109 protein-coding genes and 2 tRNA genes (1 of these 111 running past the window's edge) are annotated in these 99,668 nt (G+C 68.2%); 32 read left to right on the plus strand and 79 right to left on the minus strand.

Going from position 1 to position 99,668, the window contains the following annotated elements:
• From AC2SGK_RS10835 to AC2SGK_RS10845, 3 genes are all read left to right on the plus strand, one after another.
• Positions 1 to 462: the 3' portion of a CoA transferase subunit A gene (locus AC2SGK_RS10835; protein ID WP_488323557.1), read on the plus strand. 243 nt of this gene lie to the left of the window's left edge; only the last 462 of its 705 coding nucleotides appear in the window; the start codon falls outside the window, past its left edge; the stop codon is at positions 460 to 462.
• Complete coding sequence (locus AC2SGK_RS10840) at positions 462 to 1,091, plus strand: CoA transferase subunit B (protein ID WP_488323558.1); 630 nt, start codon at positions 462 to 464, stop codon at positions 1,089 to 1,091. The genes AC2SGK_RS10835 and AC2SGK_RS10840 overlap by 1 nt, the downstream gene beginning before the upstream one ends.
• 65 nt (positions 1,092 to 1,156) lie before the next feature.
• Positions 1,157 to 1,726 carry a hypothetical protein gene (locus AC2SGK_RS10845; protein WP_488323559.1) on the plus strand — a complete coding sequence of 190 codons (570 nt, stop codon included), beginning with the start codon at positions 1,157 to 1,159 and terminating at the stop codon, positions 1,724 to 1,726.
• On the opposite strand, the gene folD is transcribed toward AC2SGK_RS10845, so the two are convergent.
• The 3 genes from folD to AC2SGK_RS10860 form a co-directional block, all read right to left on the minus strand.
• The gene (gene folD / locus AC2SGK_RS10850; RefSeq protein ID WP_488323560.1) at positions 1,723 to 2,598 is read right to left on the minus strand and encodes a bifunctional methylenetetrahydrofolate dehydrogenase/methenyltetrahydrofolate cyclohydrolase FolD; all 876 of its coding nucleotides are present in this window, start codon (positions 2,596 to 2,598) and stop codon (positions 1,723 to 1,725) included. The two genes, AC2SGK_RS10845 and folD, sit on opposite strands and share 4 nt — an antisense overlap.
• Positions 2,595 to 2,897, minus strand: a complete 303-nt coding sequence (locus AC2SGK_RS10855; protein ID WP_411837478.1) for a chorismate mutase — start codon at positions 2,895 to 2,897, stop codon at positions 2,595 to 2,597. The genes folD and AC2SGK_RS10855 overlap by 4 nt, the downstream gene beginning before the upstream one ends.
• A gap of 61 nt (positions 2,898 to 2,958) precedes the next feature.
• Positions 2,959 to 3,417, minus strand: coding sequence for a MarR family winged helix-turn-helix transcriptional regulator (locus AC2SGK_RS10860; RefSeq protein WP_488323561.1), 459 nt, complete (start codon positions 3,415 to 3,417; stop codon positions 2,959 to 2,961).
• 99 nt (positions 3,418 to 3,516) lie between these two features.
• Between AC2SGK_RS10860 and AC2SGK_RS10865 the strand changes: the two genes are divergently transcribed.
• A complete protein-coding gene (locus tag AC2SGK_RS10865; protein WP_488323562.1) occupies positions 3,517 to 3,945 on the plus strand; it encodes an organic hydroperoxide resistance protein in 429 nt (142 codons plus the stop codon).
• 55 nt (positions 3,946 to 4,000) lie between these two features.
• On the opposite strand, the gene ftsH is transcribed toward AC2SGK_RS10865, so the two are convergent.
• The 14 genes from ftsH to dnaE form a co-directional block, all read right to left on the minus strand.
• Positions 4,001 to 5,893, minus strand: a complete 1,893-nt coding sequence (gene ftsH / locus AC2SGK_RS10870; RefSeq protein ID WP_488323563.1) for an ATP-dependent zinc metalloprotease FtsH — start codon at positions 5,891 to 5,893, stop codon at positions 4,001 to 4,003.
• Positions 5,894 to 5,950: 57 nt separating this feature from the next.
• Positions 5,951 to 7,177: a tRNA lysidine(34) synthetase TilS gene (gene tilS / locus AC2SGK_RS10875; RefSeq protein ID WP_488323564.1), complete on the minus strand. Its 1,227-nt coding sequence runs from the start codon at positions 7,175 to 7,177 to the stop codon at positions 5,951 to 5,953.
• Positions 7,174 to 8,079: a tetratricopeptide repeat protein gene (locus tag AC2SGK_RS10880; protein WP_488323565.1), complete on the minus strand. Its 906-nt coding sequence runs from the start codon at positions 8,077 to 8,079 to the stop codon at positions 7,174 to 7,176. Before AC2SGK_RS10880 ends, tilS begins: the two co-directional genes overlap by 4 nt.
• Entirely contained in the window at positions 8,076 to 8,738 is a 663-nt protein-coding gene (pal, locus tag AC2SGK_RS10885; protein ID WP_488323566.1) for a peptidoglycan-associated lipoprotein Pal, read from the minus strand. Before pal ends, AC2SGK_RS10880 begins: the two co-directional genes overlap by 4 nt.
• A 53-nt stretch (positions 8,739 to 8,791) precedes the next feature.
• The gene (gene tolB / locus AC2SGK_RS10890) at positions 8,792 to 10,111 is read right to left on the minus strand and encodes a Tol-Pal system beta propeller repeat protein TolB (RefSeq protein ID WP_488323642.1); all 1,320 of its coding nucleotides are present in this window, start codon (positions 10,109 to 10,111) and stop codon (positions 8,792 to 8,794) included.
• Positions 10,112 to 10,180: 69 nt separating this feature from the next.
• Entirely contained in the window at positions 10,181 to 12,007 is a 1,827-nt protein-coding gene (locus tag AC2SGK_RS10895) for a protein TolA (RefSeq protein WP_488323567.1), read from the minus strand.
• A 4-nt stretch (positions 12,008 to 12,011) separates the two neighbouring features.
• Entirely contained in the window at positions 12,012 to 12,461 is a 450-nt protein-coding gene (locus tag AC2SGK_RS10900) for an ExbD/TolR family protein (protein WP_411837486.1), read from the minus strand.
• A gap of 1 nt (position 12,462) precedes the next feature.
• Entirely contained in the window at positions 12,463 to 13,155 is a 693-nt protein-coding gene (tolQ, locus tag AC2SGK_RS10905) for a protein TolQ (RefSeq protein WP_488323568.1), read from the minus strand.
• 108 nt (positions 13,156 to 13,263) lie between these two features.
• Positions 13,264 to 13,719: a tol-pal system-associated acyl-CoA thioesterase gene (gene ybgC, locus AC2SGK_RS10910; RefSeq protein ID WP_488323569.1), complete on the minus strand. Its 456-nt coding sequence runs from the start codon at positions 13,717 to 13,719 to the stop codon at positions 13,264 to 13,266.
• A 17-nt stretch (positions 13,720 to 13,736) separates the two neighbouring features.
• A complete protein-coding gene (gene ruvB, locus AC2SGK_RS10915; RefSeq protein WP_488323570.1) occupies positions 13,737 to 14,768 on the minus strand; it encodes a Holliday junction branch migration DNA helicase RuvB in 1,032 nt (343 codons plus the stop codon).
• Positions 14,765 to 15,667 carry a zinc metalloprotease HtpX gene (gene htpX / locus AC2SGK_RS10920; RefSeq protein WP_488323571.1) on the minus strand — a complete coding sequence of 301 codons (903 nt, stop codon included), beginning with the start codon at positions 15,665 to 15,667 and terminating at the stop codon, positions 14,765 to 14,767. Before htpX ends, ruvB begins: the two co-directional genes overlap by 4 nt.
• A 15-nt stretch (positions 15,668 to 15,682) precedes the next feature.
• Positions 15,683 to 16,390, minus strand: a complete 708-nt coding sequence (gene ruvA / locus AC2SGK_RS10925; RefSeq protein ID WP_488323572.1) for a Holliday junction branch migration protein RuvA — start codon at positions 16,388 to 16,390, stop codon at positions 15,683 to 15,685.
• A complete protein-coding gene (ruvC, locus tag AC2SGK_RS10930; protein WP_488323573.1) occupies positions 16,387 to 16,896 on the minus strand; it encodes a crossover junction endodeoxyribonuclease RuvC in 510 nt (169 codons plus the stop codon). Before ruvC ends, ruvA begins: the two co-directional genes overlap by 4 nt.
• Before the next feature lie 57 nt (positions 16,897 to 16,953).
• Entirely contained in the window at positions 16,954 to 20,424 is a 3,471-nt protein-coding gene (gene dnaE / locus AC2SGK_RS10935; RefSeq protein WP_488323574.1) for a DNA polymerase III subunit alpha, read from the minus strand.
• Positions 20,425 to 20,527: 103 nt separating this feature from the next.
• On the opposite strand from dnaE, the gene AC2SGK_RS10940 reads away from it, so the two are divergent.
• From AC2SGK_RS10940 to AC2SGK_RS10960, 5 genes are all read left to right on the plus strand, one after another.
• Positions 20,528 to 22,039 (plus strand): ABC transporter ATP-binding protein, encoded by a 1,512-nt coding sequence (locus AC2SGK_RS10940; RefSeq protein ID WP_488323643.1) that lies wholly within the window; start codon positions 20,528 to 20,530, stop codon positions 22,037 to 22,039.
• Positions 22,036 to 23,112 carry an ABC transporter permease gene (locus tag AC2SGK_RS10945; protein ID WP_488323575.1) on the plus strand — a complete coding sequence of 359 codons (1,077 nt, stop codon included), beginning with the start codon at positions 22,036 to 22,038 and terminating at the stop codon, positions 23,110 to 23,112. The genes AC2SGK_RS10940 and AC2SGK_RS10945 overlap by 4 nt, the downstream gene beginning before the upstream one ends.
• The gene (locus AC2SGK_RS10950; protein ID WP_488323576.1) at positions 23,109 to 23,999 is read left to right on the plus strand and encodes an ABC transporter permease; all 891 of its coding nucleotides are present in this window, start codon (positions 23,109 to 23,111) and stop codon (positions 23,997 to 23,999) included. Before AC2SGK_RS10945 ends, AC2SGK_RS10950 begins: the two co-directional genes overlap by 4 nt.
• A gap of 31 nt (positions 24,000 to 24,030) precedes the next feature.
• Positions 24,031 to 25,107, plus strand: a complete 1,077-nt coding sequence (locus AC2SGK_RS10955; protein ID WP_488323577.1) for a BMP family ABC transporter substrate-binding protein — start codon at positions 24,031 to 24,033, stop codon at positions 25,105 to 25,107.
• Positions 25,108 to 25,204: 97 nt separating this feature from the next.
• Positions 25,205 to 26,320 (plus strand): glycosyltransferase, encoded by a 1,116-nt coding sequence (locus AC2SGK_RS10960; protein WP_488323578.1) that lies wholly within the window; start codon positions 25,205 to 25,207, stop codon positions 26,318 to 26,320.
• 4 nt (positions 26,321 to 26,324) lie between these two features.
• Here AC2SGK_RS10960 and purU read toward each other — a convergent pair whose 3' ends face one another.
• From purU to AC2SGK_RS10975, 3 genes are all read right to left on the minus strand, one after another.
• Positions 26,325 to 27,209 (minus strand): formyltetrahydrofolate deformylase, encoded by an 885-nt coding sequence (gene purU, locus AC2SGK_RS10965; RefSeq protein ID WP_488323579.1) that lies wholly within the window; start codon positions 27,207 to 27,209, stop codon positions 26,325 to 26,327.
• 105 nt (positions 27,210 to 27,314) lie between these two features.
• Positions 27,315 to 28,481: a M20 aminoacylase family protein gene (locus tag AC2SGK_RS10970; RefSeq protein WP_488323580.1), complete on the minus strand. Its 1,167-nt coding sequence runs from the start codon at positions 28,479 to 28,481 to the stop codon at positions 27,315 to 27,317.
• Between the two features lie 94 nt (positions 28,482 to 28,575).
• The gene (locus AC2SGK_RS10975; protein WP_488323581.1) at positions 28,576 to 30,408 is read right to left on the minus strand and encodes an ABC transporter ATP-binding protein; all 1,833 of its coding nucleotides are present in this window, start codon (positions 30,406 to 30,408) and stop codon (positions 28,576 to 28,578) included.
• Between the two features lie 247 nt (positions 30,409 to 30,655).
• Between AC2SGK_RS10975 and AC2SGK_RS10980 the strand changes: the two genes are divergently transcribed.
• The 3 genes from AC2SGK_RS10980 to AC2SGK_RS10990 all read left to right on the plus strand — a co-directional run bounded on the left by AC2SGK_RS10980 (position 30,656) and on the right by AC2SGK_RS10990 (position 34,461).
• On the plus strand, positions 30,656 to 32,359 hold the full coding sequence (locus AC2SGK_RS10980) for a peptide ABC transporter substrate-binding protein (RefSeq protein WP_488323582.1): 1,704 nt from the start codon (positions 30,656 to 30,658) through the stop codon (positions 32,357 to 32,359).
• Positions 32,360 to 32,477: 118 nt separating this feature from the next.
• On the plus strand, positions 32,478 to 33,485 hold the full coding sequence (locus tag AC2SGK_RS10985; protein ID WP_488323583.1) for an ABC transporter permease: 1,008 nt from the start codon (positions 32,478 to 32,480) through the stop codon (positions 33,483 to 33,485).
• Positions 33,478 to 34,461 (plus strand): ABC transporter permease, encoded by a 984-nt coding sequence (locus AC2SGK_RS10990; RefSeq protein WP_488323584.1) that lies wholly within the window; start codon positions 33,478 to 33,480, stop codon positions 34,459 to 34,461. The genes AC2SGK_RS10985 and AC2SGK_RS10990 overlap by 8 nt, the downstream gene beginning before the upstream one ends.
• Positions 34,462 to 34,497: 36 nt before the next feature.
• On the opposite strand, the gene AC2SGK_RS10995 is transcribed toward AC2SGK_RS10990, so the two are convergent.
• The 4 genes from AC2SGK_RS10995 to AC2SGK_RS11010 form a co-directional block, all read right to left on the minus strand.
• Complete coding sequence (locus tag AC2SGK_RS10995; RefSeq protein ID WP_488323585.1) at positions 34,498 to 36,831, minus strand: aldehyde dehydrogenase family protein; 2,334 nt, start codon at positions 36,829 to 36,831, stop codon at positions 34,498 to 34,500.
• Positions 36,832 to 36,838: 7 nt separating this feature from the next.
• On the minus strand, positions 36,839 to 37,777 hold the full coding sequence (gene deoC, locus AC2SGK_RS11000; RefSeq protein WP_488323586.1) for a deoxyribose-phosphate aldolase: 939 nt from the start codon (positions 37,775 to 37,777) through the stop codon (positions 36,839 to 36,841).
• Positions 37,774 to 38,334 carry a DUF1523 family protein gene (locus AC2SGK_RS11005; protein ID WP_488323644.1) on the minus strand — a complete coding sequence of 187 codons (561 nt, stop codon included), beginning with the start codon at positions 38,332 to 38,334 and terminating at the stop codon, positions 37,774 to 37,776. Before AC2SGK_RS11005 ends, deoC begins: the two co-directional genes overlap by 4 nt.
• 188 nt (positions 38,335 to 38,522) lie before the next feature.
• Positions 38,523 to 38,654, minus strand: a complete 132-nt coding sequence (locus AC2SGK_RS11010) for a hypothetical protein (protein ID WP_488323587.1) — start codon at positions 38,652 to 38,654, stop codon at positions 38,523 to 38,525.
• A gap of 109 nt (positions 38,655 to 38,763) precedes the next feature.
• Between AC2SGK_RS11010 and AC2SGK_RS11015 the strand changes: the two genes are divergently transcribed.
• Complete coding sequence (locus tag AC2SGK_RS11015) at positions 38,764 to 39,684, plus strand: cation diffusion facilitator family transporter (protein ID WP_488323588.1); 921 nt, start codon at positions 38,764 to 38,766, stop codon at positions 39,682 to 39,684.
• Between the two features lie 13 nt (positions 39,685 to 39,697).
• Positions 39,698 to 40,510 (plus strand): EcsC family protein, encoded by an 813-nt coding sequence (locus tag AC2SGK_RS11020; RefSeq protein WP_488323589.1) that lies wholly within the window; start codon positions 39,698 to 39,700, stop codon positions 40,508 to 40,510.
• Here AC2SGK_RS11020 and AC2SGK_RS11025 read toward each other — a convergent pair.
• From AC2SGK_RS11025 to AC2SGK_RS11065, 9 genes are all read right to left on the minus strand, one after another.
• Positions 40,474 to 42,840, minus strand: coding sequence for an ATP-dependent helicase (locus tag AC2SGK_RS11025; RefSeq protein WP_488323590.1), 2,367 nt, complete (start codon positions 42,838 to 42,840; stop codon positions 40,474 to 40,476). The genes AC2SGK_RS11020 and AC2SGK_RS11025 overlap by 37 nt on opposite strands.
• A 130-nt stretch (positions 42,841 to 42,970) precedes the next feature.
• A complete protein-coding gene (folE2, locus tag AC2SGK_RS11030) occupies positions 42,971 to 44,014 on the minus strand; it encodes a GTP cyclohydrolase FolE2 (RefSeq protein WP_488323645.1) in 1,044 nt (347 codons plus the stop codon).
• 27 nt (positions 44,015 to 44,041) lie between these two features.
• Positions 44,042 to 45,232, minus strand: coding sequence for an O-succinylhomoserine sulfhydrylase (gene metZ / locus AC2SGK_RS11035; protein ID WP_488323591.1), 1,191 nt, complete (start codon positions 45,230 to 45,232; stop codon positions 44,042 to 44,044).
• A 459-nt stretch (positions 45,233 to 45,691) separates the two neighbouring features.
• On the minus strand, positions 45,692 to 47,017 hold the full coding sequence (locus AC2SGK_RS11040; protein WP_488323592.1) for a sigma-54-dependent transcriptional regulator: 1,326 nt from the start codon (positions 47,015 to 47,017) through the stop codon (positions 45,692 to 45,694).
• Positions 47,018 to 47,036: 19 nt separating this feature from the next.
• Complete coding sequence (locus AC2SGK_RS11045) at positions 47,037 to 48,752, minus strand: sensor histidine kinase (RefSeq protein WP_488323646.1); 1,716 nt, start codon at positions 48,750 to 48,752, stop codon at positions 47,037 to 47,039.
• 168 nt (positions 48,753 to 48,920) lie between these two features.
• A complete protein-coding gene (gene purQ / locus AC2SGK_RS11050) occupies positions 48,921 to 49,589 on the minus strand; it encodes a phosphoribosylformylglycinamidine synthase subunit PurQ (protein ID WP_488323593.1) in 669 nt (222 codons plus the stop codon).
• A gap of 135 nt (positions 49,590 to 49,724) precedes the next feature.
• The gene (locus AC2SGK_RS11055; RefSeq protein WP_488323594.1) at positions 49,725 to 50,936 is read right to left on the minus strand and encodes an NADP-dependent isocitrate dehydrogenase; all 1,212 of its coding nucleotides are present in this window, start codon (positions 50,934 to 50,936) and stop codon (positions 49,725 to 49,727) included.
• A gap of 102 nt (positions 50,937 to 51,038) precedes the next feature.
• Entirely contained in the window at positions 51,039 to 52,160 is a 1,122-nt protein-coding gene (locus AC2SGK_RS11060) for an HD domain-containing protein (protein WP_488323595.1), read from the minus strand.
• A 64-nt stretch (positions 52,161 to 52,224) separates the two neighbouring features.
• Positions 52,225 to 52,887, minus strand: a complete 663-nt coding sequence (locus tag AC2SGK_RS11065) for an alpha/beta hydrolase (protein WP_488323596.1) — start codon at positions 52,885 to 52,887, stop codon at positions 52,225 to 52,227.
• A 214-nt stretch (positions 52,888 to 53,101) separates the two neighbouring features.
• Between AC2SGK_RS11065 and iscR the strand changes: the two genes are divergently transcribed.
• The gene (iscR, locus tag AC2SGK_RS11070; protein ID WP_488323597.1) at positions 53,102 to 53,560 is read left to right on the plus strand and encodes a Fe-S cluster assembly transcriptional regulator IscR; all 459 of its coding nucleotides are present in this window, start codon (positions 53,102 to 53,104) and stop codon (positions 53,558 to 53,560) included.
• A gap of 181 nt (positions 53,561 to 53,741) precedes the next feature.
• Here iscR and arsC read toward each other — a convergent pair whose 3' ends face one another.
• Positions 53,742 to 54,098, minus strand: coding sequence for an arsenate reductase (glutaredoxin) (arsC, locus tag AC2SGK_RS11075; protein ID WP_488323598.1), 357 nt, complete (start codon positions 54,096 to 54,098; stop codon positions 53,742 to 53,744).
• Between the two features lies 1 nt (position 54,099).
• Positions 54,100 to 54,615, minus strand: a complete 516-nt coding sequence (locus AC2SGK_RS11080) for an Lrp/AsnC family transcriptional regulator (RefSeq protein WP_045981429.1) — start codon at positions 54,613 to 54,615, stop codon at positions 54,100 to 54,102.
• 99 nt (positions 54,616 to 54,714) lie between these two features.
• Between AC2SGK_RS11080 and AC2SGK_RS11085 the strand changes: the two genes are divergently transcribed.
• From AC2SGK_RS11085 to AC2SGK_RS11110, 6 genes are all read left to right on the plus strand, one after another.
• Positions 54,715 to 55,062 (plus strand): DUF2849 domain-containing protein, encoded by a 348-nt coding sequence (locus tag AC2SGK_RS11085; protein ID WP_488323599.1) that lies wholly within the window; start codon positions 54,715 to 54,717, stop codon positions 55,060 to 55,062.
• Positions 55,055 to 56,713 (plus strand): nitrite/sulfite reductase, encoded by a 1,659-nt coding sequence (locus AC2SGK_RS11090; protein ID WP_488323600.1) that lies wholly within the window; start codon positions 55,055 to 55,057, stop codon positions 56,711 to 56,713. The genes AC2SGK_RS11085 and AC2SGK_RS11090 overlap by 8 nt, the downstream gene beginning before the upstream one ends.
• Positions 56,706 to 57,437 carry a phosphoadenylyl-sulfate reductase gene (locus tag AC2SGK_RS11095; protein ID WP_488323601.1) on the plus strand — a complete coding sequence of 244 codons (732 nt, stop codon included), beginning with the start codon at positions 56,706 to 56,708 and terminating at the stop codon, positions 57,435 to 57,437. The genes AC2SGK_RS11090 and AC2SGK_RS11095 overlap by 8 nt, the downstream gene beginning before the upstream one ends.
• Positions 57,434 to 57,820 (plus strand): DUF934 domain-containing protein, encoded by a 387-nt coding sequence (locus AC2SGK_RS11100; protein WP_488323602.1) that lies wholly within the window; start codon positions 57,434 to 57,436, stop codon positions 57,818 to 57,820. The genes AC2SGK_RS11095 and AC2SGK_RS11100 overlap by 4 nt, the downstream gene beginning before the upstream one ends.
• A 47-nt stretch (positions 57,821 to 57,867) precedes the next feature.
• Positions 57,868 to 58,701 carry a ferredoxin--NADP reductase gene (locus tag AC2SGK_RS11105; RefSeq protein WP_488323603.1) on the plus strand — a complete coding sequence of 278 codons (834 nt, stop codon included), beginning with the start codon at positions 57,868 to 57,870 and terminating at the stop codon, positions 58,699 to 58,701.
• 168 nt (positions 58,702 to 58,869) lie between these two features.
• The gene (locus tag AC2SGK_RS11110) at positions 58,870 to 61,227 is read left to right on the plus strand and encodes an OmpA family protein (RefSeq protein ID WP_488323604.1); all 2,358 of its coding nucleotides are present in this window, start codon (positions 58,870 to 58,872) and stop codon (positions 61,225 to 61,227) included.
• A gap of 293 nt (positions 61,228 to 61,520) precedes the next feature.
• On the opposite strand, the gene AC2SGK_RS11115 is transcribed toward AC2SGK_RS11110, so the two are convergent.
• Positions 61,521 to 61,597: transfer RNA gene (locus AC2SGK_RS11115), tRNA-Arg, on the minus strand.
• Between the two features lie 104 nt (positions 61,598 to 61,701).
• Positions 61,702 to 63,108 carry a sensor histidine kinase gene (locus AC2SGK_RS11120; protein WP_488323647.1) on the minus strand — a complete coding sequence of 469 codons (1,407 nt, stop codon included), beginning with the start codon at positions 63,106 to 63,108 and terminating at the stop codon, positions 61,702 to 61,704.
• A 250-nt stretch (positions 63,109 to 63,358) separates the two neighbouring features.
• Here AC2SGK_RS11120 and rpmH point away from each other — a divergent pair, with 250 nt between their 5' ends.
• The 10 genes from rpmH to AC2SGK_RS11170 all read left to right on the plus strand — a co-directional run bounded on the left by rpmH (position 63,359) and on the right by AC2SGK_RS11170 (position 71,391).
• Positions 63,359 to 63,493, plus strand: a complete 135-nt coding sequence (gene rpmH / locus AC2SGK_RS11125; protein WP_042247969.1) for a 50S ribosomal protein L34 — start codon at positions 63,359 to 63,361, stop codon at positions 63,491 to 63,493.
• A gap of 113 nt (positions 63,494 to 63,606) precedes the next feature.
• Positions 63,607 to 63,936, plus strand: a complete 330-nt coding sequence (gene rnpA / locus AC2SGK_RS11130) for a ribonuclease P protein component (RefSeq protein ID WP_488323605.1) — start codon at positions 63,607 to 63,609, stop codon at positions 63,934 to 63,936.
• A complete protein-coding gene (yidD, locus tag AC2SGK_RS11135; RefSeq protein ID WP_488323606.1) occupies positions 63,933 to 64,202 on the plus strand; it encodes a membrane protein insertion efficiency factor YidD in 270 nt (89 codons plus the stop codon). The genes rnpA and yidD overlap by 4 nt, the downstream gene beginning before the upstream one ends.
• A complete protein-coding gene (gene ttcA, locus AC2SGK_RS11140) occupies positions 64,195 to 65,082 on the plus strand; it encodes a tRNA 2-thiocytidine(32) synthetase TtcA (RefSeq protein ID WP_488323648.1) in 888 nt (295 codons plus the stop codon). Before yidD ends, ttcA begins: the two co-directional genes overlap by 8 nt.
• Before the next feature lie 58 nt (positions 65,083 to 65,140).
• A complete protein-coding gene (locus tag AC2SGK_RS11145; RefSeq protein ID WP_488323607.1) occupies positions 65,141 to 66,436 on the plus strand; it encodes an EAL domain-containing protein in 1,296 nt (431 codons plus the stop codon).
• Positions 66,437 to 66,544: 108 nt separating this feature from the next.
• The gene (gene yidC / locus AC2SGK_RS11150; RefSeq protein WP_488323608.1) at positions 66,545 to 68,404 is read left to right on the plus strand and encodes a membrane protein insertase YidC; all 1,860 of its coding nucleotides are present in this window, start codon (positions 66,545 to 66,547) and stop codon (positions 68,402 to 68,404) included.
• On the plus strand, positions 68,401 to 69,162 hold the full coding sequence (locus AC2SGK_RS11155; RefSeq protein ID WP_488323609.1) for an MOSC domain-containing protein: 762 nt from the start codon (positions 68,401 to 68,403) through the stop codon (positions 69,160 to 69,162). Before yidC ends, AC2SGK_RS11155 begins: the two co-directional genes overlap by 4 nt.
• A complete protein-coding gene (gene yihA, locus AC2SGK_RS11160) occupies positions 69,159 to 69,809 on the plus strand; it encodes a ribosome biogenesis GTP-binding protein YihA/YsxC (protein WP_411837533.1) in 651 nt (216 codons plus the stop codon). The genes AC2SGK_RS11155 and yihA overlap by 4 nt, the downstream gene beginning before the upstream one ends.
• Positions 69,810 to 69,872: 63 nt before the next feature.
• Positions 69,873 to 70,772, plus strand: coding sequence for an acetylglutamate kinase (gene argB, locus AC2SGK_RS11165; protein ID WP_488323610.1), 900 nt, complete (start codon positions 69,873 to 69,875; stop codon positions 70,770 to 70,772).
• A 100-nt stretch (positions 70,773 to 70,872) separates the two neighbouring features.
• Entirely contained in the window at positions 70,873 to 71,391 is a 519-nt protein-coding gene (locus AC2SGK_RS11170; protein ID WP_488323611.1) for a SixA phosphatase family protein, read from the plus strand.
• A gap of 45 nt (positions 71,392 to 71,436) precedes the next feature.
• Here AC2SGK_RS11170 and AC2SGK_RS11175 read toward each other — a convergent pair whose 3' ends face one another.
• From AC2SGK_RS11175 to rplO, 18 genes are all read right to left on the minus strand, one after another.
• On the minus strand, positions 71,437 to 72,222 hold the full coding sequence (locus AC2SGK_RS11175; RefSeq protein WP_411837536.1) for an amino acid ABC transporter ATP-binding protein: 786 nt from the start codon (positions 72,220 to 72,222) through the stop codon (positions 71,437 to 71,439).
• A gap of 12 nt (positions 72,223 to 72,234) precedes the next feature.
• Complete coding sequence (locus tag AC2SGK_RS11180; protein ID WP_488323612.1) at positions 72,235 to 73,689, minus strand: amino acid ABC transporter permease; 1,455 nt, start codon at positions 73,687 to 73,689, stop codon at positions 72,235 to 72,237.
• Position 73,690: 1 nt separating this feature from the next.
• The gene (locus tag AC2SGK_RS11185; protein ID WP_488323613.1) at positions 73,691 to 74,947 is read right to left on the minus strand and encodes an amino acid ABC transporter permease; all 1,257 of its coding nucleotides are present in this window, start codon (positions 74,945 to 74,947) and stop codon (positions 73,691 to 73,693) included.
• A 113-nt stretch (positions 74,948 to 75,060) separates the two neighbouring features.
• The gene (locus AC2SGK_RS11190; RefSeq protein WP_488323614.1) at positions 75,061 to 76,086 is read right to left on the minus strand and encodes an amino acid ABC transporter substrate-binding protein; all 1,026 of its coding nucleotides are present in this window, start codon (positions 76,084 to 76,086) and stop codon (positions 75,061 to 75,063) included.
• Between the two features lie 170 nt (positions 76,087 to 76,256).
• Positions 76,257 to 76,970, minus strand: coding sequence for an ATP12 family chaperone protein (locus tag AC2SGK_RS11195; protein WP_488323615.1), 714 nt, complete (start codon positions 76,968 to 76,970; stop codon positions 76,257 to 76,259).
• A complete protein-coding gene (locus AC2SGK_RS11200; RefSeq protein ID WP_488323616.1) occupies positions 76,967 to 77,623 on the minus strand; it encodes an HAD-IA family hydrolase in 657 nt (218 codons plus the stop codon). The genes AC2SGK_RS11195 and AC2SGK_RS11200 overlap by 4 nt, the downstream gene beginning before the upstream one ends.
• Complete coding sequence (locus tag AC2SGK_RS11205; RefSeq protein ID WP_488323617.1) at positions 77,620 to 78,672, minus strand: RluA family pseudouridine synthase; 1,053 nt, start codon at positions 78,670 to 78,672, stop codon at positions 77,620 to 77,622. The genes AC2SGK_RS11200 and AC2SGK_RS11205 overlap by 4 nt, the downstream gene beginning before the upstream one ends.
• Positions 78,669 to 79,028, minus strand: coding sequence for a fluoride efflux transporter FluC (locus AC2SGK_RS11210; protein ID WP_488323618.1), 360 nt, complete (start codon positions 79,026 to 79,028; stop codon positions 78,669 to 78,671). Before AC2SGK_RS11210 ends, AC2SGK_RS11205 begins: the two co-directional genes overlap by 4 nt.
• A 32-nt stretch (positions 79,029 to 79,060) precedes the next feature.
• On the minus strand, positions 79,061 to 80,392 hold the full coding sequence (locus AC2SGK_RS11215) for a replication-associated recombination protein A (protein WP_488323619.1): 1,332 nt from the start codon (positions 80,390 to 80,392) through the stop codon (positions 79,061 to 79,063).
• 63 nt (positions 80,393 to 80,455) lie between these two features.
• Positions 80,456 to 81,046 carry an acyl-homoserine-lactone synthase gene (locus tag AC2SGK_RS11220; protein ID WP_488323620.1) on the minus strand — a complete coding sequence of 197 codons (591 nt, stop codon included), beginning with the start codon at positions 81,044 to 81,046 and terminating at the stop codon, positions 80,456 to 80,458.
• 59 nt (positions 81,047 to 81,105) lie between these two features.
• Positions 81,106 to 81,717, minus strand: a complete 612-nt coding sequence (locus AC2SGK_RS11225) for a helix-turn-helix transcriptional regulator (protein WP_488323621.1) — start codon at positions 81,715 to 81,717, stop codon at positions 81,106 to 81,108.
• Between the two features lie 290 nt (positions 81,718 to 82,007).
• Positions 82,008 to 82,427 (minus strand): 50S ribosomal protein L17, encoded by a 420-nt coding sequence (gene rplQ / locus AC2SGK_RS11230; RefSeq protein ID WP_488323622.1) that lies wholly within the window; start codon positions 82,425 to 82,427, stop codon positions 82,008 to 82,010.
• 108 nt (positions 82,428 to 82,535) lie between these two features.
• Positions 82,536 to 83,552 carry a DNA-directed RNA polymerase subunit alpha gene (locus tag AC2SGK_RS11235; protein ID WP_119885000.1) on the minus strand — a complete coding sequence of 339 codons (1,017 nt, stop codon included), beginning with the start codon at positions 83,550 to 83,552 and terminating at the stop codon, positions 82,536 to 82,538.
• 114 nt (positions 83,553 to 83,666) lie between these two features.
• A complete protein-coding gene (rpsK, locus tag AC2SGK_RS11240; protein ID WP_042247912.1) occupies positions 83,667 to 84,056 on the minus strand; it encodes a 30S ribosomal protein S11 in 390 nt (129 codons plus the stop codon).
• Between the two features lie 12 nt (positions 84,057 to 84,068).
• Positions 84,069 to 84,437, minus strand: coding sequence for a 30S ribosomal protein S13 (rpsM, locus tag AC2SGK_RS11245; RefSeq protein ID WP_411837550.1), 369 nt, complete (start codon positions 84,435 to 84,437; stop codon positions 84,069 to 84,071).
• A 155-nt stretch (positions 84,438 to 84,592) separates the two neighbouring features.
• Positions 84,593 to 85,174 (minus strand): adenylate kinase, encoded by a 582-nt coding sequence (locus AC2SGK_RS11250; RefSeq protein WP_488323623.1) that lies wholly within the window; start codon positions 85,172 to 85,174, stop codon positions 84,593 to 84,595.
• A gap of 65 nt (positions 85,175 to 85,239) precedes the next feature.
• The gene (gene secY, locus AC2SGK_RS11255; protein ID WP_488323624.1) at positions 85,240 to 86,610 is read right to left on the minus strand and encodes a preprotein translocase subunit SecY; all 1,371 of its coding nucleotides are present in this window, start codon (positions 86,608 to 86,610) and stop codon (positions 85,240 to 85,242) included.
• Between the two features lie 109 nt (positions 86,611 to 86,719).
• Positions 86,720 to 87,199 (minus strand): 50S ribosomal protein L15, encoded by a 480-nt coding sequence (gene rplO / locus AC2SGK_RS11260; protein WP_488323625.1) that lies wholly within the window; start codon positions 87,197 to 87,199, stop codon positions 86,720 to 86,722.
• A 262-nt stretch (positions 87,200 to 87,461) separates the two neighbouring features.
• On the opposite strand from rplO, the gene AC2SGK_RS11265 reads away from it, so the two are divergent.
• A complete protein-coding gene (locus AC2SGK_RS11265; protein WP_488323626.1) occupies positions 87,462 to 88,076 on the plus strand; it encodes a hypothetical protein in 615 nt (204 codons plus the stop codon).
• Here the strand turns inward: AC2SGK_RS11265 and AC2SGK_RS11270 are convergent.
• From AC2SGK_RS11270 to AC2SGK_RS11385, 24 genes are all read right to left on the minus strand, one after another.
• Positions 88,073 to 88,771 (minus strand): hypothetical protein, encoded by a 699-nt coding sequence (locus tag AC2SGK_RS11270; RefSeq protein WP_488323627.1) that lies wholly within the window; start codon positions 88,769 to 88,771, stop codon positions 88,073 to 88,075. The genes AC2SGK_RS11265 and AC2SGK_RS11270 overlap by 4 nt on opposite strands.
• Positions 88,772 to 88,911: 140 nt before the next feature.
• The gene (gene rpmD / locus AC2SGK_RS11275) at positions 88,912 to 89,100 is read right to left on the minus strand and encodes a 50S ribosomal protein L30 (protein ID WP_411839521.1); all 189 of its coding nucleotides are present in this window, start codon (positions 89,098 to 89,100) and stop codon (positions 88,912 to 88,914) included.
• Between the two features lie 6 nt (positions 89,101 to 89,106).
• Complete coding sequence (gene rpsE, locus AC2SGK_RS11280; protein ID WP_488323628.1) at positions 89,107 to 89,673, minus strand: 30S ribosomal protein S5; 567 nt, start codon at positions 89,671 to 89,673, stop codon at positions 89,107 to 89,109.
• A gap of 114 nt (positions 89,674 to 89,787) precedes the next feature.
• On the minus strand, positions 89,788 to 90,147 hold the full coding sequence (gene rplR, locus AC2SGK_RS11285; RefSeq protein WP_411837557.1) for a 50S ribosomal protein L18: 360 nt from the start codon (positions 90,145 to 90,147) through the stop codon (positions 89,788 to 89,790).
• 12 nt (positions 90,148 to 90,159) lie between these two features.
• Positions 90,160 to 90,693, minus strand: a complete 534-nt coding sequence (rplF, locus tag AC2SGK_RS11290; RefSeq protein ID WP_488323629.1) for a 50S ribosomal protein L6 — start codon at positions 90,691 to 90,693, stop codon at positions 90,160 to 90,162.
• Between the two features lie 10 nt (positions 90,694 to 90,703).
• Positions 90,704 to 91,096, minus strand: coding sequence for a 30S ribosomal protein S8 (gene rpsH, locus AC2SGK_RS11295; RefSeq protein WP_411839522.1), 393 nt, complete (start codon positions 91,094 to 91,096; stop codon positions 90,704 to 90,706).
• A 16-nt stretch (positions 91,097 to 91,112) separates the two neighbouring features.
• Positions 91,113 to 91,418: a 30S ribosomal protein S14 gene (gene rpsN, locus AC2SGK_RS11300; protein ID WP_411837559.1), complete on the minus strand. Its 306-nt coding sequence runs from the start codon at positions 91,416 to 91,418 to the stop codon at positions 91,113 to 91,115.
• A gap of 19 nt (positions 91,419 to 91,437) precedes the next feature.
• Positions 91,438 to 91,998: a 50S ribosomal protein L5 gene (rplE, locus tag AC2SGK_RS11305; RefSeq protein ID WP_488323630.1), complete on the minus strand. Its 561-nt coding sequence runs from the start codon at positions 91,996 to 91,998 to the stop codon at positions 91,438 to 91,440.
• Positions 91,998 to 92,303: a 50S ribosomal protein L24 gene (rplX, locus tag AC2SGK_RS11310; protein WP_488323631.1), complete on the minus strand. Its 306-nt coding sequence runs from the start codon at positions 92,301 to 92,303 to the stop codon at positions 91,998 to 92,000. Before rplX ends, rplE begins: the two co-directional genes overlap by 1 nt.
• Positions 92,303 to 92,671: a 50S ribosomal protein L14 gene (rplN, locus tag AC2SGK_RS11315; RefSeq protein WP_022708219.1), complete on the minus strand. Its 369-nt coding sequence runs from the start codon at positions 92,669 to 92,671 to the stop codon at positions 92,303 to 92,305. Before rplN ends, rplX begins: the two co-directional genes overlap by 1 nt.
• 77 nt (positions 92,672 to 92,748) lie before the next feature.
• A complete protein-coding gene (gene rpsQ / locus AC2SGK_RS11320; protein ID WP_411837562.1) occupies positions 92,749 to 92,994 on the minus strand; it encodes a 30S ribosomal protein S17 in 246 nt (81 codons plus the stop codon).
• Positions 92,995 to 93,006: 12 nt separating this feature from the next.
• Positions 93,007 to 93,213 carry a 50S ribosomal protein L29 gene (gene rpmC, locus AC2SGK_RS11325; protein WP_488323632.1) on the minus strand — a complete coding sequence of 69 codons (207 nt, stop codon included), beginning with the start codon at positions 93,211 to 93,213 and terminating at the stop codon, positions 93,007 to 93,009.
• Positions 93,214 to 93,427: 214 nt separating this feature from the next.
• On the minus strand, positions 93,428 to 93,841 hold the full coding sequence (gene rplP, locus AC2SGK_RS11330) for a 50S ribosomal protein L16 (RefSeq protein ID WP_045982159.1): 414 nt from the start codon (positions 93,839 to 93,841) through the stop codon (positions 93,428 to 93,430).
• Between the two features lie 13 nt (positions 93,842 to 93,854).
• Positions 93,855 to 94,565 carry a 30S ribosomal protein S3 gene (gene rpsC / locus AC2SGK_RS11335; RefSeq protein WP_136857773.1) on the minus strand — a complete coding sequence of 237 codons (711 nt, stop codon included), beginning with the start codon at positions 94,563 to 94,565 and terminating at the stop codon, positions 93,855 to 93,857.
• Positions 94,565 to 94,945, minus strand: a complete 381-nt coding sequence (rplV, locus tag AC2SGK_RS11340) for a 50S ribosomal protein L22 (protein ID WP_488323633.1) — start codon at positions 94,943 to 94,945, stop codon at positions 94,565 to 94,567. Before rplV ends, rpsC begins: the two co-directional genes overlap by 1 nt.
• Before the next feature lie 5 nt (positions 94,946 to 94,950).
• Positions 94,951 to 95,229: a 30S ribosomal protein S19 gene (gene rpsS, locus AC2SGK_RS11345; protein ID WP_045982161.1), complete on the minus strand. Its 279-nt coding sequence runs from the start codon at positions 95,227 to 95,229 to the stop codon at positions 94,951 to 94,953.
• Between the two features lie 3 nt (positions 95,230 to 95,232).
• The gene (rplB, locus tag AC2SGK_RS11350; RefSeq protein WP_488323634.1) at positions 95,233 to 96,072 is read right to left on the minus strand and encodes a 50S ribosomal protein L2; all 840 of its coding nucleotides are present in this window, start codon (positions 96,070 to 96,072) and stop codon (positions 95,233 to 95,235) included.
• A gap of 94 nt (positions 96,073 to 96,166) precedes the next feature.
• Positions 96,167 to 96,463, minus strand: a complete 297-nt coding sequence (locus AC2SGK_RS11355; protein ID WP_411837566.1) for a 50S ribosomal protein L23 — start codon at positions 96,461 to 96,463, stop codon at positions 96,167 to 96,169.
• Positions 96,460 to 97,080: a 50S ribosomal protein L4 gene (gene rplD / locus AC2SGK_RS11360; RefSeq protein WP_488323635.1), complete on the minus strand. Its 621-nt coding sequence runs from the start codon at positions 97,078 to 97,080 to the stop codon at positions 96,460 to 96,462. Before rplD ends, AC2SGK_RS11355 begins: the two co-directional genes overlap by 4 nt.
• Positions 97,080 to 97,970 (minus strand): 50S ribosomal protein L3, encoded by an 891-nt coding sequence (rplC, locus tag AC2SGK_RS11365; RefSeq protein ID WP_411837568.1) that lies wholly within the window; start codon positions 97,968 to 97,970, stop codon positions 97,080 to 97,082. Before rplC ends, rplD begins: the two co-directional genes overlap by 1 nt.
• 11 nt (positions 97,971 to 97,981) lie before the next feature.
• The gene (gene rpsJ / locus AC2SGK_RS11370; protein WP_042247848.1) at positions 97,982 to 98,290 is read right to left on the minus strand and encodes a 30S ribosomal protein S10; all 309 of its coding nucleotides are present in this window, start codon (positions 98,288 to 98,290) and stop codon (positions 97,982 to 97,984) included.
• Positions 98,291 to 98,583: 293 nt separating this feature from the next.
• Positions 98,584 to 98,660 (minus strand) — tRNA-Met (locus AC2SGK_RS11375).
• Between the two features lie 92 nt (positions 98,661 to 98,752).
• On the minus strand, positions 98,753 to 99,226 hold the full coding sequence (locus tag AC2SGK_RS11380) for a hypothetical protein (RefSeq protein WP_488323636.1): 474 nt from the start codon (positions 99,224 to 99,226) through the stop codon (positions 98,753 to 98,755).
• Positions 99,227 to 99,404: 178 nt separating this feature from the next.
• On the minus strand, positions 99,405 to 99,668 hold a 264-nt coding region (locus AC2SGK_RS11385; RefSeq protein ID WP_488323637.1), incomplete at its 5' end, for an EF-Tu C-terminal domain-related protein.

A 99,668-nucleotide genomic window follows, 5' to 3' on the forward strand; every position in this document is an offset into this window, starting at 1 on the left:
AATGCCGAATTCATGCGGCAGTACCTGTCCGGGGAGCTGGAGCTGGAGTTCAACCCGCAGGGCACCCTGGCCGAGCGCATGCGTGCGGGAGGCGCGGGCATTCCGGGCTTCTACACCAAGACCGGCGTCGGCACCGTCATCGCCGAGGGCAAGGAGGTCAAGAATTTCGACGGCCAGGACTACATCCTGGAGCGCGGGATCGTGGCCGACCTGTCCATCGTCAAGGCCTGGAAGGCCGACGACACCGGCAACCTGGTCTTCCGCAAGACGGCGCGCAACTTCAACCCGCCCGCCGCGATGTGCGGCCGCGTCTGCGTGGCCGAGGTCGAGGAGATCGTCCCGCGGGGCAGCCTGGACCCCGATCACATCCACCTGCCGGGCATCTATGTCCATCGCATCATCCAAGGGCAGCACGAAAAGCGCATCGAGCAGCGCACGACCCGCAAGAAGGAGACCGCGTGATGACCAAGGGCTGGGACCGCAACCAGATGGCCGCCCGCGCGGCCGAGGAGCTGGAGGACGGCTGGTACGTCAACCTGGGGATCGGCATCCCGACGCTGGTGGCCAATTACGTCGGCGACAAGGACATCACCCTGCAGTCGGAAAACGGCATGCTGGGCATGGGCCCCTTCCCCTATGAGGGCGAGGAGGACCCCGACCTGATCAATGCGGGCAAGCAGACCATCACCGAACTGTCGCGCACCAGCTATTTCGACAGCGCGACCAGCTTCGGCATGATCCGCGGCGGCAAGATCGCGGCGGCGATCCTGGGCGCGATGGAGGTCTCCGAGGGCGGCGACCTGGCCAACTGGATGATCCCCGGCAAGCTGGTCAAGGGCATGGGCGGCGCCATGGACCTGGTCGCGGGCGTGGGCCGCGTGATCGTGGTCATGGACCACACCAACAAGGCCGGCGAGAGCAAGGTCCTGCGCAACTGCACCCTGCCCCTGACCGGCAAGGCCGTGGTGGACCGGATCATCACCAATCTTGGCGTGCTGGACGTGGTCGAGGGCGGCCTGCGCATCGTGGAGCTGGCCGACGGCATCTCGGAGGAGGACCTGCGCGCCGCGACCGAGGCGACGCTGGTCTGACCGCCCTGCCCTGACACCCGACCGGGGGGCAGGCGCCCCCCGTTTTCATGCGCGAAGAGAACCCCATGGACCCCAAGACGATCGAAGGCCTGTTCACCCGCCCCGACGGCAGCTTCCTTTGCGCGCGGTGGGGGCGTCCGGTGGCGCCGGTGATCTTCGGGCTGGCCGATGACAGCCTGGACATCTTTCGCGGCGCGATCCGGGCGGGCTATGCCCATGCGCGCCATCCGGTCACCGACACCGACCCCGAGACCGGCGCGAACCTGATGCTGTTCTTCCTGCGTGACTGGTCCGAGCTGGCAGCGGTGCCCGACTTGGACCGCCTGACCGGACTGCCGGACCTGCCCGCGCGCCTGTCGGGTCAGGCGGCCGACCAGTATCGGCTGTTCCGCTTTGACGAGGCGGGCGGCATCCGCGCCTGCATCATGTTCCTGAACATGGGCGGCGGGTTGTCGGAGGCGCATCCCGCCATCCTGGCCGAACGGCTGATGATGCAGTCCGCGCTGACCTTCGCGGGCGACGTTCAGCCCACGCCCGCGCTGGCCGGGCTGATCCGCGCGGCCTATGACCCGGTCCTGCCGGTGACGACCGACCAGCCGGCGCATGCGCTGCGGCTGGCGGCGCGGATGGGCTAGGGGGTCAGCCCCTCGGGGTCGGGCAGGCCGTGGCTGCGCGCGGTCGCGGTCAGCGTGTTGGCCAGCAGGCAGGCGATGGTCATCGGCCCCACGCCCCCCGGCACCGGGGTGATCGCCCCCGCAACCTGCGACGCGGCGGCGAAATCGACATCGCCCACCAGCCCGTCCTCGGTCCGGTTGATGCCCACGTCGATGACCGTGGCGCCCGGCTTGATCCAGTCGCCCTGCACGAAATGCGGCCGTCCCACGGCGGCCACCAGGATGTCGGCCTGACGGCACAGCGCGGGCAGGTCGGCGGTGCGCGAATGGGCGACCGTCACCGTGGCGCTGTCGCGCAGCAGCAGCTGCGCCATGGGCTTGCCCACGATGTTGCTGCGCCCGATCACCACGGCGTTGCGCCCCGACAGCGACCCCAGATGGTCGCGCAGCATCATCAGGCAGCCAAGCGGCGTGCAGGGCACCATCGCCTTCTGCCCCGTGGCCAGGCGGCCCACGTTCAGGATGTGGAACCCGTCGACGTCCTTCTCGGGCAGGATCGCGTTGATCACGGCGGCCTCGTCCAGGCCTTTGGGCAGAGGCAGCTGGACCAGGATGCCGTTCACCGCCGGATCGGCGTTCAGTTGCGCGATCAGCGCCATCAGCGTCGCCTGATCGGTCGTCGCAGGCAGGCGATGCTCGAAGGAGGCCATGCCGACCTCGCGCGTCATCCGCCCCTTGGAGCGGACATAGACCTGGCTGGCGGGGTCCTCTCCGACCAGCACCACGGCAAGGCCCGGCGTGATGCCGCGCGCGGCCAGGCCCGCGACCTCGGCGGCGATGCGGCTGCGAAGTCCGGCCGCGAAGGCCTTGCCGTCAAGGATCTGGGCGGTCATGGGCGCTCCGGGTTCAGGAAACGGTCCTCCTGCGCGATCGCAGCCTCGATCAGCATGCGCCACAGGGTCTCATAGAGGGCGGGGTCCAGGCCGTGGCCGGTCGCATGGCGACGGACATTCGCCACGACCTCCTCGACGCGGTCGTCGATCCGGGCCGGCATGCCGATCCCGGCCTTGATGCGGGCCGCGCGGTCGATCAGCGCGTGGCGGCGGGCCAGCAGCGTCATCAGCTCGGCGTCGAGGCGGTCGATCTCCGCCCTGAGGGCAGGCATGTCGGGGATGTCGCTGATCTGTGTCATGGTGGCGGTGGCATGCACCGGCTGCGCCCGAATCGCAAGGCCCCCGATGCCGCAGCCGGCCTCAGCCCTGAATGGCGACCTGGATGTTGCCGCGCAGGACACGCAGCTGCTCGCGCAGCGCCTGCGCGCAGTCGACGCTCATCCCGGTGGCTTCAGTGGCGCAGCTCAGCACATGGCCGGACTGCGTCTGCAGGGCGCGCCCCTGATCGCTGAGCGAGACGATGACGCGGCGTTCGTCGCGCGTGTCACGCAGCCGCGTGACCAGACCCGCCGACTCCAGCCGCTTGATCAGCGGCGTGAGCGTGCTGCTGTCGAGGCCGAGCGCCTCGCCGATGGCGCCGACGCTCTGCCCGTCGCGGGACCACAGCGCCATCATCACCAGGAACTGCGGATAGGTCAGCCCCAACGGGTCCAGAAGCGGCTTGTAGAGACGACCGAACGCCAAGTTCGCAGCATAGACGTCGAAGCACAGCATGTCCTCGAACGGCGCGGATAACGGCAAGGGGGGGTCATCGCTCATGTATAACGTGTAATTCGAACCGGACGACTTAGCAACCATTGCAATCGTCATGGTAAACATTACATTGCGAACGATATATTACCATGGAAAGGAACAGTGATGGTCAGCAAGGTTCTTTATCGCACCTCCGCGACGGCGACAGGCGGCGGCCGCGACGGCAAGACCGCCTTGGACGACGGCAGCCACGCCATCGATCTGGTGGTGCCGAAGGAGCTTGGGGGGCCGGGCGGCGCCGGGCTGAACCCGGAGAAGCTGTTCGCCCTGGGCTATGCCGCCTGCTTCATGGGTGCGATGCGTCATTATGCGGCGTCCAAGAAGGTCAAGGTTCCCGAGGACGCGGCGGTCTCGGTCGCGGTGGGCATCGGCCCACGCGAGGATGCGGGTTTCGGCCTCGACGTGCAGATCACGGTTGCGCTGCCTGGTCTGGACCGAAACGTGGCTGAGGACCTGATCGCAGGGGCTCACAAGGTCTGCCCCTATTCGCACGCGACGGGCGGCACACTGTCGATCACGCCGACGCTGGCCTGAAACAAAAAACCCCGGTCCGATGGACCGGGGTTTTCTCTTGCACCGTAACATGGCGTCATGCCGGGGCGGGATCGCCGCCTGCCGGGGTCTTGCCGGCGCGCGGGATGGCCGTGACCGACGGGATGACGCTGGAGGGCGTATTGTCGTCATCGCCGCCGATCGGCTCGCCGCGCAGGATGCGGGCGATCTCCTCGCCGGTCAGGGTCTCGTATTCCAGGAGGCCCTTGGCCATGCGCTCGAACTCGACCTCCTTCTCGATCAGGATGCGACGGGCCTCCTGATAGCCCTCCTCGATCAGTTCGCGCACCTCCTGCTCGATCAGCTCCTTGGTCGCGGCCGAGACCGAGAACCCGCCGGTGCTGCCGTTATAGCCCTCATGCGCCTCGGCATAGTCCACCGCGCCGACCTTGTCGGACATGCCCCACCGCATGACCATCGCACGGGCCAAGGCGCTGGCCTGCTGGATGTCGCCGGCCGGGCCGTTCGACACGCCCTCCTCGCCGTACTTGATGATCTCGGCGGCCTTGCCGGCCATGGTCATGGCGATCTTCTGCTTGGCCTCGTCCTTGTGGAAGTTCAGCCGGTCCATCTCGGGCAGGCTGACGACCATGCCCAGGGCGCCGCCCCGCGGAATGATGGTCGCCTTGTAGACCGGATCGCATTTCGGCAGCGACAGGCCCACCACAGCGTGACCGGCCTCGTGATAGGCGGTCTTCTCCTTCTGCTCGGGCGTCAGGACCAGGCTGCGGCGCTCCACGCCCAGCATCACCTTGTCCTTGGCCGTCTCGAAATCGGCCATGCTGACGAAGCGGCGGCCGATCCGCGCCGCGGTAAGCGCCGCCTCGTTCACCAGGTTCATCAGGTCGGCGCCCGAAAAGCCCGGCGTGCCGCGCGCGATCAGGCGCAGGTCGACATCGGGACCGACCGGGACCTTGCGGGCATGGACGTTCAGGATGCGCTCGCGACCCTTGATGTCCGGGTTCGGGACGTGGATCGTGCGGTCGAAGCGGCCGGGACGCAGCAGCGCGGGGTCCAGCACGTCCTTGCGGTTGGTGGCCGCGACGATGATGATGCCCTCGTTGGCCTCGAAGCCGTCCATCTCGACCAGCAGTTGGTTCAGGGTCTGCTCGCGCTCATCGTTGCCGCCGCCGATGCCCACGCCGCGGGCGCGGCCCACTGCGTCGATCTCGTCGATGAACAGGATGCAGGGGGCCGACTTCTTGGCCTGCTCGAACATGTCGCGCACGCGGCTGGCGCCGACGCCCACGAACATCTCGACGAAGTCCGACCCCGAGATGGTGAAGAACGGCACGCCCGCCTCGCCCGCGATGGCGCGCGCCAGAAGCGTCTTGCCGGTGCCCGGAGGGCCGACCAGCAGCGCGCCCTTCGGGATCTTGCCGCCAAGACGGCTGAACTTCTGCGGGTTGCGCAGGAACTCGACGATCTCCTCAAGCTCCTCCTTGGCCTCGTCGATGCCCGCCACGTCGTCGAAGGTCACCCGGCCGTGCTTTTCGGTCAGCAGCTTGGCGCGCGACTTGCCAAAGCCCATCGCGCCGCCCTTGCCGCCGCCCTGCATGCGATTCATGAAGAAGATCCACACCCCGATCAGCAGGATGAAGGGCAGCCACACGCCCAGCATCGACATGAAGCCGCTGCTCTGCTGCTTGATGACGCGCACGTCGACGCCCTGCTGGATCAGCCGGTCGCTGATATCCTCGCCCATCGGGCGCACGGTAGCGTATTGCTGACCGTCCGACCCGGTGATCGCCACGTCCTCGCCGTCGATTGTGACGGCGGTGACCTGGTCGTTCTGCACGCGCTGGATGAAGTCCGAATAGCTGATCTGCCGGCTGTTCATGGTGCCCGACCCGTCGCTGAACAGGTTGAACAGCGCCAGGATCATCAGGAACAGAACCACCCAGAAGGCGAAGTTGCGTGCATTGCCCAAAGCGGGTCCTCCGACGGAATGCGGTTTGATAGGAAAATAGGGATTATCGCGGCAGGTTCAATGCGCCTTTACCAGGCTGCGGAAATCTGCCGCGCCCCTGAGCGGCGTCACCGTGATCCCCGGAACCGGCCGCAGCAGCGGCGCACCGATCAGACGGCCATCCTGCCAGATCGCGGGGCTGGCCGCGGCCTCGTCGCGCAGAAGGCCGCTGTCGCGCCAGGGCAGGCGCGACAGGGCCGCGGGACCCAGGGCCGCGACCTGCTGGCCCGCGGCCAGGCCCGTGACGCGCCAGCGGCGGTCCCAGACCGGCTCGGCCGTGGCCCCCGCCCGCTGCGCGGCGGCGGCTTCGCGCGCGATGCGCAGCCCGGCGCCCGTCGGCGCGATCATCGTGCCGTCCAGCGTCACCCGCCCCTGCGACAGCACCGCCGACAGCGCATGCAGCAGCGTCGCCCGGCGCGGAGGATAATCGGCCCCCGTGACCCATCGCACCGCCGCGACCAGGATGCGGCGGCGGATCTCGGGCGGGGCGTCGCGAAGGGGGCCACGCGGCAGGATCAGACTGCCCCGGTCGAAGCTCACCTCGGCGCTCAGCAGGGCCGCGTAATCGGCCAGCGCGTCGCGGGCCTCGGCGATGTGGCCTGCGGCGCGGGCCAGGCCCTCGACCTCCAGCCCCAGGGCGGCGATGGCCTGGCGGGCGCGGACGCGGTCGTAATCGCTGTTGTCGTTGGTGGGATCGTCGATCCAGCCGATGTCGCGCGCCGTCAGCCAGTCGCGCAGCTCGCGCCGCCCGGTGCCCAGCATCGGTCGCAGCCAGCGCATGTCGAAGGCGTCGCGCCATTCGGCCATGGCCGACAGCCCGTCCACCCCAGACCCGCGCGCCAGACGCATCAGCAGCGTCTCGGCCAGATCGTCGGCGGTGTGACCCAAGGCCACGGCGGGCAGCCCGTTGCGCAAGGCCCAGCCCGACAGCAGCCGCAACCGGGCGTCGCGCGCCTGTGCCATGAGGTTGCCCGCCCGCGTGTCGCGCCGCCACAGCAGCGTGGCGTGCGACAGGCCCAAGGCGCGGGCCCTGCGCCCCACGGCCTCCGCCTCGGCGGCGCTGCCCTGGCGCAGGCCGTGATCGACCGTGGCCACCATCAGCCGCCGCCCCTGCGCCCATTCGGCCGCGACATGCATCAATGCGATGGAATCGCCCCCGCCCGACACGGCCAGACCGATGGACGGCAGGTCACCGGCCAGCCGGTCCAGGGCCGACCGGATGCGGGCGGCCGGATCGCCGGTCACGGATGTTCGGCCATGTCGGCGGCGGCCTCGGGGTCCAGGTCGGGGTCCAGCAGCGGGTCCAGCACGCCCAGATCGGCGCTGCCGCAGCCGAGGCGGGTGATGTGGCCCTCGGCCTCGACGGCTTGGGGGCTGCCTGGAAAACGCGCGGGAACCTCGGCCAGATAGAGGCAGGCGGCGGTCGCGTCGCCCTGCCCCTCGATCACGCGGGCGATGCCCAGGAGGCTCTCTCCGGCGCGGCTGCCGTCGGGATCTGCGGCGAAGCCCTCCAGCCAGGCGGCGGCGGCGGCGCGCGGGTCGCCCGACAGGTCCAGCGCCTGGCCGCGCAGGAACAGCGCCTCGGCGGTCAGGGGGCCTCCGGCATGGGTCTCGGCCACGTCGGCGAACATCTGGGCGGCGCGGGCGTGATCGCCGCTCTCCATCGCCGCGCGGGCGGCGTCGAAATCGGTCTTCTCGGCCTGGGTCGGGGCAGGCTGCCCGCCCCCCGAGGCCGCGGGCGCCGAGGGCGCCAGCTGCGGGCTGACCCCCGCCTGCGCCTGCGGCACGGTCAGCGCCGACAGATCGCATCCAGGCTCGGCCTCGCAGAGGCGGAACTCCAGATCGGCCAGCCGCCGCTCGCTGTCCCCCGCGATGCGGCTGACGCGGTTCTGCAGCTGTTCGGCCTGGTTGGTCAAGCGCATCAGCTGCGCCTCCATCGCGTTCATCCGGTCGATCGCGCTGGACCCGCCCGCGGCCTGGAACCCGGCGGCGCCCCACGCGACCAGCTCGGCCCGCAGCGACTGCAGCTGCGTGCGCAGCGCCGTCACCTCAGCCCGCATGTCGGCCAGCGTCGCCGCATCCGGTGCGGCCTGCGCCGGCAGCGCCAGCGTCAGCAGGACCGCCAGGGCGCGGGCGGCGACGATCACAGACCCGCTCCGGGCGTGCCCCCGATGGGCTGGGCGGCGGGCTGGGCGGCAGGCTGGGCTGCGGCCGTGGCGACGGGGGCGGGGGCGGGGGCGGTGGCCGTGCCCTGCGCGGGCGGCAGCGCGGCGACGGGGGCCGCCTCGGTCACCACGGTGACGGCGCGGCGGTTCTGGGCATAGCAGCCCTCGTCCGAACAGGTGGCGGCGGGACGCTCCTTGCCGAAGGACAGGGTGCGGATGCGGCCCGGCGCGACGCCCTGGGCCACCAGATATTCCTGCACCGCGCTGGCCCGGCGCGCCCCGAGCGCGAGGTTGTATTCCCGCGTTCCGGTCTCCTCGGCATGGCCCTGGACCACGGCGGTGAAGCTGCTGTGCCGCGACAGCCACGCGGCCTGACGGGCCAGCACGGCGCGGGCCTCGGGGGTCAGCGTGGTCTGGTCGGCGGGAAAGCGCACCGTGTCGCCCACGGTGTCGCGGAAATACTGTGCCGTGGCCTCCGCCCCCAGGGTGCCGCCGGCCAGGTCGCCCTGGAAGACCGCCCCGCCGTCGGTGCTGGCATAGGGGTCCACGACCGGGGGCGCCTGGCGCGGCGCGGGCTGGGCACAGGCCGCAAGCCCCAGGAGGGCGGCCATCAGGACGGGGGTCAGGGCTGCGTTCTTCATGTGATCCTCTTGGCGACGGCTTGGGGCGGCGGCTTCCGGCGGCGGGGCGGGCCTCAGGGCAGCAGCGGCCCCCAGGACGGGTCCGATGCGGCGAAGTCCAGGGACATCGGTCGCATGTTGCGCCCTGTGATGTCCACCGAATGCAGACGCGGCTGTCCGTTTCCGCCCGGAGTGGCGCGCGTGAACATCACCACGCGCCCGTTCGGCGCCCAGGTCGGGCCCTCGTCCAGGAAGGACTCGGTCAGCATCCGCTCTCCCGAGCCGTCGGTGCGCATGGTGGCGATGTGGAACCGCTCGCCGATCTGCTTGGTGAAGGCGATCAGGTCGCCCTTGGGCGACCAGGTGGGCGTGCCGTAGCGGCCCTCGCCGAAACTGATGCGCGTCGGCTCGGCCCCGTCCAGACCCATGATGTAGAGCTGCGGCGTGCCGGAACGGTCGCTCTCGAAGACGATGCGCTGCCCGTCCGGACTGAAGCCCGGCGAGGTGTCGATGGCGGGCGAGTTGGTCAGCGCGCGCTGCGCCCCGGTGGTCACGTCCATCAGCCAGATGTCGGTGTTGCCGCCCTGCTCGCGGGAATAGGCGACGAAGCGGCCGTCCGGGCTGAAGGCGGGGGCGAAGGCCATCGCGTTCGGATCGGTGGTCAGCGGCCGGGCGCTGACGGTCGCCACGTCCATCAGCTGGATCTGGGGAAAGCCGCTGTCATAGCTGGTGAACAGCAGCCGCCGCCCATCGGGCGAGAACTTCGGCGCCAGCACCAGAGACGAGCTGTCGGTCATCCACAGGATGTTCGCGCCGTCGTAATCCATCACCCCGATGCGCTTGATGCGCGCGCTTTTCGGGCCGGTCTCCTGCACGAAGGCCACGCGGCTGTCGAAATAGGGCCGCTCGCCGGTCAGCCGGGCATAGATCTGATCGGCGATCTTGTGGGCGGCGCGGCGCCAGTCGGCGGCGCGGGCGTCGAACTGCATCCCGTCGCCCTGCGGCTGGCCCGAGACGACGTCGAACAGCCGGAACCGCACGCTGATGCTCTCGCCCATCTGGCGCACCTCGGCCGAGACCAGCGCCTGCGCGTCGATGGCGCGCCAGTCCTCATAGCTGACCGCCTCGGCAAAGCTGGCGGGGCGGGCGCGATGCTCGGCCGCGGGGATCTCGCGGAAGAGGCCCGTCCCGGTCAGGTCGTCCGCCACCACCTGCCGCACCCGCGCCGCGATCTCGGCATCGCCGTGGAACGCCGGGATGGCGATCGACATCGGCTCGATCACGCCATCGGTGATCTCGATGCGCAGGGGGCCGTTCTGGGCCATCAGCGGACCGGCCGGCAGGATGGCTGCGGCAAGCGCCAGCGCGGGCGCCAGGGCGGGGGCAAGGATCAGTCGGCGGAACATGGCGTCATCACTACCTTTTGTCGGCGGAAAGCGGAAGGTGGTCCGACCGCTGGCTGGTCATTCGAAGGCGACCCCGTCGGGACGGAAGTCGACCACGACATCGCGCCAGCGCCCGTATTTGGAGGCCGGCAGATCAAAGCCTGGGCGCCCGCACATCAGGATGGCGCGGCGTGCGACCTCGAAGCCCTGCTGGGCCGCGCCCTCGCTGCCGCCGCGATAGCCGGCCAAGCGCAGGCTGTCCTGGTCGGGCACCCCGTCGGGCGACAGGGTGAAACCCACGGAGACGGTCATCTGCTGCGCCTCGACCGACAGCGCCCCGACATTCCAGCAGTTCTGGATCGCGAAGCGCAGCCCGTCCTTTTCGGACAGGGTCAGCGGATCGCCCATGGGCAGGCCCGCGGCGGGATCGGGCAGCGGGGTCGCCTCGATGGGGCTGATGGGCGAAGGCGTCAGCCGCATCATGTCGGCCGGCGGCCCCGACGGATCGTTCGCCGGGTCGGCGGGCGCGCCGGTCCCGGCCATCGCCCCGGCCAGCGCGGCCGCCAGCGGGTCCAGCCCGGCCGACGCGCCGCTGCCGCCCTCGATGCTCTGGGTCTGGCCGCCGATCGCGTCGGCGCCCGAGGCGCTGTCCTGCCCCCCCGCCCCGGCCTGCGCATCGCGCAGCGCATCCTCCAGGGCCTGCCGGTCGGCGGCGGCCTGACGCTCCGCTTCGGCGGCAGCCTCCGCAGCGGCCTGGCGCTCGGCTTCGGCGGCGGCTTCCGCGGCGGCCTGACGCTCGGCTTCTGCAGCAGCCTCCGCAGCGGCCTGGCGCTCGGCCTCGGCAGCAGCCTCCGCGGCGGCCTGGCGCTCGGCTTCGGCAGCAGCCTCCGCAGCGGCCTGGCGCTCGGCCTCGGCGGCAGCCTCCGCGGCGGCCTGACGCTCGGCCTCGGCGGCGGCCTCCGCGGCAGCTTGGCGCTCGGCCTCGCCCGCAGCCTCCGCGGCGGCCTGGCGCTCGGCTTCGGCGGCAGCCTCCGCGGCGGCCTGGCGCTCGGCCTCGGCGGCGGCATCCGCGGCAGCTTGGCGCTCGGCCTCGGCGGCGGCCTCCGCAGCGGCTTGGCGCTCGGCTTCGGCAGCAGCCTCTGCAGCGGCTTGGCGCTCGTCTTCGGCGGCAGCCTCTGCAGCGGCTTGGCGCTCGGCGCTGGCAGCGGCCTCGGCGGCAGCTTGGCGTTCTGCCTCTGCGGCGGCCTCACGTTGGGCCGCCAGCACGGCCTGGCGCTGCGCCTCCGCTTCGGCGGCGCGGCGATTGAAGGCTTCGACCAGACCCGTGGGGCGGTCCTGCGGGCGGCGCGAGGCATCCAGCGCCAGCGCCGATCGCGGCGCCACAGGCACCGCCGGCGCGTCCGGGGTGGACAGGGCGGGCGGCGCGGGCTGCGCCTCGGCCACCGGGGCGGGCGGCGTGTCCGGGCGCTGCGGCGCGACCTCGGCGCTCTCGGTCTGGCTGGGCGCGGGTTCGGGCAGGTCGCTGGCCACGTCCACCGGCGCGGCGGGGGCGAAGTCGGAGAGGTCCGGCACGGATTCGGCCGCGTCCGGCGCGGCCAGCCCCTCGGCCCCGGCCGATTGCGGCGGCATCGCCGGGACCGGGCGTGCGGCCCCATCCTCGGACGGGGCCTCCGGTTGGGCAAGGTCGGCCACCGCGGTCGCATCCGCCCCGACCGGCCCCGCGCCGCGCGCGGCGGCGGCCAGCGCCTCGAACTCGGCCCCGCTGATGGTCGAGACCTGGGTCGTGCGCACGACCGGGCTGGGCTGCGGCCGGAACAGCGCGCCGCCCAGGATGGCCCAGAGGATCAGCGATCCATGCGCCACCCCCGAGACCCAGTAACCGATGCGCCCTTCGCGTTCCGCCATGGTCCTAGCCGTCCATCCGCGGCCCGCCGGTCTCGGTGACCAGCACGATGTCGGTGATGCCCGCGGCGTTCAGCGCGCCCATGATCTGGACCACGCGGGCATAGGGGATGGCGCCGTCGGCGCGCAGGAACACGCGGCCCGACTGGCGTTCGGCCAGCAGCGCGCGCAGCGCCGCCACGACCTGATCGTCCGCGACGGGCTGGTCCATGACCAGAAGGTCGCCCTCGGCGGGCACCGAGATGGTCAGCGGCTCCTCCTGCTCGGTCGGGACGGCGTCGGCGGCGGTCTGGGGCAGGTTCAGCGGGACGCCCGCCGTCATCAGCGGCGCCGAGACCATGAAGATCACGAGGAGCACCAGCATCACGTCCACGAAGGGCGTGACGTTGATCTCGGACATCGGCATGTTGCGCCGACGCCCCTTGCTGCGCACCCGCTTGACGACCCCGGACGCCATCTCAGGCCTCGTCCATCTGGCGCGACAGCAGCGTCGAGAACTCGTCCGAGAATGCCTCCCACCCGCCGGTGATGCGCTCGGCGTCGCCCGACAGCTTGTTGTAGAACACCACCGCCGGGATGGCCGCGACCAGGCCCAGGGCGGTCGCCAGAAGCGCCTCTGCGATGCCCGGCGCCACGACCGCGAGGCTGGTGTCCTGGGTCAGGGCGATACCCTCGAAGGCGGTCTTGATGCCCCAGACGGTGCCGAAGAGGCCGATGAAGGGCGCGGTCGAGCCCACCGTCGCCAAGAAGGACAGGCCGCGGAACAGGCGCTGCTCCTCGCGCTGGATGGCGACGTTCATCGCGCGGTCGATGCGGCTGATGCCGCCGGGAATCAGCGCCCCGTCGTCGCGGTGGCTGCGGCGCCACTCGATCATGCCGGCGGCGAAGATGCGTTCGGACGCGCCCTTGGGGCGGTCGCCGAGCCGGTCGTAGAGGTCATCCAGCGGCTCTCCGGACCAGAAGGCGCGGTCGAACTTCGCGGCCTCGGCGCGGGCCTGCGCGAAGACCAGGAATTTCTGCACGATGATCGCCCAGGCCCAGAAGGACGCGACGATCAGCATGACCATCACCACCTGCACCGTCAGCGACGAGCGCCAGAACAGCGCCACGGCCGAAAAGTCGATGGCCTCGGCGGCCTGAATGGATTCCATCTTCACTGCCTCATCTTCGGGGGCCGCGATTGCGTCGGGCAATCCGGCGTTGCGGCCTGTTAGCCTGTAATTGCCACGGGTTTCAGCCCCCGCGGCAACACAATGGCGTCAATTTTCCATAACGCGCAGCCTTTGCGCCGCAAGCGCCACAGATGCAAGCCCCGCCTGGCCGCCCGGCGCCGCCAGCGCGCGGGCCAGATCCGCGGGCAGGCGCACGGGCCGGCCTTGGTCGTCCAGGCAGGCCACCGTGACCCGCGCGGTGAACAGCACCGTGTCGCCGCGCAGCACCCGCTGATCGACGACCACGCGCGCGGGCCCCGCATGGGCCAGATCGGTGCGCACCTCCAGCAGGTCGTCGAAGCGGGCGGGGCGCAGATAGTCCGCCTCGACCCGGCGCACGGCAAAGACGCGGCCCTGCGCCTTCAGGGCGACCTGGTCGATGCCCAGATCGCGCAGCCATTCGCTGCGCGCCCGCTCGATGAAGCGCAGGTAGTTCGCGTAATAGACGATCCCGGCCAGGTCGGTATCCTCGTAATAGACGCGCAGGGTCAGGCTGTGGGTCACGCTTGGGCTCCGATGGGTCAGACGTCGAACAGGCTCTGCTGGCCGGGGGTCTGGGGCGCCTCCAGCCCCAGATGGCGCCAGGCGCCCTGGGTCAGCATCCGCCCGCGCGGGGTGCGGGCGATCAGCCCCTGCTGCAGCAGATAGGGCTCGATCACCTCCTCGATGGCGTCGCGGCTTTCGGAGAGGGCGGCCGACAGGGTCTCGACCCCCACAGGTCCGCCGCCGTAATGCTGCGCCATCAGCGTCAGATAGCGCCGGTCCGCCCCGTCCAGGCCCAGATCGTCCACGCCAAGCCGCGTCAGGGCCAGATCGGCGATCTCGCGGGTCAGGCGGCCGTTGCCCTCGACCAGCGCGAAATCCACCACCCGGCGCAGCAGCCGTCCCGCGATGCGCGGCGTGCCGCGCGCGCGCCGCGCGATCTCCATCGTGCCCTCGGGGTCGGCGCTGATCCCCATCAGCCGCGCGCCGCGCTGCACGATCAGGTCCAACTCGGCGATCTCGTAGAACTGCAGCCGCGTGGGAATGCCGAAACGGTCGCGCAGCGGCGTGGTCAGCAGGCCAAGCCGCGTCGTGGCGCCCACCAGCGTGAAGGGCTGCAATTCGATGCGCACGGTGCGCGCCGCAGGCCCCTCGCCGATGACCAGGTCCAGCTCGAAATCCTCCATCGCGGGGTACAGGACCTCCTCGACCGCCGGGTTCATGCGGTGGATTTCGTCGATGAACAGGACGTCGCGCGCCTCCAGATTGGTCAGAATCGCGGCCAGGTCCCCTGCCCGCGCGATGACCGGCCCCGAGGTCATGCGGAAGTTCACGCCCAGTTCGCGCGCCATGATCTGCGCCAGCGTGGTCTTGCCCAGGCCCGGGGGGCCGAAGAACAGGGTGTGGTCCATCGCCTTGCCGCGCATCCGCGCGCTCTCGATGAAGACCTTCAGGTTGGCGCGGGCCTCGGCCTGGCCGACGAATTCGGACAGGTTCTGCGGACGCAGGGCGCGGTCCTCGACATCGCTCTCCAGCTTTTCGGGGCGCAGATCGGGGTCGGGCGCGCTCATCCGCGGCCCCAGGGGGCGCGGGGGCCGCCGCTGCGCGGGATGCGGCTCGGGGCGGTCGGGGTCTCGGCGGGCGTCATGGCCATCAGCCGGGCGATGCGCTCCTCGGTCGGCGGGTGGGTCGTGAACAGGCGATCGGCGCGCAGGGCGTGCAGCGGGTTGACGATGAACATGGCCGCCGAGGCCGGGTTGCGCTCCGCCGGCAGGTTGACGCTGCGCCCCGCCGCCTGGCTGATCCGCGCCAGGGCGGATGCCAGCGCCCGCGGCTTGCCGCAGATGCGCGCGCCGGTCGCGTCGGCCTCGTATTCGCGCGCGCGAGAGATCGCCATCTGCACCATCATCGCGGCCAGGGGCGCCAGGATCATCGCCAGGATGCCGCCCAACGGCCCGCCCCGCCCTTCGCGATTGCCCGCAAACAGCATCATGTTGCCCATCATGGCTATGGCGCCCGCCATGGTCGCGGTGATGGTCATGGTCAGCGTGTCGCGATGCTGGATATGGGCCAGCTCATGGGCGATCACGCCCTCGATCTCGTCGGCCGACAGGTGGTTCAGCAGGCCCTGCGTGACCGCCACGGCGGCGTTCTGCGGATTGCGGCCGGTGGCGAAGGCGTTGGGCTGTTCCGTGGGCAACAGGTACAGCTTGGGCATCGGCAGGCCCGCCCGCTCCGCCAGACGCGCGGTCATCGCGAAGAGATCGCCCCCCTGGCTGGGCGACAGCTGGATCGCGCCCTGCTGACGCAGGACCATCTTGTCGCTGTTCCAGTAGCTGAAGAGGTTCATCCCCCCCGCGATCATCAGCGCGATCAGCGCACCGCCCGATCCGCCCAGCATCCAGCCCAGGCCCATGACCAGCGCCGTCAGCGCCGCCATCAGCACGAAGACCTTGAGGTTTCCCGCCATCACCCGTCCTCCGGTTCAGTCCTTGGGCGCCAGAAGGCGCAGCGCCGCGCGGATCAGCGCGGGCATCGCCGCCTCGGGCTCACGCGCCTGCGCCTCGGCCACGGCCCCGGCCGCCTCGGAGGGAGCATAGCCCAGATTGGTCAGCGCCGACAGCGCATCCGCCATCGCCTGACCCGACAGCGCGGCGCCCGAGGGGGGGCGGGCCGCGGCGCCCGGCGCCGGGGCCGCGGACGGGCCGGGGTCGATCCCCGGCCCGTCCGCTCCACCGCCCGCGGCCACGTCCCCCGCATCGATGGTCAGCGCGCCGCCCAGGGTCATGACCGACGGCGCCTTGTCCTTCAGCTCCAGCACGATCCGCTGCGCGAGCTTCGGCCCCACCCCGTTGGCCTTCCTGACCGAGGACCAGTCGCCAAGCGCGATCGCGCGTCCCAGCCCCTCGGGGCCAAGCGTGCTCAGGATCGCCAGCGACACCTTGGCCCCCACCCCCTGGACCGAGGTCAGCAGCCGGTGCCACTCCTTGTCCAGCATGGTCGGAAAGCCGAACAGCTGCAGCAGGTCCTCCCGCACCACCAGCTCGGTATAAAGCGCCGCCGCCTGCCCGACCGGCGGCAGGCCCGCCGCGGTCCGCTCGCTCACATGCACGATGTAGCCCACGCCCCGCACGTCGATCAGCACATGATCGCGCGCCCGGTGCAGGATGATCCCCGCGATCCGCCCGATCATGCCGCCCCCCGTCCGCCGCCCGCCATGCGCAGGCTGCGCCCCTGCAGGTGGCGCGCGTGGCAGATGGCGATGGCCAGCGCATCCGCCGCATCCGGGCTCTCGAACTGCACGCCGGGCAGCTGGACGCGCACCATGTGCTGGACCTGCTCCTTGCCCGCGTGGCCCACGCCGACGACGGTCTTCTTGACCGCGTTCGGGGCGTATTCGCCGACCGAGATCCCCGCCTCGGCCGGGGCCAGCAGCGCCACGCCGCGCGCCTGGCCCAGCTTCAGCGTGCCGGTCGCGTCCTTGTTGACAAAGGTCTGCTCGACCGCGGCCTCGTCGGGCGCATGAGCCGCGATCACCGCGCAGAGGCCGCGGAACAGCACCGACAGCCGCGACCCCAGATCCTGCGTGCCGTCCGAATGGATCGTGCCGTTGGCGATGTGGCGGATGCGCGGGCCATCCACCAGGATCACCCCCCAGCCCATGTTCCGCAGACCGGGATCGATGCCCAAGACCTTCATGCTGCCCTCTTTTTTTCCCGTGCTAGCACGAAGCGCGAACATCGGCCAGTGCCGGCGTCACTCCTCCAGCACGTCCAGAACCCCCGGCACCGCCCGCAGCGCCTGGCGGGCGGGCGTGGTCAGGGGCGCGTCATTGGCGATCTCGATCTCGATGACCTCGCTGCCCTCGGTGATGCGCAGGCGGATCGGGCCGCGGGCGCGGGCGGGGGCCACGATCTCGGTCGTGATGCGGGTCAGCACCTCGGCCAGGCGCGGGATGGTGTCGGCGCCCTGGATCTGCACCGCCAGACAGCCCGCCCCGGCATCGGCCACGAACTCCTCCAGCGCGGCCACGGAATTGGCCAGCATCTTGACCTGGTCGCCGAACGGCTCGACCTTGACCTGCAGCACCACGTTCTGCCCCGGCTCCAGCCGGTCGCGGCTGGCGTTCAGCAGGTCCGAGAACACCGTGACCTCGTAAAGCCCCGTGGGGTCCGACAGGCTGACGAAGGCGTATTGCGTGCCCTTGGCCGACTTGCGCTCCATCCGGGCGGCGACGGTGCCGGCGATCTGCGCGACCATCGGGCCGTTCAGCGCGTCCTGGCCGATCTCGGCCAGGGTCATCACCTTCTTGCGCTTCAGCGCGGCCTGATAATCGTCCAGCGGATGGCCGGACAGGTAGAAGCCCACCGCCTTGTGCTCCTCGCCCAGCTTCTCGGTGGGCAGCCAGATGCCCGACAGGGGCGCGCGCGGCGGCGGCAGGTCCTCTCCGCCCCCGAACAGCGAGGTTTGGCTGGAGGCCGCCTGGTCCTGCACCGCCGCCGACCACGCGACCAGCCCGTCCAACGACTTCAGCACCCGCGCGCGGTTGTCGTCCAGCCCGTCGAAGGCGCCCGCGCGGGCCAGCATCTCCAGCGGGCGCTTGCCCACGCGCTTCATGTCGGTGCGCCGCGCCATGTCGTGGATGTCGCGGAAGAGCGTGTCGCCCCGCGCCTCATGGATCAGCCGCATCGCGTCCAGACCCACGCCCTTCAGCGCGCCCAGCGCATAGAAGATGCGCCCCGGCCCCACGGTGAAGGTCGGCGCCGAGCGGTTGACGCAGGGCGGCACGATCTCGATCCCCATCCGATCGCATTCACGTTTGTAGACGGCCAGCTTGTCGGTCAGGTGGATGTCGCAGTTCATCACCGCGGCCATGAATTCGACCGGGTGGTTCGCCTTCAGCCAGGCGGTCTGATAGCTGACCACGGCATAGGCCGCCGCATGCGACTTGTTGAAGCCGTAATTGGCGAACTTCTCCAGCAGGTCGAAGACCTCTCCGGCCTTCTTCTCGGGCACGCCGTTGGCGACCGCGCCCTGCACGAACTTGGGCCGTTCCTTGGCCATCTCGGCCGCGATCTTCTTGCCCATGGCGCGGCGCAGCAGGTCGGCACCGCCAAGCGAATACCCCGCCATGACCTGCGCGATCTGCATCACCTGTTCCTGATAGACGATGATGCCCTGCGTCTCGGCCAAGATGTGGTCGATGGTCGGGTGGATCGATTCCAGGTCGCGCAGGCCGTTCTTGACCTCGCAATAGGTCGGGATGTTCTCCATCGGGCCGGGACGATAGAGGGCCACCAGCGCCACGATGTCCTCGATGCAGGTGGGCTTCATGCGGCGCAGCGCGTCCATCATGCCCGACGATTCGACCTGGAACACCGCCACGGTGCGGGCGCTGGCGAACAGGTCGTAGCTGGCCTTGTCGTCCAGCGGGATGTGGGCGATGTCGTTCTCGGTCCCCGGCGTGGGGTCGTAAAGCCTGCGCCCGTCCGCCGCGACATGCAGCGGCCGGCCCTGCCCGTTGATCAGGTCGACCGCGTTCTGGATGACGGTCAGCGTCTTCAGGCCCAGGAAGTCGAACTTGACCAGCCCCGCCTGCTCGACCCATTTCATGTTGAACTGCGTCGCGGGCATGTCGGAGGCCGGATCGCGATAGAGCGGCACCAGCCGGTCCAGCGGCCGGTCCCCGATCACCACCCCCGCCGCATGGGTCGAGGCGTTGCGATAGAGCCCCTCCAGCTGTTCGGCATAGTCCAGCAGGCGGCCCACCACCTCCTCGCGCGCGGCCTCGCGCAGGCGCGGCTCCTCGGCGCGGGCGCGGGCGATGCTGACGGGCTTGACCCCCTCGACCGGGATCATCTTGGACAGGCGGTCCACCTGGCCGAAGGGCAGCTGCAGCACGCGGCCCACGTCGCGCACGGCGGCCTTGGACAGCAGCGCGCCGAAGGTGATGATCTGGCCGACCTTGTCCTTGCCGTATTTCTCCTGGACGTAACGGATGACCTCCTCGCGGCGGTCCATGCAGAAGTCGATGTCGAAATCGGGCATGCTGACGCGTTCGGGGTTCAGGAACCGCTCGAACAGCAGGCTGTAGCGCAGCGGGTCCAGGTCGGTGATGGTCAGCGCATAGGCGACCAGCGATCCCGCCCCCGATCCGCGGCCCGGACCGACCGGGATGCCCTGCGCCTTGGCCCAGCCGATGAAATCGGCCACGATCAGGAAATAGCCGGGAAAACCCATCTGCTCGATGATGCCCAGCTCGAAGTCCAGGCGCGCGTGATATTCCTCGACGCTGACCGCATGGGGGATGACCTTCAGCCGCGCCTCCAGCCCCTCGCGGGCCTGGCGGCGCAGCTCGGCCACCTCGTCGTCGGCGAAGCGCGGCAGGATCGGCGCGTGCTTGGCCACGGCAAAGGCGCAGCGGCGGGCGATCTCGACCGTGTTCTCGATCGCCTCGGGCAGGTCGGCGAACAGGACCGCCATCTCCTCGGCCGACTTGAAGCTGTGCGCGGGCGTCAGGCGGCGGCGGGGCTGCGACTGGTCGACATAGGCCTTTTCGGCAATGCAGATCAGCGCGTCATGCGCCTCGTACATCGTGGGCTTGGGGAAATAGACGTCGTTCGTCGCCACCAGCGGCAGGTCGCGCGCATAGGCCAGATCGATCAGCCCGCCCTCGGAGGCGGCTTCGGCGGCCATCAGCTGGCCGTTCTCGCCGGGATGGCGCTGCAGCTCGACATAGAGCCTGCCGGGAAAGGCCTCGGCCAGCCGAAGGGCCAGCGCATCGGCCTTGGCCCCCTGCCCCTGCGCGATCAGCAGGCCCAAGGGACCCGTCGCCCCGCCCGTCAGACAGATCAGGCCGTCGGCATGGGCGCACAGCTCCTCCGGCGTGACATGCGGCAGCGCGCCCCCCTCGCGCAGATAGAGGCACGACGACAGCGCCATCAGGTTCAGCCAGCCGTCGCGGTTCTGCGCCAGCAGGACCACCGGCCCGGTGGCCTCGGCCGCCAGCGTGACCTGGCAGCCGACGATGGGCTGGATGCCCTTGTCTCTCGCCTTCACGCTGAATTCCAGCGCCGCGAACATGTTGTTCGTGTCCGTCAGCGCCACGGCGGGCATGCCTGCATCCAAGGCAAGGCTTGGCAATTTGCCTACGGGAATGGCACCTTCCAGCAAGGAATGCTCGGAATGTGTGCGAAGATGGATGAATCGGGGAGATTTTGCGGCCATGATCGGGACAGTATCGCAGCCTGACCGAACAGCGCAATTGCGCGCGCCCGGATTTGCGGTCTAAGCAGGACAGGATTTGACCAAGGGGACAGAATTGACCGACATGCCCGTGTTCCGTGCCGAGGGTCTGGGCAAGTCCTATCCCGGCGTGCGCGCCAATGACGACGTCTCGTTCCAGGTCATGCCCGGAGAGATCCACGCCCTTCTGGGCGAGAACGGCGCCGGCAAATCCACCCTGGTCAAGATGATCTACGGCCTCGTGCGCCCCGATGACGGGCGCATGACGCTGATGGGCGCGCCCCATACGCCGTCCGATCCGCGCGCCGCGCGGGCGGCGGGCGTGGCGATGGTGTTCCAGCATTTCAGCCTGTTCGACGCGCTGACGGTCGCCGAGAACATCGCCCTGGGGATGGAGAACCCGCCCCCCCGGCGCGAACTGTGCGCGCGCATCACGCAGGTCAGCCACGATTTCGGCCTGCCGCTGAACCCCGCGCGGCGCATCGTCACCCTGTCGGCGGGCGAACGCCAGCGGGTCGAGATCATCCGCTGCCTGCTGCAGGACCCGCGCCTGCTGATCATGGACGAGCCGACCAGCGTGCTGACCCCGCAGGAGGCGGAACTCCTGTTCGCAACCCTGCGCAAGCTGGCGGCACAGGGGACCGCCATCCTCTATATCAGCCACAAGCTGGACGAGATCCGCAGCCATTGCGACCGCGCCACGATCCTGCGCCACGGCCGCGTGGTCGACAGCTGCGATCCGCGCGCCCATTCCGCGCGTGATCTGGCGGCGATGATGGTCGGCGGGCAGATGCGCGTCATCGAACGGTCGGGGCGGCAGGCGGGCGCGGTCCTGCTGGAGGTGCGCGCCCTGTCCCAGCCCGCGCCCAGTGCCGAGGGCACCGCGCTGAAGGACATCGCGCTGACGCTGCGCGCCGGCGAGATCCTGGGCATCGGCGGCGTCGCCGGCAACGGCCAGGAGGAGCTGCTGGCGGCGCTGTCGGGCGAGCATCGCAGCGCACCGGGCACCGTCACGCTGGAGGGTGCGGACCTGTCGGCCACCGGCCCCGAACCCCGCCGCCGCGCCGGCCTGCTGGCCGCGCCCGAGGACCGCCTTGGCCATGCCGCCGTGCCCGACTTCAGCCTGACCGACAACACGCTGCTGACCGCGGGCAGCCGCAAGGGGCTGGTCCGCTCCGGGCTGATCGACCACCGGGCCGCGCGCGACTTCGCGCTGGCGGTCATCAGGGATTTCGACGTCCGCACCCCCGGCCCCCATGTCGCGGCCCGCGCGCTGTCGGGCGGCAACCTGCAGAAGTTCGTCATCGGCCGCGAGGTCCTGCAGGCCCCCCGCGTGCTGGTCGTGAACCAGCCCACCTGGGGCGTCGATGCGGGCGCCGCCGCCGCCGTGCGTCAGTCGCTGCTGGACCTCGCGCGTCAGGGCGCGGGCGTCATCGTCATCTCTCAGGATCTGGATGAGCTCTTGGAACTGTCCGACCGCTTCTGCGCGCTGAACGAAGGCCGCCTGTCGCCCCCCGTGCCCACCGAAGGGCTGACGCTGGACCGCATCGGCCTGATGCTGGGCGGCGCGCATGGCATGGAGGAGGCCCGGATATGATCCAGCTGGTCCCCCGCACCGCCCCCGCGCCGCATTGGCAGGTCCTGACCCCGCTGATGGCGGTGCTGGCCACGATGATCGTGGGCGGGCTGCTGTTCGGCGCGATGGGCCACGACCCGGTCGCCGCGATCCGTACGATCTTCTGGGACCCGCTGTTCGGTCCCGCCGCGGGCTATTCCCGTCCGCAGCTGCTGGTCAAGGCGGCGCCCCTGATCCTGATCGCCAGCGGGCTGGCCGTGGGCTTTCGCGCCGGCATCTGGAACATCGGCGCCGAGGGGCAGTACATCATCGGCGCGATCACCGGCGCGGCCGTCGCGCTGGCCTTCTATCCGCTGCAGGCGTGGTGGCTGTTCCCGCTGATGGTCGCGGCCGGCATGGCCGGGGGCTGGGCCTGGGGGATGATCCCCGCTTTGCTCAGGAACTGGTTCGGCGCTTCCGAGATCCTGGTGTCGCTGATGCTGGTCTATGTGGCGCAGCGGATCGCCGCCTGGATGGCCTTCGGCCCGATGCGCAACCCCGAGGGCATGGGCTTTCCCGGATCGCGCAACCTGCAGCAGTATCCGTCGGCCGCGAACCCCGAACTGCTCGCGGGCACGGGCGCGCATTGGGGCGTGGTCGCCGCCGCCATCGCCGTGCTGGCGACCTGGTTCCTGATGAGCCGCCACATCCGCGGCTTTCACATCCGCGCCGCCGGGACCGCGCCCCGCGCCGCGCGCTTTGCGGGTGTGCGCCCCGAGGTTCTGGTGGCCTTCTGCCTGGGCCTGTCGGGGGCGCTGGCGGGTGCCGCGGGCCTCTTCGAGGTCGCGGGCCCTGCGGGCCAGATCACCGACCGCGTGGGCGTGGGCTACGGCTTCACCGCGATCATCGTGGCCTTCCTGGGACGGCTGCATCCGGTGGGCATCCTGCTGGCGGGGCTGCTGATGGCGCTGACCTATATCGGCGGAGAGCTGGCGCAGCTGACCATGTCGCTGCCCGCCGCCACCGTGCAGGTGTTCCAGGGGATGCTCCTGTTCTTCCTGCTGGGCTTCGATCTGCTGACCCGCTTCCAGATCCGCCGGAGGGCGCGCGCATGATGATCGACCCGCTGTCCGTCTTCCTCCTGCTGCTGTCGGCCGCGACGCCGATCCTGTTCGCCGCCCTGGGCGAGCTGGTCGTGGAGCGCGCGGGCGTGCTGAACCTGGGCGTGGAGGGGATGATGATCACCGGCGCGCTGGCGGGTTTCGCCGCGGCCTATGCCAGCGGCAACCCGTTCCTGGGCTTTCTGGTCGCGGCCCTGGCGGGGGCCGCCATATCGGCCCTTTTCGTGGCGCTGACGCAGGTCTTCCTGGCCAACCAGGTCGCCTCGGGGCTGGCGCTGACGCTGTTCGGACTGGGCCTGGCCGCGATGTTCGGCAAGCCCTTCGAGGGCGTCAAGGCGCCGCCCATGCCGGGCGGACCCCTGGGCGTCAACTGGATCGTCTGGCTGGGCCTGGCGATGGTGCCCGCCCTGTGGCTGTTCCTGAACCGCGCCCGCCCCGGACTGATCCTGCGCGCCGTGGGCGAGAACCAAGACGCAGCCCATGCCCTGGGCTACAACGTGCGCCTGACCCGGCTGGCGGCGATCGCCTTCGGCGGCGCCATGGCGGGTGTCGGCGGGGCCTTCATCTCCATTGCGACGGTGCTGCAATGGACCGAAGGGATGACCGCGGGCGCGGGCTGGATCGCGCTGGCCATCGTCGTCTTCTCGAACTGGACCGCGCCGGGGGTGCTGGCGGGGGCGTGGCTCTTCGGGGGCGTCACCGTCCTGCAGCTGCGCCTGCAGGCGGCGGGCGTCGCGGTGCCCGTGCAGCTTTTGTCGATGGCGCCCTATCTGGCGACCATCATCGTGCTGGTCGCCATCTCGGCCCGGCAGAAGTTCTCGCGCCGCGCGGGCACGGGTGCGCCCGGCTCGCTCGGGACCAATTTCCACGCGCTGCGGTAGAACCGCGGCCATTCCAACCAAGAGGGATACCATGAACCGCAGACATCTCCTGGCCACGGCCGCCGCCCTGATGACCGCGATGGCCGCCCCGGCCATGGCCCAGGATGAGCCGCTGAAGGTCGGCTTCATCTATGTGGGCCCCGTGGGCGACGGCGGCTGGACCTATCAGCATGACCTGGCCCGTCAGGCGATCGAGGCCGAATACGGCGACCGGGTCGAGACGACCTTCATCGAGAGCGTCCCCGAAGGCGCCGATGCCGAGCGCGCCCTGACCCAGCTGGCGCTGGCTGGCAACGAGCTGATCTTCGCCACCAGCTTCGGCTTCATGGACCCGGTGATGAACGTCGCGGCCAAGTTCCCCGACGTGAAGTTTGAGCATGCGACCGGCTACAAGACCGCCGAGAACGTCGCGACCTATGACGCGCGCTTCTACGAGGGCCGGGCGGTCATCGGCACCATCGCGGGCCGCATGACGGAATCGAACAAGATCGGCTATATCGGGTCCTTCCCGATCCCCGAGGTGATCCAGGGCATCAACTCCAGCTTCATCCACGCCCGCAAGGTGAACCCGGACGTGGAGATGCGCGTGGTCTGGGCCTACAGCTGGTTCGACCCCGCGAAGGAAGCCGAGGCCGCATCCGCGCTGCTGGCCGAGGGCGTCGACGTGATCCTGCAGCACACCGATTCGACGGCGCCCTTGGCCAAGGCGCAGGAGGCCGGCGCGATCGGCTTTGGCCAGGCCAGCGACATGGCGGCCTTCGCGCCCAGCCCCCGCGTGGCGTCGATCATCGACGAATGGTCGCCCTACTACATCAAGCGTGTCGGACAGGTGCTGGACGGCACCTGGGAAAGCGGCTCCAGCTGGGCCGGGATCGGTGACGGAGAGGTCGTGATCGGCGAGATCACCGAGGCCGTCCCCGCCGAGGTCAAGGCCGAGGCCGAGGCCCTGCGCGACGCGATCGGCGCGGGCGAGTACCACCCCTTCACCGGCCCGCTGAACAAGGCCGACGGCACGCCCTGGCTGGCCGAGGGAGAGGTCGCCAGCGATGCCGACCTGCAGTCGATGAACTTCTACGTCGAAGGCATCACCGCGCAGATCCCGCAATAGGCGCCTGAGGACCGAACCGACGTCCGGGGCGCGCTTGCCAGCGTTCCGGACGTTCCCCATGGTGGTCCTGCCGCCGCGCGCCAATCTCCGGATCATCATGCCCCTTCCCCCGATCGACCTTCTTGCCAAACGGATCTACTCCCGCCTGCCGCGCGGCTGGACGGCCGGAATGGACGCAGCCCTGCGCCTCAGGCACGGCCCGAACCGGCAGCCGGCCCGGCTGGACGTGATGACGGCCGTGTCCGGGCCGAACCTGGACGTGGTGCAGGTCATGCTGCGCTCGCTCAGCGACAGCCATCCGCGCGACGACATCCATCTGTGGTTTCCGCACCTGCCGACCGCCCAGCCCGTCCTGGACGCGCTGGCCGCCTATTGCGAGGGCTTGGGCAACCTGACGCTGCACCTGCTGCCGGTCGCGGACAAGGACCCCTTCGTGCATCTCAGCCGCATCGGCGGGCGTCCCTATGGCGCGCGCTTCCTGTGGCTGGCGGCCCATCAGCATCTGCCCGCGTCGCTGTCGCGGGTGATCTTCCTCGATCCGCTGGACATCATCGTGCAGGGCGATCTGGTGCCGTTCCTGCGGCACCCGTTTCTGGGCCGCTACATCGTCGCCTGCCGGGAGGTGCCGTCGGCGCCGCCCCTGATCGTGGGACCCGCCTCCCGCGCCCAGGCCCGCGGGGCAAGCGCCAGGACGATCTGGCGCATCTCGCGGGGGGTGATGAACAGCGGCGCGATCGTGCTGAACCTGGACAAGCTACGCCGGGACGGCATCGGCATGCAGGATTACGTCGCGGTCGGCGAATGGGCGCAGGCGCAGGGCCTGAATTTCGGCGATCAGGGCCTGTTCTCGCTGACGCATGGCAGCCACTACGTCCAGGCCCATGACCGCTGGAACTTCCGGTTCTTCACCCTGCCCCGCGGCTCGGGGCACGAAACGGCTGCGATCATCCATTTCGCGGGCAACATCCCCAAGCCCTTCCACCTGCGCCTGACCGCGGCGCAGGAAGAGGAGATCGCCGCGATGATGCGGCAGCGCAACCTGTCGGTCATGCCGATCACGCGCAGCCAGATCATCAGCCCGGCCTTTTTCCCGTTCTATCGCGCCTGGTGGGCGGTCTGCGCCCGCACCCCGGTCCACGACCGCATCGCGCCCCTCGCCGATGAGGTGACCGAACGCCTGCTGGCCGAGATGACGGCCCTGGCGCAGGAGTGAGCGCTCAGCCCATCCGCTCGCTGGCATAGCTGCCGGGAGAGGGCGGAAAGACCACCGTCTTGGCCCTGTTCAGGAACACCCGGCCGTGGATATGCGCATGGACCGCGCGGGCCAGCACCTGCGCCTCGACATCGCGCCCCAGGGAGACGTAATCGCCGGGGGATTGGGCATGGGTCACGCGGGCGGTGTCCTGCTCGATGATCGGGCCCTCGTCCAGGTCGGCGGTGACGTAGTGGCTGGTCGCGCCGATCAGCTTCACCCCCCGTTCGTACGCCTGCTTGTAGGGGTTCGCGCCCTTGAAGCTGGGCAGGAAGGAATGGTGGATGTTGATGATCCGCCCCGACATCTGCTGGCACATCCGGTCCGACAGCACCTGCATGTAGCGCGCCAGAACGACCAGCTCCGCCCCGGTCTGGTCGATGATCTCCATCTGCCGGGCCTCGGCCTCGGCCTTGTTCTCGGGGGTCACGCGGATCATGTGGAAGGGGATGTCGTGGTTCACCACGACCTTCTGATAGTCGTGATGGTTCGACACGACGCCCACGATGTCGATGGGCAGCGCCCCGATGCGCCAGCGGTAGAGCAGGTCGTTCAGGCAGTGCCCGAAGCGGCTGACCATGATCAGCACCTTCTTCTTCACCGAATCGTCGCTGATCTCGACCTCCATGCCGAAGCGGGTCCCGATGGGCGCGAAGGTAGCGCGCAGGCTCTCCAGCGTTGCGGCCCCTTCGGAGCGGAAGCTGACGCGCATGAAGAACCGCCCCGTCTCGACATCGTCGAACTGGGCGCTGTCGGTGATGTTGCAATCCGCATCCGCCAGCGCGCCCGAGATCGCCGCGACGATGCCGCGGGTCGAGGCGCAGGTCACGCGCAGGGTGAAGGTCATCATGTCTTGGGGTCCCCGTATTGCCGATGGCGCGAACGCCACCGGCATTTCAACGCTTTGCCCGCAAAGGGCAATCACGTTTGCGACGGCGCGGGGCCGCCCGCGACATCAGGCGGCCGGCAGCCGCGCCTCGACCATGCCCGCATACCAGCTGGAACCCGCCGGGATCGCGTCGTCGTTGAAGTTGTAGGCCGGGTGATGGACCATCGCCGTGTCGCCGTTGCCGACCCAGATATAGGCGCCGGGACGTTCGTTCAGCATGTAGCTGAAATCCTCGCCGCCCATCATCGGCTGCATGTCCATGTTCACGCCGCCCGAGATGGCGCGTGCCACGTCGGCGGCCCATTCCGTCGCCTGCGGGTCGTTCATCGTGACCGGATAGCCGCGCTGATAGTCCACCTCCGCGCGTGCGCCCATGGCGGCGGCGATGTTGGTGGCGACGCGGGTGATCCCCTCCTGCAGCTGGTCGCGGACCTCGGGGGCGAGGCTCCGGGCGGTGCCCTTCAGCTTGACCACCTGCGGGATCACGTTATGCGCCGTCGAATCCGTCGAGACCACGCAGACCGAGATGACCGCGTTCTTCAGCGGGTCGATGTTGCGCGCCACGACAGACTGCACGGCCACGATGATCTGCGCCGCGGTCAGGGTGGTGTCGATGCATTCATGGGGCTTGGCGGCATGGCCGCCCTTGCCGGTCACGGTGATCTCGAACTGGTCGGCCGCGGCCATCATCGCGCCGGGCCGGATCGAGAACTGCCCCACCGGCATGCCGGGCATGTTGTGCATGCCGTAGAACTCGTCGATCTTCCAGCGGTCCACCAGCCCGTCCAGCACCATCGCCTCGCCCCCGGCGCCGCCCTCCTCGGCGGGCTGGAAGATGACCACGGCGGTGCCGTCGAAATTGCGCGTCTCGGCCAGATACTTGGCCGCGCCCAAGAGCATGGCGGTGTGGCCGTCATGGCCGCAGGCATGCATCTTGCCCGGCGTCTTGGAGGCGTATTCGACGCCCGTCTGCTCGATGATCGGCAGCGCGTCCATGTCGGCGCGCAGGCCCACGACGCGGCCCTTGCTGTCGGTGCGGCCCTTGATGACGCCCACGACGCCGGTGCGGCCCACACCCTCGGTCACCTCGTCGCAGCCGAATTCGCGCAGCAGCTCGGCCACGCGGCCGGCGGTGCGGTGGACATCGTACAGCAGTTCGGGATGTTCGTGGAAATCGCGGCGCCAGGCGGTGATTTCGGGCAGCAGTTCGGCAAAGCGGTTCTTGACGGGCATGGTTGGGTCACTCCTTCGGGCGGCAGCGTGGCGATTTCCTGCACGATCTGCAAGAGGGGCCGAGGCCCCCCTTGTGACGCTGCCTGAAAAACGGTCAGCCGTGCGTGACGGGATCGACCAGCACCCGATGCCCCGGCGCCACCTCGCGATAGACCGAGGGCTTGGCGACGTAATCGACCGGGTGCATCGGCGAGGGGATCGGCTTGAAGCGCAGGTCCTCGCTGATCTTCTTCTGGCGCGGATCGGCCACCGGCACGGCCGACATCAGCTGGCGGGTATAGCTGTGCTGCGGGTTCTCGAAGACCTGGCGGCGGGTGCCCAGCTCGACGATGCGGCCCAGATACATGACGCCCACATGGTGGCTGACGCGTTCGACCACCGCCATGTCATGGCTGATGAACAGCATCGAGATGCCCAGATCCTGCTGCAGCTCCATCAGCAGGTTCAGCACCTGCGCCTGGACCGACACGTCCAGCGCCGACACGGCCTCGTCGGCGATGATCAGCTTGGGGTTCAGCGCCAGGGCGCGGGCGATGGCGATGCGCTGGCGCTGGCCGCCCGACATCTCGTGCGGATAGCGGCGCATGAAGCTGCGCGGCAGCTCCACCCGGTCGAACAGGGCGGCGATGCGGTCCTGGCGTTCGGATTTCGACCCGATGCCATAGTTCTCCATCGGCTCGGCCACCTGGTCGTAGAGCTTCATGTGCGGATCGAGGCTGGCGAAGGGGTCTTGGAAGATCATCTGCATGTCGCGCCGCGCTCGGCGCAGCGCGCCCTGCGACAGGCCGATGATGTCGGTCCCGCCCAGATCGACCGTGCCCGATTCGGGCTCGACCAGGCGCAGGATCGACCGGCCGCAGGTCGATTTCCCGCAGCCCGATTCGCCCACCAGCGACAGGGTCTCTCCGGCATTGATGGTGAAGCTGACATCCTCGACCGCATGGACGCGGGCGACGGTGCGGCGCAGGACGCCGCCCTTGACCTTGAAGCGCGTGGTCAGGTTGCGGACGGTCAGCAGCGGCTTGGGGTCGGTCACGATGATCGGCTCGGGTGCGCCATGGCTGCCGTCATGCATCAGGCGCAGGCGCTCGGGAGCCTCCTTGCCGGTCATCTCGCCCAGGCGCGGCACGGCGGCCAGCAGCATCTTGGTGTAATCCTCGCGCGGATTCTCGAAGATCTGCTCGACCGGCCCCTCCTCGACCTTGTCGCCGCGATACATGACCACGACGCGATCTGCCATCTGCGCGACCACGGCCATGTCATGGGTGATGAAAAGAACGGCAATCTTCTTTTCCCGCTTCAGCCGGTCGATCAGGGCCAGGATCTCGGCCTGGATGGTCACGTCCAGCGCGGTCGTCGGCTCGTCGCAGATCAGCAGGCGCGGCTCGCAGGCCATGGCGATGGCGATGACGACGCGCTGGCGCATGCCGCCCGACAGCTCGTGCGGATACTGGTCCAGCCGGCGTTCGGGTTCCGGGATGCGGACCTGGCGCAGGATCTCCAGCGCGCGGGCGCGGGCCTCGGCCTTCTTCAGGCCACGATGGGTGATCAGCCCCTCGATCAGCTGGTCGCCCACGGTGAAGACCGGGTTCAGCGCGGTCATCGGCTCCTGGAAGATCATGCCGATCTGGTTGCCGCGGATGTCGCGCATCGCGGCGCTGCCCTGGCTGGCCAGATCGACGACCTTGCCGTCATCCTTCTCGAACATCAGCCGGCCGCCCGCGATGGTGCCGCCGCCGAACTCCACCAGCCGCATCAGCGATAGCGAGCTGACCGATTTGCCCGATCCGGATTCGCCCACGACGCAGACGCATTCCCCCGGCTTGATGTCGAAGGTGACGTCCTTGACCCCCACCACGACGCCGTCGTTGGTTTCGAACTCGACCCGCAGCTTTTCAATGGAAACAAGGGGTTTGTCGTCAAGCATCAGGGGTCTCCGGAAAAGATCAAGCCAGCAGGCTAGCCGTTGCCCGCCGAAAGTCAAAGCCGAAACGCATGCGCGATGGGTCTTGCTTTCGGCGCGGCCTTCGTTCGATGATGCGCGCATTCCGCAGGGACGATGACAACACGAACAACCACCCGGACAATCGGGACAGACAAGATCGATCAGCCCCCGAATGGCTGAAGGTGGCGTGGAACCCCCCGCGGGCCGCAACACCCAACAGGAGAGTGTAATGAAACTGAGAACCGGTCTGATGGGCGCCGCTGCGACGCTGGCGATGGCCCCTGCCGCTTTCGCCGAGCGCGGCAGCGACGGCCAGCTGAACATCATTATGTGGCAGGCCCCGACCCTGATGCACCCCTATCTGTCGGGCGGCACCAAGGAGGTCATCGCCGGCAGCCTGGTGCTGGAGCCGCTGGCCGGATACGACACCGAGGGCCAGATCTATCCGCGCCTGGTGACCGAGATCCCGTCGCTGGAGAACGGCGGCATCGCGGAGGACCTGACCTCGGTCACCTGGAAGCTGCGCGACGACATCAAGTGGTCGGACGGCACGCCGCTGACCGCCGATGACGTGGTCTTCACCGCCGAATACTGCATGGACCCCGAGGGCGGCTGCGCGCAGCTGGCCAAGTTCGAGGGCATCACCTCGGTCGAGGCGGTCGATCCGCAGACCGTCAAGGTCACCTTCGACTCGCCCCGCGCCGACCCGTTCTCGGCCTTCGTCGGATCGCAGTCGCCGATCCTGCAGAAGGCCCAGTTCGAGGCCTGCAAGGGCGTCAACGCGCCGACCTGCACCGATCAGAACTTCGGCCCGATCGGCACCGGCCCGTTCCGCGTGACCCAGTTCCTGACCAACGACACGATCAGCCTCGAGGCGAACCCGGAATACCGCGACCCGGCCAAGCCCGCCTTCGCGACCGTGCTGGTCAAGGGCGGCGGCGATGCGGCCGGTGCGGCGCGCGCCGTGATGGAGACGGGCGAGTTCGACTATGCCTGGAACACCCAGCTGGCCCCCGACGTCATCGCCGGCATGGAGGCCGCGGGCCGCGGCAAGGTCTCGGCCGCCTTCGGCACCCTGGTCGAGCGCATCCATGTCAACCTGACCGACCCGTCGTCCTCGCTGCCCGAGGGCGAGCGCTCCACCAGCGCCCATCCCCATCCGTTCCTGTCGGACCCGGCGGTGCGCAAGGCCCTGTCCATGGCCATCGACCGCTCGCTGCTGGTCGAGATCGGCTACGGCAGCTCGGGCCAGCCGACCTGCAACTATGTCCCCGCCCCCGAGGCCTGGGCGTCCGACAACACCGAATGCCTGACCCAGGACATCGCCGGTGCGAACGCGCTGCTGGACGAGGCCGGCTGGACGATGGGCGGCAACGGCGTGCGCGAGAAGGACGGCGTGCAGCTGAACATGGTCTTCCAGACCTCGGTCAACGCGGTGCGCCAGGACTTCCAGGCGCTGATCAAGCAGTGGTGGTCCGAGATCGGCGTGAACACCGAGCTGAAGACCGTCGACGCGTCGGTGTTCTTCGGCTCCGATGCCGGCTCGCCCGACACGCTGCAGAAGTTCTATGCCGATGTCGAGATGTATGCCGACAACTTCGACGGCAACAACCCGGCGCCCTACCTGTCCAAATGGACCTGCGACAAGGCACCCTCGCCCGCCAACCAGTGGCAGGGTGAGAACATCAGCCGCTTCTGCGACCCGGAATACGACCGCATGGTCGACGAGATCGAAGGCATCGTCGATGCCGACGAGCGCGCCGCCATGGGCCGCAAGATGAACGAGATGCTGACCAGGGACAGCAACGCGATCATCCCGCTGGTCTATCGCGGCACCGCCTCCGCGCATTCGAACACGCTTGGCGGCGTGCAGCTGAATGCCTGGGACAGCGAGATCTGGAACGTCGCGGACTGGACCCGCGTCGAACAGTAAGGCATCCTGCCGCCTCGATCCTCGGATCGGGGCGGCATCCCTCTTTCAGGGTCCCGCCCCCGCCGCGGGCCCGTGACGGGGGAATTCCGATGCCCAGACACCCATCCAAGAAGGCGCCATGCTGAGTTTCACCTTTCGCCGGCTTCTGCTGGCCATTCCGACATTGCTGTTCATCTCGCTGGTGATCTTCCTGCTTCTGGAAGCCTCGCCCGGCGACCCCCTGGGCGACGTGCCCCTGACCGTGCCGCCGGAGGTGCGCGAGCGCATGCGCGCGGCCCTGGGCCTGGGCGAGCCCTGGCCCATCCGCTACCTGCTGTGGCTGAAGCAATTCTTCTGGGTCGAGCCGCTCTACTGGACCGACCAGATCTTCGGCACCAGCTTCAGCGAGGGCATGCAGCGCATCATCAGCTTCCAGTCGCGCAGCCCGGTCTTCGACGTGATCGCGCAGCGCGTGCCGCAGACGCTGACGGTGGTGGGCATGTCCTATGTCGTGGGTATCCTGATCGCCATTCCCATCGGGATCATCTCGGCCTATCGGCAGTACAGCTGGTTCGACCAGATCGGCACCTTCGTGTCGATGATCGGCTTCTCGATGCCCACCTTCTTCACCGGCGTGGTGCTGATCATCATCTTCGCGGTGAACCTGCAGTGGTTCCCCTCGGTCTACGACACCACGCTGGTGGTCGATGACTGGGCCAGCTTCAAGCAGCAGGCCCGCCAGATGGTCATGCCGGTCACGGTGCTGGCGCTCTACAACGCCGCGCAGATCAGCCGCTTCATGCGCTCGTCGATGCTGGACAACCTGGGCCAGGACTATGTCCGCACCGCCCGCGCCAAGGGCCTGTCCGAACGCGTCGTGGTGCTGAAGCACGTCCTCAGGAACAGCCTGATCCCGGTGGTGACGGTCATCGCGCTCGGCCTGCCGGCGGTCTTCGGCGGCGCCATCATCACCGAGCAGGTGTTCAAGGTGAACGGGCTGGGCCAGCTGCTGATCACCTCGATCCACGGCAACGACATCCCGATGGTCCTGACGCTGACCTTCATCTTCGCCATCCTGATCGTGACCTTCACCCTGATCGCAGACATCCTCTACGGGGTGCTGGACCCGAGGATCCGCTATGACTGAGACGCCCAAGCCCTCCCCCGAAGCCCGCCTGGAGGCGCTGCATGCCGCGGCGCCCGGCGCGGTCAGCCCGCCCGCGACCGCCGTCGCGGCCCCGGTCGAGAACCGCAGCCAATGGGCCGATGTCTGGCGTCAGTTCCGCAGCCACCGCGGCGCCATGGTCGCGCTGGTCATCTTCGTGTCGATCATCCTCTTCGTGTCGGTGGGGCCGCTGATCTGGACGGTCGATCCGACCTATGTGGACATCCGCGCCCGCAATTCGGGCTTCTCGGCGGCCCACCCCCTGGGCACCGACCAGCTGGGCCGCGACCTGCTGGCGCGGCTCATGGCCGGGGGGCAGGTCTCCATCGCGGTGGGCCTGACGGCCATGACCATCGCGATCTTCCTGGGCAGCATGATCGGCGTCATCTCGGGCTTCTTCCGGCGCCTCGACGCGCCGCTGATGCGCATGACCGAGCTGTTCCTGGCCCTGCCGCTGCTGCCGCTGCTGCTGCTGATGGTGACGCTGTTCCGCGAGCCGCTGTCGAAGACCTTCGGCCCCGCGCTCGGCATCTTCTTCCTGATCGTGACGGCCATCGGCGCGACCAGCTGGATGCAGGCCGCGCGCATCGTGCGCGGCGAGGTGCTGGGCCTGAAGGAGCGCGAGTTCATCCTGGCCGCCCGTTCCATCGGCACGCCGTCGCACCGCATGATCACGCGCCACATCCTGCCCAACGTGATGTCGCCGATCATGGTCGCCGCGACCCTGGGCATCGCGACCGCGATCATCACCGAAAGCGCGCTGTCCTTCCTGGGCCTGGGCTTTCCGCCCGACTTCCCGACCTGGGGGCGGCTGCTGTTCGACGCGGTGGACCAGATGGTGCTGTATCCGTGGCGGGTGATCTTCCCCGGCCTGCTGATCTCGCTGACGGTGCTCTGCGTGAACTATATCGGCGACGGGTTGCGCGACGCCATGGACCCCCGCATCCGGGGTCGCTGACGAAGAAGGGGGGCCAGGCGGCCCCCCTTCTTCGTCTCAATAGGCCGCGCTGCCGCTGCCCGCGGGCAGGGCGCCATAGGGCAGCCAGATCGTCTTGGACCGCGTGGCGTGATGCAGGAAGGTCTCGCCCTGCGCCTGAACGCCGGTCCAGTCGCGGGCGGGCACGGCCCAGACCGGCTTCAGGTTCCCCGCCGCCGCCCGGTCCACCGCCGCCAGTTCCGCCGCAGGGCCCGCGTGCCAGAAGCCCGCGACCTCCTCATGGGCGGCCAGCGGCACGGCCAGATCGGCGCTCACCCCGGTCACGATGTTGACCACGCCCGCGGGCAGGTCCGACGTGTCGAACACCTGATAGAGGTCCGTCACCGCCAGCGGATCGTCCTGCGCCGGGATCGCCACGACCGCGTTGCCCATGGCGATGGCGGGCAGCACCAGCGACAGGAACCCCGCCAGCGGATGCGCATTCGGGCAGGTGATGCCGATGACGCCCATCGGTTCGGGGATCACGGTGACCAGATGGCCGGGCTTGGCCTGCACGGTGGCGCCGTCGAACTTGTCGGCCCAGGCCGCATAGTGGAAGGCGCGGGCGATGGCGGCATCGACCTCGGCCCGGCTGGTGCGGGCGGCGAATTCCGCGGCCCGCGCCGACAGGTTCTCGGCGATGTAATAGAGGACCTGCGCGCGGGCATGACCGCCCGCCGCCGCCCATTTCCCGGCCTTGGTCGCGGCCTCGACGGCGTTCCGGATGTCCTTGCGGCTGCCCAGGGGGGCCAGCCCGCCCGCCACCGCATACATCGCCCCGCCATCGGGCCGCTTCTGCGCGCCGCCGTAATAGAGCTTGGCCGTGCGGTCGATGCCCTGCTGCGGCGCGGCCCCGTCCGTCACGGCGACGGCGGCCTTGGGGGCGACCTCGCGCGCGGGTTTCACCGCCGGCTCGGCCAGATAGTCGCGCATCCCCGCGGCCCCGCCCTCGCGCCCGTAACCGCTTTCGCGATAGCCGCCGAAGGGGGCGGCAGCGTCGAACATGTTGGCGCCGTTGATCCAAATCACCCCGGCCTTGATCCGCACGGCGATGTCGGTGGCGACGGTCGCGCTTTCCGACCAGACCGATCCGGCCAAGCCGTAACGGGTGTTGTTGGCCAGCTCGACCGCCTCATCGGCAGTGCGGAAGGTTGACAACGTGGCGATGGGGCCGAAGATCTCCTGCTCCATGCCGGGATTGGCGGGGGCGATGTTGCGCAAGAATCCGGGCGCGATGAAGCAGCCCTCCTGCGCCTGACCGCCGACCAGTTCCGCCCCGGCATCGGTCGCGACGCGGCAGATCGACAGGATGCGCTCCTTCTGCACCGGATCGACGATGGCGCCGACATCGGTGGACTTGTCCAAGGGCGCGCCCACGCGCAGCCGCGCCATGCGGGCCGAGAGCAGCGTTTCGAACCGCTCCGCCACGGCTTCCGCCACCAGGATGCGCGAGCCCGCGCAGCAGACCTGGCCCTGGTTGAACCAGATGCTGTCCACCACGCCCTCGACCGCGGCGTCCAGATCGGCGTCCTCCATCACCACGAAGGGCGACTTGCCGCCCAGTTCCAGCGTCAGCTTGCGCCCGGTCCCGGCCAGGGCGGTGGCGATGCCGCGCCCGACCTCGGTCGAGCCGGTGAAGGCGATCTTGTCGACCTCGGCCGCGACAAGCGCCGCGCCCGTCGCGCCGTCGCCGGTCACGATGTTCACGACACCCGCGGGCAGCCCGACCTCCTGGCAGATCTCGGCAAAGGCCAGGGCGGTCAGGGGGGTGTATTCGGCGGGCTTCAGCACGACCGTGTTGCCCGCGGCCAGCGCGGGCGCGACCTTCCAGGCCAGCATCAGCAGCGGAAAGTTCCACGGGATGATCTGGCCGCAGACGCCCAAGGGCGCATGGCCCGGGAACCGCGTGTCGCGCAGTTCGGCCCAGCCCGCGTGGTGATAGAAATGCCGCGCGACCAGCGGCACGTCGATGTCGCGCGCCTCGCGGATCGGCTTGCCGTTGTCCAGCGTCTCCAGGACCGACAGGAAGCGCTCGCGCTTCTGCACATGGCGGGCCAAGGCGTAGAGATGCCGCGCCCGTTCGGTGCCGGTCAGCGCGGCCCAGCCCTTCTGCGCGCGGCGCGCGGCCTTGACCGCCGCCGCGACGTCGGCCGCGGTTCCCTGCGTCACGCGGGCCAGCACCTCACCGGTGGCGGGGTCGCGGGTCTCGAAGGTCTCGCCCGGCTTGGTGAAGCTGCCGTTGATGAAATGCCCGAACGTCCCGCGCCGGGCCAGCCAGTCGCGGGCCGCCGACGCGTCCTCGGTCGAGGGGCCGTATTCCATCGTCTGCATGATCTCGCTCACTTTGGTCATCGGATCCTCAGGCAATCGCTTGGCGGTGGGCGGCGGCATAGCGGCCCGTCACATGGTGGCTGATCTGGCGCTCGATATCGCCCAGAAGGCTGGAGGCGCCGATGCGGAACAGGTCCGGGGCCAGCCAGTCACGGCCCAGCTCCTCGGCCATCAGCACCTGCCAGCTGATCGCGTCCTTGGCGGTGCGCAGACCGCCCGCGGGCTTGAAGCCGACCTTGATGCCGGTCAGGGCATGGAAATCGCGGATCGTGCGGACCATGACCAGGCTGACCGGCAGGGTCGCGTTCACGCCTTCCTTGCCGGTCGATGTCTTGATCCAGTCCGACCCGGCCTGCATCGCCACATGGCTGGCCTTGGCGACATTCTCCAGCGATTTCAGGTCGCCCGTGGCCAGGATCGCCTTCATCCGCGCGGCCCCGCAGGCCTCGCGCATTGCGCGCAGCTCGTCATACAGCGCCGCCCAGTTCCCCTGCAGCACATGGGCGCGGGTGATGACGATGTCGATCTCGTCGGCGCCCTGATCGACGGCATAGCGGATCTCGGCCAGGCGCAGCTCCAGGGGCATCAGCCCGGCCGGGAACCCCGTCGCCACGCTGGCCACGGGGATGCCGCTGTTGGCTAGGGCGCGCTTGGCGGGCGCCACCATCGTCGGATAGACGCAGACCGCCCCGATGGTCAGCCCGGTCACGCCCACGGCCTCCAGCAGGTCGGCGGCGATCGGCTGGCGCGCCTTGGCACACAGGCGTGCCACGCGGTCGGGCGTGTCGTCGCCCGCCAGCGTGGTCAGGTCGATGCAGCGCACCGCGTTCAGCAGCCAGGCGGCCTGATGATCCTTCTTCAGGCTGCGCCGCGCGGGCAGGGTCGCCGCGCGACGCTCGACCGCGGGGGTGTTGATGCGCAGCCCGCTCAGCCAGTCCAGCCGCAGGTCGGTTCCGGGATCGCTCATGCCTTGCCCTTTCTGAAATTGCGCAGGCCGCGGTCCCGGAACTGCGCCCACATGCGCCAGATCAGGGCCAGCAGGGCCAGCAGGACGCCGCAGACGATCATCGCCGCCCAGTTGGCGGGCCGGTCGTCGGGCCCGGCCACGGTGTTGATCGCGATGGCGTTCGGATAGGTGGACAGCCAGGCCAGCCGCCAGCCATAGGCCGTCACGCTGACCCAGATCGGATCGCGCGCGTCGGACCGCAGGTTCGTGGCTTCGGCCTGTAGGTTGGCGCTGTCATACTTGAAATAGGGCGGCCAGACCCAGCCCGTGTCCTCGTTGCGATAGACGAAGACCTTGCCGTTCGGCCGCACCGCGTCGATGAAGCGCACATCGCGCTGACCCTGGGCGTTCTCGACCACGCGGCTGCTGTCGGCGGCCCAGAAGACCTGCGCCGAGGGCGGGATCTCGGTCAGGCGGTTGTAGGTGTTGCTGATCCGGACCGTGTTCTGCGACGGCAGGGTATAGTCCAGCAGGCCAAAGACCAGGATGCCGAACAGGACGCCGATCACGACGCGCACATAATACAATGGAGGCACTCCTATTGCCAGTTGACCGCGATGACGATGGCCAGGACGGCCAGCGTGGGCAGGACGAAGACCAACACCGCCAGCCGTGCCCGAATACTGCGGCCGAACCCCGCCATCGCCTTGGCCACGAAGGCGCGCCGCGCGGCGCTGTTGCCGGCCAGATCGGGATGGCGCGCATCCTACCAGTTCTCCAGCCGCTCCACCTGCTGCGATCGCAGATAGACCCGCAGCAGCAGGTAGAACACCATCTGCCCCGCCAGAAGGACCAGCCACAGCCGGATCAGCGCCACGCCCCATGCCCCCGTCGCCACCAGCCGTCACGATAGCACGCCCCGCGCGGCAGGGGCCAGACGTCGCGTCGCGTCACGCCCTGCAACCCGCGGGGGCCTCGCGGCGTTTCGCCGTCGAACAGGGACCGCCATGACCGAACAGGGAATTCTTCGACTGTCCATTGCCATGGTCTTCGTCGTCGCGGTGGCGGGGATCGGTTTTGGTCTGCTCACCGGGTCGGCGGCGATCATCTTCGACGGCATCTATTCGCTGACCGACGCGGTGATGACCGCGGTGGCGCTGCTGGTGTCGTCGCTCATCACGCAGCGCCTGTCCGAGCGGCGGCAGGCCCGGCTGGTCCAGCGCTTCACCATGGGGTTCTGGCATCTGGAGCCGATGGTCCTGGGGCTGAACGGCATCCTGCTGTCGGGCGCGGCCATCTATGCGCTGGTGACCGCCGTCAGCAGCCTGCTGTCGGGCGGGGGCGAATTGGAATTCGGACGGGCGATCCTCTATGCCGCCGCAGTCGTGACGGTGTCGATCGTGATGGCTTGGCACAACAGGCGCGCGAACCGGCGCATCCGGTCGAACTTCGTGGCGCTGGACGTGCAGGGATGGACAATGTCGGCGGGGCTGACCGGGGCGTTGCTGATGGCCTTCGTCTTCGGTTGGGCGATCCGCGACACGGCGCTGGACCACTGGCGGCCCTATGTCGACCCGGCTGTGCTGGCCGCCGTCTGCCTGGTGATGATCCCCCTGCCCATCCCCACGATCCGGCAGGCGCTGGCCGACATCCTGCTGATCACGCCCGCAGACTTCAAGGCCGATATCGACCGCATCGCCCGCGAGGTGGTCGCCCGGCACGGCTTTCTGGACCACCGCGCCTATGTCGCCCGCGTGGGCCGGGGGCGGCAGATCGAGCTCTACTTCATCGTCCCGCCCGGCCAGCCGCCCCGCCCGCTGGAGGAATGGGACGCCATCCGCGACCAGATCGGCGAGGCCATCGGCGGCGACATCACGAACCGCTGGCTGACCATCGCCTTTACCACGGACCCCGAATGGGCCGACTGACAGGAGCATTCCCATGACCTCGACCGCCCTCACCGACCCGCGCCGCGACCTGACGGCGGAGCTGGACCGGCTGGCCGCCCGCCAGCTGGCCGGGCGCAGCCTGATGATGCGCGGGGTCGAGGCCGTGGGCCGCCTGACCGAAGGCGCGGCCACCACCGTGCTGGGCCTGTCGCCCGTGTCGCTGGAGACGGTGCTGGAAAGCGCGTTCCGCCAGCTGTACGACCTCTCGGCCCGCGGGGACGAGATCAGCGTGGTGCGCCACGCGCCCATGGTCGCGAACCGCGCCGCGGCGGTGCTGTCGGGCGCGACCGGCGGCTGGTTCGGGCTGGCGGGCATCGTGCCCGACCTGGTCGCCTCGACCACGGTGATCTTCAACGCGATCCAGAAGGTCGCGCGCCGCCACGGCTATGACACGACCGACCCAAAGGTGCGGCTGGAATGCCTGTCGGTCTTTCAATACGGCGAGTTCGGCCGCGACGGCGATGCGGCGGCGCAATCCTTCCTGGCGAACCGCCTGCTGACCAACGGCCAGACCGTCTCGGCGCTGATCACCCGCTTCGCAGGCCAGTTCGCGACACGCCTGACGACCAAGCTGGGCGCGCAGGCCGTGCCGGTGCTGGGGGCGGCGACCGGTGCGGCAATCAACTATGCCTTCCTCGACTATTACGAGCGTGTGGCCGACATCCATTTCCGCCTGCTGCGCCTTGCCGACGAAAACCCCGGCATCGACATCGACGCCGCCTATGCCCAGGCCCTCAGCCGCGCCGGTCAGACCCGCCTGCCCCGCCGTCAGAAGGGAACGTCGTCGCCCCCGCCCGCCGGCTGAACATAGGCGGCCTTGATGTTCTTGAAGCCCGCCTCGAACTGGACGGTCAGCGTGTCCTCGGCGATGCCCATGATCTGACCCTCGCCGAATTTGGCATGGGTCACGCGGTCGCCCACGGTGAAACGTGACGCGGGCGCCGCGTTGATGGTGACCGGCGCGCGGTGGACGGGGCTCGCGCGCTCCGCCGCCCGCGTCTGCATCCGCTTCCAGCCCGGAGAGTTATAGACATCCGCCTGCCGGACCCGCTCCTCCATCCGCGTGCCGCCCGCCATCGCCATGGCCGCGCCATAGCCGCCGCCGTAAAGGCCCGGCGGGGTCAGCACCTCGACATGCGCCTCGGGCAGTTCGTCGATGAAGCGCGACGGCAGGCTGGACTGCCACTGGCCGTACATGCGGCGGTTCCCGGCAAAGGTGATCGTCGCAAGACGTTCGGCGCGGGTGATGCCCACATAGGCCAGCCGCCGCTCCTCCTCCAGGCCCTTGGTGCCCTGTTCGTCCATGGCGCGCTGGTTGGGGAACAGCCCGTCCTCCCAGCCCGGCAGGAAGACGACCGGAAATTCCAGCCCCTTGGCGCCGTGCAGCGTCATGATGCTGACCTGCTCGGCCTGATCGCCGTCGTCGCGGTCCATGACCAGCGACACATGCTCCAGAAAGCCCTGAAGGTTCTCGAACTCCTCCAGCGCCTTGACCAGTTCCTTGAGGTTGTCCAGGCGGCCCGGCGCATCGGGCGACTTGTCGTTCTGCCACATCGCGGTATAGCCCGATTCGTCCAGCACTCGCTCGGCCAGCTCGATATGGTTGACGCCATCCCGCACGGCCATGTGCGACCGCCCGATCAGCGCCACGAAATCGCGCAGATTGGCCAGGCCCTTGCCGCCCAGCTGCTTCTCCTCGACGACGATCCGCGCGCCTTCCAGCAGGTTCACGCCGTTCTGCCGGGCGGCATGCTGGACCGTCTGCAGGGCCTTGTCACCCAGGCCGCGCTTGGGCGTGTTCACGATCCGCTCGAAGGCCAGATCGTCATCCGGGCTGACGACCAGCCTGAAATAGGCCATCGCGTCCCGGATCTCCTGCCGCTCGTAGAAGCGCGGGCCGCCGATCACGCGGTAAGGCAGGCCGATGGTCATGAACCGGTCCTCGAAGGCCCGCATCTGATGGCTGGCGCGCACCAGGATGGCGATGTCGTTCAGCCCCACCCGGCCCAAGGCGGCACGATGTCCGCCTTGGAACGCCTCGATCTCCTCGCCGATCCAGCGCGCCTCGGCCTCGCTGTCCCAATGGCCGATCAGGCGAACCTTCTCGCCCGGCTCGGCATCGGTCCACAGCGTCTTGCCCAACCGCCCCCGGTTCGCCGCGATCAGCCCCGAGGCCGCGCCCAGGATCTCGGGCGTCGAGCGATAGTTCTGCTCCAGCCGGATCACCTCGGCTCCCGGAAAATCCTTCTCGAAGCGCAGGATGTTTCCCACCTCCGCCCCGCGCCAACCATAGATCGACTGGTCGTCATCGCCCACGCAGCAGATGTTGCGATGCGCCTGCGCCAGCAGCCGCAGCCACATGTACTGCGCCACGTTGGTGTCCTGATACTCGTCCACCAGGATGTAGCGGAACCGCTCCTGCCATTGCCGCAGCACGTCCGGATGCGCCTGGAACAGGGTCACGCAATGCATCAGCAAATCGCCGAAATCGACCGCGTTCAGTGTCAGCAGCCGCTCCTGATAGGCCGCGTAGAGCTTGCCGCCATGCCCGTCGAAGGCCTCGCCCTCGCCCTGCGGCAGGTTGCCCGGCGTGATGCAGCGATTCTTCCAGCCGTCGATCAGATGCGCCAGCGACCGCGCGGGCCAGCGCTTCTCGTCGATGTTCTCGGCCGCGATCAGCTGCTTCAGCAGGCGGATCTGGTCATCGGTGTCCAGAATGGTGAAGCTGGGCTTCAGATGCAGGCTGCCATTGCCGATCAGCTCCGCATGACGGCGCAGGATCTTGACGCTGATGCTGTGGAACGTGCCCAGCCATGGCATCCCCTCGACCGCATCGCCCAGCAGGCGGCCGATCCGGTCCTTCATCTCGCGCGCGGCTTTGTTGGTGAAGGTCACCGCCAGAAGCTGTCCCGGCCGCGCGCGGCCCAGCATCAGCAGATGCGCGATCCGTGTGGTCAGCGCCCGGGTCTTGCCGGTGCCGGCCCCGGCCAGCATCAGGACCGGCCCGTCCAGCGCCTCGACTGCCGCGCGCTGCGCGGCGTTCAGCCCGTCCAGATAGGGCGCGGGCCGCGCGGCCATTGCGCGCTGCGACAGCGGCACCGCCGCCAGATCATCGGAATCGTCGAAATGCTCCATCCTGCCAACATAGGCATCGCCGCGCGTCATGGAAAGCCCGATGTTCTCTCTCCGTTCGCCCTATCGCGCGACGCCCGCAGCAGGGGGTCCGGGGGGCGCGCAGCTCCCCCGGCCACCGCGGGACGCAGGATCAGGCGCGCAGCCCCGCGAAGGTCGCCGGGTCCAGCGACGATTGCGCGAAGGTCGGCCCGCTGGTCAACAGGCTGACCGCATCATGCGAATGCAGCGATTCCTGATGGCTGGCCACGACGCGGAAATCGCCCACGCGCGGGTCCGCCAGCAGCTGGCCCGCAAAGGCCCGCACCGCATCCTCGACAAAAATGGGGTTCGCCGCGTTCAGTTCGGCAAAGGCCTGCTCGTCCTCGCGCTTGACCATGACCTGCGTCTCGGTCGGCACGGCCGCGCGGCACAGTCCGATCACGTCCTCGAACCAGATCCGCTCGGGCCCCTCCATCACCAGAGATATCCGCGCGATCGACCGCTGCGAATGCGGCGTGGCCAGCCGTCCGCGGGTCTGGCGCGCATGCTCGGACAGTTCCAGCGAACAGGGGCAGGTCGAGGAATAGACGTAATCGACATGCATCACCCGCAGACGCGTTCCCGCCTGCTCGATCACCTCCAGCGCGATGTCGTAATACTGCCAGCCCGACAGGCCCGACCGCAGGCTGTCCACCCTGACGGGATAGGAGAACCGCATCTGGATGCGCGCATCGAGCGCGTCCAGGTCGGTCTTGTAATCCTCCAGCGCCGCCTCCAGCACCGACAGGCTGAAGGCCGTGTCGGCATGGCCGTAGAAGGACCGCATGATGCGGGACATGTTGATGCCCTTGCGGTCGGCCTCCAGGCTGACCGTGCCGGTCACGCTGGTCTCCAGCGTGATGTCCCCGCCATCCCGCACCAGATAGCGGATCGGCAGGCGGAAGTTCGAGATGCCGACATGCTGGATCGGCGCATGCGCCCCCACGATCAGGCTGGCAGGGCCGTTCTGCAGGTCGGGCAGGCTGTCCTTGTAGGCCGCGTCGACCCGGAAATCGGCGTCATAGCTGCGCGCCAGCGCGGGATAGGCAGGGGTCAGGGGTCGGATCTCGGTCATCGGTGCCTCCGTCTTCAGCCTGTCGCATATAGGGGGCCATGCAAGAATTGTTAGTCCCGCCCGCAGCCCCCCGCCTCGCACCACCGGGGCAGGATGCCGCGGCCGCGCTCAGCCTTCCAGCGCGCCCAGCAGGTCGGCCGTCAGGTCGCGCGCATCCTCCAGCCCCACGGACAGGCGCAGCAGACCCGGCGTGATGCCCAAGCGCGCCTTGTCCTCGTCGGTCAGACGCGAATGGGTGGTGGTGGCGGGATGGGTCACGATCGACTTCGCGTCGCCCAGGTTGTTCGAGATCGCGACGATCCGCAGCCGGTCCAGCGCGGCAAAGGCCGCCTCCTTGCCGCCCGCCAGCTCCAGCGCGATCATCGTGCCGCCCGACCCCATCTGGCGCATGGCCAGGTCATGCTGCGGATGGTCGGCCAAGCCCGGATAGATCACGCGGCTCAGCGCGGGATGGCCGTGCAGCGCGGCGGCGATGCTGGCCGCGGCCTCGGCCTGGGCGCGCACGCGCAGCTCCATCGTGGTCAGCCCGTTCAGCATGATCCAGGAATGGAACGGGCTGATCGCGCCGCCGGTATGCTTCAGATAGGGCTCGGCCACCTCGCGCACGAACTGGCGCGTGCCGCAGATGACGCCGGCCAGGGCCCGCCCGCCGCCGTCGATATGCTTGGTCGCGGAATAGACGACGACGTCGGCCCCCTGCTCCACCGCGCGCGAGAAGACCGGCGTCGCGAAGACGTTGTCCACCACCACCGTGGCTCCCGCCGCATGGGCCAAATCGGCCACCGCGCGGATGTCGATCACCTCCAGCGTGGGGTTCGAGATGCTCTCGAAGAACACCGCCCGCGTGCCCGGCGTGATCGCCGCGGCCCATTGCTCCAGATCGGTGCCGTCAACATAGCTGACCTTGACGCCGAAGCGTTCCAGCAGGTCCAGCACATACAGGCACGACCCGAACAGCGCGCGGGCCGCCACGACATGGTCGCCCGGCTTGCACATGGAGAACATCGCGCCGTTGACCGCGGCCATGCCGCTGGCGGTGGCAAAGGCGTCCTCGGTCCCCTCCAGCGCGGCGATGCGGTCCTCGAACATGCGGCTGGTCGGGTTGCCGTAGCGGGCATAGATGAACTCGTCGGGGCCGGTGCCTTGAAACCGTGCCTCGGCCGAGGCCGCGTCGGGATAGACGAAGCCTTGGGTCAGGAAGATCGCCTCGGCCATCTCGCCGTACTGGCTGCGGCGAATGCCGTGATGGACGGCCTGCGTGCGGGGATGAAGGGGCTTGTCGTCGGACGAAACGCTCATGCGGGCTGCCTTTCCGTGATCGCCGTGGGGGTATCCCCCGAGGGCGCAAGGTGCAAGGCCCGTGATGCCGGACACCGGAAATGGCCGCATTGTGTCGCCTGTCCGACATAACACACCAAACAAATATTAACCATTCTTATCAAGACCCTGCCGTCGCCACCTGTCCAAATCGACAGCTGTGATTTCGCCGGCGGCGCGGTAACGTGATGAGGCAGGCTAGGGCCCGTCGGCCCGATCCTGTCCCGGCGCAAGGCGGCAAGGCCCGCGTCGGTCGGTCACCAGTACGCCGCGTGTCGCGGCTCGTATCAGCGGTAGAATCGTCACCAGTAAATCCAGTGTCATCAGTTACAAGGGCATCCCCTGCGGCCCGGCTTCCCCTGTGCCCAGGTTTCGTTCGCGGACGGCAGGTCACGTGTCAGTCTGGGGCGGCAGGTCGCGCCGCCCCAGATGGACGTGCCCCTACAGATAGTCGCCGCGCTGCAGGCCGTATTTGGCCATCTTCTCGTTCAGGGTCCGGCGCGGCAGGCACAGCTCGTCCATGACGGCGGCGATGCTGCCCCTGTGGCGGCGCATGGTGTTGTCGATCAGCATCTTCTCGAAGCTCTCGACATATTCCTTCAGCGGCTTGCCCTCGGTCGTGGTGGCCTGCTGGTTGTCCTCGCCATCCGCCATCAGCAGCGAGGCGATCGACCCCGATCCGCGGCGGTTCTGCAGGACGGCGCGTTCGGCCACGTTGATCAGCTGGCGGATGTTTCCGGGCCAGGGCGCCTGCAGCAGCTGGGCCGCCTCCTGCGCGCTGACCTGGGGCGGCTCGCAGCCGTATTCCTCGCTGAACTGCTCGGTCATGCGGGTGAACAGCGCCAGGATATCCTCGCCCCGCGCGCGCAGCGGCGGCAGGGTGATCTTCAGCGCCGACAAGCGATAGAACAGGTCGGGGCGCAGCGAATCCTCGGCCCGGCGCCCCTCGCCGCGGGCGTTGCTGATGGCGATGATGCGGGTCTCGGCCGGAGTGCCCTGCTCGCTGATGAAGGCCAGCAGGCGCGCCTGAAGCGCCTCGGACAGCGCCTCGATGTCCTCCAGGCACAGCGTGCCGGCACGCGCCTCCTCCACGGCGGGCAGCCCGTCCTCCAGCGGCCCGAACAGACGCGCGGCCAGCGCCTCGTCGCCATAGGCCGCGCAGCTGACCGGCACGAACTTCTTGGACGCGCGCGGCCCCACCGCATGCAGCGCATGCGCGACAAGCGTCTTGCCGGTGCCGGTCTCGCCGTCGATCAGGACGTGGCCGTCGGCCTGGCCCAGGTCTAGGATGTCCTCGCGCAGGCGCTCCATCACCGGGCTGGCGCCGATCAGCTTGGACATGACCTGCGCACCCTCCGACAGGTCGCGGCGCAGGGCGCGGTTGTCCAGCGTCATGCGCCGGGCCTGCGTGGCCTTTTTCGCCAGCTGGGTCATGCGGTCGGGGTTGAAGGGCTTTTCCATGAAATCCATGGCGCCCACGCGCATCGCCTCGACCGCCATGGGCACGTCGCCATGGCCGGTGATCATGATAACCGGCAGGCTGCTGTCCAGGCCCATCAGCCGCTTGAGGAAGGCCATCCCGTCCATGCCGGGCATGCGGATGTCGCTGACCACGACGCCGGGCCAGTCCGGGCCGATCACCTTCAGCGCATCCTCGGCGCTGGTAAAGGTCTCGGTCTCAAAGCCGGACAGGACCAGCCACTGGCTGATCGATTCGCGCATGTCGGGCTCGTCATCCACGATGGCGATCTTCAGCTTGCGGGACATTGGGGCATCCTCTGTTGCGTCACTCGGCGGCCAGCGCCTGACGGGGTTGTCCGGGACGGTGGAGCGGCAGCTCGACCCGGAACACCGCGCCGCCCTCGGTTTCGTTATGGGCGGTCAGGCGACCGCCGAAATCGGCCACGATGGTGGAGGAGATCGCAAGGCCCAGCCCCGTGCCCTCCCCCGGCTTCTTCGTGGTCCAGAAGGGTTCAAACAGCTTTTCCAGGTCCGAGACACCCGGCCCGTTATCGCGAACGGACACATAGGCGTGAGCCGCGGCCTCGACCGTGATCTCGATCGCGGCCTCGGGGCGGCCGCGCACGGCATCGACCGCATTGCGCAGCAGGTTGATCAGCACCTGCTCCAGCCGGATGCGGTCGGCCATGACCATCACCCGCTCGCGCGGGACGATGCGGATGATGCGGATCGTGCTATGGCGCAGCTGCGGCTCCATCATGGTCAGCGCGCTGCTGACGGCGGCGCGCAGATCCACCGCCTCCACTGCCTCGCCGCCCTTCCTGGCATAGGATTTCAGCTGCCGCGTGATCGCGCCCATCCGGTCGATCAGGTCGTCGATGCGCTGAAAGCTGGACAGCGCCTCCTCGGGGCGGCCGCGCTGCAGCAGCAGCCGCGCGCCCGCCAGATAGGTCTTCATCGCGGCCAGGGGCTGGTTCAGCTCGTGGCTGACGCCCGCCGACATCTCGCCCAGGGCGGCCAGCTTGGAGGATTGCTGCATGGTCTGCTCGGCCACGCGCAGCTCCTTCTGGACCCGCTCGCGTTCCGCGATCTCCCGGGTCAGGCGGGCGTTCAGGGCGCGCAGATCGGCCGATTCGCGCATATAGGCTTGGCTCTGGATGCGCGCGCGCCGCGACAGCAGCCAGAAGGCCCCCGCCAGCAGGATCGCGAACCCCATGATCTGCAGCGCCAGGATCGCGTTGACCCGCTCGCGGACCGAGGAATAGGCGGTGAAGCTGATCATCCGCCAGCCGCGGAACGGCACGCGGGCCTCGGACTGCATCACCGCGCGGCCCTGCACATAGGCATCGGCCGGGGTCGAGGTCCAGTCGGCCGTGACCTGGAAGGCCCGCCGGATCGCGGAGGGCGCATCGCGCACGGCCAGCGCCTCGGGGACCGTCAGGCCGCGCCAGCGCGGCTCGGTCGCCAGGATGATGACCCCTTCGCTGTCGGTGACGGCGACCGCATCGGAGATGCCCGCCCAGGACCGTTCCAGCCGCGTGAGGTCGGCCCCCACCACGATCACCCCCAAGGTCCGCCCGTCCGCCACGACCGCCCGCGAATAGGCGAACTCATGCGCCCCGGAGGCCAGTTCGGACACGGTGAAGACCGTGTCTCGCGACCGCAAAGCCTCCACATAGAAGGGGGCCGCGACGCTGTTCGTGCCGATCTGATAGCGGTCGGTCGCGCCGACCACCCGCCCCGAGGCGTCCAGCAGCCGGATCGAGGCCGCGCCGATCTCCTTCTGCGCGGTCATCAGCCGCGCCGAGGTGGTCGAGAAGTCGTTGCTGCCCAGGGCCGATATCAGCGCCGGGTCCCGCGCCAGCAGCAGCGGCACGACCGAATTGCGCTGCAGCTCGGACATCAGGTTGCCGGAATATAGCGCCAGCCGCAGTTCGGACCGCACCCGCGTGTTCTCGGAGAAGCGGTCGGTCAGCCAGGCGTTGGTCGTCCAAATCGTGCCCAGGGCGGCCAAGCAGATGATGACGATGGTCGCGCGCAGCCACCACGGGCTGACCGGCTGGCCGACCCTGGCGCGCCGCCGTTCGGCGCGATCCTCGATATGGTCCTCAGTCACCAAGCACGGGCCCGCCCTGCACTGTCCCTCACGCCGCGCCGTCCCAGCGGGAACGGCTGCGGCAATCTAGGGCAGTGCGCGCCCCGGCTCAAGTCAGGCCTGCGTCAGCGCCGCGGCCAGTCCCGTGAACAGCGCCGCGCCGTCGGTGCCGCCGGTGACCGGATCGGCGGCGCGTTCGGGATGGGGCATCATGCCCAGCACGCGGCGGTTCGCGGACAGCACGCCCGCGATGTCGTCGACCGAACCGTTGATCGCCGGGGCATAGCGGAAGGCCACCCGCCCCTCGCCCCGCAGCTCGGCCAGCTCCTCGGCGCCGATCTGGTAGTTGCCGTCGTGATGGGCGACCGGCACGGTGATCTCCTGCCCCGCGGCATAGCCGGCGGTGAAGACGCTGTCCGTGGTCTCGACGCGCAGCACGGCGGGCTTGCACAGGAAGGTCAGCCCGGTGTTGCGCATCAAGGCGCCGGGCAGCAGGCCCAGTTCGGTCAGCACCTGAAAGCCGTTGCAGATCCCCAGCACATAGCCGCCCCGCGCCGCATGGGCGCGCAGCGCGCTTGCGATGGGGGAATGCGCCGCGATGGCGCCGCAGCGCAGATAGTCCCCGAAGGAGAAGCCGCCCGGCACCGCGACCAGGTCGATCCCCGCGGGCAGGTCGCTGTCCTTGTGCCAGACGCGGGCCACGTCGACGCCCGCGCGCGTCAGGGCCGTGGCCAGGTCGCGGTCGCAGTTCGATCCGGGAAAGGTGATGACGGCGGCTTTCATCGGCAGGCTCCTGTCAGGCGATGGCACGCCTTTAGCCCAGGTCGCGCCGCGAAGAAAGGGGGATGGGGCCGGCCTGCGGGCGGACCCGCACCGGCCAAAGGAAAAGGGCCGGGCGGGTGCCCGGCCCTTTCGGGATCAGTTCAGGGCCTTGTTCAGGTACTCGTCGACCTTCTCTAGATAGCCCATCGTGGTCAGCCATTTCTGGTCCGGACCGACCAGCAGGGCGAGGTCCTTGGTCATGTGGCCGTCCTCGACCGCCTGAACGGTGACCTTCTCCAAGGTGTTGGCGAAGTTCAGCAGGGCGGCGTTGTCGTCCAGTTTGGCGCGGTGCTTGAGGCCGCCGGTCCAGGCAAAGATCGACGCGATCGAGTTGGTCGAGGTCGCATTGCCCTTCTGGTGTTCGCGGTAGTGGCGCGTGACGGTGCCGTGGGCGGCCTCGGATTCGACGATCTTCCCGTCGGGCGTCATCAGCACCGAGGTCATCAGGCCCAGGCTGCCAAAGCCCTGCGCGACGGTGTCCGACTGCACGTCGCCGTCATAGTTCTTGCAGGCCCAGACATAGCCGCCCGACCACTTCATCGCCGACGCGACCATGTCGTCGATCAGGCGGTGTTCGTAATGGATGCCGGCCTTCTTGAACTGCTCCTCGAACTCGGCCTCGTAGACCTCCTGGAACAGGTCCTTGAAGCGGCCGTCATAGGCCTTCAGGATCGTGTTTTTGGTCGACAGATAGACCGGATAGCCGCGGGCCAGGCCATAGTTCATCGAGGCGCGGGCGAAGTCGCGGATCGAATCGTCCAGGTTGTACATGGCCATGGTCACGCCCGAGGACGGAGCCTGGAAGACCTCGTGCTCGATGGTCTCGCCATCCTCGCCGACGAACTTGATCGTCAGCTTGCCCTTGCCGGGGAAGCGGAAGTCGGTCGCGCGATACTGGTCGCCGAAGGCGTGGCGGCCGACGATGATCGGCTGCGTCCAGCCCGGAACCAGCCGGGGCACGTTCTTGCAGATGATCGGCTCGCGGAAGATCACGCCGCCCAGGATGTTGCGGATCGTGCCGTTGGGCGACCGCCACATCTTCTTCAGGCCGAATTCCTCGACGCGCGCCTCGTCGGGGGTGATGGTCGCGCATTTGACGCCCACGCCGTGCAGCTTGATCGCCTCGGCCGCGTCGATGGTGATCTGGTCGTCGGTGCGGTCGCGCTCCTCGATGCCCAGGTCGTAGTATTTCAGGTCGATGTCCAGATAGGGCAGGATCAGCTTCTGCTTGATGAAGTCCCAGATGATCCGCGTCATCTCATCGCCGTCAAGCTCGACGACGGGATTGGCGACCTTGATCTTCGACATGGAGAGCCCCCTTTGGCGTTGGATTCGGTTGCCCCGGTCATAGCCGGAACCGCGCGCAAAGAAAAGACGGTATGCGATTGTATGCCAACCGTGCCGCGCGGCTCAGGCGGCGAAATGCCCGCGCAGCCCCCGATGCAGCCACTCCCACAGGGCCGGGCTGCCCGCCCGGACCCACGGCCCGACGCGCCCCTCGACATGCGCCAGCGTCACGGCATATTCGACCCAGCCCGCCCCGCCCGAGCGCAGGTTCTGGACCGCCGGCTGACAGCGGTCCAGCGCCTTGGCAAAGACCGCGTCCGGCGTCGCCACCGCCTCGAACTCGCGCCACAGCTCCAGCATCGCGCACCCCTGCGCCTCGGGCAGCAGCCCGAAGATGCGCCGCGCCGCCGCCTCCTCCGCAGCCTGGACGGCGGCCGATCCATGCGCCTGCCCGCCCGCGGAATGCAGCGGCACGTCGCCCACGTCGATCTCGACCAGGTCATGGATCAGCAGCATCCGGATCACCCGGCCGACATCGACCCCCGGCCCCGCCAGCCCCCCCAGCACCAGCGCATAGAGCGCCAGATGCCAGGAATGCTCGGCACTGTTCTCGCGGCGCGACCCGTCCAGCAGGCGGTTGGCGCGCAGGACGCCCTTCAGGGCATCGGCCTCGGCCAAGAAGGCCAGCCGCCGCGCCAGATCGCCCCCGGGCAGCGCCCGGCCCGCCAGCAGCGCCTGCGCCGCCGCCCAGCCCTCGGGCCACTCGGTCTCGAACCGCGCGGCGCGTCCCGCGCCCAGATTGTCGCGCACGATCGCCACGTGATCGGGCAGCGGGTCCGCGGCCATCAGCACCTGAAAGATCGGCTGCGCATGATCCATGCGCTTGGCCACGACCGCGCAGGCATCCGCCCGCCCCTCGAAATCGCGCCACAGCGCGGCCAGCCGACCACTCTCGGGTGCCAGGCCGAAGATGCGCCGCGCCGCCTCGGCCTCGGCCAGGGCCAGCCCGGCCACGTCATGCTCCAGATGGATCGGCTGGTCGCCCGTGTCGATCTCGACCAGATCATGCAGAAGGATCATCGCGATGGCGCGATCGGACGCCCCCATCACCATCGCCCACAGCGCCACATGCCAGGAATGCTCGGCGCTGTTCTCGGGCCGCGACAGGTCCATCAGCACGCTCGCGCGCTCGACCGACTTCAGCCGATCCGCCTCGCAGAGAAACGCGAACGCCTCGTCCAGCATGGCCGCCCCTTCTTCTTCACGCAAATATCCCGGGGTCCGGGGCAGCGCCCCGGCGCCCTCGGCCTCAGCGACTGCTCTCGGTCAGGCGCTTCCTGACATAGCCCTGCACCAGGTCGATCATCGGCTTCATGTGGGTCTCGTCGTCGCGGAAGAAGTGATCCGCCCCCTCGATCTCCTCATGTGTCACGGTGATGCCCTTCTGCTCGCGCAGCTTCGCGACCAGGGCGGCGGTATCCTTGGGCGGGGCCACGCGGTCGGCAGTGCCGTTCACGATCAGCCCCGAGGACGGGCACGGCGCCAGGAAACTGAAATCATACATGTTCGCGGGCGGGGCCACGCTGATGAATCCTGTGATCTCAGGGCGGCGCATCAGCAGCTGCATCCCGATCCAGGCGCCGAAGCTGAACCCCGCGACCCAGCAATGCTTGGAATTCGGGTTCATCGCCTGCAGATAGTCCAGCGCGGAGGCCGCATCCGACAGCTCGCCGATACCTTGGTCGAACTCGCCCTGGCTGCGGCCCACGCCGCGGAAGTTGAACCGCATCACCGTGAAGCCCATGCGGTGGAACGCATAGTGCAGGTTGTAGACCACCCGGTTGTTCATCGTCCCGCCATATTGCGGATGGGGGTGCAGGACGATGGCGATGGGGGCGTCGGGCTTGCCGGGCTGAGGATGGTAACGGCCTTCGAGACGGCCTTCGGGGCCGGGAAAAATCAGCTCGGGCATGGTTGTCCTTCACAGGTCATGACGGGTTTCTTGACGCCTGCGCGCGCGCCTTCTAGACGGTCTATCTGGGCAGCCGGCACGGCTTTGGCAAGAAACATGCAGCTGCGGGCATAGCCTGCGACCCGCGCGGCCGTCAATGCGCCCGTGACCGCCGCCGGATCTGTCCGGAGCGGGGCCGCGCCGGAATCGCGATCATCGAGGGGGGAACCGCGCCATGAAACTGTCCACCAAGGGCCGCTACGCGATCATCGCGCTGACCGACCTGGCCATCGCCAAGGGCGGAGAGCTGACCTCCCTCGCCGAGATCTCGAAACGCCAGGACATCTCGCTGCCCTATCTGGAGCAGCTCTTCGTGCGGCTGCGACGGGCGGGGCTGGTCGCCTCGGTGCGCGGACCGGGCGGCGGATACCGCCTGGCCCGCGCCCCCGAGACCATCCGCGTGGCCGAGATCCTCGAGGCCGTGGACGAGACCGTCAGCGCCATGCATGTCGGCGCGGGCGCCTCGGGCGGGGTGTCGGGATCGCGGGCCCAGACCCTGTCGAACCGCCTGTGGGAGAGCCTGTCGGCGCATGTCTATGTCTTCCTGCACAACCACACCTTGGCCGACATCGCCAAGAACCAGCTGCTGCCCTGCCCGGCCCTGCCGAAAATTTTGAACGTCGTCGACGAATAGGCTGCATCCGAACGGTTCAGTTCAGTGTCCTCCCCCTCGAAGATCCTGAACCGCCGGATGGAGGAGCCGCCATGACCCGACCGACCACCCCCGCCGATCACGACCGCGACCTGGCGATCGCGCTCAGCCTCGCCATCGTCGCTGCCAGCGTCAAGGCCCGCCGCGGCTGAGCCGACGGGGCTCAGGCGGCGGCGATCAGCTCCAGGACCCGCTCCTTCGGGCGGCACAGCAGCGCGGCCCGCGGCGCAAAGACCACCGGCCGCTCGATCAGGATCGGATGCGTCGCCATCGCCGCGATCAGCGCATCCTCGGACAGGGCCGGATCGCCCAGGCCCAGTTCCGCGAAGGGCGTGCCCTTGCGGCGGATCAGCCCTCGCGCATCCATCCCCAACTGCCGCAGCGCGTCCCGCAGCTCGGCCTCGGACGGCGGCGCGGCAATGTAATTGCGCACCTCAGGAGCGATGCCCGCCTCGTGCAGCGCGGCCAGCACCCAGCGGGAGGTGGAACAGGTCGGCTTGTGCCAGATCACCCAGGCCATCTCAGCGCTCCCCGTCCGGGATGGGCAGGGCGCTGGTCGCCTTGATCTCCTCCATCGACAGCAGCGCCGTGACGTTGTGGATCTTCACCTCGCCGATCAGCGACTGGTAGAAGCGGTCATAGGCACGCGCGTTCCTGACCTGCACCTTGAGGATATAGTCGATATCGCCGGCCAGCCGATGCGCCTCGACCACCTCGGGCCGCTCGCGCAGCGCGCGCAGGAACCGCGCGGCCCAGTCACGGTCATGCTCGCTGGTGCGGATCAGAACGAAGAAGCAGGCCTCCAGCCCCAGCGCCTCGGGGTCCAGGATCGCGACCTGGCGGCGGATCACCCCCGCCTCGCGCAGCTTGCGGATGCGGTTCCAGACCGGGGTCTTGGATGCCCCCACCCGGTCCGCGATCTGGTCCAGCGACAGGCTGGCATCCTGCTGCAGCAGGGACAGGATTTTGCGGTCCACCTCGTCCAGACGGACGGGCGTCTGGCCTGCACCCGCATCGGGGGAAATCGGTTCCGGCATGGCGCACCTCTTGGTCGATCGTCCTTATTTGCCGCGACCACTGTGCAGAATCCAGAACGAAATTCTATATAGAGGGCAGCACAAGCCAAAGGTCCCGTCATGAGCAAATCCTTTCCCCTGTCGGCCGCACGCCCCGGCGTGATCACCGCGAACGATCTGCGCGAAGGCCACAATGTCTGGATGTGCGAGGACGGCTGGACGCGGGACCCGCGCAAGGCCACACTCTATGAGGACGAGGCCATCGCCGATCTGGCCCTGCTGGAGGCCATCGCCCAGGCCGACATCGTCGTCGGCCCCTATCTGGTCGAGGCTAGGCGCGGCCCGGACGGACCCGAACCGGTCCACTTCCGCGAGGCCTTCCGCCAGCGCGGCCCCTCCAACTATTTCCACGGCATCCAGGCCGATCGGCAAGCCGAGGCCCAGAAGACGGAGTCTGCCCATGTTTGATGTCCGCCCCGTCGAGACCGACTATGTCCGCCAGCGCGCGGCCGAGTTCCGCGCCCAGGTCGCCCGCCGCCTGGACGGCAGCCTGACCGAGGACGAGTTCAAGCCGCTGCGCCTGATGAACGGCGTCTACCTGCAGCTGCATGCCTATATGCTGCGCGTGGCGATCCCCTATGGCACGATCAGCCCGGACCAGATGCGCACCCTGGCCCTGCTGGCCGAGAAATGGGACAAGGGCTACGGGCACTGGACCACCCGCCAGAACATCCAGTTCAACTGGCCCAAGCTGGTGGACATCCCCGACATGCTGGACGCGCTGGCCGATGTTGGCATGCATGCGATCCAGACCAGCGGCAACACCATCCGCAACGTGACCACCGATGCTTTCGCCGGCGCCGCCTTCGACGAGACCGCCGATCCGCGCCCCTATGCGGAGCTGCTGCGCAGCTGGTCCACCGATCACGCCGAATTCCAGTTCCTGCCGCGCAAGTTTAAGATCGCCATCTCCGGCGGCAAGAAGGACCGCGCGGTCATCGCCGCCCATGACATCGGCCTGCGGCTGGTGGAGCGGAACGGCAAGACCGGCTTCGAGGTCTGGATCGGCGGCGGTCTGGGCCGCACGCCGCTCTTGGGTCAGGTCGTCCGCGACTTCCTGCCCGAGGAGGACCTGCTGCCCTATGTCGAGGCGATCATCGCGACCTACAACCTGGCCGGACGCCGCGACAACAAGTACAAGGCCCGCATCAAGATCACCGTGCTGGAGCGCGGCCTGGACGTCATGCGCGCCGAGATCGAGGAAGAGTTCCTGGCCCGCCGCCGCGATTTCCACGGCGCCGACCGCGACGCGCTGGCCGTGTTCAAGGACCGCTTCCGCGCGCCGCGCTTCCGCAACGCACCCGTGGACGGCTATGAGGCCGAGCGTCAGGCGAACCCGGCCTTCCGCAGCTGGACGGACACGAACCTGCATCAGCACCGGGTCGAGGGCTATGCCAGCGTCGTCGTGACCTTCAAGGCGCCGGGCCAGACGCCGGGCGACGCCTCAGCGTCCCAGATGCGCTTGCTGGCCGATCTGGCCGAACGCTTCGGCCATCACGACCTGCGCGTGATGCATGACCAGAACGTGGCCCTGCCGCATGTCCACAAATCGGACCTGCCCGCGCTCTATGCAGAACTGAAGGCCGCTGGCCTTGCCACCGCCAATGCCGGGCTTACCAGCGACATCATCGCCTGCCCCGGCATGGATTACTGCGCGCTGGCCACCGCGCGTTCCATCCCCATCGCCGAGGAGATCGCCGACCATTTCCGCGCCGCGGGCTTGGAGGAGGAGATCGGCAACCTGAACATCCGCATCTCGGGCTGCATCAACGCCTGCGGCCATCACCACCTGGGCCATATCGGCATCCTGGGTCTGGATCGCGCGGGCGTCGAGAACTATCAGATCACGCTCGGCGGCGATGCCTATGACATCCCGGCCATCGGCGAACGCGCGGGCGCGGGCTTCCCGGCCGAACAGGTGGTCCCAGCCATCGACCGGCTGCTGCGCGCCTATCTGGAGGTGCGCGAGGAGGCGTCCGAACGCTTCATCGACGCCTATCGCCGCCTTGGTCCGGCGCCGTTCAAGGCCGCCCTCTATCCGGCGCAGGCCGATGCTTGACGGGAACCTGGACACGCGGGCGGGGCGGCTGAACGACCGCTATCGCCACCATGCCGCCATCGAAGTGCTGCGCCGCGCCGTCACCGACCCCGATCTGGGGCAGGTGGCGCTGGTGTCCTCCTTCGGCGCGGAATCGGTCGTGCTGCTGCACATGGTCAGCCGGGTGGCCCCCGTCCTGCCGGTGCTGTTCATCGACACGCAGATGCTGTTCCCCGAGACGCTGGCCTATCAGCAGGAGGTCGCGGAGCGGCTGTCCCTGACCAACGTCCAGGTCATCACCGCCAGCGAGGCCGAGATCGCGGCCAACGACCCGGACGGCACGCTGCACAAGGTGAACCCTGACGCCTGCTGCGATTTCCGCAAGACGGTGCCGCTGGAACGCGTCCTGTCGGGCTATGACGCCTGGATCACCGGGCGCAAGCGGTTCCAGAACGGCCAGCGCGCCGCGTTGGAGTTCTTCGAGCCCGAGCCGCCCGCGCGGCTGCGGGTGAACCCCTTGGCGCATTGGCGCCCCGAGGACGTGCAGGACTACATGGTCGAGAACCGCCTGCCCCGGCATCCGCTGGTGGCCAAGGGCTATCCGTCCATCGGCTGCGCGCCCTGCACCTCTCCGGTCGCGCCGGGCGAGGACCCCCGGTCCGGGCGCTGGCGCGGCCAGGAGAAATCCGAATGCGGCATCCATTTCATCGGCGGGCGCATGGTCCGCGGAAAGGTCTCGGCATGAGCGAGCAGTTGAACAGCGAACCCGTCCTGGCCCGTGACGACGGCTTTCATCCGGTGACGGACCAGCCCGCCGTGGTGCTGGCCCCCGACACCGCCCCCGCCACCCTGGCGGACCACCTGGACGCGGCCCTGATCGGGATCGACTTTCCGGCCTTCAGCGACGGGCGCGGTTTTACCTTGGCCCGCCGCCTGCGCGAGCTGGGATACAAGGGCCACCTGCGCGCCACCGGGCGGCTGATCGCGGACCAATACGCGATGGCGCGCCGCGTGGGCTTCGACGAGGTCGAGGTCGCCCCCGACATCGCCGCCCGCCAGCCCGAGGATCAATGGCGGGCCCGCGCCGACTGGAAGGCCTGGGACCATCGGGCGCAGCTGGCGGGCTGACCCTTTCGCCCATGCGCCCCTTCGATTAGACGACAAGGAATACAACAATGACGCTGGATCTGCCCGTGACCGAGGCCGCCCCCAAGAAGACGCTTCCCGATTCGCAGACCGTGACCGCGGTGACGCACTGGAGCGACAGCCTGTTCTCGTTCCGCGTGACGCGGCCGGCCAGCCTGCGCTTTCGCTCGGGCGAATTCGTGATGATCGGCCTGCCGGGCGACAACGGCAAGCCGATCCTGCGCGCCTATTCCATCGCCTCGCCCAATTGGGACGATGAGCTGGAATTCTATTCCATCAAGGTGCCGGACGGGCCGCTGACCTCCAGGCTGCAGCACATCAAGCCCGGCGACGAGATCATCCTGCGCCCCAAGCCCGTGGGCACGCTGGTCCTCGACGCCCTGCTGCCCGGCAAGCGGCTGTGGTTCCTGGCCACCGGCACGGGCTTCGCGCCCTTCGCCTCGCTGATCCGCGACCCCGAGACCTATGAGCGGTTCGAGCAGGTCATCATGATGCACACCTGCCGCACTGCGGAGGAGCTGGTCTATGGGGCCGAGCTGGTGAACAACCTGCGCCACGACCCGCTGCTGACCGAGCTTTACGGCGACGGCTTCGCCGAGCGGCTGAAATACTATCCGACGACGACGCGCGAGCCCTCGCCCTTCATGGGCCGCATCACCGACAACCTGACCTCGGGCAAGGTGCTGGCCGATCTGGGCCTGCAGCCGATCGATCCGGCCGAGGATCGCGCGATGATCTGCGGCAGCCTGGCCTTCAACGTCGACGTCAAGGCGGTGCTGGAGGGCTTCGGCCTGCATGAGGGCGCCAATTCCGAACCGCGCGAATTCGTGGTCGAGAAGGCCTTCGTCGGCGACGGGGTCTGATCCCGCGTCATCGCCGCGTGACCGCGAGGGGCCGCGTCCGGAAGGGCGCGGCCCCTTTCGCTGTCGCGCGCCCCTCACGCGATGGTCACGTCAAGTTTGGGAACCCTTTGCGCAAGTGCCTGTTAAACGACCAAAGAACGTCATTCGGTTTTGCACAAGGAGCATCCCATGCGCCGGATCATTCACAACACCACCGCCATCGCGGCCTGCCTGTCGCTGATGGCCCCGCATCTGGCCGTGGCCCAAGGCGTCGCGGCGCCGCTGCCGTCGGACCGCGTGCTGGCGCAGGCGCAGCCTGCCCCGGAGGGCGAGGTTCCGCCGCCGCCCCCGCCGGCCGGGGGCGCCCCTGAGGCCCCCGCTGCGGAGCCTGCCGCAGAGCCGGCACCGGAACACGCTGCCGAACCCGCGCCCGAGGCACCCGCCGAGCCTGCGCCCGATGCTGTGGCCGAACCCGCACCGGAAGCCCCAGCCGAAGCGCCGACCGAGGCTCCTGCCGAGCCCGCGCCGGCTCCGGAGGCCCCCCCAGCCGGGCCGGAGCCCGCTCCGGAGCCCGTGCCCGAGCCTGCCCCGGTCGAGGAGCCTGCCGACCAAGGTCCGCAGGACGGCGCCGATCTGAACCAAGTGGCCCCGGTCGACGCTCCGGCTGCCGCCGAGGCGCCCGAGCCCGAAGCAGCGCCGGAACCCAACCCGGCCGAGCCTACTGAGTCCGCTGAGCCCGCCGAAGCGCCTGCGCCGGCGGAGCGCCCGGATTCAATGACCAGCGAAGCGCCTGCGGCCCGTCCCGCGCGTCAGGCCGAGGAGGCGCCAGCCGAACGTCCGGTCCGTGACGCCGCATCGGAGACGCGTCCGGCCGAGCGGCCTGCCGCCGCCGCCGAGACTGAAGCCGATACCGAGGCCGGCGATCTGGCCGAGGCCCTGCGCGCCGAGCAGGCAGCCGAGCAGCCCGCCGCTGCCGAGGAGGCCCCTGCTGACGACGCCGAGGCCCTTGAGGAGGCGCTTCGTGCCGATCAGGAGCCTGCGACGGCCGAGGCCGAGCCGGAAGCTCCGGCTGCCGAGGAGGACAGCGTCGATGCGCTGGCCGACGCCCTGCGCGGAGAGACCGCCGAACCCGACTCCGGAACCGATGGCGCGGCCGCTGCCGCCGCAACGGCAGGTGCCGTGACGCTGGCCACGGGCAGCGCGCAGACCGACCGTGCCCGTCAGCTTCCCGGTCTGGCCAATGTGCTGGACGAGGAGGTCGCGGGCGGCCTGACCGCCGAGCAGCTGACCTGCTTGGACGGCAGTGCCTTCCCCTGCGCCGATGGCGGCCGGGCGATGACGCCGGGCGGTGTCGTCGTCGAGCTGAACGACGCGGGCGAGCTGCGTCTGGCGCCGACCGAGGCGCAGATGAACCGCGTCGGACGCGACGGCCAGCTGGTCCAGCGCGCCGCCGAGGAGGACACGCCCGAGACCGAAGCCTCGCGCGAGGCGGCCCAAGCCACCGCGCCCGCCACGGCGGCCGCCTTGGACGATGCCGCCGAAGGTTCGGGCGACGTGGTCGAGGAGCAGGTGACCGAGGAGACGGCGCGGTCGTCCTCCGAGGATTTTGCGACGAACCTGCGCGATGCGCTGCAGGGCAACGGCAATGCCGAGGCGCGCGAGGATGACGACGACAACACGCTGCGCAACGCCCTGCTGCTGGGTCTGGGCGCGGTGGCCGTCGGCTCGATCCTGAACAACAACCGTCAGGTCGCCCTGTCCGCGCCCGATCGGATCGTCGTGACCCGCGCCGATGGCAGCCAGGAGGTCATCAAGGACGAGGTCGCCCTGCTGCGCCAGCCCGGCTCGACGGTGGCGACCGAGAACTTCGACGACGGCTCGTCGCGCACCATCGTCACGCGCGCCGACGGCAGCCGCGTGGTCACCATCCGCGACGCCAACCTGCAGGTCCTGCGCCGCACGCTGGTCAGCGCCGACGGCACCACGACGCGGCTGATCGACGACACAGCGGACGTGCAGCCCGTCGACATCGGCTCGCTCCCCGCGCCTGCTCCCGTCACCGGCGGCAACGCGCCGCTGAACGAGGATCAGCTGCGTGACGCGCTGCAGCGCGAGGCCGATGTGGATCGCCGCTTTACCCTGTCCCAGATTCGCAACATCCCCGAGGTGCGCGCGCTGGTGGCGCCGGTGAACATCGACGCGATCACCTTCGATACCGGCTCTGCCGCGATCCGTCCTGACCAAGCTCAGCAGCTGCAAGGCCTCGGTCGGGTGATCCAGGACCAGATCGCCCAGAATCCTAGCGAAATCTTCATGATCGAGGGTCATACGGACACGGTCGGATCGGATGCCGCGAACCTTGCCCTGTCGGACCGCCGCGCCGAATCGGTCGCGCTGGCCCTGACCGAATATTTCGATGTGCCGCCGGAGAACATGGTGACCCAAGGCTATGGCGAGCAGTTCCTGCGCGTGCGCTCGGAAGGCGACATCCGCGAGAACCGTCGCGCGTCGGTGCGCCGCATCACGGACCTGCTGGCACGGCAGTAACCGTCACCGCGTGACAAAGCCGAAGGCCCCGACAGTGTCGGGGCCTTTTGCCATCGGGACGATTGCCGTCTGCGGTGGACATCTCCGCCGATCGCCAGACGGCCCGGTCCGGGCGTGGCGGGGTGAACGCGCATGATGGCAGAAGAAGGTGGATTTGAATTAAGTGCGGCAACGGCAGGTGACGCGCATCTGCAAGGCATGAACGTCAGCTGCCACGTGATGATGCATCACGACGGAGGCCGACATGCCCAGTGGTTGTCGGGGCGGTATGATCAAGGTCTGGAAGGAGGTAATGGCGGACCCGGAGCGATTCGAACGCCCGACCCCCAGATTCGTAGTCTGGTGCTCTATCCAGCTGAGCTACGGGTCCGTCTTGAGGAGGGGAATTAGCGGCGGCGCAGGGGGGATGCAAGGCCGAAACGACAAAAAGATGAAACCTTTTTGCGCAGCCCCGGCCAAGGCCCGCGCCGACCGTCAGGCGTGGCTGACCGGATTGGCCATGCCACGCGGGATCTGGATGCAGAACTGGCTGCCCTCGGCGTCGCTGCGCAACAGGTCCAGCCGCCCGCCATGGCCGCGCACCAGATCGGCGGCGATGGTCAGGCCAAGGCCCGTGCCGCCGCGCCGCGCGCTGCCGGTGAAGGGCTTGAACAGGTGTTCGCGCGCCTTGTCCGGCAGGCCCGGCCCCGTGTCGCAGACCTTGATCCACCAGTCGGCCTCGCCCTCGCCCGCGCCGATCTCGACCGTGCCGGGCTTGCGGGTGCCCTCGATGGCCTGACGCGCGTTGCGGGCCAGGTTGGCCAGCACGCGATACAGCTGATCGCGGTCGGCGCGGATGATCAGGCTGGGCGGGATGTCGGTCAGGAACTCGACCTGCCCTGCGGCCTCGCCGGCCAGCGATTCGGCCTCGATCACCTCGGCCGCCAGCTGAGCCAGGTTGAAGCGCGACAGGGTCGGTGCGGGCTCCTCGGCCTTGCCGAAGGCCAGCGTCGTCTCGCAGAGGTTCACCGCGCGGGTGATCGAGTTCACCAGCTTGGGCGCGGCGCGCCGTACCTTGGGGTCGGCGCTCTCCTCCAGGCGGTCGGCGAAGATCTGCGCCGTGGTCAGGATGTTGCGCAGATCGTGGCTGATCTTGGCGACCGCCTGGCCCAGCTGGGCCATCCGCTCCTTCTGCTTCAGCGACGAGGTCACGGTCTTCTGCATCGACTGCAGCGCGGTCTCGGCCTCGTTCAGCTCGGCCAGGCGCGCGTCGGGGATGATGATGTGGCGGCTGTCCTCGGGCGCATTGGCATAGGCCGTCATGTGGGTGATGACGCGGCGCATCGGCACCAGGATCAGCCGCTGCGCCGCCATGAACAGCAGCACCGCCGTCAGGATCGAAAAGGCCGCCGACACCGCCAGCAGCCGCAGCCCGTATTCGATCATCGCCTCGCGCAGCGGCGCGGTCTCCATGGTGATCTCGATCAGCTGTCCGGCCTGGTTCACCGGCGCGCCGATCACGCGGATGACACGGTTCTGTCCGTCGGCCAGGGCGGCCAGCGAATCGTCGATGGTCTGCAGGACGCCCTCGGAGCGCAGATCATAGGTCGCGGCGATCGGGCCGGGAATGGGCGAGGACAGGACCAGCTGGCGGATGTCGTCGCGGCGCAGGACGACGTTGAAGACGCCCGCATTCTGCAGAAGCTCCGATTCCAGATCCGAGGCCAGCGATTCGTCCGTCGCCAGCAGCGCGAGGCTGGCGATCTGCGCCCGCTCCAGCCGCAGCTCAAGATAGTCCAGCCTGAAGCCCGCGATCGAGGGCAGCAGGATGAACAGCTCTGCCAGGATGACGAACATCGTCGTCAGGGCTGCGAATCGGCCGGAGATCGTGTTCAGATGCATCTTGTCCGGGTTATGGGTGCGCGGGGCGGCCTTGTCAGCCAAGCAGGCCGGGGTTTGCACATCAAACGAATGTGATCGACGCGGGGTTCCGCCGACCGATCACAACGGATTTCGGGGTTTCTGCGGTTGACGCGCGCCGGATGCTCCACTATCCAGCGGGCTTCGAACAACCGGCGCCGTGGCGCAGGGCAGCTTCCTGCAATCTGCCCCGTCCCGGTCCGCCCCGCAAGAACCGATCCGGAGACCGATCATGAAGCGCACCTTCCAACCGTCGAACCTCGTTCGTGCGCGCCGTCACGGCTTCCGCGCCCGCATGGCCACCAAAGGCGGCCGTCTGGTGCTGAACCGCCGCCGCGCCAAGGGCCGCAAGCGTCTGTCGGCCTGATCCGTCCGGGTCCTGCCGGCGGTTGCGACCGCCCCATGAAGGCTTTCGACATGCCGTCCATGCCGCATCCTGCTGATCCACAGCAACCGGATGTCGGCACGGCGGCATTTCGCATGCCGCCCGTACTGCAGAAGCGGGCCGATTTCCTGGCCGCCGCCAAGGCGCGCCGTCAGGCGATGCCCGCCTTCCTGCTGCAGGCCCGCCGCCGCGATGACGACGGCCCCGCCCGGATCGGCTTCACCTGCTCGAAGAAGGTCGGCAATGCCGTGGCCCGCAACCGCGCCAAGCGCCGCCTGCGCGAGGTCGCGCGGCTTGGTATGCCCGGCCTCGCCCTGCCCGGATGGGACTATGTGCTGGTCGGACGCCCCGAGGCGACCGCCACACGCGACTTTGCCGAGCTGCGCGACGACTTTGCGCGCGCCATGGGCAAGATCCACAGATGAGCCCGCTGGCGCGCCTGTTCGCGCTGCCGGTGCGGGGCTATCGGCTGATCGCCTCGCCCTGGGTGGGACATGCCTGCCGGTTCCAGCCGACCTGTTCGGCCTATGCGCTGGACGCCCTTGCCCGCCACGGCGCCCTGCGCGGCGGCTGGCTGGTGCTGCGGCGCATCGGGCGCTGCCATCCTTGGGGCGGGCACGGCTATGATCCGGTGCCCGGCGCCGATCCCGACCATGACGAGGGCCACCATGACCGATGCCATCATCCTTGACGACGCGGATAGCACCGAGATCCACCCCCTGTTCGCCGGCGCGCCCCAGAGCACCGAGTTCCGCAAGCTGCGCAAGCGGCTGATCCGCGAGACCCGCGCCGCGATCGAGGATTACGGCATGGTCCGCCCCGGCGACCGCTGGCTGGTCTGCCTGTCGGGCGGCAAGGACAGCTATACCCTGCTGGCGGTGCTGCATGAGCTGCAGTGGCGCGGCCTGCTGCCGGTCGAGCTGCTGGCCTGCAATCTGGACCAGGGGCAGCCGAACTTTCCCGCCACCGTCCTGCCCGAGTTCCTCCAGGCGCGCGGCGTGGCGCATCGGATCGAATATCAGGACACCTATTCCATCGTGAAGGAGAAGGTGCCGGCCGGGCGGACCTACTGCGCGCTGTGTTCGCGCCTGCGCCGCGGCAATCTCTACCGCATCGCGCGCGAGGAGGGCTGTTCGGCCGTGGTCCTGGGCCATCACCGCGACGACATGCTGGAGACGTTCTTCATGAACCTCTTCCACGGCGGCCGCCTGGCGACGATGCCGCCCAAGCTGTTGAACGAGGAGGGCGACCTGACCGTCCTGCGCCCGCTGGCCTATGTGGCCGAGGCGGATTGCGACCGCTTCGCCCGTGCCATGGCCTATCCGATCATCCCCTGCGATCTCTGCGGCAGCCAGGAGGGGCTGCAGCGCGTCCAGGTCAAGCGGCTGCTGGACGAATGGGAATCACGCACGCCCGGCCGGCGTCAGGTGATGTTCCGGGCGCTGATGAATGTGCGGCCCTCGCATCTGCTGGACCCGGAACTGTTCGACTTTTCCGCAGTTTTCCCGCCCGAGGGCGGGAACCGCAGTGATGCCCCGCCCGATCTGCGCCCGGACGGGCTGGACCGTTAACCCACCGACAAGCAATTTGACGTAGTCCTGATACCGGTGATTCCGTGAAAGGTCCGGTATGTCTAAGAATGTGCGTCATTGGCTCTCGCCGCTCCGCAGCCTGGTGCGCCGTGCCACCGGCAGCCCGGAACGGTCGCGAAGCCTGCTGCTGCTGCGGCTGGAGAACACCGAGACCCTCGGCGCGATCCTGGACAAGGCGGCCATGGGGCATCTGCTGGTGCAGCTCTCCATGAGCCTTGGCGGCGCGGTGCGTCCCTATGATCCGGTGCAGGTTCTTGCACCGGGCCTGTTTGCCTTCGTGCTGCGCGACCGTACGGATCGCGACGCCCTGCAGGTCGCACGCCGCCTGCACCGACAGGGACAGGCGACCCTGCCGCTGGCCGGACGTCACGTCACCCCGGTAATGACCGGCGTGCTGATCCATGCCGAGGCGCCCGACCTGCCCTCGACCCAGGCCCTGATCGACCATGCCCGCCAGCGCATGGCGATGGTCGGGGATGCGGCCCTGGGCCAGCTCCGCCTCTATCCGCATGACCCGTCGCTCAGCGCGCCCGGCCTGACCGCCACCGTCGGCGATGCGGTGCTGGCGGGGCAGATGGTCGCGTGGTTTCAGCCGCAGGTCAGCTGCCATTCCGGCGAGGTCACCGGCTTCGAGGCGCTGGCGCGCTGGAACCATCCGACGCGCGGCCTGCTGGCGCCCGGCGCGTTCCTTCCGCAGATGACCCCCGCCGATCACAACGCGCTGACCCTGCTGATCCTGTCGCAGGCGATGGATGCGCTGAAGGCCTGGGATCGCGCCGGGTTCGAGGTTCCGACGGTGTCGATCAACGTGTCGAACTGCGAGCTGTCCGACCGCGGTTTCGCGGACTGCCTGCTGTGGGAGATGGATCGCCACGAGGTCCCCGCGCACCGTCTGGTCGTCGAGGTCCTCGAGAGCGTCGGCCCCGTTTCCAGCAGCGGAGAGACCCGCGACAACCTGCGCAAGCTGGCCGCGGCGGGCTGCCAGATCGACCTGGACGACTTCGGCACCGGCTATGCCAGCCTGGACGCGATCCGGCAGTTCGGCATCAACCGCATCAAGATCGATCGCAGCTTCGTCACCGCCTGCGACATCGACGACGCCCAGCAGCGGATGATCCTGGCCATCCTGGCGCTAGCCGAACGGCTTGGCATCTCGGCCCTGGCCGAGGGCGTCGAGACACGCGAGGAATACGCCTTCCTGGCGCAGATGGGCTGCGACGAGGTTCAGGGCTATGCCATCGCCCGGCCGATGCCGCTGTCGGACAGCCTGGAGTTCCTGGCCCGCCACGCCCAGGCCGCCGCACGCCTTCCGACCATTGCGCGCAGGGGCTGATCCCGCCGATCACCCTTGTATTCCTGCACCGCACGGCAAATCCGCTTGACCTTTGGGGGTGCGTTCTGTTGAACCCCCCCTTGACTGACGCATGACGGTGGTGACGGAATGGAAGACAACAACCGCAATTTGATCCTGGCGACGGTGCTGTCGTTCCTGGTGATCCTCGTCTGGTACACGGTCTTCGCCCCGGAACCCGTCTCGGACCAGCCGTCGGGACAGCCGCTGGCGGAGCAGAGCATCGGCGACCAGCCGCTGGCTACGCCCACCCAGACCGCAGCGGCAGCACCCGCCGACTTGGAGAACGCCCCCGCCACGGCCGAACCCGCCGGGCGCGTGGCCATCCAGTCGCCGGCCGTCTCGGGCTCGATCTCGCTGGCGGGCGGGCGCATCGACGACCTGCTGCTGACCCGCTATCAGGAGACGATCGACGAGGGCTCGCCCGACGTGCGCCTGCTGACGCCCTCCTCGGCCACCGCCGACGACCGGGTCAGCGTCGACAGCGCCCAGTACAAGCCCTATTACGCCGTCTATGGCTGGACCCCCGGTCCGGGCGTGTCGGCCGACCTGGTGCCGAACCCGGCCACCGTCTGGACGCTGGAATCCGGCGAGACGCTGGCCCCCGGTCAGCCGGTCACGCTGGCCTGGGACAACGGCGCGGGCCAGATCTTCCGCCGCACCTTCGCCCTGGACGAGAACTATCTCTTCACCATCGGGCAGAGCGTCGAGAACAACGGCGACGCCGCCTTTTCGGCCGCGCCCTACGGCATCATCGCGCGCCATGGCCGCCCCGACACGCAGAACAACTTCATTCTGCACGAGGGCGTGGTCGGCATGGTCGACGGCACCCTGGTCGAGATGGATTACGGCGACCTGGCCGAGTTGGAGCCGGTCGAGCGCGAGGGCCGCGCCGAGGTCTTCGAGGTGACCGGCAATGGCTGGATCGGCTTCACCGACAAGTACTGGATGACCTCGCTGGCGCCCGCGCCGGGCCAGGCCTTCACCGCGGTCGTGAAATATGCCGACGGCGCCGACATCTATCAGACCGAAGCCCGCTTCCCGATGCAGACCGTCCAGCCCGGCACCACGCTGAGCGCGGACAGCTATCTCTTCGCCGGCGCCAAGGTCTGGGAGGTCATCCGCAGCTACGAGGAGGCCCCCGGCATCCAGCGTTTCGTCGATTCGATCGACTGGGGCTGGTTCTACTTCCTGACCAAGCCGATCTTCCAGCTGCTGCACTGGCTGCACGGCATCATCGGCAACATGGGCTGGGCGATCATCGCGCTGACCTTCGTGCTCAAGACGCTGGTCTTCCCGCTGGCCCGCAAATCCTACATCTCGATGGCGAAGATGAAGGAGCTGCAGCCGCAGATGGAGGAGATCAAGAACCGCACCGGCGACGACCGCATGAAGTTCCAGAAGGAGGTCATGGAGCTCTACAAGCGGGAGAAGGTGAACCCCGCCGCGGGCTGCCTGCCGATCCTGCTGCAGATCCCGATCTTCTTCTCGCTCTACAAGGTGATCTTCGTCACCATCGAACTGCGCCACGCCCCGTGGTTCGGCTGGATCCAGGATCTCTCGGCCCCCGATCCGTCCAGCCTGCTGAACCTGTTCGGCCTGCTGCCCTTCGCGGCACCGGTCCAGGGGACGCTGCTGCACTCGCTGTCGCTTCCCGCGCTGGCCATCCTCTTGGGCATCAGCATGTGGATGCAGCAGAAGCTGAATCCGGCCCCCACCGACCCGGCCCAGAAGATGATCTTTGCCTGGATGCCGTGGATCTTCATGTTCATGCTGGGCGGCTTCGCCTCGGGTCTGGTGCTCTACTGGATCACCAACAACGTGATCACGATCCTGCAGCAGTACACGATCATGTCGATGCACGGGCACCGGCCGGACCTGTTCGGCAACATCAAGTCCTCCATGCCCAAGCGCAAGGGCGCGGGCGACAAGCCGGGCATCGGAAAGTGACGGCGCATCTGGCCCTGATCCGCCGCCATCCGATCAAGTCGGTGGGCGGTGAGGGGCTGGACGCCGTCACGCTCGAACCCGGGCGCCGCCTGCCCGGTGATCGCGAATGGGCGATCCTGACCGAGGCGGGCGAGCGTCACGCCCTGGCCAGCCAGACCGACGGCGAGCCCGACCGCTGGCTGCCCAAATCCTGCTTCCTGCGCGGCGTCGCCAGCCTCGACCTGCAGGCCATCACCGGCGGCTGGCGCGACGGCCTGCTGCATCTGCGCCATCCGCGCCGCCCCGACCTGGCGCTGGACCCCGAGCGGGAGGGCGACCGGCTGATCGACTGGCTGCGCCCGCTCTGGCCGGCGGAGGCCCCTGCCCCCACCCGGCTGGTGCGCGGCGCGGGCGTCTGGACGGATCAGCGCGCGCCCCTGATCTCGGTCCTGTCGCTGTCCAGCCTCGACGATCTGGCCGCAGGCTGCGGCATCGCGCCGGGCACGGATCGCTGGCGCGGCAATCTGTGGATCGCGGGCTGGGAGCCTTGGGCCGAGCGCGCGATGATCGGGCGCGAACTGCGCATCGGGGCGGCCGTGCTGCGCGTCACCGACCATATCGGCCGCTGCGACGCCACCGGCGCCGACACGGCCACCGGCCGGCGCGACATCGACATGGTGCGCATGCTGGAGAGCCTTTATGGCCATACCGACTTCGGCATCTTCGCCGAGGTCGTCACCGGCGGTCCGATCCGCCTTCAGGATCAGGTCCACGCATGAAAGTCGCCTTTCCCATCGCCCCCGAACCCGAAGCCGCCAAGGCGGAGGAGGCCCGCCTGCTGTTCGCGGGACCGGTCGATTTCGTCAAGGGCGTCGTCCACATGGACGGCCTGCCCCCGGCCGACCGCCCCGAGGTCTGCTTTGCAGGCCGCTCGAATGTCGGGAAATCCAGCCTGATCAACGCGCTGACCGGCCGCAAGGGCATCGCGCGCGCCTCGAACACGCCGGGCCGCACGCAGGAGATCAACTATTTCGCCCTGGGTGAGCGGGCCTATCTGGTCGACCTGCCGGGATACGGCTTCGCCAAGGCCCCCGTCGCGGTGGTCGCGAAGTGGCAGGCGCTGCTGAAATCCTACCTGGCCGGGCGGCAGACGCTGCGCCGCGCCTTCTGCCTGATCGATTCGCGCCATGGCGTGAAGGATGTCGATCACGAGATCATGACCCTGCTGGACCGCTCGGCCGTGCCGTTCCAGGTGGTGATGACCAAGACCGACAAGCTGGGCCCCAACGCGCTGAAACCCGTGCTGGAACAGGTGCAGGAGGCGCTGCAGAAGCATCCCGCCGCCTATCCCGAACTGGTCGTGACCAGCTCGGAGAAGGGCCACGGCATCGCCACGCTGCGCGCGATCATCGCCGGGCTGGACTGATCGCGCCGGGCGTCCTAGGGTCCGCCCCGTCAGATCGGGGCCCCTAGGATGAGAGCACAGAACATGAACCGTGACTGGATCGCCACCGCGCGCACGCTGTCCGAGGCGCTGCCCTATCTGCAGCGCTATTCGGGGGCGGTCGTCGTGGTCAAGTTCGGCGGCAACGCCATGGGCGACGACGACGCCATGGCCGAATTCGCCCGCGACATCGTGCTGATGAAGCAGGTCGGCATGAACCCGGTCGTCTGCCACGGCGGCGGACCGATGATCAACGAACTGCTGGGCAGGCTGGGCATCGAGAGCCGCTTCGTGCGCGGCAAGCGGGTGACCACCAAGGAGACCGTGGAGGTGGTCGAGATGGTGCTTTCGGGCCTGGTCAACAAGCGCATCGTGCAGGCCATCAACGATGCCGGCGGTCGCGCGGTGGGCATCTCGGGCAAGGACGACGACATGATGGTCTGCGAGGCGGACGATCCCGAGTTGGGCTTCGTTGGCCGTCCGGTCGAGATGAACGTCCAGATCATCCGCGACCTCTACACCGCCGGGATGATCCCGGTCATCGCCCCCGTCGCCACGGGCATGGAGGACAACGAGACCTTCAACGTGAACGGCGACACCGCGGCCGGTGCCATCGCGGGCGCGCTGAAGGCGGATCGTCTGCTGCTTCTGACCGATGTGTCGGGGGTTAAGGACGCCTCGGGCCAGGTCGTCACGCAGCTCCATCCCGACCAGGTCCGTGCGATGATCGCCGACGGACAGATCGCCGGCGGCATGATCCCCAAGACCGAGACTGCACTGAAGGCGCTGGACGAGGGCGTGCGCGCCGTCGTCATCCTGGACGGGCGCGTGCCCAATGCCTGCCTGCTGGAGCTGTTCACCGAACATGGCGCAGGCTCGCTGATCCGCACGACCCAGCCCCGCGTGACGCCGCGCGGCCTGCGTCAGGTCGACAGCCCGCTGTGACCGGCGAAAGCGGTCGGGGGGGTGCGCGATCCGCTTGCCCCCCTGCCAAGGGCTGTGGCAGGCTGCCGAAACTGACGGCATGGCAAAAGGCAGCAATTTCATGACCCCGACCGGACACCGACGCCTGATCCTGACCCGCCATGCGAAATCGGCCTGGGACGATCCCACGCTGGACGACCATGACCGGCCCCTGAACGACCGTGGGCGCCGCTCGGCGCGCGCGCTTGGCGACTGGATGGCCAGCCGCGGCTATGAGCCCGAAGAGGTGATCTGTTCCTCGGCGGCGCGCACGCAGGAGACCTGGGCCGTCATCGCGGGCGCCCCGCTGGAGGTGCGGCCGCTGTTCCGCACCGAGCCGGGCCTCTATCAGGCCGGTGCCGACAAGATGCTGGCCATCCTGAAAAGCGCGACCATGCCAACGGTGATGATGATCGGCCATAATCCGGGCATCAGCGAACTGGCGGCGATGCTGCCCGCGCGCGCGCCGATGGACGCGGATTTCCGCCGCTATCCGACCGCCGCGACGCTGGTCGTGGACTTTCAGGTCGACAGCTGGGCCGAGATCCGTCCGGGCCAAGGCAGCGTGATGGATTTCGTCCGGCTGGACGGCCGGGCCTGAGCCTGCGATGCGCAGGGCGGGACCGTCTCGGCCTGCGCGATGCCTTCAATGCCCCAGGATCTGGCTGAGGAACAGCTTGGTGCGTTCCGACTTGGGATTGTTGAAGAACTCCTTGGGGGTGTTCTGCTCGACGATCTGGCCCTGATCCATGAAGATCACGCGGTTCGCCACGGCCTGGGCAAAGCCCATCTCGTGGGTCACGCAGATCATCGTCATCCCCTCCTCGGCCAGCTCGATCATGGTATCGAGGACCTCCTTGATCATCTCGGGGTCCAGCGCGCTGGTCGGCTCGTCGAAGAGCATGATCTTGGGCTGCATGCAGAGCGAGCGGGCGATCGCCACGCGCTGCTGCTGGCCGCCCGACAGCTGGCCCGGATACTTGCCGGCCTGCTCGGGGATCTTGACCTTCTCCAAGAAGCGCATCGCGGTGGCCTCGGCCTGCTTCCGGGGCACCTTGCGCACCCAGATCGGCGCCAGCGTGCAGTTCTCCAGCACGGTCAGGTGCGGGAACAGGTTGAAGTGCTGGAACACCATCCCGACCTCGGAGCGGACCTTGTCGATGTTCTTGATGTCGCTGGTCAGTTCGACCCCGTCCACGACGATATGGCCCGACTGATGCTCCTCAAGGCGGTTGATGCAGCGGATCAGCGTCGACTTTCCCGACCCCGAGGGGCCGGCGATGACGATGCGCTCTCCGCGATGCACGGTCAGGTCGATGTCGCGCAGGACGTGGAACGAGCCGTACCACTTGTTCATGTTGCGGATGTCGATCGCGACCTCGTCGCTCACGCGCATCTGGCTGCGGTCGATCTGGCGTTCGATGGTTTCCATGGCGGGAGGTCCTTACCTGTGGTCGCGCTGCAGGCGGCGTTCCAGATACATCGAGTATCGCGACATGCCGAAGCAGATGAGAAAGAAGATGGCGCCAACGAAGATGAACGGCTCCCAGTAGATGCCCTTCCATTCGACATTGGCGCGCACGGCGTCCGACATCGACTTTAGCGGGTCGTAGAGGCCCACGAAGGTCACCAGCGTGGTGTCCTTGAACATGCCGATGAAGGTCGAGACGATGCCCGGGATCGAGATCTTCAGCGCCTGCGGCAGCACGATCAGCCGCCGGGCCTTCCAGTAGTCCAGGCCCAGGGCGTCGGCGGCCTCGTACTGGCCCTTGGGCAGGGCCGCCAGGCCGCCGCGGATCACCTCCGCCATGTAGGCGGCGGCAAAGATCGTCACCATGATGATGACCCGCAGGATGATGTCGAAATTCGTGCCCGGCGGCAGGAAGTAGTTCAGCAGCAGCGACGCCACGAATAGCAGCGTGATCAGCGGCACGCCGCGGATGAACTCGATGAACACGACCGACAGCGACTTGATCAGGAACATGTCGGACTGCCGCGCCAGCGCCAGCACGATGCCCAGGGGCAGCGACAGGGCGATGCCCGCCACGCCGATGGTCATCGACAGCAGGAAGCCGCCGAACCGGTCCGACCGCACCGCCTCGATCGACAGCGGCAGAAGCGCCTCGGCGTCGCGGGCCGCGTCGCCGGTCAGGAACAGCCAGAAGAGGACCGTGACCAGGATCGCCGCGACCGTCGCCAGCAGCGGCGAGACGCGAGCCAGCACGCGCCACGCGATCCAGCCCAGGACCGGCCCCGCCAGCACGAAGATCGGCCCCCAGAGCGACCCACCCCAGAGCAGCCAGACCCCCAGCAGCGGAAAGAGGATCGAGAAGGGCAGAAGCAGCGCGATGTTGCGTTCCGACAGGATCAGCCCCGCCGCCAGCACCACGACCGCGAAGGCCAGCCAGCCCGCGGGCGCGCCCAAGGCCACCATCGCGGCCAGCGTGACCAGCGCGGTGATGCCCAGCACGACCCGCCGGATGGTCAGCGAGGCCGAGAACAGCACCGGCATCAGCGCGACCATCAGCAGGCCGAAGGTCATCGTCGGACGCCAGTAGAGATGCTGCGGGTAGAAGCCGAACAGGTACTGGTTCCAGCGCTCGCGGATCACTGCGAAGCAGGCGCCGCGCGCATCGGGGCCCCAGGTGGCGCTGATGATCTCGCGGCATTCGCTCAGGCTGGAGGCGTTCCAGACCGAATGGGCGAACCAGTCGCCGAAGGTCGCGACCAGGAACCAGACGATGGCCAGACCCAGCAGGGTCAGCACCGTGTTCACCGGTCCCGAGAACAGGTTGTCGCGCAGCCAGCGCACCGCGCCCGATTCGCGCGTGGGGGGCGCCGCGGCCGGCAGCATGGTGTCGCGGACGAAGGCGACGGTCTGGGCGTGGGTGTCGCTCATCTCACCGCTCCTTCAGTTTGACGCGGGCGTTGAAGACGTTCATGCCCGCCGAGATGATCAGGCTGAGCGCCAGATAGGTCAGCATCATCAGCACGATCGCCTCCAGCTCGCGGCCGGTCTGGTTCAGCGTCGTGCCGCCCAGGGTGCCGCGCAGGTCCATGTAGCCGACCGCGATCGCCAACGAGCTGTTCTTGGTCAGGTTCAGGTATTGCGAGATCAGCGGCGGGATGATGACCCGCAGCGCCTGCGGCAGGATCACCAGGCTCATGGTGCGGTTCGGGCGCAGGCCCAGGGCGAAGGCCGCCTCCGACTGGCCGCGGCTGACGGCCAGGATGCCGGCGCGCACGATCTCGGCGATGAAGGCCGCAGTGTAGAGCGTCAGCGCCAGCCACAGCGCCACCAGCGAGTTCGAGACGTTCAGCCCGCCCGTGAAGTTGAAGCCCTGCAGCGCCGGCGCCTCCAGATGCAGGCCGAAATAGGCGATCAGGGCCAGCGACGGCACGGTCATCACCGCCAGGGTCATCCACCAGGTGGTGGGACGGCTGCCGGTGCGGTCCTGCACGCCCTGCGCCCAGGCCCGGATGGCGCGGCGCACGAACCACCCGCCGACCAGCGCGACGACGAAGGCGATGGTCGCCCAGTTGATGGTGACCCGCGCGCCCAGGTCCAGGCTGCCCGGATCGTTGGTCATCGCCAGCGTCGGCAGCGCGGTATAGCGGTTGGTCAGCGCCACGTGGTCGAACAGGATCATGCTGGCCGTGGGCGTGTCGCCGCGGAATGCGTTGGGCGGCGGCATGATCTCGGTGAAGATCGCATAGACGATCAGGATCCACAGCAGCAGCGGCATGTTGCGGAAGATCTCGACGAAGACGGTCATCAGGCGCGCGAACAGCCAGTTCTTCGACAGGCGCGCGACGCCGACGATGACGCCCAGCACGGTCGCCGCGATGCAGCCCAGCACGGCCACGATCAGCGTGTTCAGAAGCCCGACGACCGAGGCGCGCAGATGCGTGTCGTCGGCGGTGTAGGGGATCGGCGTCTGCGGGATGTCATAGCCCGCGCGCTGGAACAGGAAGCCGAAATCGAAGCTCTTGCCCATCAGGGCCAGGTTCTGGATCGTGTTCCCGATCAGCCACCATGCGGCGGCCATGACCAGGATGAACACGACCACCTGGAAGGTCAGGGACCGATACCGCCGGTCGTTGACCAGCATGCTCAGCCGGAACGGCGGCGCCGCCGATGCCCGGACATCCGTCATGTGCTATTCCCCTGTCGCCCGCGTCCGGCTTGGCGCCGTGCTGTCATGCGGGTGTTTCGTTGTATCCCGGAGGGCCGGACCCTTGCAGGCCCGACCCCGGTATCATCGGTCGATCAGCGGAACGGCGGCGCGTAGAGCAAGCCGCCTTGCGTCCACTGCGCGTTCAGGCCGCGGGCCAGACCGATCGGGGTCTGTTCGCCGATATTGGCGGCGAAGATCTCGCCGTAGTTGCCGCCGGCCAGGATCGCCCGGCGCGCCCATTCGGCGTCCAGGCCCATCATCGCGCCCAGCTCGTCGGTGGTGCCCAGAAGGCGCTGGACCTCGGGATTCTCGGAGGAACGGACCAGCTCCTCGATGTTGCGCGAGGTGACGCCGTATTCCTCGGCCGCGATCAGCGCGTTCAGGGTCCAGCGCGCGATGTCGCCCCAGTTGTTGTCGCCATGGCGCACGGCCGGCCCGAGCGGTTCCTTGGAGATGATCTCGGGCAGGATGATGTGGTTTTCCGGGTCCGCGAAAGCCGCGCGGGTCGCCGCCAGGCCCGAGGCGTCAGTGGTATAGGCGTCGCAGGCGCCGGCCATGTACTGCTGCTCGCCCTCGGCATTGCTGTCGATGTTGACGGGCGTGTAGGCCAGATTGTTGGCGCGGAAATAGTCGGCCAGGTTCAGCTCGGTCGTGGTGCCGGTCTGGATGCAGACGGTCGCGCCGTCCAGTTCCTTGGCCGAGGTCACGCCCAGGTCCTTACGGACCATGAAGCCCTGGCCGTCGTAGTAGTTGACGCCCACGAAATCCAGCGCCAGGTCGGTGTCGCGCGAATAGGTCCAGGTCGAGTTCCGGGCCAGCACGTCGACCTCGCCCGAGGACAGCGCGGTGAAGCGCGTCTGGCCGGTCGTCGGCACGAAGCGCACCTTGTTCGGATCGCCCAGAACGGCGGCTGCCAGCGCGCGGCAATAGGCCACGTCGAAGCCGGTCCAGTTGCCGCTTGCATCGGGTGCCGCAAAGCCGACCAGGCCGGTGTTCACGCCGCAGTTCAGCTCGTCACGTTCCTTGACCTGGGCCAGGGTCGAGCCCTCCTGCGCCATGCCGGCGCCGGCCAGCAGGGTTGCCGCAGCCACTGTCCCCAGGAATACCGATTTTTTCATTGCTACCTCTGTGTTGGAGCGCGCAGCCGGGACCGGGGTCCCGGCCGACGCGTTGCGGACCCTTCGCGGGGTCCTTGTCGGCATAGCACGGCCAAATGCCGTCCTATTAGGCGGTATTGTGCCGATACAAGTTACCGCGTCAAGAACTTGGCGCGCCGCGCCAAGCGCTTTCAACCCCGGCGGGACAGCAGCCAGAGGCGCTCTGCCTGTTCCATCGCCAGAAGGCGCGCCGCGGCGGCCTCCTGCGCCTCCTCGTCCGATCCCCACTGCTCGGCCTGGAAATCCTCGTCGATGCGCGACAGGGCATGGGCCTCGGCGGCGGTCAGACGGCCTTGGGTCACCGCGAGGCCGATCACCACAGAGCCGGGAATCGTCACAAGATCATGCAGCGCGGTCAGCCCCCACGGGTCCAGCGCCGCGACGCGGTCGTGCAGCCGGCGCAGCGACTGCGCCTCCTGCGGGACGGGAATCACCCCCTGCGTGACCCGCAGCGGCGCGCCCAGGACCTGCGCCGACCAGTCGATCAGCGGGTCCCAGGCCTCGGCCTGACGGCGAATCAGCGCCTCCGGTTCGGTTGCCCGATAGGACAGCAGATCGGTGCCGCCATATTCGGCAAGCATCGCCGCAACCGCTTCGAACTGCGGAACGACCTTCTCGACCGTGGAATTGACCGCGCGGGTCAGCGGCATGGTCAGCGGCTGGATCAGCTCGCCCTGGGCACGCCACTCCTCGGCCACGGCCTCGGCCAGGGGCTGGGTCGGCAGGGTCAGCGCCTTCTTGCCCGGCGTGCGCAGCACCCGGTCGTCCAGCGTGATCTCGACCCCGCCCTCCGTGGGACGGGTCGCGACGGTGGTCCAGAACCGGCGTGCCTTCCATTCGCTCATGCGGCCCACTCCTCGATGGCTGACGTCAATGCGGAAAAATCGTCCAGGATGCGCGCCGCGCCTGCCTCCGCCAGCGCGGTGGCGGGGTGATAGCCCCAGCTGACGCCGAAACCGGGCAGGCCCGCCGCCCGGGCCATCAGCATGTCGAAGCTGGTATCGCCGACCATCACCGCGCGCACGGCCGGCACGCCGGTCTCGGCCAGGGCGGCATGGATCATCGCCGGATGCGGCTTGGAGGGATGCCCGTCCGCGGTCTGCAGGCTCAGGAACCGCCCCCGAAGGCCATGCGCCTCGATCATCGCGTCGAGGCCCCGCCTGGACTTGCCCGTGGCGATGGCCAGGGTCACGTCATCCCGCCCGGCCAGCCGGTCTAGGCAGCCCATCGCCCCGTCATAGAGGGGCGCATGCCCGTCCAGCCGCGCGCGCATGAAGCTGTCCTTGTAGACGGCGACGATGCGCGACTGCGTCGCCGCATCGGCCTCCGGCGCCAGTTCGGCCACCGCGACCGGCAGCGACAGGCCCACGATGGACAGGACCCGCGCCCGCGGCAGGGGCGCCAACCCCGCGGCCAGGAAGGCCTGCCCCATGGCATGGGCGATGTGGTCCTGGCTGTCGATCAGCGTGCCGTCGACATCGAAGACGACCAGCCTCATGCGTCATCCGCGAAGGGATCGTCCGGCACGTCGTTCTCGTGCCAGCCGACCGATTTCCAGGTGCGAGCCATGTGCTCGGGCAGCGGCGCGGTGACGGTCAGGCGCTTCTTGGTGATCGGATGGTCGAAGCTGATGGACCGCGCGTGCAGATGCAGCTTCTTGCTGATCTCCCCGCCCAGCTGCGCGCCCCAGCCATCGCCCAGATTCTCCTGCCCCGAACCGCCATACTTGCCGTCGCCCACGATCGGATGGCCCAGTTCGGCCATATGGGCGCGCAGCTGATGGGTCCGGCCCGTGATCGGCACCAGCGCGCACCAGCTGGCCCGCGTGGCCAGCGCGTCCAGCACGGCGTAATCGGTCGTGGCGCGCTTGGCGCCCTCGGTCGTGTCGATGTCGCGGGGGTGGACGGCGATCATCTTCTCGTTGTCGCCGCGACCGCCGCCGCCCTTGACCAGGCCATAGCGGATCGTGCCCATGCGCGGATGCGGCACGCCCGCCACCGCCGCCCAGTAGATCTTGCGCGTGGTCTTGTCGCGGAAGGCCTCGGACAGCGCCCGCGCCACCCGGTCGGTCCGCGCCAGCAACAGGACGCCCGACGTGTCCTTGTCCAGACGGTGCACCAGCTTGGGCCGCTCCTTGTAGCCGAACAGCAGCGCCGTGGTCAGCCCGTCCACATGGCGGCCGCCCAGCCCGCTGCCGCCCTGGCTGGGCAGGCCCGGCGGCTTGTTCAGGGCGATGATGTGCTCATCCTTCCACAGGACGGCGGCCTGGATCATCTGCGCATCGCTGTCGGCCACGCGCGGCCCCAGGGGGCGCTCGGGGCGGGCCGGCGCGTCACCCGGTTCGGGCAGCGGCGGCACGCGGACCTGCTGGCCCGGCGCGAGGCGGGTGGCGGCCTTGACGCGGCCGCCGTCGACCCGCAGCTCTCCCTTGCGGCACATCTTCTCGATGGCCACCTGCGACAGATGCGGAAAGCGTTTCTTCAGCCAGCGGTCCAGACGCATCTCCGCGTCGTCGTCGCCGACCATGATCGTCTGCACGCCACTCATGCCCAAATCCCTCGTCCCAAGGCCAGCCCGGCCGTCACGGCCGCCAGCGACAGCAGGACCGACAGCCCCACATAGGTCAGCGCCATGACGCCCTGACCCCGTTCCCACAACGTCAGCACATCCAGCGAGAAGGCCGAAAACGTCGTGAATCCCCCCAGCACACCGGTCAGCAGGAACGGCGCCGAGGCATTGCCCAGCCTGTGCACCAGCAGCGCGGCCAGCAGGCCCATCGCGAAGCTGCCCGCCACGTTGACCAAGAGCGTCGCCGACCATGCCAGCGGCATGACGCGATAGATGGCATAGCGGCAGGTCGCGCCGAGGGCCCCGCCAATGGCGACTTGCAGAAAGGGGTTCATGCGCGCGTCTGTGTGGCCCCGCGCGCGCAAAGTCAACCGCCGCGCTTCAGGCGCTGGCTGACGAACCAGTCCAGGCGCCGCTTCAGCTCGCGTTCAAAGCCGCGTTCGACGGGCGTGTAGAGGACCGGGCGCTTCAGCCCGTCGGGGAAATAGTTCTGGCCGCTGAACCCGTCCTCGGCATCGTGGTCATAGGCATAGCCCGCGCCGTAGCCCTGCTCCTTCATCATCTTGGTGGGCGCGTTCAGGATATGGGCGGGGGGCATCAGGCTGCCGGTGCGCCGCGCCTCCGCCCGCGCGCCCTTGTAGGCGACATAGCCCGCGTTCGATTTCGGCGCGAGCGCGAGATAGATCACCGCCTGCCCCAGGGCCAGTTCCCCCTCCGGGCTGCCAAGCCGCTCATAGAGCGCCCAGGCATCCAGGCAGTGCCGGGCCGCGGCGGGGTCGGCCAGGCCGATATCCTCGATCGCCATGCGGGTGATGCGGCGCGCCAGATAGCGCGGGTCCTCCCCCCCCTCCAGCATGCGCGCGAACCAGTAGAGGGCCGCATCCGGGTCGCTGCCCCGCACCGACTTGTGCAGGGCCGAGATCAGGTTGAAATGCTCCTCGCCCGACTTGTCGTATTTCGGGGCGCGCTTGTTCAGGCGCTTTGCCAGGGCGTCGGGATCGACCTTGCCCTCGACCTTCCAGGCGGCGACCTGCTCGATCAGGTTCAGGGCGGCGCGCCCGTCGCCATCGGCCATCTCCAGCAGCACGTCGCGGGCTTGGGCGGTCAGCGGCAGCTTGCGGTCCAGCTCCCGCTCCGCCCGCTGCGCCAGCAGCTCCAGATCCGCGAGGCTCAGCCGCTCCAGCACGACGACCTGGGCGCGCGACATCACGGCGGCATTGAGCTCGAAGGACGGGTTCTCGGTGGTGGCCCCCACCAGCAGGATCGTGCCGTCCTCCATATGTGGCAGGAAGCTGTCCTGCTGCGCCTTGTTGAAGCGGTGGATCTCGTCCACGAACAGCAGCGTGCCGCGCCCTTGGCTCCGGCGCAGGCGCGCGGCCTCGAACACCTTGCGCAGGTCCGGAACCCCGGTGAAGATCGCGCTGATCTGCACGAAGGCCAGATCGGTCTCATGGGCCAGCAGGCGCGCGATGGTGGTCTTGCCCACGCCGGGCGGTCCCCAGAGGATCAGCGAGGACAGGCTGCCCGCGGCCAGCATGCTGCCAAGCGGCCCGTCGGGGCCGAGGACCCCGGCCTGACCGATGACCTCGGACAGGCGCGCAGGCCGGATGCGGTCGGCCAGAGGGCGCTGGCCGCCGGTGCCTTGGGCGGGACCGGGTGCAGGATCGTCCCGCGATGCGTCGTCGAACAGGTCAGCCATGGTCCGGCCACTCTAGGCCGCGGCCGAGGGCGAATACAGCCCCGTTCTGGGGCTGTCGCGCGATCAGTGCATCTTGGCGGTCAGGTCGATCGCCACGCATTGGAAATGCCCGTCGTCGATGAACATCTCCCGGCCCATGGCCACGGCGCTGAGACCGCAGCGCCCGTACCAGCGCGGCCAGTTCGCCCCGGTCAGCGCGATCAGCCTGGTCGCGCCCATGTCGCGGGCCGAGCCGGTCATCGCCTCGACCATCTTGAAGTGGACCTTGCGGCGGTACATCTGCGGGATCGAATGGCTGACGAAGACCCGCGAGCATTCCCAGACATGCGGGTCGATCGGCGCGGGTTCGTACAGCAGGTCCTGGGGGATGCTGCCGCCCAGGATGCCCTCCTGCGCGTCGCGGATCATGTAGGAATAGATGCCGCAGCGCGCCGTGGTGGGCGTCAGGCGGATGCCCGCCAGGACCTCGGTCCGGTCGTGGATCGCGATCCAGCGGCTCTGCGGGGTGTCGTACTGGTCGAACTCCATGTCCTCGGATTCGGGCAGGTCCCAGTTCTTCTGGATGATGAAGCTCTGCTTGCGGGCGCGGAAAAGGTTGGCGAACAATTCACCGTGATTGTGAAGATTGGAAAAGGACAGGGTGGTCGTCTGCATCTGAAAACTCCTGGGGTGTGAGGGCACCCTTCTCCGCCTCGCGGACCCCTGGGCGACATCTACAGCAAACGGTATTCCTTGGCCCTCTGCAGCGCCTCGGCGGTCGTCCGCGCCTTCAGGCGTTCCCGGACAGAGATCAACCTTGCCTTGAACGCGCTTTCGGTGATGCCAAGCTTGGCAGCCGCTGCTGCATGACGATCGCCCTCCGCAATGCAACGAAGGGCTTCTTTCTGGGCCTTTGTGAGGCTTGCCGGCGGTTCGGTCATGTCATGAAGCCGGCGCACGGTCGACGAGATCTCCTCGATCTCGACCTCCGTGAACTCGCGGTCAGCGCGCGCGAAGGACGCGATGGTGCGCGAGGCGATCGGACCGTGCGAGACGGTCAGACCGAAGATCAGCCCGTGATCCGCAGCATCCTTTAGGATGTTGAACGGATCGGGAATGGGCAATGCGGACCAGCGGCAGGCCCCGGTGGTCGAGAAGCCCCGCGCGATCGTGGGATCGCGCAGCGCATAGCCGTTCTGGGAGTAGAATTCCGACCATTCCTCCGCATAGGTCTGGAACTGCATCAACGGTGCAGCAAATCGGATGTGCAGGCCGACGAAATAGCCGGACAGGGCTATCTTGCCCAGCTTTCTGAGCCCCGCATTTATGTCTGCACGAGATGACATGGCTTTTTGAACAGGTTGAATGGTTTCGGGTCAACGATGATCCCAGCATTGACCCCACAAAGTTTCGATTTGGTTAACGCGACCAAATCCCGGCTGAAATACATTGCCCTCTCCCTAAGCCGGCCGAAAATCCGGCACAGCCTGCACGGAGGATACAGCCTGCGGAACTCTCGCGGAAGACGAAGAATGGCGGCTTCCCCTACGTCAGCCCTGCCGGACGCGGCCAGCAAAAAGCCCCGCCGCGACGAACGCGACGGGGCTTCTGCGGCCTTGCGACCTTTGCGCGGGGATCAATCCTCGGCGGCGAACTCGGCTTCCAGGCGCGCGCGGTCGGCAGCACCCTTGGCGCTGGTGTCGCGGTCGACCAACTCGATGATCGCCATCGGCGCCATGTCGCCATAGCGGAAGCCCGCCTTCATGATGCGGACATAGCCGCCCTGACGGTCCTTGTAGCGCTCACCCAGCACGTCGAACAGCTTGGCGACATGCATGTCCTGCTTCAGCGCGGCGGCGGCCTGACGGCGGGCGTGCAGATCGCCGCGCTTGGCCAGCGTGATCAGCTTCTCGACGATCGGACGCAGCTCCTTGGCCTTGGGCAGGGTCGTCTTGATCTGCTCGTGCTCGATCAGCGAGCCGGACATGTTGGCAAACAGCGCCTTGCGGTGTTCGTGGGTGCGGTTGAGGCGGCGATAGCCACGGGCGTGACGCATGATGATCTCCTATGACGTCTTTTGCTTTGTCCGGCGGCCCATGCGTGCGGGCCGCTCTCCTTGGGGCGGATGCCCGGTGGTCAGCGGGGGTCGCCCCCCGCCGATCTCTCAGAACTGGTCGTCGAAACGCTTGGCCAGGTCCTCGATGTTCTCCGGCGGCCAGTCGACCACGTCCATGCCCAGATGCAGGCCCATGCCCGACAGCACTTCCTTGATCTCGTTCAGGGACTTGCGGCCGAAGTTCGGAGTCCGCAGCATTTCGGCTTCGGTCTTCTGGATCAGATCGCCGATATAGACGATGTTGTCGTTCTTCAGGCAGTTGGCCGAACGGACCGACAGCTCCAGCTCGTCGACCTTCTTCAGCAGGCGCGGGTCGAACTCCAGCCCGTCGTCGCTGTCCTGGCGGGTCGCCGATTCCGGCTCGTCGAAGTTCACGAACACCGACAGCTGGTCCTGAACGATGCGCGCGGCATAGGCCACGGCGTCCTCGGGGGTCAGCGATCCGTCCGTCTCGATCTTCATGGTCAGCTTGTCATAGTCCAGCACCTGGCCCTCGCGGGTCGGCTGGACCTCATAGCTGACGCGCTTGACCGGCGAGAAGATCGCGTCGATCGGGATCAGGCCGATGGGCGCATCCTCGGGGCGGTTCTTGTCGGCGGCGACATAGCCCTTGCCCGTCTGCACGGTCAGTTCCATGTTCAGCTCGGCGCCGTCATCCAGGTGGCAGATGACGTGGTCGCGGTTCAGGACGGTGATTCCGGCCGTCTCCTGGATGTCGCTGGCCTTGACCTCGCCCGGACCCTTGGCGGACAGGGTCAGGCGCTTGGGGCCCTCGACGTCCATCTTCAGGGTGACGCCCTTCAGATTCAGCACGATGTCGGTCACGTCCTCGCGGACGCCCGCCACGCTGCTGAACTCGTGCAGGACGTTGTCGATCTGCACGGCCGTGATGGCGCCGCCCTGCAGCGACGACATCAGCACGCGGCGCAGCGCGTTGCCAAGCGTCAGGCCGAAGCCCCGCTCCAGCGGCTCCGCGACCAGGGTCGCGGTGCGGGTCGCGTCGGCGCCCGGCTTGACGACCAGCTGGGTCGGCTTGATCAGTTCGGCCCAATTCTTGTGGATCATGGATTTTCCTCCATACCTGTCCCCGACCCATGTCCAAGGCCGGAAACGCCCGAGGTGAAATGCGAAAGTCCGGCCCATGCGCGGACGCACGGGCCGGTCAATGATGATCCAGGATCAGACGCGACGGCGCTTGGGCGGGCGGCAGCCGTTATGCGCGATCGGCGTCACGTCACGGATGGCCGTGATGTTGAAGCCGGCAGCGGCCAGCGCGCGCAGGGCCGATTCGCGGCCCGAACCGGGGCCCTGGACTTCGACGTCCAGCGTGCGGACGCCGTGTTCCTGCGCCTTGCGGCCGGCATCTTCGGCGGCCATCTGGGCGGCGTAGGGGGTCGATTTGCGCGAACCCTTGAAGCCCATCGTGCCGGCCGAGGACCAGGCGATGGCGTTACCCTGGACGTCCGAGATCAGGATCTTGGTGTTGTTGAAGCTGGAGTTCACATGCGCAACGCCGGTGGCGATGTTCTTGCGTTCCTTGCGCTTCATGCGGGTCTTGTCACGTGCCATGTCGCTTGCCCCTTATTTCTTCTTGCCGGCGATCGGCTTGGCCGGGCCCTTGCGGGTGCGCGCATTGGTATGCGTGCGCTGACCGCGGACCGGGAGGCCGCGACGGTGACGAAGACCACGGTACGAGCCCAAGTCCATCATGCGCTTGATGTTCATCTGGACTTCGCGGCGCAGGTCGCCCTCGACGGTCAGGTTGGCATCGATGTATTCGCGGATGGCCAGCACTTCGGCGTCCGACAGGTCGTTGATGCGACGGGTGCGGTCGATGCCGACGGCTTCGCAGATCTGTTCGGCATAGAGGTCGCCGATACCATGGATGTAGGTCAGAGCGATGGGGACGCGTTTCCCCGTCGGAATGTTGACGCCAGCAATACGAGCCACGCGTTTTCCTTTTCAGTTGCGGTTCCGTAACGCCGGAACCTTTTTTCACAACGCAAGGCCCGAAAGCCATGCCTTCGGGCCAAATCGATGGTCCACCCGCGAGCCGGGTGATTCTCTTGCGAGATGACGTGCAGTAGCGGCAGAACGCCGCGTCGTCAAGCCGGCAGGGCCGCGGCGATCTGGGCGGCCACCTGATCCATGGGCGCCATGCCGTCGACGCTCTGCAGCTCGCCCTTGGCATAGTAGTAGCCCAGCAGCGGCGCCGTCTTCTTGTAGTATTCGCGCAGCCGGTCGGCAAAGACCTCGGGCGTGTCGTCGCGGCGCACCGGCTGACCGGCGGCGGCGCTTTCCTCGGCGCGCTTGACGATGCGGCCGACCAGGGCCTCGTCATCGACGCGCAGCTCGATCACGGCGTCCAGGCGGGTGCCCATCTCGGACAGCAACCGGCCCAAGGCGTCGGCCTGCGCCAGCGTGCGGGGGAAGCCGTCGAAGATGAAGCCCTTGCCGCCCTTGTCCAGCTGCTCGCGGATCAGACCGATGACGATCTCGTCCGTGACCAGCTCTCCGCGATCCATGACCTCGGCGACGCGGCGCCCCATCTCGGTTCCAGACGACCGCGCCGCGCGCAGCATGTCGCCGGTGGAGAGCTGCACCAGACCCCGTTCGTCCACCAGGCGCTTGGCCTGGGTCCCCTTGCCCGCACCCGGCGGTCCCAGCAGGATGATGTTGATGGTCATGGCGTCTGTCCCCCTCAGCTTGGCCTTGTGCCGGCCTTGTCGTGTCGTCGGTTGGTCGCGCCGCCTCAGCGGCGCGACGGCAGGCGGCGCGGCTTGGCCGTGCCCGGCTTGCGCTTGCCGCGCAGCTGGGACTTCTCGATCAGGCCTTCGTACTGGTGGGCCAGCAGATGGCTCTGGACCTGGTTGGTCGTGTCCATGGTGACCGAGACCACGATCAGCACCGAGGTGCCGCCCAGATAGACCGGGATCGAGAACTGGTCGCGCAGGATCTCGGGCATCAGGCAGACCAGCGCCAGATAGGCCGAACCGATGACCAGCAGGCGGTTCACGACATAGTCGAGATAGTCCTGCGTCCGCTTGCCCGGACGGATGCCCGGAATGAAGCCGCCCTGGTTCTTCAGGTTCTCGGCCACGTCATCGGTCTTGAACGACACGTTCTGCGTGTAGAAATAGGTGAAGAACACGATCATCGCCGCGAAGAACAGCAGATAGAGCGGCTGTCCGGGGCCGAAATACGCGAGGATCACCGACATGATCGGGCCGGTCTCGTTGCCCGAGAAGGTCGAGATGGTCACCGGCAGCAGCAGCAGCGAGCTGGCGAAGATCGCCGGGATCACGCCCGCGGGGTTGACCTTCACCGGCAGGTGGCTGGTCTGGCCGTCATAGACCTTCATGCCGACCTGGCGCCGGGGATACTGGATGCGGATCTTGCGCAGCGCGCGCTCCATGAACACCACGAAGGCAATGATCGCCACCAGCATCACGATCACGAACAGGATGATCGGGGTCGAGATGGCGCCCGTGCGGCCCTGCTGGAAGAAGTTGGCCAGCGCGGCCGGGATTTCCGCCAGGATGCCCACGAAGATGATCAGGCTGATGCCGTTGCCGATGCCGCGCGCGGTGATCTGCTCGCCCAGCCACATCAGGAACATGGTGCCGCCGACCAGGGTGATTACCACCGAGGCCTGGAAGAACAGGCCGGGATCATGCGCCAGACCGCCCGCCTCAAGGCTGCGCGCCAGGCCGTAGGCCTGGAACAGCGCCAGCGCGACGGTGCCGTAGCGCGTGTACTGGTTGATCTTCTTGCGGCCCTGCTCGCCTTCCTTCTTCAGCTGTTCCAGCGAGGGGACCATGGAGGTCAGCAGCTGCACGATGATCGAGGCCGAGATGTAGGGCATGATGCCCAGGGCGAAGACGCCCATCCGGCCAAGCGCGCCGCCGGTGAACATCGACAGCATGCCGCCGATGCCGCTGGACGCCTGGTCCATGAAGTTGCGCAGCGCCGCGCCGTCGATGCCGGGAACCGGGATGTAGGTGCCGATGCGGTACATGATCAGCACGCCGATCGTGAACCAGATCCGCTGGCGAAGTTCCGTGGCCTTGCCGAGCTGCCCCCAGGAGAGGTTCGCGGCCATCTGTTCTGCGGCTGACGCCATGTGAGTCCGTCCCGTGTCATGACAGCGCCGCCGACCCGTTTTCGCGGGGACCGGCGGCGCCTGAAAACCTAGATGCTATCTATGGGGCGCGAAAGCCCCCATCAACAGCTTATTCGGCCGCCGCGTCGCGGGCTGCCGGCAGGTTGACCTTGCCGCCGGCCTTCTCGACCGCCTCGACCGCGGCCTTCGATGCGCCGGTGACGGTGATGGTCAGGCCGCCCTTCAGCTCGCCCTTCGCCAGCAGGCGGATGCCGTCCAGCTTGCGGCGCACGAGGCCGCTGGCGACCAGCGCGTCCTCGGTCAGCTCGGCCTTGCCGTCGATCTTGCCCGCGTCGATGAAGCCCTGGATCTGGCCCAGGTTCACGACCGCAAAGCTCTTGGCGTTCGGCGCGGTGAAGCCGCGCTTGGGCAGGCGGCGGTACAGCGGCATCTGGCCGCCCTCATATCCGCCCAGAGCCACGCCCGAACGCGACTTCTGACCCTTGATGCCGCGACCGGCGGTCTTGCCCTTGCCCGAACCGGGGCCGCGCGCGACGCGCTTCTTGGAGCGGTTGGCGCCGTCGTTGTCGCGGATCTCATGCAGTTTCATGTCGCTTCTCCTTGCCGGACGCACCCTCGAAGCGAAGCAGGGGGCCACGGCTTTTCTTGCTTGTTGAATCACTGTGCCCATCGGCACCGGGGTGTCATACGCGCATCGCCCGCGTCTTTCAAGCGATCCGGCCACAGCGTTGCGCGCAATCGCCGATCACACCGTCTTGTGTCTTGAAGGCCGCGCCGCCCTGGCCCAGGCACGGGTGGATCCCGCGACCTCGATCGGAGCGACCATGCCCCGCCCTGCCCTGCCCGGCCTCATGGCCCTCGCCCTCATGCTGACCCTGCCTGCCCTGCCCGCCCCCGCCGCGGCACAGGAGGCGGAACCGACCTTCTGCACCGCGCGCATCAACGGGCGCGACGTGGTCATGGGCTACGACAAGGCCGAGGCGCGGCTGTCGGACACCTATTCGCGTCGCGAGCAGTTGGCCACGCGCATCGGGCGGCACGACTGCCCCAGCTATGTCGTCCTGCGCAGCCTGACGCCCGAACTGACCGACGAGGAGCGCCTGCCCTTCTGTCTGCGCTTCGACAAGTCCAGCGAATCGGTGCTGGGCTATGACCTAGGGCCGCGCGATGCTTGGGGCCAGTGCCGCCGCCAGACCAACGCCGTCTGCCAGCGCGTGAACCAGACCACGGCCGCCGCACGCGCCATCACCGGCGCCGCCGCGCGCCGGTCTGTGCAGGGCATGCAGGCGCTGCCCGACGGGTCGGGCGCGGTCATTATCAGCGGCACGGGCAGCGCGATCTCGGGCGCCCTGGCCTCGCTCGGCGGGGCGGCGGCGGCCGTGGCGGCCTCGCCGGTGCTGCTGACCGGGGCGGCGGTCTCGGTCGTGGCGGTGGGCGGCACGGTCTATGCCTGCAGCGGCGACTAGAACTCGATCCAGCTGCCCAGCCTGACCGCCGTCTCGCCCGGACCGGTCAGCGGCTGCACGACGCCCAGCTGCAGCCGCAGCGGCCCCGGCACATCCGCGACCACGGAGGGCGCGTATTTGGCGGAAAAGTCCAGGTCCGGCCGGTCCTCCAACCGCAGGTCCTGGATCAGCGTCAGACCCCAGGGCAGGCCCAGGCCCAGGGTCGCGTCGGTCTTCCAGACGAAATCCGGCGTCAGGAGGGCGGCCTGCGCCTCGCTGGCGGGCAGCGCGGGATCGACGGGCTTGCCCGCCAGCCGCAGCTGCGTCTGCACGGTCATCCAGCCTCCGTTCGGACGATCGAGGCCGCGCCCCCAGGACAGCGCCAGCTGCGCCAGGGGCAGCCATTGCCCGTCCCGCCGGATGGCCCCCGCGCCGGTCGCGAGGCTCAGCCGGTGCACGCCCTGCCCGTCGTCCAGGCTGCGCTGAATCCAGACGAGGGCGCTGGTCTGCACGCCGCCGCTATGCCCGATCTCGGCCCCCAGGGTCACCCGGTCCCCCAGGCCATACTCGGCATAGAGCCCGTCATAGCGGTTGCCGTCCCCGTCCCGCTCGGTCGAGAGGGCGACGAAGGTGTCGCCGGCATCGCGCGCCCATGCGCCGGCCTCCGCCGCGGCGGGCAGCAGGGCGAACAGCAGGGCCAGTCTGGAAAGGGTCATGGCAGGGTCCTTCGGCTGCGGGTCAGCCTAGGACAGGCAGGGCGCACAACCCAGAGGGGTGCCGCGCAATTCGCGCGCGCCGTGCCGGTGGCGCAACAGGGCGCCGGACAGCGAAAGGGGCGCCGAAGCGCCCCGTTTCCTCAGTTCTTCTCTTCGATGATGGTCACGAGATGCGGGATCTTGTTGACCATGCCGCGCACGGAGGGGGTGTCCTCCAGTTCGCGCGTGCGGTTCATCTTGTTCAGGCCCAGGCCCTTCAGCGTGGCCAGCTGGTCCTTGGGGCGGCGGATCGGGCTGCCGATCTGCTTGACGACGATGGTTCCCATGATGGCTCCTTACGCTTCGACGGCGGCTTCAGCCGGCTTGTTGTCCTGCGGCAGGATGTCGGCCACCTTCTTGCCGCGACGGGTCGCGACCGAGCGGGGGCTCGACTCTTTCTTCAGGCCGTCCAGGGTGGCGCGGATCATGTTGTAGGGGTTCTGCGACCCCTGCGACTTGGCCACGACGTCCTGCACGCCCAGCATCTCGAACACGGCGCGCATCGGGCCGCCCGCGATGATGCCGGTACCCGGAACGGCGGTGCGCATGATGACCTTGCCGGCACCGTGACGACCTTCGATGTCGTGGTGCAGGGTGCGGCCGTCACGCAGCGGCACGCGGATCAGGCTGCGCTTGGCCTGTTCGGTGGCCTTGCGGATGGCCTCGGGGACCTCCTTGGCCTTGCCCTTGCCGAAGCCGACGCGGCCGCGCTGGTCGCCCACGACGACCAGAGCCGCGAAGCCGAAGCGCTTGCCGCCCTTGACGGTCTTCGAGACGCGGTTGATCGCGACCAGACGATCCTGGAATTCCGGGTTCTCTTCGCGGTCCTGGCGACCGCCCCGACGATTGTCACGTTCTGCCATGAGGCATTCCTTGCATATCTGGCGCGCGTCGCGCCGTTGTCACGATCCTGGTGGGCCGCCCAGAGGACGGTCCCCGGATCATCGGGGCGGCACCCGCAGGTGCCGGCCGCATCATCAGAACTTCAGGCCACCTTCACGGGCGGCGTCGGCCAGAGCCTTCACCTTGCCGTGGAAGATAAAGCCGCCGCGGTCGAAGACCACTTCCTCGATGCCGGCGGCCTTGGCGCGCTCGGCGATCGCGGCGCCGATCTTGGCGGCGGCCTCGACGTTGTTCTTGCCGACCAGACCGAAGTCCTTCTCCAGCGTGCTGGCCGAGGCCAAGGTCACGCCCTTCAGGTCGTCGATGACCTGAACGAAGATGTTCTTCGACGACCGGTGGATCGACATGCGGGGACGTCCGTTCGACATCGCCCGCAGCTTGTTCCGCACGCGCAGGCGGCGCTTCTGGAACAGCTCTTGCTTTTTCAGTGCCATTTCATGCGCCCCTTACTTCTTCTTGCCTTCCTTGCGGAAGACGAACTCGCCCTTGTAGCGGATGCCCTTGCCCTTGTAGGGCTCGGGCTTGCGCCACTCGCGGATGTTCGCGGCAACCTGACCAACCAGCTGCTGGTCGATGCCCTCCACAACGATTTCGGTCTGCTTCGGCGCGGTGATCGTGACGCCCTGCGGCACCTCGAAGTTCACGTCGTGCGAATAGCCCAGAGCCAGCTTCAGGACATTGCCCTGCATGGTGGCGCGGTAACCCACGCCCTGGATCTCCAGCTCCTTCTTGAAGCCCGTCGACACGCCGGTCGCCAGGTTCTCGACCATGGAGCGGGTCATGCCCCACTGCTGGCGGGCGCGCTTGGAGGTTCCCCGCGGCTTGACCGCGACGGAGTCCTCTTCCAGCACCAGATCCACGTCGTCGGTGGCCGTGAAGCTGCGGGTGCCCTTCGGCCCCTTCACCTCGATGGTCTGGCCCTTGATCTCGGCCGTCACGCCCTTGGGCAGTTCGACCGGCTTCTTACCAATACGAGACATTCTGCCCTCCTTAGAACACGGTGCAGAGGACTTCGCCGCCGACATTGGCAGTGCGAGCCGCTGCATCCGTCATGACGCCCTTGGGAGTCGAGACGATGGAGACGCCCAGGCCCTGACGGACCTGCGGGATTTCCTTGGACCCGGCATAGACGCGGCGACCCGGCTTGGAGACGCGCGACAGCTCGCGGATGACCGGCGAACCATCGTGGTACTTCAGCCCGATTTCCAGCTCCTTGTGGCCGGCCTCGGTGGTCACTTCCTCGTAGCCGCGGATGTAACCTTCGTTCTTCAGCACGTCCAGAACCCAGGCACGCAGCTTAGAGGCGGGGGTGCGGACGGTCGATTTGCCGCGCATCTGCGCATTGCGGATGCGGGTCAGCATATCGCCGAGAGGATCGTTCATCATTCTGTGTGCCCCCTTACCAGCTGGACTTGACCAGGCCGGGGATCTGACCCTGCGAGCCCAGCTCGCGCAGCATGATCCGCGACAGTTTCAGTTTGCGGTAATACGCATGCGGACGACCGGTCAGTTGGCACCGGTTGTGCAGACGCGTCGCCGACGAGTTGCGCGGCAGTTCGGCCAGCTTCAGGCTTGCCTTGAACCGCTCTTCCATCGGACGGGACTGATCGTTGATGATCTCTTTCAGGTCGGCGCGCTTGGCGGCGAACTGCTTGACCAGACGCTCGCGCTTCTTCTCGCGCTCGATCATGGATTTCTTTGCCATATCTTCTTTCCCTCCGCGATCAGCTGGTGAACGGCATGTTGAAATGCTTCAACAGCGACTTCGCTTCCGCGTCGGTCGTCGCGGTGGTGCAGATGATGATGTCCATCCCCAGAACTTCGTCGACCTTGTCGAAGTTGATTTCCGGGAAAACGATGTGCTCCTTCAGGCCCATCGCATAGTTGCCGCGGCCGTCGAACGACGTCGGCTTCACGCCGCGGAAGTCGCGGACGCGGGGCAGCGCGATGTTGATCAGGCGGTCCAGGAATTCGTACATCCGGTCGCCGCGCAGGGTCACCTTGCAGCCGAGCGGCATCTCCTCACGCACGCGGAAGCCGGCGATCGACTTCTTGGCATAGGTGATGATGGCCTTCTGACCGGCGATCTGGGACAGCTCGTCGGCGGCCTGCTTGACCTTCTTGGTGTCCTTGACGGCCTCGCCGACACCCATGTTCAGGACGATCTTGTCCAGACGCGGGATCTGCATGTCGTTCTTGTAGCCGAACTCTTCCTTGAGCGCGGCACGGACCTTCTCGCGGTATTCGCCGCGCAGGCGGGGCGTGTATTTCGCAGCGTCCAGCATCAGATCACGTCTCCCGTGGTCTTGGCGAAACGGACCTTCGCGCCGTCTTCCATGCGGAAGCCCACGCGGGTCGCCTTGCCGTTCTTGTCCATCAGCGCCAGGTTCGACAGGTCGATCGGCATGGCCTTGGCCACGCGGCCGCCCTGGCTGGTCTGGGACTGCTTGGTGTGGCGGATGGCGACGTTCACGCCCTCGACCACGGCCTTGTTGTCCTTGGGCATGACGGCGGTGATCTCACCCTGCTTGCCCTTGTCCTTGCCGGCCAGCACGACGACCTTGTCGCCCTTCTTCAGCTTGGCAGCCATTACAGCACCTCCGGCGCAAGCGAGATGATCTTCATGAAGTTCTTCGCGCGCAGCTCGCGCACGACCGGCCCGAAGATGCGGGTGCCGACCGGCTCGCCCTGATTGTTCAGGATGACGGCGGCATTGCGGTCGAAGCGGATCGAGGTTCCGTCCTCGCGATTCACTTCTTTGGCGGTGCGAACGACGACGGCCTTGCGGACGTCACCCTTCTTCACCCGGCCCCGAGGGATGGCTTCCTTGACGGACACGACGATGATGTCGCCCACCGACGCATAGCGACGGTGCGAACCACCCAGGACCTTGATGCACTGAACCCGGCGAGCGCCGGAGTTGTCAGCGACATCCAGATTGGTCTGCATCTGGATCATTTGGTTTCTCCCGACCTTTGGGGACCGCCAGACGCGGCCCCAGGGTTTCGATCATTTCTGATCTGTGATGATGGACTTCAGGCCGAAGCGGTTTCGTCCGTCAGGACAGTCCAGCGTTTCGTCTTCGAGATCGGGGCGCATTCGACGATGCGAACGGTGTCCCCGATCTTGAACTGGTTCTGCGCGTCATGCGCGCGGTATTTCTTCGACGAGCGCACGATCTTGTGCAGTACGGGATGCTTGAAGCGGCGCTCGACCAGGACGGTGATCGTCTGTTCGTTCTTGTCGCTGGTGACGCGGCCTTGCAGGATACGTTTGGGCATGGGCCGGGCTCCTTAGTTCGAGGCCGCGGCGTCGGCCGCTTTCTGGTTCAGAATGGTCTTCACGCGCGCCACGTCGCGGCGCACGGCGCGCATGCGCGCGGTGCTCTCCAGCTGGCCGGTGGCCTGCTGGAAGCGCAGGTTGAAGGCCTCTTTCTTGAGGGCGACCAGCTGGTCCTTCAGCTGGTCCGGCGTCTTCGCCGACAGTTCCTTGGCGTCCATGACGCATCTTCCTTTCAACATCACCGGAGAGCCCCTGTTGCCCAGGGCCACCCTGATTCCGGTGGAGTTTCGTGATGAAGGCCTGCCCATACAGGCTCGGCGGCCCTTTGGCAACCCCGCTTGCGGCAAAACGCAGGCGCCGCGAAGGATCAGGGCCCCGCCGATCGCTCGGCGGGGCCCCGGTGTCATGCGCGCGCCCCAAAGGGCGGAGGACTTACCAGTCCTCGCGGGCGACGATGCGGGTCAGGACCGGCAGCTTCATGGCGCCGAGGCGCAGGGCCTCGCGGGCGATGGTGTCGTTGACGCCGTCGATCTCGAACATGATCCGGCCCGGGTGGACGCGGGCGGCCCAGAAGTCGACCGAGCCCTTGCCCTTACCCATCCGGACTTCGGTAGGCTTCGACGAGACCGGCACGTCCGGGAAGATCCGGATCCAGACGCGGCCCTGACGCTTCATGTGACGCGTGATGGCGCGGCGGGCCGCCTCGATCTGGCGTGCGGTGACGCGCTCGGGTTCGGTCGCCTTCAGGGCGAACGAGCCGAAGTTCAGGTCGAAACCGCCCTTCGCCTCGCCGTGGATGCGGCCCTTGTGCTGTTTGCGGAACTTGGTCCGTTTCGGTTGCAGCATTGTGTTCTACTCCTTACCGGGCGTCGCGGCGCGGGCCGCGGGGGGCCGGGCCCTCCTGGGCTTCGGCGGCGCGGCGGTCATGGGCCTGGGGATCATGTTCCATGATCTCGCCCTTGAAGATCCACACCTTGACGCCGATGATCCCGTAGGGGGTCGTCGCCTCGGACAGCGCATAGTCGATGTCGGCCCGCAGGGTGTGCAGGGGCACGCGGCCCTCGCGGTACCACTCGGTCCGCGCGATCTCGGCACCGCCAAGACGGCCCGCGACGTTCACGCGGATGCCCAGGGCACCCATGCGCATGGCATTCTGGACCGAGCGCTTCATGGCGCGGCGGAACGACACGCGGCGCTCCAGCTGCTGGGCGATCGACTCGGCGACCAGCTGCGCATCGACGTCGGGCTTGCGCACTTCGACGATGTTCAGGTGCAACTCGCTGTCGGTGAAGTTCGCCAGCTTCTTGCGCAGGGTCTCGATGTCCGCACCCTTCTTGCCGATGATGACACCGGGACGCGCTGCGTGGATGGTCACGCGGCACTTCTTGTGGGGACGCTCGATGATGACGCGGCTGATGCCGGCCTGCTTAGCTTCCGTGTGGATGAAGTCCCGAATCTTCAGGTCTTCAAGCAGCAGGTTGCCATAGTCCTTGTCGTCGGCATACCAGCGGCTGTCCCAGGTGCGGTTGACCTGCAGGCGCATGCCGATCGGATTGACCTTCTGACCCATTACGCTTGCTCCTCGACTTGGCGCACCTTGATGGTGATTTCCGAAAACGGCTTCATGATCTTGCCGAAGCGGCCACGTGCCCGCGGACGGCCACGCTTCATCACCAGGTTCTTGCCGACCCAGGCCTCGGCGACGACCAGGTTGTCGACGTCCAGACCGTGGTTGTTCTCGGCGTTCGCGATGGCGGACTGAAGGCACTTCTTCACGTCGCCGGCGATGCGCTTGTGCGAGAAGGTCAGGTCGGCCAGAGCCTTGTCGACCTTCTTGCCGCGGATCAGCTGAGCCACCAGGTTCAGTTTCTGCGGCGAGGTGCGAAGCATCTTCGTCTTGGCGAAGGCCTCGTTCTCCGCCACGCGGCGCGGATTGGTTTCCTTACCCATGACGATTACTTCCTCTTGGCTTTCTTGTCCGCGGCGTGCCCGTAATAGGTGCGCGTGGGCGAATATTCACCGAACTTCTGACCGATCATCTCTTCGCTGACGTTCACGGGGATGTGCTTGTGCCCGTTGTAGACGGCGAAGGTCAGGCCGACGAATTGCGGCAGGATGGTCGAGCGACGCGACCAGATCTTGATGACGTCGGATTTCCCCGACTCACGGGCCTTTTCGGCTTTCTTGAGCACATAGGCGTCAACAAAGGGGCCTTTCCAAACAGAACGTGCCATAGGTCAGCGCCCCTTCTTCTTCGCGTGACGCGAACGCAAGATGTACTTGTCGGTCGCCTTATTGCTGCGGGTCTTCTTGCCCTTGGTGTCCTTGCCCCAGGGCGTGACCGGCGTGCGGCCACCCGAGGTGCGGCCCTCACCACCACCATGCGGGTGGTCGATCGGGTTCATGGCGACACCGCGGACGCTCGGGCGGATGCCCTTGTGGCGGTTGCGGCCGGCTTTGCCCAGGTTCTGGTTCGAATGGTCGGCATTCGACACGGCACCGATGGTGGCCATGCATTCCTGACGGACCAGACGCAGCTCGCCCGAGGACAGGCGGATCTGCGCATAGCCGCCGTCGCGACCGACGAACTGGGCATAGGTGCCCGCCGAACGGGCGATCTGGCCGCCCTTGCCGGGCTTCAGCTCGACGTTGTGGACGATCGTGCCGATGGGCATGCCGCTGAAGGGCATGGCATTGCCGGGCTTCACGTCGACCTTGGAACCGGCGACGACGCGGTCACCGATGGCCAGGCGCTGCGGAGCCAGGATGTAGGCCTGCTCGCCGTCCTCGTATTTCACCAGCGCGATGAAGGCGGTGCGGTTGGGATCGTACTCGATCCGCTCGACCACGGCCGCCACGTCGAACTTGGTGCGCTTGAAATCGACGATGCGATACAGGCGTTTCGCGCCGCCGCCTTGGCGCCGCATGGTGATCCGTCCGGTGTTGTTCCGGCCGCCTTTCTTGGTCAGACCCTCGGTGAGGCTCTTGACCGGGCGACCTTTCCAAAGCTCCGAACGGTCGATCAGAACCAGCCCGCGCTGGCCAGGCGTCGTCGGTTTGTACGACTTCAATGCCATCTTTCTGTCTTCCGTTGCTTTGGACCAGGGTGGTCCGTTTCAGTCAAATGCGGCAGCCCCGGATCGCTCCGGGGCCGCCTGTCGCGTCCGGTTATCAGAGACCGGTCGAGACGTCGATGGTGTTGCCGGCTTCCAGCGTCACATAGGCCTTCTTGACGTCGCTGCGACGGCCCAGCTGACCGCGGAAGCGCTTCTGCTTGCCCTTGGTGATGGTGGTGTTGACCGCCTTCACCTTGACGCCGAACAGGGCCTCGACGGCCTGCTTGATCTGCGGCTTGTTCGCATCCTTGGAGACCTGGAACACGACGCCGTTGTTCTCAGACGTCATGGTGGCCTTCTCGGTGATGATCGGCTTGACGATCACGTCGTAATGTTCAGCTTTCGCGCTCATTTCAGGCGAGCCTCCAGAGCTTCGACACCGGCGCGCGTGATGACCAGGGTATCACGCTTCAGGATGTCATACACATTGGCACCCATCGACGGCAGGACGTCCACGCCCTCGATGTTGCGGGCGGCGCGGGCAAAGCCCTCGTTCACCTCGGCGCCGTCGATCACCAGCACGCGCTTCCAGCCGTTCTCACGGACGGCCTTGGCGACGGCGGCGGTCTTGGCATCGGCCAGGTTCAGATCCTCGACGATGACCAGTTCACCCGCGGTGGCCTTGGCCGACAGCGCGTGACGCAGGCCCAGGGCGCGGACCTTCTTGGGCAAATCGAAGGCGTGCGAACGCGGGGTCGGACCCTTGTAGACACCACCGTGACGGAAGGTCGGCGCCTTGCGCGAGCCGTGGCGTGCGCCGCCCGTGCCCTTCTGGCGATAGATCTTCTTGGTCGAGTAGCTCACGTCCGACTTGCCCAGCACCGAGTGGGTGCCTGCCTGCGCCTTGGCACGCTGCCAGCGCACGACGCGCTGCAGGATGTCGCCGCGGGGCTCCAGGCCGAAGATGTCGTCGGCCAGATCGATCGAACCGGCAGCGCCGGAATCCAGCTTGATCACATCAAGTTTCATCACTTGTCTCCTTCCGGCGCGTCGTCATTGGAGGCCGGCTCTTCCGCATTGGGATCGGCGTGCTCCTTGTCCGACTTGATCGAGGCCTCGGCCTCGGCCAGGGCGGCGGCTTCCTGCTCGGCGGCCAGACGGGCGGCCTCCTCGCGGGCGGCTTCCTCCTCGGCGGCGGCGGCGGCAGCGGCTTCCTCGGCCAGGCGCTTGGCCTCATTGGCGGCCGAACGCAGCGCGGCGGGATAGATCAGGTTCTCGGGCGTGGCCTTCTTGACCGCGTCCTTGATGGTGACCCAGCCACCCTTCGAGCCCGGAACCGAGCCCTTGACCATGATCAGGCCGCGCTCGGAGTCCGTGCGGACGACCTGCAGGTTCTGCGTGGTGACGCGGACGGCACCCAGGTGACCCGCCATCTTCTTGCCTTTGAACACCTTGCCGGGGTCCTGGCACTGGCCGGTCGAACCATGCGAACGGTGGCTGATCGACACGCCGTGCGAGGCGCGCAGACCGCCGAAGTTGTGACGCTTCATGGCGCCCGCGAAGCCCTTACCGATCGAGGTGCCGGCGATGTCCACGTACTGACCCGCGAAATAGTGGTCAGCCGTGATCTCCTCACCGACATTGATCAGGTTTTCTTCGGCGACGCGGAATTCCGCGATCTTGCGCTTGGGCGCGACCGAGGCCTTGGCGAAGTGACCGCGCATGGCTGCGGTGGTGCGCTTGGCCTTGGCCTCTCCGGCGCCCAGCTGGACGGCGGTGTAGCCGTCGCGGTCAGCGGTGCGCTGCGCGATGACCTGCAGGCCGTCCAGTTGCAGGACGGTTACGGGGACCTGACGGCCGTCCTCGAGGAACAGACGGGTCATGCCCAGCTTCTTGGCGATGATACCGGTACGCAACATGATCAGCCTCCTCAGACCTTGATCTCGACGTCCACGCCGGCGGCGAGGTCGAGCTTCATGAGGGCGTCAACGGTCTGCGGCGTCGGATCGACGATGTCCAGCAGACGCTTGTGCGTGCGGATCTCCCACTGGTCGCGCGACTTCTTGTCGATGTGCGGACCGCGCAGGACGGTGAATTTCTCGATCTTGTTCGGCAGCGGAATCGGACCGCGGACGGTCGCGCCGGTGCGCTTGGCGGTGTTGACGATCTCCTGGGTGCTGGCGTCCAGCACACGATAGTCAAACGCCTTGAGCCGGATCCGGATATTCTGGCTTTGCATAGTCATCCCTCTGGCGGGGAGTTCCAGTCGAGAGGCTGACAGCGCACCACGCGGGGCCAGCATCGGACCGTCATGAAAACTGCAAGGCCGCCCTGGAAGCCGGGCGGCCCATGCAAAAGCCATCGATTCTCACGGACCGACGGCGATGCGGTCATATGGATCATCATGCGCCCGGCGTCAACACCCTGCCGACCCCGCCGCACAAGAAGGCGGGCATGGGGCCGGACGGCAGGCATGCAGGGCCGATCGCCCTGCGCGGGCGCGGTCAGCACGGTGATGTCCGGGGGGAAGCGTGGTAGCGGAGGAGGGACTCGAACCCCCGACACGCGGATTATGATTCCGCTGCTCTAACCAACTGAGCTACTCCGCCACGCTGAGCGGCGATTTAGGTCACCCGAGCGGGGGCGTCAAGCGCCAATCGGCGGATATGAAGCAGAAATCACGCCCCGACCCGCGCGACGGTCAGGATCGTGGATCGACGATGCCGGTGACGATGATCCAGCGATCCGTTCCGCGCACTCCCGCCCCGTCACCGGAATGCCCCGGTGGAAGTCCGCGCAGGACGTCCGGGTCGACACCGCAGATGCGGTCCCCCATCAGCGGCAGGCCGACAAGATGGACGGCATAGGGGCACTTGGCATCACGGCCGGGCGTCACGTCGCGGATGACATAGTCTGCCCGTTTTGCCCGTTTCGGCTGCCCGCACACCAAGGCATCCAGAAAGGACCAGCCCGCCGTGGCGTTGCTCCAGGCGATGAGGGCAAGAAAGGCGACCCCCGCAACGTCCCAGAGAATGCGCGATCCCCGCAGCGTCCTTTCCATGCCTGTCATCACGAGGGGAAGGGTCAGGGCCAGAGAGGCTGCCGCTCCGGCCATCCGCGGCAGCACCGTCGGGTCGCGGTCGCCGGACACGGGCAGAAAGCTCCATCCAACCATCAGGCCCAGGACCGGCAACCAAGGGGACGACGAAGACCAGCAGCGCCACTCCCCTCAGCCATTTCGGCCAGCGGTCCGCGGCGCGCCATGCGTCGAGGATCGCGGCCATCGCCCCCCTCCTCACCATGAAAAAGGGCCGCCCTTTCGGGCGGCCCTCTCGCTTACGCGGTCTGTCGGATCACTTGATGATCTTGGAGACGACGCCGGCGCCGACGGTGCGGCCGCCTTCGCGGATGGCGAAGCGCAGCTTCTCCTCCATCGCGATCGGCGCGATCAGCTCGACCTCGAACTTCAGGTTGTCGCCGGGCATCACCATCTCGGTGCCCTCGGGCAGCTTGACCGTGCCGGTCACGTCCGTCGTGCGGAAGTAGAACTGCGGGCGGTAGTTCGCGAAGAACGGCGTGTGGCGGCCGCCCTCCTCCTTGGTCAGGATGTAGGCCTC

It is taken from the genome of Paracoccus sp. NIOT.M2S5SZ12 (genome assembly GCF_057748165.1).

What these genes read in the sequence shown, in the direction of transcription:
- AC2SGK_RS10840 (WP_488323558.1), top strand. Translation starts at nt 462, where the DNA reads ATGACCAAGGGCTGGGACCGCAACCAGATGGCCGCCCGCGCGGCCGAG.
- AC2SGK_RS10845 (WP_488323559.1), top strand. Translation starts at nt 1,157, where the DNA reads ATGGACCCCAAGACGATCGAAGGCCTGTTCACCCGCCCCGACGGCAGC.
- folD (WP_488323560.1), bottom strand. Translation starts at nt 2,598, where the DNA reads ATGACCGCCCAGATCCTTGACGGCAAGGCCTTCGCGGCCGGACTTCGC.
- AC2SGK_RS10855 (WP_411837478.1), bottom strand. Translation starts at nt 2,897, where the DNA reads ATGACACAGATCAGCGACATCCCCGACATGCCTGCCCTCAGGGCGGAG.
- AC2SGK_RS10860 (WP_488323561.1), bottom strand. Translation starts at nt 3,417, where the DNA reads ATGAGCGATGACCCCCCCTTGCCGTTATCCGCGCCGTTCGAGGACATG.
- AC2SGK_RS10865 (WP_488323562.1), top strand. Translation starts at nt 3,517, where the DNA reads ATGGTCAGCAAGGTTCTTTATCGCACCTCCGCGACGGCGACAGGCGGC.
- pal (WP_488323566.1), bottom strand. Translation starts at nt 8,738, where the DNA reads ATGAAGAACGCAGCCCTGACCCCCGTCCTGATGGCCGCCCTCCTGGGG.
- AC2SGK_RS10895 (WP_488323567.1), bottom strand. Translation starts at nt 12,007, where the DNA reads ATGGCGGAACGCGAAGGGCGCATCGGTTACTGGGTCTCGGGGGTGGCG.
- AC2SGK_RS10900 (WP_411837486.1), bottom strand. Translation starts at nt 12,461, where the DNA reads ATGGCGTCCGGGGTCGTCAAGCGGGTGCGCAGCAAGGGGCGTCGGCGC.
- tolQ (WP_488323568.1), bottom strand. Translation starts at nt 13,155, where the DNA reads ATGGAATCCATTCAGGCCGCCGAGGCCATCGACTTTTCGGCCGTGGCG.
- ruvB (WP_488323570.1), bottom strand. Translation starts at nt 14,768, where the DNA reads ATGAGCGCGCCCGACCCCGATCTGCGCCCCGAAAAGCTGGAGAGCGAT.
- htpX (WP_488323571.1), bottom strand. Translation starts at nt 15,667, where the DNA reads ATGGCGGGAAACCTCAAGGTCTTCGTGCTGATGGCGGCGCTGACGGCG.
- ruvA (WP_488323572.1), bottom strand. Translation starts at nt 16,390, where the DNA reads ATGATCGGGCGGATCGCGGGGATCATCCTGCACCGGGCGCGCGATCAT.
- ruvC (WP_488323573.1), bottom strand. Translation starts at nt 16,896, where the DNA reads ATGAAGGTCTTGGGCATCGATCCCGGTCTGCGGAACATGGGCTGGGGG.
- dnaE (WP_488323574.1), bottom strand. Translation starts at nt 20,424, where the DNA reads ATGGCCGCAAAATCTCCCCGATTCATCCATCTTCGCACACATTCCGAG.
- AC2SGK_RS10940 (WP_488323643.1), top strand. Translation starts at nt 20,528, where the DNA reads ATGCCCGTGTTCCGTGCCGAGGGTCTGGGCAAGTCCTATCCCGGCGTG.
- AC2SGK_RS10945 (WP_488323575.1), top strand. Translation starts at nt 22,036, where the DNA reads ATGATCCAGCTGGTCCCCCGCACCGCCCCCGCGCCGCATTGGCAGGTC.
- AC2SGK_RS10950 (WP_488323576.1), top strand. Translation starts at nt 23,109, where the DNA reads ATGATGATCGACCCGCTGTCCGTCTTCCTCCTGCTGCTGTCGGCCGCG.
- AC2SGK_RS10955 (WP_488323577.1), top strand. Translation starts at nt 24,031, where the DNA reads ATGAACCGCAGACATCTCCTGGCCACGGCCGCCGCCCTGATGACCGCG.
- AC2SGK_RS10960 (WP_488323578.1), top strand. Translation starts at nt 25,205, where the DNA reads ATGCCCCTTCCCCCGATCGACCTTCTTGCCAAACGGATCTACTCCCGC.
- purU (WP_488323579.1), bottom strand. Translation starts at nt 27,209, where the DNA reads ATGATGACCTTCACCCTGCGCGTGACCTGCGCCTCGACCCGCGGCATC.
- AC2SGK_RS10970 (WP_488323580.1), bottom strand. Translation starts at nt 28,481, where the DNA reads ATGCCCGTCAAGAACCGCTTTGCCGAACTGCTGCCCGAAATCACCGCC.
- AC2SGK_RS10975 (WP_488323581.1), bottom strand. Translation starts at nt 30,408, where the DNA reads ATGCTTGACGACAAACCCCTTGTTTCCATTGAAAAGCTGCGGGTCGAG.
- AC2SGK_RS10980 (WP_488323582.1), top strand. Translation starts at nt 30,656, where the DNA reads ATGAAACTGAGAACCGGTCTGATGGGCGCCGCTGCGACGCTGGCGATG.
- AC2SGK_RS10985 (WP_488323583.1), top strand. Translation starts at nt 32,478, where the DNA reads ATGCTGAGTTTCACCTTTCGCCGGCTTCTGCTGGCCATTCCGACATTG.
- AC2SGK_RS10990 (WP_488323584.1), top strand. Translation starts at nt 33,478, where the DNA reads ATGACTGAGACGCCCAAGCCCTCCCCCGAAGCCCGCCTGGAGGCGCTG.
- AC2SGK_RS10995 (WP_488323585.1), bottom strand. Translation starts at nt 36,831, where the DNA reads ATGACCAAAGTGAGCGAGATCATGCAGACGATGGAATACGGCCCCTCG.
- deoC (WP_488323586.1), bottom strand. Translation starts at nt 37,777, where the DNA reads ATGAGCGATCCCGGAACCGACCTGCGGCTGGACTGGCTGAGCGGGCTG.
- AC2SGK_RS11015 (WP_488323588.1), top strand. Translation starts at nt 38,764, where the DNA reads ATGACCGAACAGGGAATTCTTCGACTGTCCATTGCCATGGTCTTCGTC.
- AC2SGK_RS11020 (WP_488323589.1), top strand. Translation starts at nt 39,698, where the DNA reads ATGACCTCGACCGCCCTCACCGACCCGCGCCGCGACCTGACGGCGGAG.
- AC2SGK_RS11025 (WP_488323590.1), bottom strand. Translation starts at nt 42,840, where the DNA reads ATGGAGCATTTCGACGATTCCGATGATCTGGCGGCGGTGCCGCTGTCG.
- metZ (WP_488323591.1), bottom strand. Translation starts at nt 45,232, where the DNA reads ATGAGCGTTTCGTCCGACGACAAGCCCCTTCATCCCCGCACGCAGGCC.
- AC2SGK_RS11040 (WP_488323592.1), bottom strand. Translation starts at nt 47,017, where the DNA reads ATGTCCCGCAAGCTGAAGATCGCCATCGTGGATGACGAGCCCGACATG.
- purQ (WP_488323593.1), bottom strand. Translation starts at nt 49,589, where the DNA reads ATGAAAGCCGCCGTCATCACCTTTCCCGGATCGAACTGCGACCGCGAC.
- AC2SGK_RS11055 (WP_488323594.1), bottom strand. Translation starts at nt 50,936, where the DNA reads ATGTCGAAGATCAAGGTCGCCAATCCCGTCGTCGAGCTTGACGGCGAT.
- AC2SGK_RS11060 (WP_488323595.1), bottom strand. Translation starts at nt 52,160, where the DNA reads ATGCTGGACGAGGCGTTCGCGTTTCTCTGCGAGGCGGATCGGCTGAAG.
- AC2SGK_RS11065 (WP_488323596.1), bottom strand. Translation starts at nt 52,887, where the DNA reads ATGCCCGAGCTGATTTTTCCCGGCCCCGAAGGCCGTCTCGAAGGCCGT.
- iscR (WP_488323597.1), top strand. Translation starts at nt 53,102, where the DNA reads ATGAAACTGTCCACCAAGGGCCGCTACGCGATCATCGCGCTGACCGAC.
- arsC (WP_488323598.1), bottom strand. Translation starts at nt 54,098, where the DNA reads ATGGCCTGGGTGATCTGGCACAAGCCGACCTGTTCCACCTCCCGCTGG.
- AC2SGK_RS11080 (WP_045981429.1), bottom strand. Translation starts at nt 54,615, where the DNA reads ATGCCGGAACCGATTTCCCCCGATGCGGGTGCAGGCCAGACGCCCGTC.
- AC2SGK_RS11085 (WP_488323599.1), top strand. Translation starts at nt 54,715, where the DNA reads ATGAGCAAATCCTTTCCCCTGTCGGCCGCACGCCCCGGCGTGATCACC.
- AC2SGK_RS11090 (WP_488323600.1), top strand. Translation starts at nt 55,055, where the DNA reads ATGTTTGATGTCCGCCCCGTCGAGACCGACTATGTCCGCCAGCGCGCG.
- AC2SGK_RS11095 (WP_488323601.1), top strand. Translation starts at nt 56,706, where the DNA reads ATGCTTGACGGGAACCTGGACACGCGGGCGGGGCGGCTGAACGACCGC.
- AC2SGK_RS11100 (WP_488323602.1), top strand. Translation starts at nt 57,434, where the DNA reads ATGAGCGAGCAGTTGAACAGCGAACCCGTCCTGGCCCGTGACGACGGC.
- AC2SGK_RS11105 (WP_488323603.1), top strand. Translation starts at nt 57,868, where the DNA reads ATGACGCTGGATCTGCCCGTGACCGAGGCCGCCCCCAAGAAGACGCTT.
- AC2SGK_RS11110 (WP_488323604.1), top strand. Translation starts at nt 58,870, where the DNA reads ATGCGCCGGATCATTCACAACACCACCGCCATCGCGGCCTGCCTGTCG.
- AC2SGK_RS11120 (WP_488323647.1), bottom strand. Translation starts at nt 63,108, where the DNA reads ATGCATCTGAACACGATCTCCGGCCGATTCGCAGCCCTGACGACGATG.
- rpmH (WP_042247969.1), top strand. Translation starts at nt 63,359, where the DNA reads ATGAAGCGCACCTTCCAACCGTCGAACCTCGTTCGTGCGCGCCGTCAC.
- rnpA (WP_488323605.1), top strand. Translation starts at nt 63,607, where the DNA reads ATGCCGCCCGTACTGCAGAAGCGGGCCGATTTCCTGGCCGCCGCCAAG.
- yidD (WP_488323606.1), top strand. Translation starts at nt 63,933, where the DNA reads ATGAGCCCGCTGGCGCGCCTGTTCGCGCTGCCGGTGCGGGGCTATCGG.
- AC2SGK_RS11145 (WP_488323607.1), top strand. Translation starts at nt 65,141, where the DNA reads ATGTCTAAGAATGTGCGTCATTGGCTCTCGCCGCTCCGCAGCCTGGTG.
- yidC (WP_488323608.1), top strand. Translation starts at nt 66,545, where the DNA reads ATGGAAGACAACAACCGCAATTTGATCCTGGCGACGGTGCTGTCGTTC.
- yihA (WP_411837533.1), top strand. Translation starts at nt 69,159, where the DNA reads ATGAAAGTCGCCTTTCCCATCGCCCCCGAACCCGAAGCCGCCAAGGCG.
- argB (WP_488323610.1), top strand. Translation starts at nt 69,873, where the DNA reads ATGAACCGTGACTGGATCGCCACCGCGCGCACGCTGTCCGAGGCGCTG.
- AC2SGK_RS11170 (WP_488323611.1), top strand. Translation starts at nt 70,873, where the DNA reads ATGACCCCGACCGGACACCGACGCCTGATCCTGACCCGCCATGCGAAA.
- AC2SGK_RS11175 (WP_411837536.1), bottom strand. Translation starts at nt 72,222, where the DNA reads ATGGAAACCATCGAACGCCAGATCGACCGCAGCCAGATGCGCGTGAGC.
- AC2SGK_RS11180 (WP_488323612.1), bottom strand. Translation starts at nt 73,689, where the DNA reads ATGAGCGACACCCACGCCCAGACCGTCGCCTTCGTCCGCGACACCATG.
- AC2SGK_RS11185 (WP_488323613.1), bottom strand. Translation starts at nt 74,947, where the DNA reads ATGACGGATGTCCGGGCATCGGCGGCGCCGCCGTTCCGGCTGAGCATG.
- AC2SGK_RS11190 (WP_488323614.1), bottom strand. Translation starts at nt 76,086, where the DNA reads ATGAAAAAATCGGTATTCCTGGGGACAGTGGCTGCGGCAACCCTGCTG.
- AC2SGK_RS11195 (WP_488323615.1), bottom strand. Translation starts at nt 76,970, where the DNA reads ATGAGCGAATGGAAGGCACGCCGGTTCTGGACCACCGTCGCGACCCGT.
- AC2SGK_RS11200 (WP_488323616.1), bottom strand. Translation starts at nt 77,623, where the DNA reads ATGAGGCTGGTCGTCTTCGATGTCGACGGCACGCTGATCGACAGCCAG.
- AC2SGK_RS11205 (WP_488323617.1), bottom strand. Translation starts at nt 78,672, where the DNA reads ATGAGTGGCGTGCAGACGATCATGGTCGGCGACGACGACGCGGAGATG.
- AC2SGK_RS11210 (WP_488323618.1), bottom strand. Translation starts at nt 79,028, where the DNA reads ATGAACCCCTTTCTGCAAGTCGCCATTGGCGGGGCCCTCGGCGCGACC.
- AC2SGK_RS11215 (WP_488323619.1), bottom strand. Translation starts at nt 80,392, where the DNA reads ATGGCTGACCTGTTCGACGACGCATCGCGGGACGATCCTGCACCCGGT.
- AC2SGK_RS11220 (WP_488323620.1), bottom strand. Translation starts at nt 81,046, where the DNA reads ATGCAGACGACCACCCTGTCCTTTTCCAATCTTCACAATCACGGTGAA.
- AC2SGK_RS11225 (WP_488323621.1), bottom strand. Translation starts at nt 81,717, where the DNA reads ATGTCATCTCGTGCAGACATAAATGCGGGGCTCAGAAAGCTGGGCAAG.
- rplQ (WP_488323622.1), bottom strand. Translation starts at nt 82,427, where the DNA reads ATGCGTCACGCCCGTGGCTATCGCCGCCTCAACCGCACCCACGAACAC.
- AC2SGK_RS11235 (WP_119885000.1), bottom strand. Translation starts at nt 83,552, where the DNA reads ATGATCCACAAGAATTGGGCCGAACTGATCAAGCCGACCCAGCTGGTC.
- rpsK (WP_042247912.1), bottom strand. Translation starts at nt 84,056, where the DNA reads ATGGCACGTGACAAGACCCGCATGAAGCGCAAGGAACGCAAGAACATC.
- AC2SGK_RS11250 (WP_488323623.1), bottom strand. Translation starts at nt 85,174, where the DNA reads ATGACCATCAACATCATCCTGCTGGGACCGCCGGGTGCGGGCAAGGGG.
- secY (WP_488323624.1), bottom strand. Translation starts at nt 86,610, where the DNA reads ATGGCGTCAGCCGCAGAACAGATGGCCGCGAACCTCTCCTGGGGGCAG.
- rplO (WP_488323625.1), bottom strand. Translation starts at nt 87,199, where the DNA reads ATGAAACTGCATGAGATCCGCGACAACGACGGCGCCAACCGCTCCAAG.
- AC2SGK_RS11265 (WP_488323626.1), top strand. Translation starts at nt 87,462, where the DNA reads ATGGCCCTCGCCCTCATGCTGACCCTGCCTGCCCTGCCCGCCCCCGCC.
- AC2SGK_RS11270 (WP_488323627.1), bottom strand. Translation starts at nt 88,771, where the DNA reads ATGACCCTTTCCAGACTGGCCCTGCTGTTCGCCCTGCTGCCCGCCGCG.
- rpsE (WP_488323628.1), bottom strand. Translation starts at nt 89,673, where the DNA reads ATGGCAGAACGTGACAATCGTCGGGGCGGTCGCCAGGACCGCGAAGAG.
- rplR (WP_411837557.1), bottom strand. Translation starts at nt 90,147, where the DNA reads ATGGCACTGAAAAAGCAAGAGCTGTTCCAGAAGCGCCGCCTGCGCGTG.
- rplF (WP_488323629.1), bottom strand. Translation starts at nt 90,693, where the DNA reads ATGTCTCGTATTGGTAAGAAGCCGGTCGAACTGCCCAAGGGCGTGACG.
- rpsH (WP_411839522.1), bottom strand. Translation starts at nt 91,096, where the DNA reads ATGAACGATCCTCTCGGCGATATGCTGACCCGCATCCGCAATGCGCAG.
- rpsN (WP_411837559.1), bottom strand. Translation starts at nt 91,418, where the DNA reads ATGGCAAAGAAATCCATGATCGAGCGCGAGAAGAAGCGCGAGCGTCTG.
- rplE (WP_488323630.1), bottom strand. Translation starts at nt 91,998, where the DNA reads ATGCTGGACGCTGCGAAATACACGCCCCGCCTGCGCGGCGAATACCGC.
- rplX (WP_488323631.1), bottom strand. Translation starts at nt 92,303, where the DNA reads ATGGCTGCCAAGCTGAAGAAGGGCGACAAGGTCGTCGTGCTGGCCGGC.
- rplN (WP_022708219.1), bottom strand. Translation starts at nt 92,671, where the DNA reads ATGATCCAGATGCAGACCAATCTGGATGTCGCTGACAACTCCGGCGCT.
- rpsQ (WP_411837562.1), bottom strand. Translation starts at nt 92,994, where the DNA reads ATGCCCAAACGTATCCTGCAAGGCCGCGTCACCAGCGACAAGAACGAA.
- rpmC (WP_488323632.1), bottom strand. Translation starts at nt 93,213, where the DNA reads ATGGACGCCAAGGAACTGTCGGCGAAGACGCCGGACCAGCTGAAGGAC.
- rplP (WP_045982159.1), bottom strand. Translation starts at nt 93,841, where the DNA reads ATGCTGCAACCGAAACGGACCAAGTTCCGCAAACAGCACAAGGGCCGC.
- rpsC (WP_136857773.1), bottom strand. Translation starts at nt 94,565, where the DNA reads ATGGGTCAGAAGGTCAATCCGATCGGCATGCGCCTGCAGGTCAACCGC.
- rplV (WP_488323633.1), bottom strand. Translation starts at nt 94,945, where the DNA reads ATGGGTAAGGAAACCAATCCGCGCCGCGTGGCGGAGAACGAGGCCTTC.
- rpsS (WP_045982161.1), bottom strand. Translation starts at nt 95,229, where the DNA reads ATGGCACGTTCTGTTTGGAAAGGCCCCTTTGTTGACGCCTATGTGCTC.
- rplB (WP_488323634.1), bottom strand. Translation starts at nt 96,072, where the DNA reads ATGGCATTGAAGTCGTACAAACCGACGACGCCTGGCCAGCGCGGGCTG.
- AC2SGK_RS11355 (WP_411837566.1), bottom strand. Translation starts at nt 96,463, where the DNA reads ATGAGCGCGAAAGCTGAACATTACGACGTGATCGTCAAGCCGATCATC.
- rplD (WP_488323635.1), bottom strand. Translation starts at nt 97,080, where the DNA reads ATGAAACTTGATGTGATCAAGCTGGATTCCGGCGCTGCCGGTTCGATC.
- rplC (WP_411837568.1), bottom strand. Translation starts at nt 97,970, where the DNA reads ATGTTGCGTACCGGTATCATCGCCAAGAAGCTGGGCATGACCCGTCTG.
- rpsJ (WP_042247848.1), bottom strand. Translation starts at nt 98,290, where the DNA reads ATGCAAAGCCAGAATATCCGGATCCGGCTCAAGGCGTTTGACTATCGT.
- AC2SGK_RS11380 (WP_488323636.1), bottom strand. Translation starts at nt 99,226, where the DNA reads ATGGTTGGATGGAGCTTTCTGCCCGTGTCCGGCGACCGCGACCCGACG.